General features: G+C 32.2%; 94 protein-coding genes and 1 tRNA gene (2 of these 95 cut by a window edge). 30 read left to right on the forward strand and 65 right to left on the reverse strand.

Annotated elements, in window-relative coordinates:
• On the reverse strand, positions 1-1,980 hold the 5' portion of the coding sequence (locus NLG42_RS03060) for a peptidase domain-containing ABC transporter (RefSeq protein WP_257682957.1). The gene continues 192 nt to the left of window position 1, outside the view; only the first 1,980 of its 2,172 coding nucleotides appear in the window; it begins with the start codon at positions 1,978-1,980; its stop codon lies off the left edge, out of view.
• Positions 1,973-3,553, reverse strand: a complete 1,581-nt coding sequence (locus NLG42_RS03065; protein WP_257682958.1) for a nucleotidyltransferase domain-containing protein — start codon at positions 3,551-3,553, stop codon at positions 1,973-1,975. Before NLG42_RS03065 ends, NLG42_RS03060 begins: the two co-directional genes overlap by 8 nt.
• Before the next feature lie 208 nt (positions 3,554-3,761).
• Here NLG42_RS03065 and NLG42_RS03070 point away from each other — a divergent pair, with 208 nt between their 5' ends.
• From NLG42_RS03070 to NLG42_RS03085, 4 genes are all read left to right on the forward strand, one after another.
• Positions 3,762-4,499, forward strand: a complete 738-nt coding sequence (locus NLG42_RS03070) for a hypothetical protein (protein ID WP_257682959.1) — start codon at positions 3,762-3,764, stop codon at positions 4,497-4,499.
• Positions 4,500-4,564: 65 nt separating this feature from the next.
• Positions 4,565-4,972 (forward strand): hypothetical protein, encoded by a 408-nt coding sequence (locus NLG42_RS03075; RefSeq protein ID WP_257682960.1) that lies wholly within the window; start codon positions 4,565-4,567, stop codon positions 4,970-4,972.
• Between the two features lie 138 nt (positions 4,973-5,110).
• Positions 5,111-6,538 carry a TolC family protein gene (locus NLG42_RS03080; protein WP_257682961.1) on the forward strand — a complete coding sequence of 476 codons (1,428 nt, stop codon included), beginning with the start codon at positions 5,111-5,113 and terminating at the stop codon, positions 6,536-6,538.
• The gene (locus NLG42_RS03085) at positions 6,528-6,992 is read left to right on the forward strand and encodes a GNAT family N-acetyltransferase (RefSeq protein WP_257682962.1); all 465 of its coding nucleotides are present in this window, start codon (positions 6,528-6,530) and stop codon (positions 6,990-6,992) included. The genes NLG42_RS03080 and NLG42_RS03085 overlap by 11 nt, the downstream gene beginning before the upstream one ends.
• A gap of 266 nt (positions 6,993-7,258) precedes the next feature.
• On the opposite strand, the gene NLG42_RS03090 is transcribed toward NLG42_RS03085, so the two are convergent.
• The 7 genes from NLG42_RS03090 to NLG42_RS03120 form a co-directional block, all read right to left on the reverse strand.
• Complete coding sequence (locus tag NLG42_RS03090; RefSeq protein ID WP_257682963.1) at positions 7,259-7,798, reverse strand: hypothetical protein; 540 nt, start codon at positions 7,796-7,798, stop codon at positions 7,259-7,261.
• Between the two features lie 19 nt (positions 7,799-7,817).
• Positions 7,818-8,837, reverse strand: a complete 1,020-nt coding sequence (locus NLG42_RS03095) for a relaxase/mobilization nuclease domain-containing protein (protein WP_257682964.1) — start codon at positions 8,835-8,837, stop codon at positions 7,818-7,820.
• Positions 8,834-9,214, reverse strand: coding sequence for a plasmid mobilization protein (locus NLG42_RS03100; RefSeq protein WP_257682965.1), 381 nt, complete (start codon positions 9,212-9,214; stop codon positions 8,834-8,836). Before NLG42_RS03100 ends, NLG42_RS03095 begins: the two co-directional genes overlap by 4 nt.
• A 122-nt stretch (positions 9,215-9,336) precedes the next feature.
• The gene (locus NLG42_RS03105; RefSeq protein WP_257682966.1) at positions 9,337-10,269 is read right to left on the reverse strand and encodes a toprim domain-containing protein; all 933 of its coding nucleotides are present in this window, start codon (positions 10,267-10,269) and stop codon (positions 9,337-9,339) included.
• A gap of 269 nt (positions 10,270-10,538) precedes the next feature.
• The gene (locus tag NLG42_RS03110; protein ID WP_257682967.1) at positions 10,539-11,771 is read right to left on the reverse strand and encodes a primase-helicase family protein; all 1,233 of its coding nucleotides are present in this window, start codon (positions 11,769-11,771) and stop codon (positions 10,539-10,541) included.
• A gap of 94 nt (positions 11,772-11,865) precedes the next feature.
• Positions 11,866-12,201 (reverse strand): helix-turn-helix domain-containing protein, encoded by a 336-nt coding sequence (locus tag NLG42_RS03115; protein WP_257682968.1) that lies wholly within the window; start codon positions 12,199-12,201, stop codon positions 11,866-11,868.
• Positions 12,202-12,379: 178 nt separating this feature from the next.
• Entirely contained in the window at positions 12,380-13,201 is an 822-nt protein-coding gene (locus tag NLG42_RS03120; RefSeq protein ID WP_257682969.1) for a hypothetical protein, read from the reverse strand.
• Between the two features lie 322 nt (positions 13,202-13,523).
• Here NLG42_RS03120 and NLG42_RS24400 point away from each other — a divergent pair, with 322 nt between their 5' ends.
• Positions 13,524-14,750: a site-specific integrase gene (locus tag NLG42_RS24400; RefSeq protein ID WP_307774299.1), complete on the forward strand. Its 1,227-nt coding sequence runs from the start codon at positions 13,524-13,526 to the stop codon at positions 14,748-14,750.
• Positions 14,751-15,849: 1,099 nt separating this feature from the next.
• On the opposite strand, the gene NLG42_RS03135 is transcribed toward NLG42_RS24400, so the two are convergent.
• The 18 genes from NLG42_RS03135 to NLG42_RS03220 all read right to left on the reverse strand — a co-directional run bounded on the left by NLG42_RS03135 (position 15,850) and on the right by NLG42_RS03220 (position 41,072).
• Positions 15,850-19,263, reverse strand: coding sequence for a KAP family NTPase (locus tag NLG42_RS03135; RefSeq protein ID WP_257682970.1), 3,414 nt, complete (start codon positions 19,261-19,263; stop codon positions 15,850-15,852).
• Between the two features lie 44 nt (positions 19,264-19,307).
• Positions 19,308-21,026 carry an ATP-binding protein gene (locus NLG42_RS03140; RefSeq protein ID WP_257682971.1) on the reverse strand — a complete coding sequence of 573 codons (1,719 nt, stop codon included), beginning with the start codon at positions 21,024-21,026 and terminating at the stop codon, positions 19,308-19,310.
• A complete protein-coding gene (locus NLG42_RS03145) occupies positions 21,007-22,290 on the reverse strand; it encodes an SIR2 family protein (RefSeq protein WP_257682972.1) in 1,284 nt (427 codons plus the stop codon). The genes NLG42_RS03140 and NLG42_RS03145 overlap by 20 nt, the downstream gene beginning before the upstream one ends.
• A 44-nt stretch (positions 22,291-22,334) precedes the next feature.
• Complete coding sequence (locus NLG42_RS03150; protein WP_257682973.1) at positions 22,335-23,528, reverse strand: GIY-YIG nuclease family protein; 1,194 nt, start codon at positions 23,526-23,528, stop codon at positions 22,335-22,337.
• Positions 23,521-25,455, reverse strand: coding sequence for a DEAD/DEAH box helicase (locus NLG42_RS03155; protein WP_257682974.1), 1,935 nt, complete (start codon positions 25,453-25,455; stop codon positions 23,521-23,523). Before NLG42_RS03155 ends, NLG42_RS03150 begins: the two co-directional genes overlap by 8 nt.
• A gap of 202 nt (positions 25,456-25,657) precedes the next feature.
• The gene (locus tag NLG42_RS03160; protein WP_257682975.1) at positions 25,658-27,325 is read right to left on the reverse strand and encodes an RNA-binding domain-containing protein; all 1,668 of its coding nucleotides are present in this window, start codon (positions 27,323-27,325) and stop codon (positions 25,658-25,660) included.
• 122 nt (positions 27,326-27,447) lie between these two features.
• Complete coding sequence (locus NLG42_RS03165) at positions 27,448-28,371, reverse strand: hypothetical protein (RefSeq protein ID WP_257682976.1); 924 nt, start codon at positions 28,369-28,371, stop codon at positions 27,448-27,450.
• A gap of 24 nt (positions 28,372-28,395) precedes the next feature.
• Entirely contained in the window at positions 28,396-31,167 is a 2,772-nt protein-coding gene (locus NLG42_RS03170; RefSeq protein ID WP_257682977.1) for a class I SAM-dependent DNA methyltransferase, read from the reverse strand.
• Positions 31,168-31,523: 356 nt separating this feature from the next.
• Positions 31,524-32,774 (reverse strand): DUF5712 family protein, encoded by a 1,251-nt coding sequence (locus tag NLG42_RS03175; RefSeq protein ID WP_257682978.1) that lies wholly within the window; start codon positions 32,772-32,774, stop codon positions 31,524-31,526.
• A complete protein-coding gene (locus NLG42_RS03180) occupies positions 32,774-33,292 on the reverse strand; it encodes a BfmA/BtgA family mobilization protein (protein WP_257682979.1) in 519 nt (172 codons plus the stop codon). Before NLG42_RS03180 ends, NLG42_RS03175 begins: the two co-directional genes overlap by 1 nt.
• A 208-nt stretch (positions 33,293-33,500) precedes the next feature.
• Positions 33,501-34,388 (reverse strand): toprim domain-containing protein, encoded by an 888-nt coding sequence (locus NLG42_RS03185; RefSeq protein WP_257682980.1) that lies wholly within the window; start codon positions 34,386-34,388, stop codon positions 33,501-33,503.
• Between the two features lie 195 nt (positions 34,389-34,583).
• On the reverse strand, positions 34,584-35,762 hold the full coding sequence (locus NLG42_RS03190; protein ID WP_257682981.1) for a virulence-associated E family protein: 1,179 nt from the start codon (positions 35,760-35,762) through the stop codon (positions 34,584-34,586).
• 102 nt (positions 35,763-35,864) lie between these two features.
• A complete protein-coding gene (locus tag NLG42_RS03195) occupies positions 35,865-36,152 on the reverse strand; it encodes a helix-turn-helix transcriptional regulator (RefSeq protein ID WP_257682982.1) in 288 nt (95 codons plus the stop codon).
• 93 nt (positions 36,153-36,245) lie between these two features.
• Positions 36,246-36,974: a hypothetical protein gene (locus NLG42_RS03200; protein WP_257682983.1), complete on the reverse strand. Its 729-nt coding sequence runs from the start codon at positions 36,972-36,974 to the stop codon at positions 36,246-36,248.
• 167 nt (positions 36,975-37,141) lie between these two features.
• Positions 37,142-37,215, reverse strand: a tRNA-Ile gene (locus tag NLG42_RS03205).
• A gap of 147 nt (positions 37,216-37,362) precedes the next feature.
• A complete protein-coding gene (gene mce, locus NLG42_RS03210; protein WP_099718032.1) occupies positions 37,363-37,767 on the reverse strand; it encodes a methylmalonyl-CoA epimerase in 405 nt (134 codons plus the stop codon).
• A gap of 1 nt (position 37,768) precedes the next feature.
• On the reverse strand, positions 37,769-40,132 hold the full coding sequence (locus tag NLG42_RS03215; RefSeq protein ID WP_257682984.1) for a hypothetical protein: 2,364 nt from the start codon (positions 40,130-40,132) through the stop codon (positions 37,769-37,771).
• The gene (locus NLG42_RS03220; protein ID WP_257682985.1) at positions 40,092-41,072 is read right to left on the reverse strand and encodes a hypothetical protein; all 981 of its coding nucleotides are present in this window, start codon (positions 41,070-41,072) and stop codon (positions 40,092-40,094) included. The genes NLG42_RS03215 and NLG42_RS03220 overlap by 41 nt, the downstream gene beginning before the upstream one ends.
• Before the next feature lie 196 nt (positions 41,073-41,268).
• On the opposite strand from NLG42_RS03220, the gene NLG42_RS03225 reads away from it, so the two are divergent.
• Both NLG42_RS03225 and NLG42_RS03230 read left to right on the forward strand, forming a co-directional pair.
• Entirely contained in the window at positions 41,269-42,957 is a 1,689-nt protein-coding gene (locus NLG42_RS03225; protein WP_257682986.1) for an Ig-like domain-containing domain, read from the forward strand.
• Between the two features lie 21 nt (positions 42,958-42,978).
• Positions 42,979-43,413, forward strand: coding sequence for a cytochrome c oxidase assembly factor Coa1 family protein (locus NLG42_RS03230; RefSeq protein ID WP_257682987.1), 435 nt, complete (start codon positions 42,979-42,981; stop codon positions 43,411-43,413).
• Between the two features lie 13 nt (positions 43,414-43,426).
• On the opposite strand, the gene NLG42_RS03235 is transcribed toward NLG42_RS03230, so the two are convergent.
• A complete protein-coding gene (locus NLG42_RS03235) occupies positions 43,427-44,197 on the reverse strand; it encodes a nitrilase family protein (RefSeq protein ID WP_257682988.1) in 771 nt (256 codons plus the stop codon).
• A gap of 234 nt (positions 44,198-44,431) precedes the next feature.
• Between NLG42_RS03235 and NLG42_RS03240 the strand changes: the two genes are divergently transcribed.
• The 8 genes from NLG42_RS03240 (at position 44,432) to NLG42_RS03275 (ending at position 55,218) form a co-directional block, all read left to right on the forward strand.
• A complete protein-coding gene (locus NLG42_RS03240; RefSeq protein ID WP_257682989.1) occupies positions 44,432-47,587 on the forward strand; it encodes a SusC/RagA family TonB-linked outer membrane protein in 3,156 nt (1,051 codons plus the stop codon).
• A 34-nt stretch (positions 47,588-47,621) separates the two neighbouring features.
• Positions 47,622-49,151: a SusD/RagB family nutrient-binding outer membrane lipoprotein gene (locus NLG42_RS03245; protein WP_257682990.1), complete on the forward strand. Its 1,530-nt coding sequence runs from the start codon at positions 47,622-47,624 to the stop codon at positions 49,149-49,151.
• A gap of 15 nt (positions 49,152-49,166) precedes the next feature.
• Complete coding sequence (locus NLG42_RS03250) at positions 49,167-50,486, forward strand: GntP family permease (RefSeq protein ID WP_089057066.1); 1,320 nt, start codon at positions 49,167-49,169, stop codon at positions 50,484-50,486.
• A gap of 4 nt (positions 50,487-50,490) precedes the next feature.
• Positions 50,491-50,958 (forward strand): RidA family protein, encoded by a 468-nt coding sequence (locus tag NLG42_RS03255; RefSeq protein ID WP_089054685.1) that lies wholly within the window; start codon positions 50,491-50,493, stop codon positions 50,956-50,958.
• 255 nt (positions 50,959-51,213) lie between these two features.
• Positions 51,214-52,242, forward strand: a complete 1,029-nt coding sequence (locus NLG42_RS03260; RefSeq protein ID WP_257682991.1) for a sugar kinase — start codon at positions 51,214-51,216, stop codon at positions 52,240-52,242.
• Between the two features lie 9 nt (positions 52,243-52,251).
• A complete protein-coding gene (locus NLG42_RS03265; protein ID WP_257682992.1) occupies positions 52,252-52,899 on the forward strand; it encodes a bifunctional 4-hydroxy-2-oxoglutarate aldolase/2-dehydro-3-deoxy-phosphogluconate aldolase in 648 nt (215 codons plus the stop codon).
• 3 nt (positions 52,900-52,902) lie between these two features.
• Positions 52,903-54,018, forward strand: a complete 1,116-nt coding sequence (locus NLG42_RS03270) for a D-TA family PLP-dependent enzyme (protein ID WP_257682993.1) — start codon at positions 52,903-52,905, stop codon at positions 54,016-54,018.
• 129 nt (positions 54,019-54,147) lie between these two features.
• On the forward strand, positions 54,148-55,218 hold the full coding sequence (locus NLG42_RS03275; protein ID WP_257682994.1) for a dipeptidase: 1,071 nt from the start codon (positions 54,148-54,150) through the stop codon (positions 55,216-55,218).
• On the opposite strand, the gene NLG42_RS03280 is transcribed toward NLG42_RS03275, so the two are convergent.
• A complete protein-coding gene (locus NLG42_RS03280) occupies positions 55,215-55,991 on the reverse strand; it encodes a DeoR/GlpR family DNA-binding transcription regulator (protein WP_089057070.1) in 777 nt (258 codons plus the stop codon). The two genes, NLG42_RS03275 and NLG42_RS03280, sit on opposite strands and share 4 nt — an antisense overlap.
• A gap of 191 nt (positions 55,992-56,182) precedes the next feature.
• Between NLG42_RS03280 and NLG42_RS03285 the strand changes: the two genes are divergently transcribed.
• Positions 56,183-58,486, forward strand: coding sequence for a family 20 glycosylhydrolase (locus NLG42_RS03285; RefSeq protein ID WP_257682995.1), 2,304 nt, complete (start codon positions 56,183-56,185; stop codon positions 58,484-58,486).
• An 83-nt stretch (positions 58,487-58,569) separates the two neighbouring features.
• On the opposite strand, the gene NLG42_RS03290 is transcribed toward NLG42_RS03285, so the two are convergent.
• The 4 genes from NLG42_RS03290 to NLG42_RS03305 form a co-directional block, all read right to left on the reverse strand.
• A complete protein-coding gene (locus tag NLG42_RS03290) occupies positions 58,570-59,037 on the reverse strand; it encodes a hypothetical protein (protein WP_257682996.1) in 468 nt (155 codons plus the stop codon).
• Between the two features lie 283 nt (positions 59,038-59,320).
• Positions 59,321-60,067: a succinate dehydrogenase/fumarate reductase iron-sulfur subunit gene (locus NLG42_RS03295; RefSeq protein WP_089054678.1), complete on the reverse strand. Its 747-nt coding sequence runs from the start codon at positions 60,065-60,067 to the stop codon at positions 59,321-59,323.
• 94 nt (positions 60,068-60,161) lie between these two features.
• Positions 60,162-62,162: a fumarate reductase/succinate dehydrogenase flavoprotein subunit gene (locus tag NLG42_RS03300; RefSeq protein ID WP_089057072.1), complete on the reverse strand. Its 2,001-nt coding sequence runs from the start codon at positions 62,160-62,162 to the stop codon at positions 60,162-60,164.
• Between the two features lie 11 nt (positions 62,163-62,173).
• Entirely contained in the window at positions 62,174-62,839 is a 666-nt protein-coding gene (locus tag NLG42_RS03305; RefSeq protein ID WP_089054676.1) for a succinate dehydrogenase cytochrome b subunit, read from the reverse strand.
• A 358-nt stretch (positions 62,840-63,197) separates the two neighbouring features.
• Here NLG42_RS03305 and NLG42_RS03310 point away from each other — a divergent pair, with 358 nt between their 5' ends.
• Positions 63,198-64,559 (forward strand): hydroxymethylglutaryl-CoA synthase family protein, encoded by a 1,362-nt coding sequence (locus NLG42_RS03310; protein ID WP_257682997.1) that lies wholly within the window; start codon positions 63,198-63,200, stop codon positions 64,557-64,559.
• A 228-nt stretch (positions 64,560-64,787) separates the two neighbouring features.
• Here the strand turns inward: NLG42_RS03310 and NLG42_RS03315 are convergent, their stop codons facing one another.
• From NLG42_RS03315 to NLG42_RS03355, 9 genes are all read right to left on the reverse strand, one after another.
• The gene (locus NLG42_RS03315) at positions 64,788-64,946 is read right to left on the reverse strand and encodes a hypothetical protein (protein ID WP_307774300.1); all 159 of its coding nucleotides are present in this window, start codon (positions 64,944-64,946) and stop codon (positions 64,788-64,790) included.
• Between the two features lie 106 nt (positions 64,947-65,052).
• Complete coding sequence (locus NLG42_RS03320) at positions 65,053-65,424, reverse strand: hypothetical protein (protein ID WP_257682998.1); 372 nt, start codon at positions 65,422-65,424, stop codon at positions 65,053-65,055.
• Between the two features lie 37 nt (positions 65,425-65,461).
• Entirely contained in the window at positions 65,462-66,022 is a 561-nt protein-coding gene (locus NLG42_RS03325; RefSeq protein ID WP_257682999.1) for a hypothetical protein, read from the reverse strand.
• A gap of 102 nt (positions 66,023-66,124) precedes the next feature.
• The gene (locus NLG42_RS03330; protein ID WP_257683000.1) at positions 66,125-66,865 is read right to left on the reverse strand and encodes a LytTR family DNA-binding domain-containing protein; all 741 of its coding nucleotides are present in this window, start codon (positions 66,863-66,865) and stop codon (positions 66,125-66,127) included.
• Between the two features lie 20 nt (positions 66,866-66,885).
• Positions 66,886-67,335: a GNAT family N-acetyltransferase gene (locus NLG42_RS03335; protein WP_257683001.1), complete on the reverse strand. Its 450-nt coding sequence runs from the start codon at positions 67,333-67,335 to the stop codon at positions 66,886-66,888.
• 38 nt (positions 67,336-67,373) lie between these two features.
• Positions 67,374-67,679: a hypothetical protein gene (locus NLG42_RS03340; protein WP_257683002.1), complete on the reverse strand. Its 306-nt coding sequence runs from the start codon at positions 67,677-67,679 to the stop codon at positions 67,374-67,376.
• 13 nt (positions 67,680-67,692) lie between these two features.
• Positions 67,693-68,130 (reverse strand): GNAT family N-acetyltransferase, encoded by a 438-nt coding sequence (locus NLG42_RS03345; RefSeq protein WP_257683003.1) that lies wholly within the window; start codon positions 68,128-68,130, stop codon positions 67,693-67,695.
• A 16-nt stretch (positions 68,131-68,146) separates the two neighbouring features.
• Positions 68,147-69,493, reverse strand: a complete 1,347-nt coding sequence (locus NLG42_RS03350) for a bactofilin family protein (protein ID WP_257683004.1) — start codon at positions 69,491-69,493, stop codon at positions 68,147-68,149.
• A 36-nt stretch (positions 69,494-69,529) separates the two neighbouring features.
• Complete coding sequence (locus NLG42_RS03355) at positions 69,530-70,168, reverse strand: DUF2306 domain-containing protein (protein ID WP_257683005.1); 639 nt, start codon at positions 70,166-70,168, stop codon at positions 69,530-69,532.
• A 380-nt stretch (positions 70,169-70,548) separates the two neighbouring features.
• Here NLG42_RS03355 and NLG42_RS03360 point away from each other — a divergent pair, with 380 nt between their 5' ends.
• The 3 genes from NLG42_RS03360 to NLG42_RS03370 all read left to right on the forward strand — a co-directional run bounded on the left by NLG42_RS03360 (position 70,549) and on the right by NLG42_RS03370 (position 73,607).
• On the forward strand, positions 70,549-70,956 hold the full coding sequence (locus NLG42_RS03360; protein ID WP_099718011.1) for a helix-turn-helix domain-containing protein: 408 nt from the start codon (positions 70,549-70,551) through the stop codon (positions 70,954-70,956).
• A gap of 451 nt (positions 70,957-71,407) precedes the next feature.
• Positions 71,408-72,700: an aminopeptidase P family protein gene (locus tag NLG42_RS03365; protein WP_257683006.1), complete on the forward strand. Its 1,293-nt coding sequence runs from the start codon at positions 71,408-71,410 to the stop codon at positions 72,698-72,700.
• A gap of 7 nt (positions 72,701-72,707) precedes the next feature.
• Positions 72,708-73,607, forward strand: a complete 900-nt coding sequence (locus tag NLG42_RS03370; RefSeq protein ID WP_257683007.1) for an alpha/beta fold hydrolase — start codon at positions 72,708-72,710, stop codon at positions 73,605-73,607.
• A 300-nt stretch (positions 73,608-73,907) separates the two neighbouring features.
• On the opposite strand, the gene NLG42_RS03375 is transcribed toward NLG42_RS03370, so the two are convergent.
• Both NLG42_RS03375 and NLG42_RS03380 read right to left on the reverse strand, forming a co-directional pair.
• A complete protein-coding gene (locus tag NLG42_RS03375; protein ID WP_089057085.1) occupies positions 73,908-74,426 on the reverse strand; it encodes a ferritin in 519 nt (172 codons plus the stop codon).
• 89 nt (positions 74,427-74,515) lie between these two features.
• On the reverse strand, positions 74,516-74,872 hold the full coding sequence (locus NLG42_RS03380; RefSeq protein ID WP_099718009.1) for a hypothetical protein: 357 nt from the start codon (positions 74,870-74,872) through the stop codon (positions 74,516-74,518).
• A 180-nt stretch (positions 74,873-75,052) separates the two neighbouring features.
• On the opposite strand from NLG42_RS03380, the gene NLG42_RS03385 reads away from it, so the two are divergent.
• Complete coding sequence (locus NLG42_RS03385; RefSeq protein WP_089057087.1) at positions 75,053-75,856, forward strand: TIGR00266 family protein; 804 nt, start codon at positions 75,053-75,055, stop codon at positions 75,854-75,856.
• Positions 75,857-75,952: 96 nt separating this feature from the next.
• On the opposite strand, the gene NLG42_RS03390 is transcribed toward NLG42_RS03385, so the two are convergent.
• The 3 genes from NLG42_RS03390 to NLG42_RS03400 form a co-directional block, all read right to left on the reverse strand.
• Complete coding sequence (locus tag NLG42_RS03390) at positions 75,953-77,812, reverse strand: RagB/SusD family nutrient uptake outer membrane protein (RefSeq protein ID WP_257683008.1); 1,860 nt, start codon at positions 77,810-77,812, stop codon at positions 75,953-75,955.
• A 4-nt stretch (positions 77,813-77,816) separates the two neighbouring features.
• Positions 77,817-81,143 carry a TonB-dependent receptor gene (locus tag NLG42_RS03395; RefSeq protein WP_257683009.1) on the reverse strand — a complete coding sequence of 1,109 codons (3,327 nt, stop codon included), beginning with the start codon at positions 81,141-81,143 and terminating at the stop codon, positions 77,817-77,819.
• A 213-nt stretch (positions 81,144-81,356) separates the two neighbouring features.
• Complete coding sequence (locus tag NLG42_RS03400) at positions 81,357-82,520, reverse strand: FecR family protein (protein ID WP_257683010.1); 1,164 nt, start codon at positions 82,518-82,520, stop codon at positions 81,357-81,359.
• A 142-nt stretch (positions 82,521-82,662) separates the two neighbouring features.
• Here NLG42_RS03400 and NLG42_RS03405 point away from each other — a divergent pair, with 142 nt between their 5' ends.
• On the forward strand, positions 82,663-83,205 hold the full coding sequence (locus NLG42_RS03405) for an RNA polymerase sigma factor (protein ID WP_257683011.1): 543 nt from the start codon (positions 82,663-82,665) through the stop codon (positions 83,203-83,205).
• Positions 83,206-83,233: 28 nt separating this feature from the next.
• Positions 83,234-84,010, forward strand: coding sequence for an alpha/beta fold hydrolase (locus NLG42_RS03410; RefSeq protein WP_257683012.1), 777 nt, complete (start codon positions 83,234-83,236; stop codon positions 84,008-84,010).
• Positions 84,011-84,064: 54 nt separating this feature from the next.
• Here NLG42_RS03410 and NLG42_RS03415 read toward each other — a convergent pair whose 3' ends face one another.
• The 7 genes from NLG42_RS03415 to NLG42_RS03445 form a co-directional block, all read right to left on the reverse strand.
• The gene (locus NLG42_RS03415) at positions 84,065-84,748 is read right to left on the reverse strand and encodes an ATP-binding cassette domain-containing protein (protein ID WP_257683013.1); all 684 of its coding nucleotides are present in this window, start codon (positions 84,746-84,748) and stop codon (positions 84,065-84,067) included.
• Positions 84,749-85,041: 293 nt separating this feature from the next.
• Entirely contained in the window at positions 85,042-87,807 is a 2,766-nt protein-coding gene (locus tag NLG42_RS03420) for a PD-(D/E)XK nuclease family protein (protein WP_257683014.1), read from the reverse strand.
• 63 nt (positions 87,808-87,870) lie between these two features.
• Positions 87,871-89,334: an OmpA family protein gene (locus tag NLG42_RS03425; protein WP_257683015.1), complete on the reverse strand. Its 1,464-nt coding sequence runs from the start codon at positions 89,332-89,334 to the stop codon at positions 87,871-87,873.
• A gap of 113 nt (positions 89,335-89,447) precedes the next feature.
• On the reverse strand, positions 89,448-90,641 hold the full coding sequence (gene kbl, locus NLG42_RS03430) for a glycine C-acetyltransferase (protein WP_099717999.1): 1,194 nt from the start codon (positions 90,639-90,641) through the stop codon (positions 89,448-89,450).
• Between the two features lie 80 nt (positions 90,642-90,721).
• Positions 90,722-93,877 carry a UvrD-helicase domain-containing protein gene (locus NLG42_RS03435; protein ID WP_257683016.1) on the reverse strand — a complete coding sequence of 1,052 codons (3,156 nt, stop codon included), beginning with the start codon at positions 93,875-93,877 and terminating at the stop codon, positions 90,722-90,724.
• A 133-nt stretch (positions 93,878-94,010) separates the two neighbouring features.
• Entirely contained in the window at positions 94,011-94,610 is a 600-nt protein-coding gene (locus tag NLG42_RS03440) for a lipoprotein signal peptidase (RefSeq protein WP_089057099.1), read from the reverse strand.
• Between the two features lie 120 nt (positions 94,611-94,730).
• Entirely contained in the window at positions 94,731-94,931 is a 201-nt protein-coding gene (locus tag NLG42_RS03445; protein ID WP_089057100.1) for a hypothetical protein, read from the reverse strand.
• Between the two features lie 178 nt (positions 94,932-95,109).
• Between NLG42_RS03445 and NLG42_RS03450 the strand changes: the two genes are divergently transcribed.
• Both NLG42_RS03450 and NLG42_RS03455 read left to right on the forward strand, forming a co-directional pair.
• A complete protein-coding gene (locus NLG42_RS03450; RefSeq protein WP_089057101.1) occupies positions 95,110-95,466 on the forward strand; it encodes a roadblock/LC7 domain-containing protein in 357 nt (118 codons plus the stop codon).
• Between the two features lie 31 nt (positions 95,467-95,497).
• Complete coding sequence (locus NLG42_RS03455; RefSeq protein WP_089057102.1) at positions 95,498-95,878, forward strand: hypothetical protein; 381 nt, start codon at positions 95,498-95,500, stop codon at positions 95,876-95,878.
• A 241-nt stretch (positions 95,879-96,119) separates the two neighbouring features.
• Here NLG42_RS03455 and NLG42_RS03460 read toward each other — a convergent pair whose 3' ends face one another.
• The 5 genes from NLG42_RS03460 to gdhA all read right to left on the reverse strand — a co-directional run bounded on the left by NLG42_RS03460 (position 96,120) and on the right by gdhA (position 104,554).
• The gene (locus tag NLG42_RS03460) at positions 96,120-96,500 is read right to left on the reverse strand and encodes a TraR/DksA family transcriptional regulator (RefSeq protein ID WP_089053287.1); all 381 of its coding nucleotides are present in this window, start codon (positions 96,498-96,500) and stop codon (positions 96,120-96,122) included.
• 10 nt (positions 96,501-96,510) lie between these two features.
• Positions 96,511-99,912 carry an isoleucine--tRNA ligase gene (gene ileS, locus NLG42_RS03465; protein ID WP_257683017.1) on the reverse strand — a complete coding sequence of 1,134 codons (3,402 nt, stop codon included), beginning with the start codon at positions 99,910-99,912 and terminating at the stop codon, positions 96,511-96,513.
• 130 nt (positions 99,913-100,042) lie between these two features.
• Entirely contained in the window at positions 100,043-100,756 is a 714-nt protein-coding gene (gene recO / locus NLG42_RS03470) for a DNA repair protein RecO (RefSeq protein WP_089057104.1), read from the reverse strand.
• 44 nt (positions 100,757-100,800) lie between these two features.
• Entirely contained in the window at positions 100,801-103,083 is a 2,283-nt protein-coding gene (gene porZ, locus NLG42_RS03475; RefSeq protein WP_257683018.1) for a type IX secretion system anionic LPS delivery protein PorZ, read from the reverse strand.
• 127 nt (positions 103,084-103,210) lie between these two features.
• The gene (gene gdhA / locus NLG42_RS03480; RefSeq protein ID WP_089057106.1) at positions 103,211-104,554 is read right to left on the reverse strand and encodes an NADP-specific glutamate dehydrogenase; all 1,344 of its coding nucleotides are present in this window, start codon (positions 104,552-104,554) and stop codon (positions 103,211-103,213) included.
• Positions 104,555-104,876: 322 nt separating this feature from the next.
• Between gdhA and NLG42_RS03485 the strand changes: the two genes are divergently transcribed.
• Positions 104,877-105,668 (forward strand): THC0290_0291 family protein, encoded by a 792-nt coding sequence (locus tag NLG42_RS03485; RefSeq protein WP_257683019.1) that lies wholly within the window; start codon positions 104,877-104,879, stop codon positions 105,666-105,668.
• A gap of 73 nt (positions 105,669-105,741) precedes the next feature.
• On the opposite strand, the gene NLG42_RS03490 is transcribed toward NLG42_RS03485, so the two are convergent.
• Positions 105,742-106,884: a cystathionine gamma-synthase gene (locus NLG42_RS03490; RefSeq protein WP_089057108.1), complete on the reverse strand. Its 1,143-nt coding sequence runs from the start codon at positions 106,882-106,884 to the stop codon at positions 105,742-105,744.
• Positions 106,885-106,988: 104 nt separating this feature from the next.
• On the opposite strand from NLG42_RS03490, the gene NLG42_RS03495 reads away from it, so the two are divergent.
• Positions 106,989-107,732: a DUF3298 and DUF4163 domain-containing protein gene (locus NLG42_RS03495; RefSeq protein WP_089057109.1), complete on the forward strand. Its 744-nt coding sequence runs from the start codon at positions 106,989-106,991 to the stop codon at positions 107,730-107,732.
• Between the two features lie 69 nt (positions 107,733-107,801).
• Here the strand turns inward: NLG42_RS03495 and NLG42_RS03500 are convergent, their stop codons facing one another.
• From NLG42_RS03500 to NLG42_RS03520, 5 genes are all read right to left on the reverse strand, one after another.
• Entirely contained in the window at positions 107,802-108,941 is a 1,140-nt protein-coding gene (locus NLG42_RS03500; RefSeq protein ID WP_089057110.1) for an ATP-binding protein, read from the reverse strand.
• Positions 108,942-109,076: 135 nt separating this feature from the next.
• Entirely contained in the window at positions 109,077-109,832 is a 756-nt protein-coding gene (locus tag NLG42_RS03505) for an SDR family NAD(P)-dependent oxidoreductase (protein ID WP_257683020.1), read from the reverse strand.
• An 87-nt stretch (positions 109,833-109,919) separates the two neighbouring features.
• On the reverse strand, positions 109,920-110,426 hold the full coding sequence (locus tag NLG42_RS03510; RefSeq protein ID WP_257683021.1) for a GNAT family N-acetyltransferase: 507 nt from the start codon (positions 110,424-110,426) through the stop codon (positions 109,920-109,922).
• Positions 110,427-110,472: 46 nt separating this feature from the next.
• Positions 110,473-111,192 carry a hypothetical protein gene (locus tag NLG42_RS03515; protein WP_257683022.1) on the reverse strand — a complete coding sequence of 240 codons (720 nt, stop codon included), beginning with the start codon at positions 111,190-111,192 and terminating at the stop codon, positions 110,473-110,475.
• Between the two features lie 120 nt (positions 111,193-111,312).
• Positions 111,313-112,185: an aldo/keto reductase gene (locus NLG42_RS03520; protein ID WP_089057114.1), complete on the reverse strand. Its 873-nt coding sequence runs from the start codon at positions 112,183-112,185 to the stop codon at positions 111,313-111,315.
• Positions 112,186-112,397: 212 nt separating this feature from the next.
• Between NLG42_RS03520 and NLG42_RS03525 the strand changes: the two genes are divergently transcribed.
• From NLG42_RS03525 to NLG42_RS03535, 3 genes are all read left to right on the forward strand, one after another.
• On the forward strand, positions 112,398-113,402 hold the full coding sequence (locus NLG42_RS03525; protein ID WP_007807095.1) for an AAA family ATPase: 1,005 nt from the start codon (positions 112,398-112,400) through the stop codon (positions 113,400-113,402).
• Between the two features lie 80 nt (positions 113,403-113,482).
• Complete coding sequence (locus tag NLG42_RS03530) at positions 113,483-114,346, forward strand: DUF58 domain-containing protein (RefSeq protein WP_089057115.1); 864 nt, start codon at positions 113,483-113,485, stop codon at positions 114,344-114,346.
• Positions 114,347-114,498: 152 nt separating this feature from the next.
• Positions 114,499-115,343, forward strand: partial view of a BatD family protein gene (locus NLG42_RS03535; RefSeq protein WP_089057116.1) — the 5' portion only. It continues 790 nt past the right edge of the window; only the first 845 of its 1,635 coding nucleotides appear in the window; its start codon is at positions 114,499-114,501; its stop codon lies beyond the right edge, outside the window.

The following is a 115,343-nucleotide window of genomic DNA, read 5'->3' on the forward strand; positions in this document are numbered from 1 at the left end:
AATTTTATTTTCACTATAAGAATCTATAGCATTTGTCACTTCATCTAACAATAAAAATTTGGGACGCTTGTAAAAAGCCCTTGCGAGTAACAATCTTTGTTTTTGTCCTTGACTTAAGCCTTTTCCTCCTTCACTAAGTTTTGTATTTAACGCATCAGGTAGCATGTACAATTCTTCTTTTAGATTAGCCCATGGTAAAATTCTTTCAACTAATTCTGGATTGTATTCCTGCTCTTCCGACAAAACTATATTGTTCAAGATTGTATCATTATATAATGTGCTTTCTTGAAATACTGTCCCTGTTTTTTTTCGAAGAAAATCATTATCAAAAGATTTTAAATTATTTTTTCCAATAAATATATCACCTGAATATTCATCGTATACTTTGGATAATAATTTTAATATTGTACTTTTTCCCGATCCACTTAGCCCCACTATAGCGGTTATTTTATTTTCAGGAATTACAAATGATAAATTACTTAAAACTGACCTTGAAGCACCTTTATACCTAAAAGTTACATTTCTAAAAACAATATCGTTGTTAGTTGAGTCAAATGCTTCAATTAAAGATTTACTTTTGATTTGCTCTTCGGGCATGTTATTAATGTCATTTACTCTGATAAAGCTAATAAAAGCAGACTGTGCCATTTTTATAAAGGTCACTAATTCTGTAACAGGACCATTTAATTGACCAATTATAAATTGAATGGATATTAAAGTACCTAATGATAGATCACCTTGAATAACCAGGTAAGCCCCATAAAAAGTTAATCCAATATCTTTTATTCCGTTAATAAAATCGGCTCCAAGCTGTTGTAATCTATCTATATTTAGTAACTTAATTTCAATTTTATATAATGCACTTTGTATCTTTTCCCACTTCCATCTTTTTCTCAAAGAATAATTATTTAATTTGATATCTTCAAAATTTTTCAAAATTTCTATCCAAGAACTTTGATTTTCTCCCATTAACTGATAATATCTGAGATCCATTTTTTTTCTAACTTGGTAAAAAAACATTATCCAGAGAATATATATAATAGTAGCTGATAGAAAAATTAAAAATAGGTTACCGTCGAAAACAAAAAGAATTATGCCATAGATTACAATAATAAGAATTGACATAAAAACAGAAATTGCAGAGTTGGAAATGAATTGCTGTATTCTTTCTTGATCTTTTGATCTTTGCATAATATCCCCCATTAACATATTATCAATAAAATTTACAGGTAATGAAAAAACTTTAATTAAGTAATCTGTTACAATTGAAATTTTAATTCTGCTAGCAATATGCAATGAGATAGATGCTCTTATCCATTCTCCAATACTTTTAAACAATAACAAACAAATATTCGCAATTAGAACTATAGTTATAAAATTAAAATCCTGACCTTCAATACCTACGTCTATAATAGAGCGGGTAATAAAGGGAAGACTTGCATATATTAATGCAATCACAATCATTACAATTAAAAGCTGTGAAAGATTTTTTTTATAAGGACTCAAATGTCTTGACAAAAACTCGATACCGGCTAAATAATTAGCTCTGTTATTCTTCAATTCGTGAAATTTTTCAGAAACTTCTAAAACAATAACTTTTCCGGTTTTATTTCCATTTGTCCAATTGCTGTAAAACTCCTTTAAATCATATTCTAAAAGTCCTTTTGCTGGGTCTGAAATAAAAAACTTGCCTTTTTTTACTTTATATAATACAACATAATGATTACTTTTCCAATGAATAATGACCGGCTTATTAATTAGCTGTAAATCGTTTAAAGTAACATCATATGCCGATGATCTAAACCCGATATTCTCGGCAGTTTCACACAAATCATATACCGACAATCCTTTTGATGTAAGGCTTTTATAATAAGGGGTAATGTCAATGATTTTTTTATAATACTTGGCAATGATTTTTATACACGTTAAACCGCATGTAAATGAATTTTGTTGGGGGAAATAGGGAAAGGAATTAATCATTTGATTCTAGTTTGTTTACAACAAAGGGTATATATGAAATTAGACGATTGTCAATGAAAATTATAGAAAAAGTTTTAAACACTATCTCGCGGTATAAGCTCCATCGCTTTTTTTCAATTCCACTTAAATTAGGTGGAACTAAATAAGCCTTATATATTGGGATGTCCTTTACTTCACGAATCTGATTCACCTTTTCCAATAGTGTAATAATCTCTTTATTAATAATGCTCACAGACTGATAACTGCTTAATATTTGGTCTTTTTGATTGACGTATAAAGCTTCAAATTTTTTCAAGCTTTTATTCTTACTATTCAGTAAATCTTCTGTTTTAAAACTTAGCCCATCATCATACGTAAAGACAAACCAACAGTTAAAAAGATATTGCAGGAATGGCAAAAACAAATTGGGCTGGTTTGCGAACCATAAGCTTTTTATTTCCTTGAAAAAATGCAAAGCAAATTCAATTTGATACGACTCATTAAAAAATCGACCTTTTTCTTTTGATATGATATTTGAAATATTATAAAATAAAGGAGTTAGCTTATCGTATATTTTTTTAGTTGAAAATCTATATACTGGATCGTATTGAAATGGAAATAACAACCTTGAAATACTATGTTTATTAGCTGTAAAAAACTGAAGCTGGTCAATCAGAGAATCATTTATAAATTTTTTGTCAGTATCAATAACCATATATACATTCTGCTCAATTTTATTTTTACCGACAGATTTAGAGGAGAAAAAATAATAGTTGATTTTTTTATATTGTTTAATACTTTCTATAAATTCTCCTAAAATTTGAATAGTATAATTTATTTCTTCAATATTTGAGTTTGTTTCTATCTCTATAACTAAATAATCATCAGGAACTCTTGAAAGAGTGTGTGCTTTTGAATAATAAGGTAAAAGTCCTCCGTGCTGCTCTAAAAGATCTTTAGTTAAACTTATTAAGCTATCCTTCTTTTTATGTCCATAAATTTCAGATACAGCTACTGTTAGCTTTTGATAAAATTTTTCATCAAGAGCTTTGATTAATTTCATTCTATATTTCCCATCACTACACCAACTGCCATTTGCCTTAAGCTTAAATTGAGTAATCAAATCGAGGAGATTAATAATGGTATATAAAAATTCCTCAATTTCGTCTGCACCCATTATATCAAAAAGTAGCGAGGTGATTTTTACCCTTGCCATGTAATTCTCATAATCAGACAAAGGTTTTGCTCCTAGTAATTCCAACTCCCTTGTATGAGGAATCAACGATTTTAAGAAATTTGACTTATCAGAAAGGATATGACCTTTGGAGATCATATTGACGAAAGTGCCCTGTCCAGTTATGTAATCCACCCACAAGATCTCCTGCAGGTTTTGAACTGGAATTATTATAGTTTGCAGTTTTAATTTTTTGTACAGAACCATTTCATTGAAGACATTATTTCTATCTTTTGTAAAAATAATTACATCAATATCTGAGAATTCATTATTTGTACCTTCAACATGACTTCCAGTCACTAAACTTGCGTATTGGTTTGAATAATATTTAGAGAGAAAACCTAAGATCTCATCAATCATTTTTTGGTCAATTTTCATACAGGGATACCTACAAACAGGTTTTTTAAAATTATAGACTTTTTATCTTTGTTTATATACGTTTTTTTTTACATTTGTCAAAAAAAGTACAATAATACACATATTTTATTCAAATACGAAAGAAAAAAAAGGTGTTTTTCCTATAAAATTTTACTTAAAAATAACCTAATATTAATATAAATTTAAACTTATGAAAAACTTAAATTTTCCAGAAATTTCAAAGGATGTTCAACAAAGCATTTATGGCGCTTGGGGAGGTTCAAATTCACAAACTCAAGATTATGACTATTACGGCGGCGAACTTGATGAAGTAATAGTTGGAGGTGGAGGTTCTGGAAGTTCTGGCGGTTCTGGCGGTTCTGGCGGTGGATTTGATTGGGGTTCAGGTGGTGGATACGATAATGGCGGTGGTGATTATTATGGCGGCGGCAGCGGCGGCGGTGGAAGCTACGACGGAGATGACTCTAGTCATATAATCGCTGCGCACAGTTTACTTAACTACGCAGAAGGTGATGCAGATGCGAATGAAACTGATGAGGTAACAACTAAAATAAGAACAGCTATAAACGCGGTTGGATTAGCATCTGGATTTACAGGAACAGCTATAGATGGTATATCTGCAATTACAAAAGAAATTGGATTTACTGCAAAATCATTTGCGTCAGTTGGCAAGATTGGTATTGCAGGAGTAGCTATTGGAGGCGTTGAAGTTGTGATAGCAGCTACTGACGCTGTGAATGGAGATGATCCATGGGATGATGCAGATACACTTAATGCACTTTCGTTTGCGCTGGGTGTAGCAGCGATTGCTTTCCCTCCTTCAGCTATAGTTCTAGGAGGTATGTCGGTTATAGTAGGATTAGTGGGAACTGCATATTCTAATTCTTCCGCTACTGCGCCAGAGTACTCTTATGATTATGGTTATTAATATAACAGCTGTCATTAAGTACAGAAATTAACCCAAGATTATCCATATATATTATAGAGATTACCATGAAAACCAAATTGATTTTATTTTACGAGACACTTCTAAATAATTATTTCTACTATCAGAATAAAGACGAAGAAACATCTAAAAAATTTGCTTATTACAGTGTTAGAAATATTATAGGAATTGTTCTGTTTATGTTTCTGCTCATATTTTTTGTAACTATTTTGGCTGTATTTAAAATTAATCTACACTTAAAACATTATAGACCATTATTGTATTTACTGATGGCAGGTGTTATTATTGGCTATATTTTACTTACAAAAAAATATCTAAAGCCTATATTTGACGGCATCGAATTACAAAAAGAAAAACCGCTTAAAAATAATTACTCATTATATGTTGTAGGGATTGCTCTATTTGGTGGGGGGATGTTTGTAGCTGCAAGATTAATTACAATCTATTTCAGCTAGATTTATAATAAATTGGAGAAAAATAAAAAATTAGGGCTTTCAAGTTTTCTAAACTTGTAAGCCCTACTATTTGGTGCCAGTTTTCAGTTTTTCATTACCAATCACAACCAATTATCTATTACCATTTTTTTTGTAATTATGTTTAAAAAAGTTTTTTTTTGTTTTTTTTGTTCAGTTCTTAATAATATTTATTCTCAGGAAAATTATAATATAGACAGTTTTATCAGAAGGTCGGAAAAGTCACTATCTAATATTAGAAATGAAAAATATAAAGTTGTAAATGCTTTTGACCAAAAACTTTTTAATAAAAGTTTTTTACCCGATTTTTCACTGAATTTTTCTCTTCCTAGCTACAACAGATCTATTTCTGAGGTTATGCAGCCGGATGGAAGCTATGCTTTTAGAGAATCCAATTCCGCAAACTCGAAAGTTAATTTAGCTGTCTCGCAAAAAATACCACTAACTGGAGGAAAGATTTCTATTGTAAACTCTTTAAATCGCCTTGATTTGTTCGGGGATCAAAGATCAACAACTTATTCAGCATCATGGTTCGGCATAAACTTTACACAATCACTAACCTTTTTTAATGAAATGAAATGGGATAATAAGATTCAGGAGGCGAGATATAATTACAATAATTTACTGTATTTACGTAAGCAAATTGATATCAAGAAGACAACTATAAATCATTATTTCGAATTAGTAAAAATTAAAAATCAGGTCAATCTTATAAATGCCGAATCAATATCTGCTAATAAATACAAAAAGATCATAAGTAGTCTTATAGTGGCAGGAAAAAAGATGGCATATGATTCAATTGATGTTGAGTTAAAACTTTTAGATATTCAAAGAAACCAGTCCTTTTTATTAAAAAGTGAAGCATTCAAGGTAAAAGCAATAAATACTTTTTTTAATACTAACTTTTTAAATCAATCCGATCAATTATCTATTCCTAGATTAAATTTCGAAATTCAAAATGTAGATGTATATATCGAGCGGTATCTTGATATACATAAAATCATTGAAGCAAATAACTTGCGAAGTCTCGAGAAAAGTATGAAACAGCTTGAGAGTATTAAATACTACTCTGCAAATTTAGCTTTAGGTGTTGGTTTTAATAATTCTGCAGACCAATATCAAGATATTTTTCAAAATCCGAATCAGAGTCAAAATTTTTCAATCTCTTTAAGCCTTCCCTTAATGGATTTTGGAAAGAGAAAAACAGAATTTGAAATTAGTAAGACTAAATATGAGATAGAAATGCTAAATCTTGACCAGAATAAAATAGATAACATTGAGAGAATTAATCTTTTGAGGCAGGAAATTTTAGACTTGTACGATGCGTTAAATATAGAAAAAACAAGATCTGATCTTTTGAAACAAAAATTAAAACTAATGGAAAAATTACTTTATGCTCAGAAAATTCTCTATTCTGAATATTCTGACATTGAAAGATTAACTTACAACTCAAATATAGATATTATAAATTTAACCGAGCAAATTTATAATAAGGTATCGGAACTTGAAGAAATAACTTTACTTGAAATTATCAAAGATGAATATTAGATTAGCCCAGTCCCTAGATGTTAAATTTATACTGCCTTTGTTTAAAGAACTAGATGCAAAACATTACAGAAACAGCGTAGATGTTAAAAATAATATTAATGATGAAAGATATTTAGTTTTATTTGACAATTTTTTTAAGGAAAATAGTAATCTAATTATAACTGTCGCTGAACATAATGAAGAAATCATTGCTTTTGCATTAAGTAAAATAACGGTAGTAAAAAACAATTTTGTCTTTAGGGATTCTTTAATTGGAGAGATACTCTATCTTGCCGTTGATAAGAATTATAAACGGATGGGAGTTGCGACTCAAATTATGTCGGATATGGAAGACAGATTAAAAAGTAAAGGAGTGGACAGACTCGAAACCAGGGTCTTTAGTTTTAATGATGAAACCTTTCCTGAAAAAATTAACTATAAGCCAAAGTACACTGTTTACGAAAAATATATATAATAGCAACCAACTTTATTAAACTGTATTATAGTTAAATTCCGCGACAAGAAAAACACGCCTCGTCATGAACACTGTAGAATTTGATACCTAACATGCTCACTTTGCTTTGCTTTCCATAAAAAATGCCCCAAATAGTGTCTACCTTTTTGGGGCATGTTCAAATATGGCTTTATTTTTTAAGATACTTCATTACGCTTTAGAAGCAAAAAAGAGCAAAAGCTGCCAAACTGAACACATTTGTGCTTTCTAGTGCTACTATTTACTTTCTATTGAATTTCATACGCTTTTTTCATAAGTTTTTTAGTTTCTTTATCACTATTAATATACATATACTCCCAAGCTTTTCTTATCCTATCGTTTTGAATTTGTCTCATTTCAATTTCTTTGCTATTATCGCTATAATGTATGCCCCAGCTGTAAAGATTGTTTAAGGCTATCATTATAGCAAGCCATAAAAACCATCTTCCAAAAACAATTTTGTAAAACAGTTTTGCATCCTGTTCCGGAAATAACAAAATCTGAAATTTCCTAACGATACTTTTTGGTTGCCTGCCAATCATATATTTTATGTCTAGAAAACTTTTTTGAAGGATAAGCTCTATTGGTTTAATATCTAATGGTTCTGAAACATTTTTTTCTATTTTATGTTCGTTTTTAGACACATCGATTTTATTCTCTACGTTTTTAACTGCGGCAATAAGCGCCTGAATATGCTGATTGTTTGTTTTCTGTTCCTGTGTAAATTCCTCCAGTACTAATTGTAATGTTTCTTGTTCTATATGATTTTTGTTTGCATTTGTTTTCATATTACTATTTTTTAAAATATTATCTCCTTAATGATGGTCTCTTTTTTTTCTTTTGGAGTCTTCTCATTAATTCAGGATCAATATAATCCGGTTCATATTCAGAATTCATTAGCTGACCTGTAAACCCTAAAATCTCTTTAACAACTTCCTCTCCTGCCTTGCCTAAGTTATAATTTTGCTTTCCTTCATTTTGCTTTCCAGTATTGAAAGAATTAGATATTGACTGACTATCTCTGTCATGATTTTTTTCTTCACCAACATTTTTCCTGGCATACTGTTGTTTCTGCTGTAACATCTTTTCAATTTTCATCAATGAAAAACCAACTTCGCTTCCTTTTATTTTTACTTTTTTATCATCTATAAAAGAAATCCCCCTTCCTTTGAGAACTTTATATCCTAAATTTTGCATTTGTTTTTCAAATGCGAGATAAGAACTGGCAGACTTTAATGTCTGCTCGATATCTGCTTTAAGTTTTTCTTTTCTACTATCATGACGAGGCAATAACCTGTCTTTAGGAGACATAAATGCTCTTGGACTTAATACTTCTTGAAGACCGTATTTCTTTTCAAGCCGACGACAAAGTTCAGCCATCCGTTTATAGCTATTACTATCATTGGCAACCTTACCATTAAAACCTACTCGATTGGCTGCAATATGTATATGCTGCTCTTTGGTATCCTTATGTAGCACACAAATGTACTGGTTGTCTGCTATACCAAACTCCTTGGCACATTCTCTTCCAACTTCTCTTAATTGTTCTTTGGTCAATGTATCTTCTGGGGCTAAACGTAAAGTCAGATGCAACATTGGTTTTTCAACACGCCTGCTTAATTTCCTTACATCTTTAAACTGCTCTGTAAGCTCATACTTGTTCCCGAAGCAATTATTATATTCCAATACTTCTGCTCGGTCTTTATACTGCAAACGGTCTTGCATTGCAAGTGCAAGTTTTTTCTCTTCAGACAATTCTCTTTTATCTTCCAAACAGTAGCTAATACAATGATAAAAAGAGCTGCCTATACTTACACGACCTATCATGACATAAAGTTTTTAATTTGGACAGCAAGATCTTTAACCCGACCTGACTGTACTTTTAATTCTGCTCGTTCAAGCGGACTTAATTCATCGTTGGTATTTCTCCTTTTAGCGATTTGGTTCAGATTGGCTGCCATATGGTTGAGTACTCCTGTAAAACTTAGGATTTCTTTCGGAAACGCTTTATTTCTGTAATCAATCTTTGCCTTGAGTCCAATTTCACGAAGGTATTCGGAAACGGTAAGATTTACTTTTTTAGCTTTGGATTCAATGATTTTACGCTCGTAGAGTGTACATTTAATTGCCATCAGTTGGTCTCTCTTTATTGCCTTTTTTGGTCTGCCTCCTGTATTTTTTTTAGTTTCATTCTGCTTTTCCATAGTCTTTCATCATTTATTTTTTGAATGCGGATGCATGAAAAAAAATCTCTCAACGAATGCGTTAGCATGAGGGGAGCCAGCGTTTTGGTTTTACCAAAACATAGCTGGCTACCACCGGAACGTTATATAGATCGCCTAAAATGATGACCTCGTTTAACTTGCTGTTCCTGGTTTAACAATTCGTTTAAATCTTTCTTTTGCTCATATAAAAAACTTTGGTCAATATATTTTATCGAATCACTTTGCAGGGCTTCATTAGTACATTTTATGCCTCCTGTATCTCTGTCTAAATAGAGATCTACTCTCTCGTGTTTTTCCATTAATTGCATAGACTTCTTAAAAAAAGATAGAGAATTTAGTATCAGGAAATTTGTTTGTAGGTTAACCGATTTTTGATTCATCATTTTATAAGAGAGATAATCAAAGAAGCCTTCAAAAACAACAACTGATTTTGCTTGGTTATTTATGAAAGTGATATCTTTTGGTGAACTACTACCTTTAAAGTTTTCATTTCGGAGTTCGTATCCTCCTGAGATATTCTTGAAACCGATGGCGGTATGCTTGCGATTATTTAAACAAAAATCAACCTCTTTACAATGTTGCTTTGCGATCTCTTGCGTAATACTTCGTTTATCTAAATAAGCTATCAATAACTTATTTTCCAATATGCGTACATCAACAATGATAATTTTATCAAGGGGATTATCTTTCTTTTCATTTGCAATTCTTAGATTTAAAGACTGTTGATTGTCATTTTTAAGTGATAAACTTATACCGGAGGAAATGCTATTACCTTTTAAAAGTTGTAAAAATTCAGAAACAGTACATCTAAAATATTCAATCCCAAAATCAACTACATTTCCTCCCTTGCCTAATCCATGGTCATACCAACAATTTAATTTCTGATTCACTTTAAAAGAAGGTGTGTTTTCATTTCGAAATGGCGATAGATACCAATAATCCTGATTTTTTATTTTTGATGGCTCATGCCCTAATGTTTCCAGATAATTGACCAAATCAATTTGATTTGCAATTTTACAATTGAACTTTTCCATAATTGTTTTTTTAATAAATCTTCTATTTGATTTTGAACAAGCTGTTCATTTGCTAATGAAAAAGAAAGAACTGTAATTTTTCTTTTTTTGATGTTTTGATGCAAATACCGCGTAACCCATTGATTACATTAAGATTGAACTGCATCAATAGCTGCATCAGTGCATCACTTTATTTTTGTCCTGCATCAGTTTTGCATCAAAAAAGATTGTTTTTTAGTTTGATGCAAGCTTTGATGCAGACTTCTTCAGTTCAATTACAAGACTTTATACTAATTTTGCATCAAAGCATCAAATATTTTATAAAACAAAATCTTTTTAATGGTATAAAAGCGTCCTCTTCGATCTACTTTTACGTACTCACCATGCGACAATAATTCAATTCCACAATAAGACTTCGTATTATCTTCGGGTGTAAAACTCCATCGTTTGAGAATATTTCTTATTTCATTAGCAGAAATATTTATTCTGTTATTTTGCTTCCTTAGTAGAATAAAAATATCATTAGGAGCTAATTTCAACTCATCCTCTTCCATTTTCTCAAAACATTCATGAATCAATTCAAGAATAAGCATTTCTTCTTTATTTCGATTTACAAGCTTTAACAAGGAAGCGGTCATAATCTGTTCGGGTTTAAACCACATTCTTGTTTTTTGCTCGGAAAAATAATTTCTCATTTGCAGATACTTTAAGAAATACGGAATTTCTTTATTAAGTTTTTTAAGAAAAAATACATCTTCTGCATTTATAGTGCGAATTTTACGAATCCAAAAACGGATTTCTTCTTCGTCTATTTGAATAAAATTATCTTCATTATTAGAACAAAGAATAAATTTTGCAAAGAATTCAATTTCTTGTCTATCCTTTCCTTTTGCTTCTACTTTATCTTTGTCCGTCGTAGAAAGGTATTTTAAACGTTCTGTAATTTCTTTTTTATCAAAAAAGACTTCATCAATGGCTACAAGTAACATACTCGCCCAATCAGAATTAAACTGTGAACCAAATGAATCGCCTTTTATGTAAGTCATATTCATTCCAAAAATTGCCTTCAACCACTTTATAAAAGAGCTTTTTCCTGTCGATCGCTCCTTGCTAACTAAACAAAGAATTGGCAATGTTTGCGTAGGTTTTTCATATAAAAGTTTTATGTAGTCTAAACCTAATTGCATTTGGTCTCCAAAAATATGTTGAATAAATTGTAATGAATTCGGAATCAATTTTTCGAGTTCATGAATTGAAAAATCCTTATTGATTGGTTGACTTGGTAGTTCATGATAGGTATTGTAGAAATCATCTACAATTTGCTCATAACCAAAATGATTAGGAATACAGCAAAATCCATCTAGTTTGGATATATCGTTTAAAAACGATTTTCCGTGATCTGAAATGATTGTTTCCCGATTCCATCGAACCATTACTTTTACTTTATCGCCAGAAATTAAAGGTTTATCTATAATTTTGAAATAGGAAGTTCCTACTCTGATATAAGGAATATCTAAGTCCATAAGATTCAAATTATAATCCTTACAATCTTGTCATAAGAATTTGATTAAAAAACAAAGGTTTTTTTATGCGTTCATTTTGCAGAAGTTGAACGACTTATTTTTTCCACAAAGCGGCATTTATGTTCTCAAGATCTTCAGTAGTACTAATGACCTCTCCGTTTAAATAATCAAGAAGATCCGCTTTTCTAAAATAGATTTTCTTTTGACCTTTTTTCTTAGAATATCTAATCTTTCGTTGGTGGGTAAGCTGATAAATGTATTTAACTTCTATAGATAAAAACTCTGCAGCTTCTTCAGAGGAATAAACATCTTTATTATTTAAAGATAGTTTCATCAATGCCTTTTTAATAAACGCATCTTGTTTCTTTGCTAGTTCCAGTACCATCAATTCCAATCGATCAATTTTGGAAATAAAATCACTTGCATCCATGTTTCTAATTTTTAAATTATGAAACAAGTTTACGGAGGTTTGGCTATGTAAAAAATCGTGTAAAAACAATTTACATATTTAAAATAAATTATAATAATAGATTCTCAAACAGAACAAATCATTTTAGCTTATTTTATCTTTAAAAAACATATTTGAGTAATCAAATTTTACATAGCGATCAAGGCAATTTTTCAAATAATCGTGTAAAATCGTTAATGTGTAAAGTTTTATCTCCATCATTTATTGTAATATACTTATTCAAAAAATCAATAATTTTGGTGTTTGTTTTATCTTTACTCTGAGAATTCCAATTTTTTTGAATATTGAAAAGTGACGTCAATATCTCTATTATGTTCTGTTTTGAGTTTCTTTTATTATCTATTTTTATTAAAATGGATCCTTCTTTTATTTCCATTCCATTGCAGAACTTATAAAGATTTTCAATTGAAGAATTATCCCGAAAAATATTAGTACACTTCTCTATTACTAGATCAAACTCTCTTCGATGAATCTGTTTGATAATATCTCCATAGGTTAGATTTACTGCGTCTTTAAAATTCACACCATTCTGATTTATTGATTCAATTACATTACTTTCTTCAAAAATCACTTCTCTTTGCTTAAATATTTCCTTGGGATTTTCAAACCAATCTTGTACTATTTTAAAAATACTTCTTGGAGTTTTTACCTCAAACATATAGAACAATACAAATTGAGTAAAAACTAGTAAAAAGAGATTCAATATGATTTTGTAAGTATCTGAAATACTCAAAACTTCTTTTCCGAGAAAGGTTCCTATGAAAAATGATAAAAAACAGAGCAGTAATAAAATCAATAACCTGTTTTTGCTTATTCCAGCATAATAACTAAATTTCTCTTCAAAATATAGATTTACAAATAAAGGTTTAACTATGAAAAACAATCTAAAAAGAAGATATATAGGAACAATAATTTTGGCAAAAATTAGGATAAATGACAAGATGTAGATATAAATAGTCATATTACAATCAGTTAATTCCCATAAAAGTAAACAAAACTAATTGATTATAAAAAACATTTTGCTCGTCAAATGTTCGTCAGAAAAAATAAAAAAGCCTCTGCATTTCTGCAAAGGCTTGATTTCATTAGTGGTCCCACCTGGGCTCGAACCAGGGACCACCTGATTATGAGATAGACTATTAACATTTGCATTTAATTGCATTTAGCTTCAAAACCATTGTTTTACAGCTGTTTATCATTTTTAAAAAATATTTTTGTTTCATCCAGTTTCACAATATGTATGCATTTGTTGTACGTATGTTGAACTTATAAAAATATTAAAAATGAAAGCTAGTGTAAAAATCATCTTAAAAAAGACAATGCTTAGTGACGGTACGTTTCCAGTTAATTTAAGAATAACTATTAACAGAAAGTCTAAATTCTACAAAACACCTTATAATGTATTACCAAAATTTTGGAATGACAACGCAAACGAATTTACATCTAAATTCCCGAATTATTTACAGTGTAACCGAATATTAAATTCGATAAAACAAGATGCTTCTAAAATATTAGATATAATCATTGAGGAAGGACATGACTTTTCTCTAGAATCATTTGACGCTTTATTTAGACCTGAAGAGGTTAAAAAACTAAGTTTTATTGCTTATTTTGAAGAAAGAAAACTCCAATTAAAAGAATCTGGAAAAATAAGTTCAAGCAGTTCCTATCGTGACACCATTTCTGCTCTTACGAGATTTAGACCAACTATTACAACTTACGATTTCACAAGAATCAACTACGATTTTCTAATAGCTTTTGAATCTTATTTACGAGCTCATGGCTGTAACGATGGTGGTATTGGCGTATACATGCGAAATATTAGAGCTATATACAACTCAGCGATAAAATCTAAAATTATTTCTAGCGAATTTTACCCTTTTAAAGATTATGTGATTTCGAAATTAAAATCTAGCAAAGTAAAAAAAGCTTTAACTAAGCAAGATTTACAACTATTACTAGACTATAACATATCTGAAAACAAAGAAGGAGTAAAAGCTTTATATGCTTACTTATTTAGCTTTTACTGTCGAGGCATGAATTTCACTGATTTGGCTGAGTTAAAATGGGAAGAAGTTGATTTAAGCAGCTTCTCATACGTTAGAAATAAAACCGGAATAAAACTAAATGTAAAGATCCCAGACAACACCTATATGAGAACCATCCTGAACTATTTTAAAGTTTATCGCCCATTTGATACCGATTATATTTTCCCAATTTTAGAAAAAGATGAAAAACTCTATACAAAAGAAAAATTAAGAGATCGAAAAAAAAGTGTTTTAAATTATTATGGAAAACTACTCAACACTATTGCACTTCAATGTGGAATCAAAAACAAAGTAACTTTTTACACTGCCAGACATACTTTTGCAACCTTATCTTTAAAAAAAGGCATCAATACCGTCATGATTAAACAAGCACTAGGACATCAATCTATTAAAACTACCGAAACTTATCTAGAAGATTTCAATACAACAGAGCTAGATTTTGCCTTTGAGAACTTAATCTAAAATTATTGGAACTTTATAATACAAAAACTTCATCTTTTACGAATGTAATTATAGTTTCTGATAAACTTACTTTTTTATAATCAGAAGGATTATCAATTCACGGTTTTTTTCTTTATAATTTTCACAAAGAAAAAAAGAAAAAAGAAAGTCCTCGCATCAGTGGAGATTTCAAAATAAGTCAAGCTTTTTTTGAAAAAATACTACCTAAATAGCTTTTAAAAATCGGAAGTGTCATTGCATAATCGGTTATTGTTATGGAAATTAAAGGGTGGAGATTTTTTCAAAAACCCGTAGGGCTTGAACTTTACTTTTTGAAACCGGAACTTAGCTTTACTTTCTTTTTTTTATTTTTTTCTGAAGTCGGACGTTCTCGTTTTCCTCTTTTTGGGAGCGTTTTTATGGAATCGGCAATCAAACACCCCCAAGCACCGGAGGGAAAAGAATGGAGTTTACGGAATTCTTTTTCCCGAGGAGCGCCGTGGCGGTGTTGCGGCAATCGAACAGCCACGCTAGACCGGGAACGGAACGTAGTCCCGTCTCGTTTTTAGGACGAGACGGGACGAAGTGGAGAGAAGGGCTAGCAGCGTGTAACGGCGGGGAAAAAATAAAGAGCTGCCTTTAGGCTAACCTTGATTTAGGGCAAAGTGAGGTTTTTCATCGAACGGAGCCAACCCCGATGACTGAGCGAAGGAGCAACCGCCGAAAAATAAGGGGCGGCAGACGCAAATATGGCTGAATGCAGTGGAGCGTAGCTTGCGGAGCGTAACGAAATGAAGCGGTATTGTGGATGCAGTAGCCCCGACGAACAAAGGGTAGAGCGCGTGTGAAGATGAGGAGCAAGCAGCGCAATAAAAAACAGCTGCTGTTTTTCAAGCTGCTGTTTTTATTGTGGCTACGCCGTGTCTGTGGAACGGAGGGAGGCACAACCGACTGGAACAGCCGAACGGAACAAAGCAAACGACCGTAGAGAGACCGATTGATTGCCCGTACTATTTGGAACGTAAATGTTCTTTTGGGAATACTGTATTCTTTTTAAATCTTAGTAATACTTGCACTAATGATGATTTTTGTGCAGGTTAATGAGGTAAAATAATGAATACTATACTGGTTTGTCTTTCACAGTCTTTAAACTAATAGAAAATCTTTTAGCTATAATTGATGAGATTCTAATCAATTCTTCGGAATTATCTTCTGCGTTTAATCTTAAGACATTATCCATAATTAGTTTTTTAAAACCTATATCAAATTTTATTTTTTTCTCATCATCGATTTTAAATAACTTTTCTATGAATTTTAATTTTTCAAGGTTTGTTGAATTTTGTAATGCTTCTTGGATATATAGAGCGAATGAATCTTTATCCCTATTAATTAAATCGGCTAAGAAATTCTTATTTATAAACTCTTGGTTTAATTCAAAAAAATCTTCTTTTATGTTTTCTTTTTCTCTAAATAATAAATCTGTAATTCTCATGCAGAAATTATCATAATGAATATCATCTAAAAGTTTGATGATTTTAGACCAATTATCTTTATGCCAATCATCAAGGATATATACTTGGTTGTTTATTAAAAATGAACCATAAACAAATTGATATAAAGCATTATTTAGTTTGTCTAAAGAAAATAGATCATTATTTTCTTTTACAATTAATAAAATATTAAACAAATAATCATTGTTATTCAATGATGTTATTAACTGTTCTAAATCAAGTTTTTTTAATTCATTTTCAACTTTTTTATAAATTTCCGGTGATTTATTATCGTATATAATTTCATAAATGATTCGATTATTTAAAGCTAATTTTAAATCATCAATTGCTAAAAAAATATTTTCTAAATTTGAACATTTCAAGAATTTAGTAACAAGACCTGAAATTTCATACTCCTCTTTTTTAATACCATCAATATCAATTAGAACATCAAAAGGATTTTCTATATTGAATGCTTCATCATCATTATTAGAAACCATAAGATCTATTATGTCACAACACAGGATATTATTACTATCTGTACATAGTTTCCAAACAATGTTCAATAAATTATTCGTTTTCAAAATTTCATAAGTACAATGAGCGTAATCGCTATTTGGTTTTGTCCAATAATTATATAATTCATTGATAAAACTATTTGCGTAGCTATTTGTTAGAGGCGTTTCAGTTGAAATTAGAAGATTTTTTTCTTTGTAATATACCGAGCATATTGTGGCAATTATATTTATTGCTTTTTCATCTTCGGACTTTGTAAAATGGCAAACAGAATAAAATTGTGGTAATTTCAAGAAATCCGAGTAATCATAATTACTGTAATTATAAAAGAAGTTTTCAAATAATTTAATTGATTTAAAAACAAAAATATTTCCACTTTGATTACCATTATTCCAAGAAAAATGATTTTTCAAATTTAATAGTATGGGCTCAAGATTTAAAGACTTGTGGTAGATATAACTATTAAGTAATGGATAGATAGAATCAGGGATAGGTGTTCCTGGATTAATTAAATTAGCTGTTTTAATAAAGTTTTCTTCAGACGGATGTAAAAAAACTGAAATTTTTGAAAAAGATGGATGATTACCAATAAGTTCCCAACTATCAAATGAAATATTTAATGTTTTAACTTTAAAATTAATTTCAGTTTTTTGAAAAACATAGTTTAAAGTATCAATAAAAAAGGTATTCCCATTGTTTTTAAAATCTTCTGAACCTCTATTGTTGATTTCTTGATATTCATACACATTAATAAAAAAATACCAAAGCCGTTTTATGTCTTCATTTCTAGAAAACTTTTTGAGTAAATCTGTTGCGTTTTTAATATTTAAAACAAAATATTCATCAAAGTGATAGCTGAATATCTTTTCATTAGTTAAATATCTACTCAGAGATGGAATGAAATTATTATTAATATCCGCATCATAGCTATCAAAACATTTATTTATTGGCATACAATATTTTAAATAGTCAATTAAATTATCAGTAGTTGTTATTTTATTTTTAAAAATATACCAAAATACAGAATTGTAATTTGTTATTAAATCTTTTAATAATTCTGGCTTATCATCATTTAAAGCTTCTAAAATTTTTGGAGTTAATAAAATTTGCGTCCCTTTTTCTTTTGTTACACCATAAATTATAGCTGCCAGCTCTTCAATTATATTGTCATCTATAAGATTTATTTCTTCTTTTAGGATTTTTGTTTTATCAATTAAATAATTTGCTATTTCATCATTTGAATTACCCTGTAAATATCTTTTATAAACATAAAGAGCTATGCTCTTTGTTGAAATTTGTTCTGGAATATGATTTCTTAAAAAACCTATTTGATTTAAATAAGTTTTTATTTCTCTTGGCTTAGGATTGTCTAAAATATCCTTTCTTGTTTTTTCAATCACTTCAACAATAACATCTTTATCTGTTTTTTCCCAAACGGTAAAGCTTTTGTTAACCATTTTTTGGATAAAATCTAACCAATTTGAAATGATTGGTTTTGGGACATCGATTCTAACCTGAAAACTTTTATCAAAAAATGAGCTTGCAAATTTATTATCAATACTCCTTGAACCATCTTGATTTTCAGTATAATTTTCCCAAATTTTCATTAAACTTTGTTCATCGTAAGGAATAATTGTAAAAACGTTTCTAAAAATATTGTAATCCTTTGAAGTAGGGTTTTTGTGTTGAATAAAAGTTTGTAATGTTGACCAAATTCTAAGAGAAACATTTGCGTCAACTCTATCAAGATTATCTAAAACAATAACTATTTTTCTCTTTTTTTGAGTATTGTATATTTCTAGAATTTCTTTAAAATATTTTTCAAATTCAATTGAGCTTCTTTCATCATCTCCAATTACATCTTCTGTAATTGTTTCGTCTGAATTATTTTGTAAAAAAGACCAATTATTTAAATCAGTAGCTTTTTCATTCTTACATAATAAACTTATCCAGTTTCCTAATAAAACGAAAAAAGGAAGGCTTGCCAAAATTGCACCAACCACAAAAGCCCAATTTATTGGATATTTTGATTCTGAAGTTAAATTGTCATAATTAATTGATGATAAAATAGCAACTCCAATTGTAAAAAATAGTGTGGCTATTGTTAATATTAAACCCAGTGATGTTGTGCTTCTAGTTATTTTAATATGTTTAGTTTTCTTCTCTCTTGAAATAGTCTTTCTTTTATCTTCAAGTTCACTTATAACGACTTCATCTTTTTCATTTTCTTTAAAAGAATTTATCAGACTTTCTAAAAATATTCTTCTTAAAGGATCTCCTTCATGAGCCCATGCATCAAAATAAAAAAAAGAGAATATATCTTTATTTTCTTTGTCATTTTTGAGAAGGTTTATAATTGTTGACTTACCCGAACCCCACGGACCTGATAAGCCAATCGTTATACCCTCATCCTCATTTTTAATTAAATTCAATAATGAACACTTAATATTTTCATGAGTTTGCTCTTCATAAAAATCTGTAACTTCAACTTCTTCTTTTAGAATTTTGTAACTGTATTTAGTGTTCATTTATAAAGTATTAAATTTGATAATCCTTTTTGAAAGTCATTTTTTTAGGAAACAAATATCTTGTTTAAACTAGGAGTTTTGGAGTTTGGCTCATTCTTAGGTAAGTCAAACTTCATAATAATAGGCATAGGAAAATCTACACCTGTTAATATGGCTTCTCCCTCTCCTAAAATTGGTAAAAACTCTAATGTGTTTTTATTAGCAGAACTACAAGCACTGCTAATAGCTTCTTTATCATTATGATTGATAAGTCTATGAACAATAAAAGTTCCCATTTGACTTAAAGTTCCTTGAGGAATATCTCTAGGCATCTGAGTAGCAATACACATGAAAAGTCCGTGTTTCCTACATTCTTTAGCTATAGAATCAAAAGCATCTAAAGGTTTAGTGTCAAAGTATTCATCTTTAATTGACTTGTTTAAGAATTGATGTGCTTCATCAATGAAAACAACAATGGGACAGTTTTTAAAAGAACCATTTCTTGCTTTAGTCAATAAGAATTTACCAATAGCGTTTACAAAAGTTTCTCTAACTTGAAAATCGTATTTTACATTTTCTAAATTCAAACGCAACAGATTATCAGTTGTATTATCTTCAGAAGTGAATGCATTAATTACATCTGTTACATCATTTTCAGTTCTTTCTTGTTGAAAACCAAATATTTGATTAAGTTCCGGTGTATTTGCTAGATTTGAAACTCTTGAAATTAGACTTACACAATAAGATACGTCATTAGGTGCAGTACCTCCCCAAGAAGTTCCATTATCATAAATACATTCTTCACTTAATTGTCGATGTAATTTCATAAAATCAAAATCAGCTAACCCATTTTCAATAACTGAAATATTATTATAGTAAAATGCATCATAAGGTTTTTTTGGTCTGCTATTTTTTTTCAATAACCCATCTTCAATTGGTATTGTTTCACCCTTATGTTCAAGTTGTGTACTTCCTGCTATCTTCACAATTTTTAAAGATCTAATAGCTTCCATCAATTTAGGCATTTGAGTTCTAGGCGATGGTTTTAATAAGAAAAAAATATCATCAATAGACAGTTGAGAATAATGTAAAATATTTTCTCCAGTACCAATTTCAATAGTTTTCGTGTTTTTATACTCACCTCTGTACTCACCTGTAGCATCAATCAATATTGCCTTATTTCCAGTTTCAATTAAAGATTCAACTAATTTACTTACTGTATAACTTTTTCCTCCTCCAGTTGTTCCTACAACGGCACAATGGCGACCAAATATTGATTGTAAATTAACCTTAACTTCAGTTGAAGTACTAGTAACTAAATGTCCTAATTTGATAGGATCAATAACATCTCCCTCTTTCACTCCAAATCGTGACATATATTGTTGAACTAATTCACCTGAACTAACAAACACTTTAGCTCCGATATTAGGATATGAAGTTAAACCTTTTTTTACTTTTAAAGGTTCATATAAGTCAAATGATAGCAGGATTTCAATTTTTCCAGTGGGATGAAAATCACTAGTTTGAAACGCTTTTTCATTTAGAGAAAGTCTTTCTGATTCAGGAAGTGAAAGTTCTGTTATTCTACCTAAGAATCCATTTTTATCTCCTTCTATGATAACAAAACTACCTACTAAACCACCATTAAACTCTTCTCCAAAATGAGTAAATCCATTTAATAAAACCGAAGAAGGAAAATGAACTTTTACAAATTGAGGAAACACTTGATTTATGTAACCAAGAAAATACTCATGTTTAAATGGGTTAATCTTTAGATTGTTCATTTTTCAAGTTTATTGGGTGGAAATCATCATTTTCATAAGTTCTAATTTCTGGAAAATAATCTGCAAAATCAGAAAATGTCTCAGAGACTAATAATATTCGCTCTGTTTGGACTGCTAATTTTTTTATTTCTTTCAATGATGATGCTACATTGTCATTATCAAATCCAGGATCTATAATTGCTAAACGAAAACTAGGGTTTTGATTTAAAGCTTCTTCAATTGCTGAATTGATATGTTTGTCATTAAAACTATAGCCAATACATAGAAGCAATGTGTCATTATTAATTCTCAAGTTACGCTGGAAACGTGCCATCATTTCAAAGAAAGGTTGGTCATATGAATCTTCATATTTTGCCTCTCTTGGATAGACCATTAATGGTTCTTCTGTGTTTTCTTTTATTATAGTCTTCTCTCCATTTCTTTCCCAGTTTATAGAACCATGTAATTTGTGTAAATGAAAAACTCTTTGAATAAAGTTATCCTCTTCTTGTACTTTACTATTTTCTCGTTGTACGATATCATAGTCAAAGTATCGACCGCTGAAAGTTCTAGGAAAAGTAAATGAAAATCCATCAATCATTATTGCGTTTATTTTTTCAGAAGCATATTCAAAAAGCAAATCATAATTTAAAGTAAAAACTTTAATTCTTGGACTTGTTACTTTTCTCTGTAATAATTTTTCTAAAAGAACTTTATGAGGAAATTTTGTTGCATCTTCAGGACACGCTATTGAACAATTGGTTTTTATAATTTCAAATAGATCTTTTCTTATTTGGGATAATTTGATTTCTTTTTTATCTAGTACAATTTCTAAATCATCATTGAAATGAATAGTTCCTTCAATTCTAGAAAGTAAGGTTTCTAAATTTATATCCTTATAATCGTGCTTTACACTATTACAAATTATTTCAAACCCATTTTCTTCAATATCACCATCAAATAAATCTAGGATTTTATATTTCTCGTCTACAATGTCCCATAAATCTTGCATTGAAGGACCTTTAACATCCATTGATGCGCCAGCTCCGGTTAGAATTAAAAGATTTTTGAATGGTTTTCTAAAAAAAGAGATATAGTTTTCTCTTTTTAATTGGATAGCATCATTCACATTAGGTTTTACAGGATTTCCGTCAGCATCTTTTTTATTAAAAGGTTTTAAATCTTGTATGCTTTGAAGCTTTATTCCATCATATACAGGATTTTTTACTTCAATTGTTTTGAATTTACCATTGATTAATAAATATTTCCACTCTTCTTTTTCCATTATTTAAACGAATTTGTTATATAATCCAAATATTATTATTGATTTTATTTTGATACAATTACTCTATTTTCAGCATCATAACTATAATTAACAACCTCCCCACTAATAATCAATTCAATTGCTTGTTCGATAATCTCTATTGGAGCTACAAACCATTCTCTAGGGGTGTGTCGTCTTTTTTTCTCATCAAAAATGTCAATATTAAGACAGGATTTTCCAAAGAAATTATGCAATAATTGTTCTAGTTTTTGAGGATTCATATTGTAACATTTCCAAGCAGTGATGATTTTTACCTGTGCCATTAAATAGGTTGGGTCTTTTTCGGCATTTTTAATTCTTTCTTCGACAGTATCTTTAGAATATCCTATCTTGTATAAATTATCAATTGCTTGAATTCTTTCATCCTTACTCTTGGAACGCAGTACATAAATATATCCGGCTTCTTGGTCTTCATCAGTAATGTTGCTGAAATTTTCAATAAAATTCTCGTTTACTTTATTGCTGTTTTCAGAGACAACCTGACCATTAGCATATAATATTTTCTCTACCGACCTTTTAAGCATATTCGATTCTGTGCCATTTTCAAATACGCATCTTGTACGTCCGTCTTCTCTTACTCTTGTTCCATCTTCCTTATAATGCTCTTTTCGGTCAATGTTTATTTGCTCTAATAGAAATAAAACTCCATTGTGAACGTAATAGGTTTCTTCCCGGAGATTACCCATTTTAAAATCAACAAGCTTGCGTTTTCCTTCGGCTAAATCTTTTTGAATTTCTTTAAATAAGGATTCGTATTTATCGAAATCTTTACACGGTTTTCTTCGGGCTACAAAATCAGTTGCTGCTCTTTCCTGATCCTTTGGAGTATGTTTAAAATCAAATAAATCAGTGTCATCATTTAATAAATCGAAAGTATCATCATTGAAAATATCATCAATAGAATTGATTTCTTTTTTCTCAACGTTTAATAATCCGTGTACATCCTGGTTTTGTAACGACAGCATTTTTTCTGGATTTTCCCTGATTCTTTTCAGTCTTGAATAGAGCTGAAATTCTGAAATATTAGCAGGATTGGGTTGAGGCTCTTTATTGTATTTTTCAATAAAATCATTTACTTCATTAAAAGAATCCAATAGTCGTTCGTCAGCATTTCTGGCATAAGCAATTTTGGGCTTGACATTTAGAATATCAAACTCATCATTATTAAAAATATCATCAAGGACTTTATTCTTATCCATTTGCCAATCGTTTTCTTTTTTCGTCTTTTAAATAAATAATACATTCCGCCATTCTTTTTTCCAGTGGATCGTTTGCATTAACACTAGGTTCTTTGTCATACATTTTTTTGAATTCCACGATTTTTGGCCACAAAATTTTGGCTTCTTCAAAGTCCATTTTTATTCTAGTTGCTTCAATTGTGTCCTGAATTATTTTCAACACCTTTGTTGTAACATCTTTTGAAAGAATTTCGAAAGCTTTCTGAAATGGATTAATTGAGTCTATTAAATCAATGTGTATGTCGTCGATATTTACAAATTTATCAGCCATCGTAATAAATCGTTGGTCTCCCACTTCTTTTATTTCTCCGTTTTTAATTACTGAATCGACTACCACATATTGACGAATTTCTTCTATTTCCTCATCAGATAGTTCAGGATATTTAATTCTTATGATTTTAGGAATCAATACTTTGTTTATTACTTCCGGGTCGATGTTTCCTGGCATTGCTTTAATCATTGTATCGTCTTGCAGAATGGTTGCTTTTAAATCATTCAAATCCGATTCGAGAATGTCTTTCACTCTTTTTGAACTAGGTTCTTTAAATCCTCTTATTTTGATTTCGCCCGGTTCTGCCTCTTCATCATCATTATCAATTCTAGTTTTGAATTTGAAATTAGGTGCTAATACCTGTTCCATTAACAATGATGCTGTAATGGCTTTGAGCATATTATTAGTTGCCACTTTTACGTCATCCTTAATAGCGTCTGGACTTGCAATCAGGTTGGTAAATTGTGCGTGTGTTTTATTGTTGCTATCCCGAGTACAACGACCGATAATTTGAATTATTTCGGTTAATGAACCACGATATCCCACTGTTAAGGCGTGTTCACAAAAAGGCCAGTCAAAGCCCTCTTTAGCCATTCCCAGTGCAATAATTAAATCCATATCATCAACAGATTTAATGTTTCGGAGGTAGTTTACGATTTTGTCTCTTTCTCGGGAACTATCTTCAACTAAATCAGCGACTTTTAAAACTTTTCCGTCTGTATGTCTTTTTACGTGAATAACACCAGTATCAGAATCCTGTTTGATAATGTCTCCAATCGCATCTATGATGAAATCAACTTCATTGTGTTTTTGTTTTGTACTTTCTCCTGAATTTACATTTGGAATATGGAGAATTGTCTTTTTATCGGTATCGAGAATGTCTATTATTGCCGAAGTGTATTTTCCAGTGTAGAAATGATACCCAATTCCCAAAGATTTCAGGAAGTTGTAGCCGTTTAACTGTTCGTAGTAATTGTAAGTTACCTTAGTAAACTTTGCTTCGTTCTCAGGTGTTAAAATAGGCACACTGTCACCTCTAAAATAAGAACCCGTCATTGCTATAATATGAGCAGTAGATTTGTTCATTATTGATTTTAACAATTCTCCCAATCTATTGTTGACATCGGCAGAAACGTGATGAAATTCATCTATTGCCAATAGAGTATTATTGAATTTTGCTTCGTCCAATTCTTCGCAAGCAAATCGTAAAGTAGCGTGTGTACAAATTAATATTTTTTCGTCGCTATCCATAAATTTATGAAAGGCTTTTACTTTGCTGCTGCTACCTTCGTCCCCAGGAGTACAAAGATTATAAATATCGTTTGGCTCCCAGTTGGCAAAAAAGCCATCTTTTTTTAAATCTGTTTTAGAAAATGAACTCCCAATAGAACGCTCGGGAACTGCTACAATAACTTTCCTGATGCCTTGATTTACTAATTTATCTACTGCCAAAAACATTAAGGCACGGGATTTACCAGAAGCAGGAGGCGCTTTAAGTAGTAAATACTGTGCATCACGAGATTCAAAAGCACGGGTTTGCATTTCTCGCATCCCCATTGTATTTATTTTTGTGCTATTTCCGGTATTATGGTAGTTTACATTTACTATATCTGGCATCTATTTAATTATTGATGGTTAATTTTTAATGGTTTGTTTCTAGCGACTTATTTTCTACTTGATTATTTAATAAAAGGTAATTTATTTAATACTTTTAAAAGCTTTAAAAAATTAATTAAATATTCAAAAACTCATATTTCACAGTACTTAGCATTGGTTTATCATGGGCTTATTTAATATTTTTATTTAATATTTGTGCTGTTTATTTAATATTTTTTATCATGACCCATTTCGATTTTATTCTACTTCCAATGTTTTCAATTGTAACACCAGCCATTTCTTGAATTAAATTATTTATGTAGATTTTTCTCTGTTTTTCATTTTTATAATCCGGTAGGTTAGTAAATAATATAGAATCAATTTCTTCACGTGTAGCAAAACCGTGGTTTTTTATATGCTGAATAATAAAACCCTTATAAACATCCTTATCTAATCCTTTGTTTTTAGTGTAATTGGCTTTTTGTCCCGTAAGTTCTGCAATTGTTGCGGATATATAATAATGTGGTTTCCTTCCTTCAATAAGTCCCTTTTTCTTTAAGAGTTTTACTGCCTCCTCATTTATGTCTAAATCTTTTTGAACCTTATCTAGCAATATTACTTCAGTAAGGCTTAAATCATCTTTTTTCTCAATCAAAAGTTTTGAGTAATTTTCATCTATAGTATGTCCGTAAATCTCCAAAACTACATTGTCCCTTGTTGATTTTGTATAATCAGGCAAAGGAAAATATCTTTTACGTTGGCTTTTATACATTTTATGGATACCATATCCTAAACTGTCTATCATATTAAGGTTTACCATTGCTTCGGCTAACCATTTGTTACGATATTTTTTAGGTGTTTTATCTCCTGTTGTATAATCCTCGGCAGTACCTTCGAAGAAACTACCTTCACTACTAAAAATTAATTTATTTATTTGTTCGGTCAATAAAATACGGGAATGTCTGCTGTAATCCTGATGTGCAATACAATTGTTTAAGGCTTCTAATATTACTTCGGAATCATATTTCATCACCTCGGTAGCTACTAATTGATTGTCAGGGAAAAATTTGTATTTTACATTCCTTATTTTAGATAAAATAGCGTTTATTTCAGAAAACAACGGCATTCCAAAGTGTTCGTAGGCTTTCTCTTCCGTATCGAGTTTCCAAGTTATCTGTGCCACAGCAGGCGAAATAAAATGAGTTGTTTCTGGTTTTCCTAATAAAATGATTGCGGTATTGGTAAGTTTTCCATCAATGGTAATTTTCAGTTTATCCAAAAATGTTTTGTCTGACCATTTGTCAATTTCATCATAGAAAGCAGCGTTGGTGTTTTTTTCCTTGTATTTTTCTCTAGCGAGTTTAATTGCTTTTTGATCTAAATTATCAATAGTTGCTTTCTCTACAATTTGTGCCGACCAATCTGTTTGCGAATTATAAATGGCTCTCAAGAAATGAGGATATTTTTTTAAATCGGTTAAACTGCTATCAAAACGGATGTATGGGTAATTTTTAAAATTGGTAGGTTCGCCAGTTGCTGCCGGAATTCTAAAGATTTCTAAATGATTCGTACCATAGTTACAAATGAAATGGTCAAATTTTATAGATGGGCTTAAAAAACGTCTTATCCACAACTCCAATTCTTCATTTCCCTCTTTACGATTCTTAAAATTAAAATTGGTTCCTACCACCTGATGTGTTTCATCATTAATACCAAAAACTAAATAAGCAAAAGATTGATTTGTAATACAAGCCGCATTAGACAAGCCCGAGATATATTGTCCCAGTTTATCATTTGTTGTTACATTGCCTGTTTTGAATTCCACCCATTCGTTTTCTTTGGGTAAAGCTCTCAACTCGTCAATTAGTTCTATAAGTTCAGTATTAGTCATTTAATTTAGATTTGATTTGTGTTCAGTTTGTTTTCTGCTGTAAAACAAGGCTTCTTCTCTTTATTAGTTATATCGTTTATTGGCAAGGATTAAATAATTATTCCTGTCATTCAATGTTATTTCTAACTACTAAATTCTTCGTCAATTTCTAGTATCATTGATTTTAATTCCTCAAAATGAGATTTCAAAGCATCGATAAATATTTCTAATTCTAATTTATCCTCAATTTTATTTTCTATTAAGTCCCTTTTCAATCGGTTAAGTAAATAATCAAGCCTTTCTGTGGTTTCTTCAATGCCAGGCAATGCTGATAAACCTGAATATCTTTCAATTATTCCATCTTTAATATTCTTATGTATTTTAGAAATTGTATTAAAATTACTTTTAACTGGTGGATAATCTCGATCAATGTTTTCATAAAGTTTTGAAAAATTATAATCAATATTGGGAGACACTAAATCTATCAGTTTTTTATCTTTAAAATTGTTTTTGTGGATTTCGAAATCAGATTTTAATTTTTCCATTGTGTAATTTAAAATTTCTTTAAATAATTCGTTTTGGGTTGCAATACAGGATAAAATATTAACGTACTCAAACTCATCTTCTCCACCTGATTTTGGAAAAGAAGAACTCATTTGAAATCCTTTCTTTTGAATAGTCATTCGACTAATACCGTGAAATGATTTACCTTCCCATCTGCCAGTTGGATGACCAATTGAACTATTGCGAATCTCTCTTATATTATACAATTCAGGATATTCACTTTTGAAATCAATGCCCTGACCAAATAGGGCTTTATTCAGATTGCAAAGAGCGTCTTGTTGCAAATATAATGCATGAAGAATCCCATAAACATATAAATACCCTTTTTCGTTGGAGCTGAATTCCGGTAAGTCAATATAATCGTCTATCGCAATTTGAGAATCTTCTATAACATCCAGTGAGGACCATAATTTATTCCACTTAACTTTATCTTGGAACAGCAATTCTCTTTTCCAAGGATGGTTACATATTTCTCTTATTTCTTCAAATAGATTTTCTATCATTTTTCTTGATTGTCCATTTTTTTTCTATCCACGAACTTTTTTAGCTTTCTTCTCTTCTTGAAACAATGTTCCTTTTTCTTTTTCCTCCGCAATCATTTTTTCATATAATTTGAAAAGGTATTCCAGTCGTTCTTCGTCGCTTTCAAAAGGTTTAGAACGGTAACAACGTTCTACAGCTAAATCGTTCAAGCGGTGCGCTTCACGCAAAGCTTCCGGCATTTTGTCCGGGTCGTACATTTGCGCCAAAGTTTTTTCGCTATGGTTTTCTCGTTCTTCTAAAATTCTAAATACACATTGCTCTAATTCTTCTTTTTGAGATTGGGAAATATTTGGAAAAGGAAAGGTATTGTAGCCTAAAGACGAAGAATATCTATAATCAGTTTTTAATCTTCCACATACAGCCTTAATCCAAGACATATGTATTTTAGAGGTTAGGAGAGTTAATATCCAAGGTTCAGCATTATAAATTGCAAAATTTGGTGCAACAATAATATTTTTTTCATCCAAATATCCCATTGGAATATATTCTCTCCTTTCAGATGAAACACTAGGAACTATGATTGAATTAGTTTCTTTAAATCTTATTTCGGCAAATTGATGTGATTTTGAAGCCAATTCATTAGTATTTCCTCTTTTACTTGAAAGACGTACTTTCTGACATTTTTCAATCCTATTAGCGATTTCAGGTATTTGATTTGCAAATTCTAAATCTTTATCATTAATCCATAGACAATATTTATTTTCTCCTCGTATAAATTCTTGCGCCCCAACTAGTTTTTTAATAAGTTTGGAAATGTCCGGGTATTTAGAAATTAAATTTTCTTTTTCCTGTTCATTTAAAAACAAATTTCCTCCATCATTTGCCATACTACCAAAACACATTTCTGGCAATTTTGATATAGGTTTTGATTTTTTTTCAATAAAAGTATTTTTAGCATTAACTAAATAGCTATTGATGTTATCAACAACTAATTTTAAATCATCTTTATAAATGAATTTTATTTTACTATTCTTATTTCTTACTCCAATAATAGAAACTATCACTCCTGCATTAGCTTTAGCATTATTTGACCATTTAAAAGAAGTATGTGCAAAACTAATTTCTAAATTATCTTTTAATAAAAAAGGCCATAACAAAGCAACCTGTTCACCCTGACAAATTGAATTTGTAGTTACAAAAGAATATTGAGCATTACTGCCTTGAATATAATTTGAACCTTTTAAAAACCAACAAGAAATATAATCTAAATTATTAAAGCCTTTAATTTTATTAAAAACAAATTCCATATCTGATTTTTGCTCATCGCTTTGTAATCTTGCTCCTAAATAAGGCGGGTTTCCTAAAATATAAGTTTCATCTCCATCTTTTTTAGGGCAAATCTTTTCCCAATTTTCTCTGGTCGCATTTCCGTGAATGATGTTTCCCCCTGCTTGTAATGGCAAAGTCGGTGTACTTTCACCAAACACTTCTTTGAATTTTTGGTTCATTTGGTGTTGTGCTAACCAAAGGGAAAGAATGGCTACTTCGTGTGCAAAATCGTCTAACTCGATACCAAAAAAATTGGCTAATTCGATGCGTGAAAAAAGTGTCGGTTGGTATTGTGCTGCCAAGGTTAATTGGGCTTTTGGTATCAATTCTAATTCGGATTGATAGCCTTCAAAACCTGTGGACGCTTTTTGGAGTTCTTGTAATTGTTTGAGAATTTTTATTTCTAAAAAACGTAATTCTTTGTAGGCAATAATTAAGAAATTCCCACTACCACAAGCGGGGTCAAATATTTTTATTTTGCCTAATCGTTCTAATACTTTATTGAGTTTTTTGGGTTCGTATTTAGCCGTTTGAAATTCTTGGTTTAAATCATTTAAAAACAATGGCTCAATGACTTTCATAATATTAGGCACACTGGTATAGTGCATTCCTAAACTACCACGATGTTCTACTGTAACAACAGCTTGTATCATAGAACCAAAAATATCAGGATTAATTGATTTCCAATCTAATTCTCCTGCATCAATAATGGCTTGGCGTGAACGACGTGTAAAATTGGGCATTTTGTGTTTGTGTTCAAACAAACCGCCATTTACATACGGAAACTCGTTTAGATACGCAGAAAGGTCTTTTCGGTTATTGCTGTGGGTATTTAAAACTTCAAATAGTTTGTCTAAATAATTGCTCAAATCGCTACCGTCAGTTTGGGTATGCGATTTAATGGAATTGGTAAAAAGACCCAATTTAAAAATATTGGTATCTTCTCCAAAAAAACAAAACAACAACCTTGATAAAAATACATTTAAACCGTGAATAAATTCAGGCGTATTATCAGGATTGTCTTTTTTGATTTCGTCAAAAAGCTTTGCCATTTTTTCGGCTGCTTTTACATCGGCTTCGGTTTCTTTTTTATGTGACGCTTTTTCCATTCCTGCCCAGGGCAAAAAGAAATCGAAATGCTTGGGTAATGCTGTAAAATCAATATCTAAACTATCATTCGTTTTTGTATCAATTGCCAAGAAAGTTTTGAAATCGGTAACGATAACAAAACGCTGTTCTTGTTTAAGCATGTTTTTTATCTCGGAAATTGCCAGATGTAAATCTTGATTAAAGACTGGTTTGAAAAATACTTTTTTCTTCCAAGATATTTCTCCTTCTACTTTAGATAAATTAAGATTTCCCTTTTGTAAACGAGTTATGGATGCTTTTGGCAAACCATAAGCTAACAAAAATTCATAAATGAATGTTTCATTAGTATAGTTTGTTATTAAATTTTGAAGGTTTGATTCTATTTGTGCAATGTTCATTTTTATATTTTATTTGACCCCAAACACTTATTTTGTTTAGCCTGTAATAAATGTCTTGTTTTCCCAGCGTTTGATTATTTTCTAAATCTATAACAATTTAAAAAGAAGTATCTATTGTTTAAGCCTTTAATAATAACTTGTGAACACTTTGATTGCTAATGAAAAATTAGATTGAATTTATTTACAATTATACAAAAAAGCAATGAGGTGTAAAAGAAGAGTTATTAACAAGAATATGTAGGATAAGCAAAAAATGAAATAAGCAAATTTTAATTTATTTAGGTCAGAACAAACGATTTAAGTTACCTGCTGACATCCTTTTTTGATATCTAATACTGTTGCGTTTTTATATTAAATCATCTTTTTATTTTTCTCTTTCTTTTTGGTAATTCATCATCAACATCCGGAGCAATTTCAAAAGAAAGAAGTGATAAAATGGATGCCAATATTTCAGTATTAATCTTCCAGTGCTCTAATAGCGGTTCGGTTTGTTGCATTTGCATAGTTGTTTTATTATCAGCAATAAATAATTCATTGAGTTTTAAGTTTTGATCGACTTCATTCGCTTTGAAATCTATTCCTGATTGTTCATGAAAAAAGTGATTTCCTTTGACAGAACCATCTTTATTTATTGTTGGCAAAACTTGAATGGCAAATTTTGTCATTCGTTGCTGATACTCTTTAAGATTATTTGGTTTTGTCATCAAAACATTAAAATGAGCATGCTTAATTTGTTTTTTTACATCATTCCTATTAATCAATTCAGCTTCTATTTTTTTATTGACTTCATATTTGTCTTGAGGGTTGCCATTTTTTAGAATATTTTGATTTTCAAATTTTTCAAGTTCTTTTCTTTTATAATTAAAATGTTCATCAAAAAAATTTTCGTTCGAATTAATCCATTTAACTCTATCAAATCCTACTTGATATTCGTTATTACCAATTTTTCTATTGGTTTGTTTTTCATTACAAGTAGGACTTAATTTTAATAATTGCGTTTTGTCTTTTCTGGAAACAATTATGTGAATATGAGATTGCAATCCTTTTTTATACTGTCCAGAAATTTCCTTTCCGTCAATAACCTCTTTATCTGTACCCTTAAATTTCCTAAAATGTTCAATTTTTCCAAAATAAACTAAATCAGCTCCCGATTTTATTCCCTTGTCTTGACGATTAAAATTCAAAGCATAGTTGTCCATCACTTTACGACCATACTCTCTAATAAGGTTATTAAATTGCTCTAATTCGGATGAATTTAATTCTAAAACACTTGTTATTTCTCTTTTACCAGTGGCTAGAAAAGCAATATGACTCAACTCATTCTCGCTGAAGCTAATTGTAGGAGCAAAATATTTAGCATCATTTGCTCCTAATTTTCTTTTATTATTATCGATAGAACTAATAACATCTATCGTGCTGATATTAATCTCTGAAGCTGTAAAGAAACCTTGTTTTCTGTTTTCTAGCTGAAATATTTCATTCATTGAGGAAGACTTTTTGATGAGTTTATCTAATTCTTCATTTTCCTTTTCTAAGTAAATGGCCAAATTGGAACAACTTCCTTTGTTGTCAGCTCCAAGTGTACTATGTGGTTTAGATATTGGCATTATGAAAAAAGAGATTTAATTTTACTCAAAGTGCCAGATTTATTTTTATCGTCTAATAGTTGACAAAGAAGTAAAATGGCTTGTCGGTTTTTTTGTAATTCAGCAACTACCATTTTAGTTCTTTCTACATCATTACTATTTATTTTATTCAGATTCTCAAAATGAGCTTTTTTTATTTCAGTAGTTCGTTCTGAATGTTGTTCTAAGAGTTTATTGATTGAAATAATTAATTTTGATATTTCTTCCTTTTGAGCATTTTGATAATTAAAAACATCTTGTCTTAATGGTTTCAAAATATCTCTTTCTTGAACTTTTAAAAAAGAGACTATTCTTTTATCTAAAGCGGCAACCATTAAAGATGGATCTTTGTTTACAGCATCTTTAGGGTCAATACCAGTTTTCTTGAAATAATAAATCATTTCTTGTATAAGAGCCCCTAAGTTCATTCGCAAACTTTCAGATAATTTTCCAAGTTCTGTATGAGCTTTTTCATCTATAATAATACTTTTTTTAGTCATAATTATAATTTTTAAAACTGTTAATCAATGAGTTAAGCGTCTAATTATATTTAAATTATAAAATCTTATAAACTTCATTCTTAAAGAAAGCCTTATTTTCAAGGCTCTAGCCTCGCAGAGCAAGTAGGATAGGGGTTTTTCCGCCCCTGTCCTACTTGCTACTAAATACACTGCCATTATAAACTCTTTCAAAGCATCACCCACAAGTCTAACCACTTGTTTTAATATTTAAAATCAAGAAATCATTTATATCTTTTGAGCCATGAAACAGATACCTAATATCTTTACATCTTACTCCCCCTAAATTCCACTTCTTTAAACAGTTTTCCGTTGCATTCGAACCCGCAACATCGTTGTCCAGAGCAAACAAAAGTTCAGCATACACATTTAGTACCTTATCTACTTTTGAAAGCATGGACAAAGAATTTAGAATCAAAAAATCTTTTGACTTTTCGCATTTTGGATACAAAGACAATAATGAAAGAAAATCCGACCATGATTCTAAAACTATTAAAGACTTATTGCTTCTGTTAATCCATGTGAACCATTTCTCCCCCAAACATAGCTTGGCATATTTATTTCGAATTTCATATTGATTCTTATCATTCTTAAATCCCACTCCAAAATATTTCTTTTGATTAATCGTATAATAAACTTCATCTAAATACATTTTACATATTTCAATATTCAATTTTCGACTTTTTAAATAGTGAATTAGAATTTGATTCTGTAACGGCTGAACAGTTTTTATACAATACGAGTTTTGTTTTTTCGACTTCACTGAATCGCACTTTTGGGGCGGGTCAAAAGAAAAAATAACATCTTCAGATTGTAGCCATTTAACTGCTTGGTTAAAATCTACTGCAAAATGTTTCATGACATAATCAATTGTATTGCCTCCATGCCCTTCTCCAAAATCATAAAATAGATTGTTTTCACATTTTACAGAAGCGGTACGCTCTGCTCTCCATTCTGGTTTAAACCAAAACTGATCTTTTTTCTTTTCAACCGCTTCAATATTTAATCTTTTCAAAATATTGATTATCGGAATATTTCTTAGTTGCACTATATCTTTCATTCTATTTTGATTTTTCACCTACCTAGCTACCTATCGGTATTAAGCAAATGTTTTTCAGTTATTTAAAACAGGTAGCTTTTTTTGGAAGTTACCTGTGTTACCTTAACGAGGTAGGCTAGGTAATAATTTTAAGAAGCTACCTACCTAAATAAAACACTACTATTGAATTAGTTAAACCATATTAGGTAACTAGGTAGGTATATTTATATTTACTTAAGTATCTGTAAAACCCCACGGAGAATCCTTAAATTTAGGTTTAGCTAAATAACCATAGACTTGCCGCTTAGAATGCTTTATTTTACGAAAGCCATATTTCGTTAAGGCTGAACCAATTTTTTGATTACTCAATTTCTGCCCCATAACCTGTAATTCTGTGACAATTTCAGTTGAAGTTCTAAAATCCACTATACTCTCACTAATGGAATAGTACTTTAAAATAAATTCATTCTCTACTGTTTGGATAGTAAAACGTTCATTTCTTAATTCATTAACTTTTATCTCTTCCTGAGTTAAATCTGATTTAAAATCTTTTTGATGCTTAAAAATATGATAAGCTTGTGACCAAAAATTATCAATATTAAATTCCTTACTGTATGAAAAATCAATTTTATCAATAACGCTAAAAATAATCCACCGTACAGAACCTGTATCATCACATAAAAATTCAGCACGATTTGTTGAAGCTAAAAATGAACACGTTCGATAAAGTAGCGTTGACTTATCCCCATACGGCAAACGTTCATTGACAGATACCTGACTTATTAATGCCTTTATTGCATTAATATCATATCTACCCATCACATCCAATTCCTCTATATTCACAATAAAAGCTTTGGCGAGCTTGACTCGTTCATCTTTTCCAACTCCTAAATTTGTATATAAGTATTTTTCCAGTTGAGCAGGACATAAAAAATTTAAAAAATAAGATTTACCAAAACTCTGCCCACCTTCTAAAACCAATACATGCTTATTTATAGCCTCCTTCATAAATACCGTTTTAACTGCACGAACTGCCCATTTAAGGAGATGGAGATAAAACAATTCGTTATCGTCCGTATTTATATAGCTGGCGTAGCTTTTGACATGATCTTTACCATTCCAAGGTGGTAAGTTTTCAAAATATTCCATTAGTGGATTAATACGTTCTATAAAATGTGATTTCAAATATGTTTTAAAAACTTGTGGACTAACATTTAGTTTTTCTCTATGAAGATGTATCAACAGAGAGGATTCGTTAAAATCGATTTTACGTTTAGAGTGTGCATCAAATATTTCATATTCCAATGCAATTTCATTAAACTTGATTTTAAAATACTTAGATAATTCTTCCTTAATTTTGTCATACACAGAATCCTTGCGTGATGACACGTCATATACGCTTATTTCTTCCATAAATAGATAATTGATGAATAAGTATAATGCATATATTTGCACATACTCTTTTTGAGTTACATAAAAAGCTTTGTAAGCGTTCAAAAGTGGATTTTTGAACGCTTATTTTTTTAATTGCTTGGAAAATTTAGACAAAACTTCCTCGTCAGAATAGACTTTATGCTCCCTGATCCATGCAACTATCTCAACTCTATCGAAGAAAAGTGCTCCATTGGTAGGCTTGTTATGAGGGATCAATTTTTTAGCACTAAGTTTGTGAATAGTGCTATCTGAAAAGCCTGTATAAGCCATCAAGTCTTTTATAGTAAAAATTTCTTTTTGGAACTGATTACCCTTTGTAATCATCATTTTAATTTCATTTAACTGTTCAATAATTTTTTGTGGACTCATAATAAATGATTTAAGATTATGAGGCTAAATTATTTAGATGAAGCTAGATGAAACGTGGATTTGCGACTTGGTCACATAAAAATTCGGGGTAATTCACCTTTTTTTTAGACTATCGTATATTTCTCTTTGGTAAGGGGTAACTAATATTCTTTTTATATCTGACAATGATTTTTCATTTACAGGAAAATATTTTCCTGCTCTTTTATATAGAAATAATGAAGCCATTATTTTTTTACTAACCTTATAATTTGGATCTATTTTTATCAAAAATGGAATCATAAATTCATTAATAAAACCGTGTGTACCGTTAGCACTAATTTCTAGTTTAAAAGTATAATTGTCTTTAGATTTTTTTAAAGAATTACCAATCAAAATTTGAAAATCACTTAATGATGTGTCATCATTAAATAAATCTATTTTTCTAAATTGGTTATAATAATGATATATGACATCTTTATTGGAATCCAAAAGATCATTAATTTTTCTATCAGAAATATTTTTGGAAGGTTTTTGTGAATTTTGGAATTGAGATAAATTACTGTTTGACTTTTCTCTATTATATCGATTAAAAATATTATCGCCTCTTAAGAAATACACAGATGATACAGTAAGTAAAAACGTAAAAATAACAGCTAAGCAAAACATTATGGAATTAAATATGACAAAAGTATCATTACTTATTTGAACAACACACAATATTGCAACTGAAAAAGGTAATAAAGGAGCTGCAATTAAAGAAACTTTTTTAGATCTAAATACAGAATTTAACTTTTCGAATTGTCTATGAAGAAAGAAGAAAAATGCTTCAATTCTACCCGCCATAATAGTAGTAATTTTTAAATTAAGAGTAAAAATACTAAAAAAATGTAGCTAATTGAAACAGAATGAAAAGTTTACTATCTTTGTAAAGTCAATAATTTGTTGTACATATGTTGTACTGATAGAAACAAAAAAGCCTCTACATTGCTGTAAAGGCTTGATTTTAAGAGTGGTCCCACCTGGGCTCGAACCAGGGACCACCTGATTATGAGTCAGGTGCTCTAACCAGCTGAGCTATAGGACCGGTTTAGAGGATGCAATATTACTACTATTTTTCATTCACACCAAATATTTTAAGACATGATTTGCATTTAATTTTAATTCGAAGCCCATGTTTCAAAAACAAGATTGATTTTCAAGACATTATTGAGAATAAAAAAAGGAACTTTTTTTATCTAATTTCCTGACAAAGCTCAACCAAAACACCATTTGTATTCTTTGGATGCAAAAAAACCACCAATTTATTATCGGCGCCTTTCTTCGGAACTTCATTTATCAATACAAAACCTTCGCTTTTTAGGCGTGAAATCTCGGCATGAATATCTTCAACATCAAAAGCGATGTGATGAATTCCTTCACCTTTCTTTTCTAAAAATTTCGCAATCGGGCTTTCTGGATTGGTCGCCATCAAAAGTTCAATTTTGTTTGTTCCAGTTTGAAAGAAAGAAGTCAAAACTCCTTCACTTTCTACGGTTTCTTCTTTGTACGACGGAACGCCCAATAATTTCTCGAACAATACATTTGCATCGTCCATATTTTTTACGGCAATTCCAATATGTTCTATTTTATTTACCATCTTATTTTAATTGAGTTACATAAGTATTAAAATAACCACATTCTGCAATTACATCCTGATAATATTTAGTATCCGAATATTCTTTTTGCAGCGTTTTAAATCCATTCCAAGCAATAAAATTCACTTTATCATCATTCGCATCCCACCAATATTTAACACTATTGTATTTAGTATTATAATATTCGTTTCGTTCGCATTTCGAAATTAAATACACGCATTTTGCTTTCTGTTCCTTTGTAGATGCTGCCTGCAATGCTTTTTGGTAATACATTTTAGAAACACTGCAATCTGTAATCATCTTTTTCATAGAATCTCTAAACGAATATGGACTTGAGCCGTAACCTACAATAGTAATTTCGTAGAAAGTTCTTCCGTTTCCAAAATGCGAAATATTATAAAATGCATTTCCTAACAATAAACTATTGGTGTAAACATCTTCGTTTTTAGCCAGTTTATCCTGCATTTCTTTTATTGTATTTAAGAAATCCATTTGTGTATACTTTCTTTTTTGGTAAGCTGCATGATCACAATCGTGGCAGTCTTTTATACTTCCGTTAAACGGATTTCCTAAAAATTTAGAATTCTGAACTGAATCTGTCTGTTTCATAAACTCGATAGCTTCTGGAATTTTGTTTTTGAAAGTTGCCTGAACTGCCTGAAAGTTATTAATATCCTTTAATTTCAAACTATAAATTCCCGCACCAATATTCTCTATTTCAGACTTATTCGATTTTGACAAAAACGTTTTTATTCCTTGTAAATTCTTCTCATCATCATAAAAAGCATTTCCATCATTCCAATAGCTGTAACGAGATTCGCCAAAAATCTCAGCCATAACTAAATTTCCTTTTTCACGATAAAGCGTAGACAAATAACTTCTGCTCCATGAAGAAGCATTTTGATAACGAAACTCTTGTCCTTTATAGTTTTTTGGAAGTCCGTAATACAACCAATTCAAATCGGCTAGAATTGCTTTTTCGTTTTTATCCGTCAGTTTATCAATTTTACTTAAGTTATTTACAAAACGCAATAAACGAAGCTGCATTCCTGCCAATTCTGTTTTAGGAAGCGTTTTTACCGCTTTATCAAAATTCTTATCTGCATTTACATAATCACCTTTTAAAGTCTGCAAATACCCAAGAGACAAATCCCATAAATAAGGTCTGTCTGTATTTCCTGCCGCCGAAATTTTAGCAATTAAATCCAGCGCTTTTTTATCCACTTTAGCTTGATTTTCGGTTTTGTTTTCCGCAACAGTCAGCTTTTTTACAGGTTGGTTTTCTCCACCATCCTTCTGAAAAGAGTTATTTATAGACTGTTCAAGTCCGTTTACCAATCTAGTCGCCAAATAATTTAAATGTTCACTTTTTGGATCTAATTCGTAAATTTTCTCGATTGCCTGTTTTTCATCTTTATAATATCCGTGAATAGCCCAAAGTGCTGCTTTCTCTTTATTAGTCTTTGCCATTGTCAGCGCTTTATTCCAGTCTGTTTCATTTTTTGGAGCAAAACTATACGCTGTTACCACTCTTAATTCAGGACATTTATCAAAAACCTGCGCATACAAATAGTTCGAAACTGCATATTTTCCTTGTTTATGATTGATTCCTGCAACGTATGAAAGCGCGCGATAATACAATGTGTTTTTAGGAACTGAGCTTTCTGTTTTATTAAAAAACTCAATTGCTTTTTGTTTATTATTACTATAAAAACGAGCTTTCATAGTAAGAAACCAATATCTATTTTTCAAGAAAGGATCGGACAAAGTATTGTAAACATTCTCGATTGACTGAATCATTTTAGCATCATTGAACGTTTTTGCCACAACGGGATCATAACTCCAATGATCTTCGCTAATTGAAACGGTTTCTATTTTTTGTGCCAAATACAAAAACTCAACAAAGTTTTTTATTTTTTCGTCTTTCAATGGCATCTTTTTTCCCCATTTTAAAGACGAAGCATTCTCTTTTTTAGCTTTGTAATACACATGAAGATCTGTGATTTCTTCCTTATTCTTAATCTTATTTTTATTATCTGAATAATAATTTGGCTTCTCATCACCAATTAAAAAATAATTTACTGTTGTAGTATCTATTTTTCCTTTTAGATAAGCTGCCCAATCTGATTTTATGTCTTTATTGAAACGTGAATTATGCTGCGTATCATAACCAATTCCGTAGAAAATACCATTCGACAAAAAAAGCGGTGAATAGGATTTATCTGCAAACGTTTCTGGAGTAAAATTAGAACTATAAAGACCAAAATAATCCCAATCTCCATCTGCACAAGCATAAATTATTCCGTATGTAAAAAGGAAAGCTGCACTAAAACCAAGAAACAACTTGCTTAAAAATATTCTTTTCATAATTATTAATATTGAATTCGTCTAAATCGTAAAATATAATTTCTTTTGGAGACTGAGCTTTATTATCGTCTAAATCTTCAGCCATTTCTTTTAAATCTTCGGGAGAAATTGTCTCTGTTTTCAGCAGATCATTTTCTTGGTAATAAACACCATTTTTGTAATTAGATTGTTTTACTCTAAAAAATATTGAACTAACCTGCTCGAAGTTTTTATCTTTTTTGAGTTCGTTGATATTCAATTTCGAACGCAAACCTAAAACCTTTTGATTCCTAATATGAATTGCCCACGAATAAATAGGAAGCGCATAATCAAGATGCAGTGGATATTTCTTTAAACTTTTAAGATATTTCTCTGAGATTTTTCGGCTGTAAATAGAGTTTAATGAATCTGGCGCTATACTTCCCATATTGTAAAACATCAAAACGCCGTTATCTACATTCGGAATTTTAGTTTTCTTAAAGTACTTAACTTGATGAAGTCTGATTGTGGCCGAGAGTTTTTTCTTCGAAAGCTTTTTAATCTGCTCAATAAACTTAAGATAATTGTCTTTGCTGTTCAATGTCCAATCGCAGTCAATTTGAATTTCGGTACAATTAATTTTATTCTTGCTGTTGATTTCAGTAATTAAATGAATCGTCTTTTTTGCAAGATCTTCAACGTCTAAATACTTCTCAAGCATTACTTTATTTTGAATAAAAACAACTGGAACTATTTCAAACTCTTGCACATTTTCATAAAAATGAACTGGACTTACAGGAAATAGTTGTTGGGTTTGAGGATCAAGTCCGATGTCAAAATATCGGACATAAAGTTTATGAACCTCATTGTCTTTGAGAGCTGTCTTTTCTGTTTCTGAAAATTTTAGATTGGTTTTCCAATAATAAAAAGAAATTATTGGCTGGTCTTTTTTGCTGCATGCAGTCAGAAAAAGAAGTAACAAAACCCAAAAAAATCTTTTAACCAAAACGAAGTGATATTATATTTAAAATCAAAAGTAAGAAATTATCTCGTATCAGAGATTTTAAATTCTAAAAATTGCGAAAATATCTACGGTTCGAAATCCTAATAAATGGCCAAAAAATTTCAATTAAAGCAAATATAATTGTTATTTTGTGCAATCAAATTTAAAAACCGCTATGTTTAAAAGCAAACTCAAATATATTTCATTTTTACTGGTATTATTAATGGTGAGCTGCGCCAAAAGAGGCAATATTACTGGCGGATTAAAAGACACTCTGGCTCCTATTTTAATATCCAGCACTCCTAAAAACTTAACTACAGATTTTCAGGGAAACGAGATTACATTGGTATTTGATGAATATGTTAAATTAAAAAACCTCAACAAACAGCTTATTATTTCTCCTCCAATGAAATATGAGCCGCAGATTACGCCTGTTGGTGTGAGTAAATTTTTAAAGATAAAACTTAGAGATACTTTACAGCCTAATACTACTTACAGCTTAAATTTTGGACAAAGTATTACTGATAATAACGAAGGAAATCCGTTGAACCAGTTTAAATACATTTTTTCAACCGGCGCTTATATCGATTCTCTTACTCTTGGCGGAAAAATTAAAGATGCTTACGCAAAAAATGTGGACAACTTTGTTTCTGTAATGCTTTATGAAGCAAACGACAAATACAAAGATTCTGTCATATACAAAGAATTTCCGCGATACATTACCAATACTTTAGACAGTATGAGAACTTTTAAATTTGAAAATTTAAAAGCTGGAAAATACTTGTTAGTTGCTCTAAAAGATAAAGGAAGCAATAATAAATTTAATCCAAAAGACGATAAAATTGGATTTATAAAACATTTTATTACGGTACCTAATGATACCATTTTTGAGTTAGATTTATTTAAAGAAACACTGCCTTTAAAAGCATTCAAACCAATTCAGGTTTCAGGAAACAGATTACTTCTTCCGTATGAAGGAACACAGAATTTTAAAAATTCGAAACCAAAAATTGTACTAAAAAACAACGGACTGGTACTGGAAACTATCGTAACACAATTTCCTAAAAAAGATTCGCTGCAAATTTGGTATAAACCTTTAAAAGCTGATTCATTGTCGTTGGAAGTGAGTAATGACAAGTACAATAAAAAATTCACTTTTAAGATTAAGGATCAGAAAAAAGACACTTTAAATATTAAAGCTGTTCAAAACGGTGTGCTTAATTTCAGAGAAAAATTCACGTTAGAAACCGAAACTCCACTGGTAAAATTTGACAAAACAAAAATTAGACTCGTAAATAAAGATTCTACTGCGGTTGATTTTACTACTGAATACGACGAATTCGAACAGAAATTGTACGTTGATTTCAAAAAAGAGCCTTTGCAAAAATATAATTTCACATTTTTCCCTGGCGCGTTAACTGATTTCTACGACAAAACAAATGATACGTTATCGTATAAGTTAACTACAAAGGAATTTGAAGATTATGGCAATCTGGTTTTGAATTTACAAAACGTAAAACGCTTTCCTATAATTGTTGAAATCACCAATAAAAAAGGTGATAATGTGTATGCTTCTGAATATTCTGAGGGCAAAACAAAAATTGAATTCAACTTACTGCTTCCAGAAGAATTTACGGTTAGAATTATCTATGATGATAATAAAAATAAGATGTACGACACGGGTAGTTTCTTAAACAAAACGTATGCTGAAGAGGTATTTTATTATCAAAAAGGCGTAGATGTTCGATCGAATTGGGATGTTGATCAGTCGATTGATTTAAATATTCCTTACAATCCTGAAGTCGAGAAAAAAGACGATGATTTAAAGAGAAAGAAGGAAGAGAAAAAACAGAAAGCTTTTTAAATCTTAATTCAATCGCATAAAATGGATACTGAATTAATCGAGAGTAAAAACTGGTTTCAATCAAACTGGAAATGGATTATTCCTTTAGTTCTTTCATTGGTTTTAATCTCCGGCTATTTATTCTCGAGCTCCGACGAAAACATAATGGATTTTGCTCAAGCCTATAATGATACTGCATTGTATGAAAAGGCGATAGAAAAAGCCAATTCAAACAAAAGAATCTTGGAAACTGTTGGAGAAATTCAGCCAATCGACAAATTAGCGATTTTAGAAGGCAACACGATGTATGCTGACAACAATACTTCGGTTGTATTATCGATTAGAATTAAAGGCACAAAAAGCAATGGTAAATTAGATATTACGGCTAAAAAATTGGGTTCAGAATGGGAATATAAAAAAATTCTTGTTCGCTGTAAAAATCCAAAAGAAGAGATTACAGTTGTAGATTCCAATTAAAACATCTTGTTTCTTAGTCCAAATTGATTTTAAAACTGTCTTTATCGTTTAAAAAAGCGAACTTTTTTCGAGCTTCCAGCATTACATTTTTATCTAGTTCAAGTACAAAAACATCTTCTGTTTCCTGTGGTTCTAAAATATAGTTCCCTAAAAAATCTATTGCCTGCGAATGTCCAATATGCTCAAAATTATTGGCATCAAGTCCAATTCTGTTTACTCCAATAACATAACTTAAATTTTCAATGGCACGTGCTTTAAGCAAAGTGTCCCAAGCATTTGTGCGTACTTTTGGCCAATTGGCAACATACAAAAGCAAATCATAATTTTCGACATTTCTAACAAACACTGGAAATCTCAAATCATAACAAACCTGCAGGCAAATTTTCCAATCGAGATAATCAACTATTACTTTTTGAGTTCCTGCTGTATAAAATTCCTCTTCGCCAGCTAATGTAAATAAATGTCGTTTGTCATAAAACTGAGTTTCACCTGACGGAAAAACAAACAGCATTCGGTTATAATACTTTTCATTTTCAACAATAACCAAACTTCCTGCGACTGCACTGTTTTTTGCTTTTGCCATAGTTTTCATCCACAACACGGTTTCTCCCTGCATAGTTTCGGCAACTGCAGAAGGATTCATGGTAAAACCAGTTGAAAACATTTCTGGGAGAACAATAAGATTTACTTCAGAATCGAGCTGATTTATTTTCACTTCAAAGCATTTTCTGTTTTCAGAAGCATTTTCCCAATAAAGGTCGGATTGAATTAGTGCTGTTTTCATACTTCAAAAATACGAATTTTCAGCTAAATTTTTTTTGCATCTAAAAAAGTTACCGCTGCAAAATTTTCTCAAAGAGCCTTTTAAAACTGCACTTTTTTTGGAAAACAAAAATACATCAGCAAAAAAATATGCAAAAAAAATGCATTTCTTGCAAAAAAAATGCAAATGTGAAAAATAAATATATATATTTGATCGCCAATAAAAACCAAAAAAAAACATGAAAACCAAAAAATTATGAAAACAAAGTTAATTTCATTAGTGTTTATTGGGGGGGTAATCTTCTCAGCAAATGCGAAAGAGACTGCAATTAAAAAACATCTTTTTGAGCAAAAAAGCAGTCAGGTTGAAATTTCGGGCCAAGTGATTGGTCAGGATGACGGAATGCCAATTGCGGGAGCGACAATTTATGCTAAAAGCAACAAAAAAAATGCATCTATTACTGATGAAACAGGAAAGTTCAAATTAAATGTTCCAGAAAACGAGACTCATATCATTGTTTCCTACATGGGTTACGCAACTTTAGAATATGAATTAAGTGCCGTTAAAGATTTAGTTATACGCTTAAAACCTGCAGAAAATGTTTTAGATCAGGTTTTAGTAACTGCATTAGGAGTTAAAAAAAGCAGTAAAGCGGTTGCTTATGCTGTGACTGAATTAAAAGGAACTGAGTTTACAAAGGCTAAAGAAACTAATATCTCAAATGCTTTAGTAGGGAAAATTGCTGGTGTAAACGTAAGCAGCACAGCAACGGGACCAAACGGTTCGACAAGAGTTGTTATTAGAGGAAATGGTTCCTTAAACGGAAACAACCAGCCAATGTATGTGGTTAACGACTTACCTATTGACAACACACAGCTTAATTTACCTGGAATTGGAAATGGTGCGGGACAAACTAGAATTAATGTTGACCGAGGTGATGGAACTGCTGTTATAAATCCTGATGATATTAAAACCATTACGGTTCTTAAAGGTGGAACAGCTGCGGCATTGTATGGTGCAAATGCTGCAAATGGTGTCATCTTGATTCAGACAAAAAGAGGTTCAATTCAAAAAGGAATTGGAGTTGAGTATAACACCTCTTTTACTTTTGAAACTCCATCAATCATACCAGATTGGCAATACGAATACGGATCTGGAGATGCCAATAAAAAACCAACTACTAAGGCAGAAGCAATAAATTATGGCCGCTGGTCTTGGGGTGCAAAAATGGACGGAACTGATGTTATTCAATTTGACGGAGTGAAAAGACCATACAGCCCTCAGAAAAACAATATTAAAAATTTCTACGAAACTGGAACAACTTTTATCAATTCGATCGCTTTATCCGGCGGAACTGAAAAAGCAACAGGACGTCTTTCGTTCTCGAATATGGACAATCAATCTGTTGTGCCAAACTCTGGTTTTAATCGCAAAAGCATAAATATTGCGAGCAACGTGAACTTAACTGATTGGTTAAAATTTGATGTAGTAGCGCAATATAATTTAGAAAAAAACAACAATAGAGTTACCGTTTCAGATGCTGAAGCAAACCCTAACTGGGGAACTTATATGATTGCCAACACAGTTGATATTAGAAATCTTGCCCCAGGTTATGATGAAAACGGCGTTGAAGAAGCTTGGAACCCAGTAGCAATTGCTACAAACCCTTATTTTGTTGTTAATAAAATAAAAAACAGCGATACTAAAAACCGTTTTATCGGTATGCTGAATGTAAAATTGAATTTTACACCTGAGTTATTCCTTCAAGGTAGAATTGGTCAAGATTTTACAAACTATGATTTCTTTGGTTACATTCCAAAAACAACTTTGAACAATCCAATTGGATATGCGCAAGGTTCAAAAATGAAATTATCGAACTTAAACTCTGAAGCTATTCTTAATTATACTAAGAAAAATATTTACGGCAATTTCTCTTTAAATGCATTAGCAGGTGTAAACTCTCGTACTACTTTGAGAGATGAAACAAGAATTGAAGGTTCTGGTTTTGTATTGGATGATTTTTACGCACTTAGCAACTTAGGTACAATCACTTACAGTTATCCTTACGGAAAAACAAAAACAAACTCTGTTTATGGTGCTGTAGATTTAGATTATAAAAATGTGGTGTTTTTAAACTTTACAGGTCGTCAAGATTGGTTCTCAACACTTTCACAAGACAACAACTCTGTGTTTTATCCATCGGTTGGAACAAGTATTATAGTTTCTGATATTGTAAAAATGCCTGAATTTATTTCATTTGCAAAACTTAGAAGTTCATGGGCTCAAGTTGGAGGAGCAACACCAGATCCTTATGCATTAAACCAATCTTACTCAATGGTTCAAGGCGGACATAATGGTGAACAATTGCAAACACCAACAAGCAACAGAGTTCCAAATTCAACTTTAAGTCCATTAACTTCTACAACAATTGAGGTTGGAACTGATTTAGGATTTTTCAACAATCGCTTAAATCTAGATTTTGCATGGTACAATCGCTCAACTACAAATGATATTGTTGAAACTACAATTTCAACAGCTTCAGGAGCAAACAGCGCTTTGTTAAACCTTGGAAAAATGAGAAATAAAGGAATTGAATTTTTAGTGAGCGGTAAAATCATCAACTCACGTAATTTTTCATGGGATGCAAGTTTCAACGGTTCTTACAATGAAAACAAAGTTGAAGCGCTTACAGATGGACTAAACTCTATAACGATGGCAACTTCTGTAAACGGTTACGCAACTATTACAAGTGACGTGGGACATCCTTACAGCACAATAAAAGGATACAGACCTCTTAAAGATGCTAAAGGAAATACAGTTTATACGCTAAGCGGAGGTTCTGCAGCAATCGCAAGAGGACCGCTGGAAATATTAGGAGAAGGTGTACATCCTTGGACAGCCGGTATTACCAATGAATTCAAATACAAAAACGTATCATTCAGCTTTTTAATTGACGGTAAATTTGGCGGTAGTTTATACTCAGGAACTGATTTGTACGGAACACGTATGGGATTAACTAAGTTGACTCTTGAAGGTCGTGAAAACGGACTGCCTATTAAAGGTGTTGACACAAACGGAAATCCTGTTGATATGGTTATCGCTCCAGAAAACCTAAGATATTATTATGATGGTTTAAAAAGTATTTCATCAACATTTATCTATGATGCAAGCTTCATAAAACTACGTCAAATAATATTGGGCTACACATTACCAGTTGATAAAATAAGAGGTTTATCAAAACTTCAAGGAGCTTCGATCTCATTTATTGCAAGAAACCTATTCATTCTTTACAAGAAAACACCAAACGTAGATCCTGAATCTGTATTCAGCGCAGGAAATGCACAAGGTGTAGAGCAATTTGGAGTGCCAAAAACCAGAAGTTTCGGTTTAAGTTTAAATATCAAATTTTAAACTCATTTTATCTCTAATTTTTAAATTAAAAGACATGAAAAAGATAACCCTTTTATATATAGCAGGTATCCTTTTAGGAAGCATGACAGCCTGTACGGAAGATTTTGAAGAAATCAATTCCAACCCAAATGCAGTTGAAAAACCAAATCCGAATTTTATTTTCAGCAGAGCACAGCTGGACGGCTTGGCAAACAACTATTTTTTCACCAATATACTGCAATGCGGCGGAATGCTGCAGCATTATGCTACTTACAAAGAAGCTTCGGGCGTTGGAGACAAATATTTGAATAATGAAGTTTATTACTCTGCTTATTTCAACCAAGCCTATCCTACGGCATTAAACGAAACAGAAATTGTAATTAATACAGTAAAAAGCAATCCGAACGATAGTAACAAACTTAATATTGCTAGAATCTGGAAAGCCTTTTTATATCATAAAATTACCGATTTGTACGGAGACATTCCATATACAGAAGCGGCAAAAGCAAATAGTGCAAATGTTTTTCTTCCAAAATATGATTCACAAGAATTCATATACAAAGATTTATTGAAAGAACTTGACGAAGCTGCTATTGCATTAGATCCTGCGAAACCAAGTTTTGGCAAAGCCGATTTTATTTACGCTGGAGATGTAGCAAAATGGAAAAAATTCTCTTATTCACTAATGCTTCGTTTAGGATTAAGATTATCGAAAGTTGACCCTGCTTTATCAAAAACTTGGGTAACTAAAGCAATTGCTGGAGGAGTAATTTTAAATAGCGGCGATAACGCAATTATGACCTATAAAGATGGGCCAAACAACTTTAACCGAAATCCGGTTGGTTTTGACTCTAGAAGTGAAGATTACTCAAATGGATCATACGGAAAAACAAATCGTGAAGGTGGTAAACTTGCTAAAACATTTATTGATTTACTAAAAAACACTGCCGATCCTAGAATTAGTGTTTACTCTGGAGTATGGCAGGGAACTGTTCAGAATACAAGTGCCGCTGTGCAAAAAGGATTTCCTAACGGAATAAAAACGGCTCCATCACCAGAAGAACAGCAAACTTATTCTGAACCAAATCAAAATACTATTTTAAGATTTGATGCGCCGCTTGTACTTATAAGCAATGCCGAAACAAACCTGTATTTAGCAGAAGCTGCAGCAAGAGGATGGTATACTACTGAAACAGATAAAGATTTATATGAAAAAGGTGTAAAAGCATCTTTCTTAAACATGGGAGTTTATGGTACGTCTTACGCAATTGCAGATGCCACACCTTATTTAACCGCAAATCCGTATAACGCGTCAGGATCATTTGAAGCAAAAATGAATCAAATTCATACTCAAATTTATATTGCTTTGTTTGTTGACGAACAGGAAATTTATGCCAACTGGAGAAGAACAGGATATCCTGTTTTGGTTCCTGTAAACTATCCAGGAAACGTTACAAATGGCACAATTCCAAGACGTATAAAATACCCAACAGGCGAATATTCAGTGAATTCGACTAACTTAGCAGAAGCGGTTAAGCGACAAGGAGCAGATACTTTCACAACAAAAATCTGGTGGGATAAATAAAAACACAATTCATAAATGAGCATTTTAATTCTTACGGCATGCATTGCATTTTTAATCATTCAAATTGCTTGGTTTAAAATCAATCCGTTTATTGCTTTTATAATAACAGCTTTATTAGCAGGTCTTTTTTTAGGCCTGCCAATAAACACATTGTCACAAACAGTACAAAAAGGTTTAGGCGAAATGCTGGGCTCAATCACATTGATTATTGTGTTTGGAACCTGTATTGGAAAACTAACCGTTTCATCAGGAGCGGCCAATGTTATTGCCAAAACAGTTATGGGATGGACAGGCAAAAAATACGTACGTTTAGGCTTAATGATTACAGGTTTTATTGTTGGGATACCTCTATTTTATAGTGTTGGATTTGTTTTGTTAGTACCTCTAATCTTTTCAGTAGCCCATCAATTTAAATTGTCAAAAGTATATCTGGGAATCCCTATGCTTGCGTCGCTTTCAGTAGCACACGGTTTTTTGCCCCCACATCCTTCTCCAATGGCGTTAAGCAGTATTTTAAATGCCGACATTGGACTTGTTTTGATTTACGGAATAATAATAGCGATTCCAACTATTTTTATTGCGGGTTTATTGTTTTCTAATTTGCTTAAAAACATCAAAACCGAATCTGATCACGAAATTATAAATGTTGAAGAAGTTGCCAATCAAGGCAGACTTCCAAGCTTTTCTCTTAGCTTATTTTCTGCTTTATTTCCTGTTTTCGGATTAACGGTTACTTCTTTACTGCCGTTGATTTCAACAAATGAAAACTTAGTAAACATTTGTAAAACAATAGGAGAACCAAGCATGATTATGCTGATATCACTGCTTCTTTGCACCTATACGTTAGGAATTAGAATGAACCGAAGCCTTGTATCTGTAATGGATGATTATGCCATTGCCATAAAAGATGTCGCTTTGATCGTTTTAATCGTAGGCGGTGCTGGAAGTTTAAAAGAAGTTATGATTGTAAGCGGTGTAAACGACACTATTGTTGCTGCTTTAACACAAATAAACATTCATCCGTATTTATTGGCTTGGATAATGGCCGCGATCATTCGCGTTTGTGTTGGCTCTGCAACCGCTGCCGGATTAATGACAGCCAGCGTTTTATTGCCTTTACTGGAGCTTAATGGCTTAGATCCAAACTTACTGGTTTTATCAGTTGGTGCAGGAAGTTTGATGTGCTCGCATGTAAACGATCCAAGTTTTTGGATGTTCAAAGAATATTTTAATATCAGCCTGAAAGATACTTTTAAATCATGGACAGTCATGGAATCATTGGTATCTGTTTTAGGAATCATTTTCGTTTTTATTTTAAACTCTATAATACATTAATATCATGAATTTATTACCACAAGAAAAATTTGACACTCTTGGTTTGTCTTTACCGCCAGCGCCTCAGCCTTTGGGTATTTACAAACCCTATTTAGTTGATGGTAAATATTTATACCTTTCAGGTCACGGTCCTGTTAGAGACGACAAATCCTTAATCATTGGTCGAATTGGCGATGATATGGATATCGAAGAAGGAAAATTAGCAGCAAGGCAAGTCGGACTAACCATGCTTTCTACAATAGTAACCAATTTTGGGAGTCTGAACAAAGTAAAAAGAGTCATAAAAGTACTTGGAATGGTGAACTGCAATGGCGATTTTTTAAGACATCCTTATGTAATAAACGGCTGCAGCGAATTGTTTGCGGAAGTTTGGGGACAAGAAAACGGAATTGGAGTACGAAGCGCTGTGGGAATGGGTTCTTTACCTGATAATATTCCTGTAGAAGTTGAAGCTGTTTTCGAATTATATTAGATTAAAAAAATTAGCCCGCAGATTAAACGGATTGGCACAGATTATTTTTTTTCAAACACATAGAAACATAGATTTTTTAGCTGAATACTAGAAGGAAGTAAAAAAGCTAGCTTTTACACATAGCTATGTTTGTTAATGCAAGTGAAACGCCTTTTATACGGTTTTAAAAACTATGTCTCTATGTGTTCAAAAAAAATAAGCGCTACGTTTAAAAATCATTTTAATCCATATAATCTGTGGGAAAAAACAAAAAATATGAATACAACACCACAAACTAGAATTGCAACTTTTGGAGAGTTATTACTCCGAATGAATGTTGCTGATGGAAACCGATTTACGCAGGCCAATGAAATAAAAATTCACGTAGGCGGCGCCGAAGCAAATGTTTGTGTTTTACTTTCTCAACTCGGAATTCAAACCGATTATATTACCCGACTGCCGCAAAATGATTTGGCACAATTAGCTTTAAACGAACTTCAAAAATACAATGTTAATACTTCAAAATGTGTTTATGGCGGAGAACGTTTAGGTTTATATTTTGTTGAATCTGGCAATCAAATCAGACAATCTCAGGTAATTTACGACCGAAGCAATTCCTCTTTTTCAACCATTCAAAAAGATCAAATTGATTGGGATAAAGTTTTAGAAGATGTTACGCATTTTCACTGGTCAGGAATAAGTCCGGGAGTTTCAAACGAAGCTGGTTTAGCCTGCAAAGAAGCAATTCTTGCGGCGCACAAAAAAGGTCTGCCTATTTCTTCTGATTTTAATTATCGCTCGAAATTATGGCAGTACGGAAAACATCCTTCTGAAATTATGCCAGATTTACTTCAATACAGCACAATTACAGTAGCCGATTTAGATGCCATTGAAATTTATTTCGGAATCAAAACCGATATAAATGAATCCGATGAAAATCGATTTCAAAAAACATTTGAGTTATTAAAGGAAAAAATGCCCTACTTAAAAACATTAGCAATGAGTTTTAGAAAATCCGAAGGACAGGCACATCTGTACAAAGGATTACTGATTCATGAAGGCAATTTTTTCCAAACTCAAGAACACAAAATACATGTTGTAACAGACCAAATTGGTTCTGGAGATGCTTTCAATGCGGGATTATTATACGGATTATCCAATAAATTATCTGGACAAGAATGTATTGAATGGGCAACAGCCTGCGGCGTAATCAAACAAAGTATACATGGCGATTTTGCAATAAGCAGCAACGCCGAAATAAGTCATTTTATTAAAAACGGCTCAAGTAACAGAATTAATAGATAAAATAAGAATATGTACAGCATTTTAAAAACGCAAGGTGTACTTCCGTTAGTAACCCAAATCGACATCGAAACTGCCCAAATAATATTACGATCAGCGGCTGATGCTGGCATTAAAATTATTGAGTTTGCTGCGCGTTCAAATGACTCTAAAGAAGTTTTCAGCCAAATGGTAAACTTTAAAAAGGCGAACAATTTAAACATTAAAATAGCTGTTGGATCTATTTTGACTATTGAAGATGCAGAGACCTACCACAAACTAGGAGCCGATTGCATTGTATGTCCGCATACTGATTTAGAAATTGGCAATTACTGTATTAAAAATAACATTTACTGGATTCCAGGAGCCGCTACATTAAACGAAATTCTTTATGCCAACAAACAAGGAGCAGAAATAGTAAAGCTATTTCCTGCTGATAAAATTGGAGGACCAGGATATGTAAAAGCAATAAAAGCACCATTTCCAAACTTAAAAATAATGCCGACTGGAGGCGTAACTTTAGAAGAAAGTAATTTAAAATCTTGGTTTAAATCTGGAGTTGTATGCGTTGGAATTGGTTCAAACTTATTTTCAAAAGAAATGCTGCAGCATTTAACTTATGATCAATCGCTCGAAGCATTTCAAAATTTAATTGAAATAATCGAAAAAATAAGAAACTAGATTATGCAAAAAAAATGGTGGAAAATTAATTCCGAAACTCAACTTGATACCCCATATCTGGCAGTGTACGAAGATCGTCTCCGCTGTAATATTGAATATCTGATAAGTTTGGTAAAAGGAGACACTCAAAAGCTTCGCCCTCATATCAAAACACATAAAATAGGCGAAATTCTTGAGTTGTTTAAAATTTACAATATCAAAAAAGTAAAATGCGCTACAATAGCAGAGGCAGAACTTGCTGCCATACACCAAGTTCCAGATGTACTTCTTGCCTATCAGCCGGTTGGTCTTAAAGCTGACCGATGGATTTTACTTATTCAAAAATATCCAGAAGTTCATTTTTCTACCATTGTCGACAATTTAGAATCTGCAAAAACATTAAATGAAACCGCTTTAGAACACAATTTAAATCTCACCATTTATCTGGATTTAAATACTGGAATGAACAGAACAGGAATCGCTGTTTCTGAAAATTGGGGCGCTTTAATAAAAAAAATTATTCAGTTAAAAAATATCAATTTGGCTGGCATTCATATTTATGATGGTCATTTGAAAGGCAGTATCGAACAGCGAAAAGACGCAGCTCAAGAATCCTTTACAAAAATCACTGATGAAATTGAAAAACTACAGCAAAATCTAGATTACGAATTAAAAATTGTTGCCGGCGGATCAAATACATTCCCATTTTATGCCTATCAGGAAAATGTAGAATGCAGTCCCGGTACTTTTGTTTTTTGGGATGCCAATTATCAAACCAATTTACCCGAACAATTATTTAAACCTGCACTGGTTATAGTTGGAACAATTATTTCAAAACCAACTGCGTCAACTTTTTGCATTGATATTGGATATAAAGCAGTTTCTTCAGAAAACCCAATTGATAAAAGATTAGTAATCTTAAATGATGAAGATTTAATTCCTGTTTCCCATTCAGAAGAACATTTGATTATAGAAAACAAAGGCCAAAATGATTATAAAATTGGCGATACGATTTACGCACTTCCTTATCATGTTTGCCCAACCTGCGCTTTGTATGATACTGTACAGGTAATAAATAAAGAAAACCGTATTTGCGACCAATGGCAGGTTGCGGCAAGAAGCAGAACAATTAATATCTAGCAGCAGAAAAAGTAGAATAAAGAAAAAAGAATAGAAAATAGAGCGAAGAAGAAAGAGAATAGACCTCATAATAACACTTGTCTAAAGAACCTCTGAGCCTTTGAACCTTTGTGCCTTAAAAAAAATAATATGTTTATAATAGACGCCCATTTAGACCTGAGCATGAATGCAATGGAATGGAATAGAGATTTACGAAATGATGTTACCACTTTGCGTCATTTAGAAAAAGGAATGACTGATAAACCAGATCGTGAACGCGCAACGGTTTCATTACCCGATTTACGAAAAGGAAACATCGGAATTGTGGTTGCTACTCAAATTGCAAGATTTGTAAAACCCGACAGTATTATTCCGGGCTGGAATTCTCCTGAACAAGCTTGGGCACAAACGCAAGGACAGCTTACTTGGTACAAAACCATGGAAGAAGCGGGAGAAATGACACAAATTACAGATAAAAAATCGCTCCAAAAACAAATTGATTTATGGAATGACGGCACTCCAAATAACAAAAAACCAATTGGTTATATTTTGAGTTTAGAAGGTGCTGATTCTATTATTGACATTTCTTATTTAGAAAAAGCATACAATTACGGATTACGAGCTATTGGCCCAGCACATTACGGTCGGGGCAGATACGCAAACGGAACAGATGCAACAGGAAAAATGAATCAAAACGGGCTTGATTTATTGAAAGAAATGGAACGTTTAAACATTATTTTGGACGCAACTCATTTGTGCGACGATGCTTTCTGGCAGGCTTTAGATCATTATAATGGTCCAGTTTGGGCAAGTCATAACAACTGCCGAAGTTTGGTTGATCACAATCGTCAATACAGCGATGAAATGGTTAAAGCTTTAGTTTCTAGAGGAGCCGTTATTGGAGGTGCTTTAGATGCATGGATGTTGGTTCCGAATTGGCAAAGAGGTGTTTCGATGCCTTTAGAAATGAATTGCAATTTAGAAACCGTTTTTAAACACATGGATCACATTTGTCAATTGGCTGGAAATGCAAATCACATTGGTGTCGGTTCAGATTTGGACGGTGCTTTTGGTACAGAACAATCTCCGTATGATTTAAATACAATAGCCGATTTGCAAAAATTGGTCTTGATCTTTAAAAACAACGGATATTCTGATGCAGATTTAGACAAAATTTTTCACCAGAACTGGATTAATTTTTTAATGAAGAATTGGGATTAAACAAAAACTAAACTTGGAACTGCCTTCTTATACGCTTGTAATTTTTCGTCGTTAGGATCAACTTCCGTAACAACGTAATCTACCTCAGATAAGTTGGCAATTTTCATTTTTAGAACCGTATCTAATTTTTCAGAAATAGTAAGAATCGCTGTTTTTTCAGAAGCCTGAATCATTGCTTTTTTTACCTGAACCGTTTCCCAATCAGAATCTGAGAAACCGCCTTCAACGTCTAAAGCATTTGTTCCCAATATTAACAAATCAACTTTAATATTAGCCAATTGATTATAAACATCGCCGCTCACACACATTTGGCTGTAAGATGAAATACTGCCGCCAATCATTATAATTTTAACATTAGGTTTGTCTAGAAGTTCAACTGCAGACAAAACAGTAACAGTAAAAATGGTCAAGTTTAAGTAGTCAGGAATTAATCGGATAAACTCTCTAATTGTTGTACCGCCGCCCAATAACAAAACCATTCCATCGCGAAGCAACCCTATTGTTTTTTGTGCAATAATCTGTTTCGACTCGCCTGCATAAGTTTGATTTGATGAAGAATGGTGATAGGCTTTTGTCATTGCACCGCCTTTCACTTTTATCAATAACGATTCAGATTCAAGTTCATTAACATCACGTCTAACAGTATCTTCCGAAACAAACAATTTTACCGATAGTGTTTCAAAACTTACACGGGTATGCAGATTTATCTCTTTTAAAATAAGATTTTTACGTTCTTCCTTCGTGTAATTTACCAACTCATTATCATTATTCATGCAAATTCATTTTTATAAAAACAAAGGTAAACAATAAATGCAATATTATTGCGAAACAAATTATAACAGAAAGTAACCAAAAAGTTAATTAGCCTATTACAAAGACATTTAAACAAATTTTAGTTTTGCATATTTTTTGCAAAAAGCATCTCATAAATTTTAAATTTGTTTTATAAATCAAGAAAACGACCATGCAAAAAAGTATCCTTTTATTTTTAATGATTTGCTGTTTCTTCGGAAATGCCCAAAACTCATCCAATAACAATACAATAATCCCAGAACCAAACTTTTACAAAGTTACTGGAGACAGTATTCGAATTAACGGATTGATAAAAGTTGTTTTTAAAGACAATAAATTCAGCACTAAAGAAAAAAGGACAGCTTCGATTTTTGAATCGGTTGTAAACTCCAATGTATCCAATAAAAAAAGCAATATTGAAGTTTTATTTATTGCCCAAACTCCAAGTTCATCGGAAAAAAGAGAAGCTTACAAAATCAATATAACTTCAAAAAAAATAACCGTTACCGGAAGCGAAGAAGGATTGTTCTATGCTGTTCAGAGTTTATTGCAGCTGCTCCCAAACCAACCCAAAAATCAGGAAATAAAACTTCCTTGCGTAACTATCGAGGACGAACCAAGATATACGTATCGCGGATTACATTTGGATGTTTGCCGTCACTTTTTCACCGTTGATGTTATAAAAGATTTTATAGCACAGATGTCTTATTATAAATTAAATAATTTCCATTGGCACTTAACTGACGATCAAGGCTGGAGAATCGAGATAAAAAAATATCCAAAACTAACCGAAGTAGGATCAAAGAGAGCCCAGACTTTAGTTGGAAATAAGTTTGAAAGATTCCCTTATTTTTTTGATGGAAATCCATACGGAGGTTTTTACACACAGGAAGAAATCAAAGACGTTGTAAAATTTGCCGAAGAACATTACGTAAACATCATTCCTGAAATCGAAATGCCGGGACACGCAACAGCTGCCGTAACTGCGTATCCTAATTTATCCTGCTTTCCTGACCGCCAATATAAAGTTGTTGAATATTGGGGTGTTTTTGAAGATATATTCTGTGCCGGGAAAGAAGAAACTTTTACATTTTTAGAAGATGTTTTAACTGAGGTTATGGCTTTGTTTCCGAGTAAATATATTCATATTGGCGGAGATGAATGTCCAAAAGCAAGATGGAAAGAATGTCCAAACTGCCAGAAAAAAATCAAAGAACTAGGCATAAAAGACGAGCACGAATTGCAAACGTATTTAACAACCAGAATTGAAAAATTCCTAAATGCAAACGGCAGACAAATTTTAGGCTGGGATGAAATGCTTGAAGGCGGACTGGCTCCAAATGCAGCCGTAATGTCTTGGCGTGGAGAATCTGGCGGTATCAGCGCCGCCAAGCAAAAACATTTTGTTATCATGAATCCTGAACAATTTTTATATCTGGATTACAATCAAGGCTACTCTCCACAAGAACCGCTTACTGTTGGAAGACTAGTAACTGTCGAAAAAATCTACAACTATAACCCAACTCCTGTTGACAGTTTAACAATTGATGAACAGAAATATATTTTGGGAGTTCAATCTAATCTTTGGTCTGAATATTTGACGAGTCCAGCCAAATTAAACTACCAAATTTATCCCCGAGTATTTGCTTTGGCTGAAATTGCCTGGACAAAACCTCAAAATAAAAACTACAATAGTTTCATCTTAAACCGAATGCCACATCATTTAGAAAAACTAGAATCGCAAAAACGATTGTATAAAGTTCCTGTTCCATTTGGAGCAGAAGAAACGGCGTTAATTACATCAAAATATATTCTAGATCTAAAGCCTACTATTAAAAACGGACAGATTTTTTATACAATTGACGGTTATAATCCAGATGAAACCGCTGCACTTTATGAAAAACCTGTAACGATAAACATTCCAAAAGGAGAATATAGAACTATAAAAACTGTTCAAATAAGTCCGAGCGGAAGAAAGAGTTCTATTAATAAAATAATAGTCAAAAATCCTGATTTAAAAACCGCTCTCTCTATAAAACCAACAAAACAAGGCTTAAAGTTCGATTATTATACCGGAAAATTATTCCAGCAAGTACAAGATTTAGAATTAGTAAAACCCATTAATTCCGGAATTCTTGAAGGCAAAATAAGCAGCGAGAAATGGAAAACGAAATTGGAGCGTTATATCGGCTTAAAATTTAACGGATATATCTACATTCCAGAAACAGCAAATTATACCTTTTCAACACTTTCAGACGACGGATCGAAGCTTTTTATAGATGACGAACTAATTGTTGATAACGACGGTATTCATTGGCTTAATGAAGCTTATGGAGTCGTAAAATTGGAGAAAGGTTTTCACAAAATAAACATCAGCTATTTTGACCAGATTGGAGGAACAACTTTAAACTGTTTCATACAACAAGAAGGAAAAGAAAAACAAGAAATAAATGCTTCACAATTATTTTATGAATAGACCACAAAAAAACGCATCCGCCTAAGCGGATGCGTTTTATCTTCTTTAAATTCTTTCAGAATCTATTATAAAAATTAAAAGTTTTAAAAATTAGAATATTCCCAATCAACCTCATATTTAAAAATTTCATTTCTTATTTTTTTAAGTACAAAAATTTTAAAATATGTCTGATACCCTGTTGGTGGATAAATAAGTTTAATTTTTTTTACCTTTTCAACTTCTTCTTTTTTCTTTTTAAAAAACTTATATCCATCATTCTGCAGGTCAGCTGGATTTTCAAGTTTTATCTTACTTAAAGATTCTAATAAACAACTTTCTTTTTTGTGTGTTTTTTCATCAAATTTGAATCGCTCCCCTTTAATTACAAAATAGGTCAATCCATTTTCTTTAACTTCTGTATTGTCTCTTGAAGTCGAATCAAACATTACATACTTAACAGGTTTTAAAAACTTATCTCCACCTTTATATAAAGTAAAATAATCACTAGGTTTTGCTTGTCCGCTTATTAGATTAATTGTTAGAAATACTAACAGGCAAATATTTTTTTTCATCCTGTTTATAAATTATGTCTATTACGAACATACAAATAAAAAACATTAAGAAAAAAGAAACAACCTATGGCAAACAAAATTCAACACTTATAATGTAATATTTATATCACTTCAATAAATGACTAACAGCAATAAACATATATTAATATAGTATTATAAATTCAAAAAAAAACAACATCTTCATTGGATCAATTCTACAGAACTAACCATTAGAATAGACCACAAAAAAACGCATCCGCCTAAGCGGATGCGTTTTCAATATAAACTAAAATTGCGTTCTAAATTATCCTTTCAAACTTGCTGCTAAATACTCACGGTTCATACGTGCAATATTCTCAAGTGAAATTCCTTTTGGACATTCGATTTCACAAGCTCCTGTATTTGTACAGTTACCAAAACCTTCTAAATCCATTTGGTGAACCATGTTTAATACACGGTCAACCGCCTCAACTTTACCTTGCGGTAATAAAGCATATTGAGATACTTTTGCAGAAACGAACAACATTGCTGAAGAGTTTTTACAAGTTGCAACACAAGCTCCACAACCAATACAAGCAGCAGCATCAAATGATTTATCTGCATCGTGTTTGTTAATTGGAATTGTATTTGCGTCAATTGTATTTCCTGAAGTATTTACAGAGATAAATCCTCCTGCGTGTTGAATTCTGTCAAAAGAACTTCTGTCAACAACTAAATCTTTAATTACTGGGAAAGCTTTTGCTCTAAATGGCTCGATAAAAATCGTATCACCATCTTTAAACATACGCATGTGTAACTGACAAGTTGTAACTCCTCTGTCTGGTCCGTGCGCTTCTCCATTGATAAATAAAGAACACATTCCGCAGATTCCTTCACGACAATCGTGGTCAAATGCAACTGGCTCTTCTCCTTTGTTGATTAATTGTTCGTTAAGAACATCAAGCATTTCAAGGAAAGACATATCTGGTTCGATTCCATCTATAGGATATTCTACAATCCCTCCTTTATCTTGGGCGTTTTTTTGACGCCATATTTTTAATGTAAGTTTCATACCGTTTTCGTTTGAAAGTCATAAAGTCGAAAGTCGAAAGTCGCTTGACACATTTTGCCTTTGGACTTTAAGACTTTGGCTTTCGACCAAATTCTTATTTATAACTTCTTTGAACTAATTTAATGTTTTCGTAATTAAGAGCTTCTTTGTGTAATACTGCATCACTTGGTTTTCCTTTGTATTCCCAAGCTGCAACATATGCAAAGTTCTCATCGTCACGAAGTGCTTCTCCTTCTTCTGTTTGGTATTCCTCACGGAAGTGACCACCACAAGATTCGTTACGGTGTAAAGCATCTTTCGCGAACAACTCTCCTAATTCTAAGAAATCGGCAACACGAGTTGCTTTTTCTAATTCTTGATTAAATTCGTTAGCGCTTCCTGGAACTTTTACATCTTTATAAAACTCTTCACGTAAAGCAGCAATTTCTTCGATAGCTTCATTTAAACCTTTAGCATTACGAGCCATACCTACTTTATCCCACATGATTTTTCCTAATTTCTTGTGGAAATAATCTACAGAATGTTTTCCGTTGTTATTGATGAATTTGTTAATTTGATCTACAACCGCTTTTTCAGCCTCAACGAATTCTGGTAAGTCTGTAGAAATTTCTCCCATTTTAATATCTGGAGCAAGATAATCTCCAATAGTATATGGCAATACGAAATATCCATCAGCTAAACCTTGCATTAAAGCAGAAGCTCCAAGTCTGTTTGCTCCGTGATCAGAGAAGTTAGATTCTCCAATAGAGAAACATCCAGGAATTGTAGTCATTAAGTTATAATCAACCCAAGTTCCACCCATTGTGTAGTGAACTGCAGGGTAAATCATCATTGGTGTTGTATAAGGATCTTCGTCAACGATTTTGTAATACATCTGGAATAAGTTTCCGTATTTACTTTTCACGATTGCAGCTCCTAATTTAGTTATCAAAGCAGCATCTTTATCATCTAAACCTTTTACGTAAGCATCTTCTGTTCCGTAACGTTTAATTGCTGCTGCGAAATCTAAGTAAACAGCTTCTCCTGTTTTATTAACTCCAAAACCAGCATCACATCTTTCTTTAGCTGCACGAGACGCAACGTCACGAGGAACTAAGTTACCAAAAGCTGGATATCTTCTTTCTAAGAAATAATCTCTTTCTGCTTCAGATAAATCTGTTGCTTTTTTCTTTCCTTCACGAATTGCCTGAGCATCTTCTAATTTTGCAGGAACCCAAATACGACCATCATTACGTAAAGATTCAGACATCAAAGTCAGTTTTGACTGGTGATCTCCTGAAACTGGAATACATGTTGGGTGAATTTGTGTGTAACAAGGATTTGCGAAAAACGCTCCTTTTTTATGTATTTTCCAAGCTGCTGTTGCGTTACTTCCCATAGCATTTGTTGAAAGGAAAAATACGTTTCCGTATCCTCCAGAACCAATTACTACCGCGTGAGCAGAATGTCTTTCTATTTCTCCAGTAATTAAGTTACGAGCGATAATACCTCTCGCTTTTCCGTTCACGATTACAATGTCTAACATTTCGTGACGGTTGTACATTTTTACTTTTCCACGACCAATTTGACGGTTCATTGCAGAATAAGCTCCTAACAATAATTGCTGTCCAGTTTGTCCTTGTGCATAAAATGTACGAGAAACCAAAGTTCCTCCAAAAGAACGGTTATCTAAAAGTCCGCCATATTCACGAGCCAATGGCACCCCTTGAGCCACACATTGGTCAATAATATTTGCCGAAACCTCAGCCAAACGGTGAACGTTTGCCTCACGTGCACGGTAGTCACCACCTTTTACAGTATCATAGAACAATCTGTAAACTGAGTCACCGTCACCTTTATAGTTTTTTGCTGCATTGATTCCTCCTTGAGCTGCAATAGAGTGTGCACGACGAGGTGAATCTTGAAAACAAAATGCTTTTACGTTATATCCTAACTCAGCCAAAGTAGCTGCTGCAGAACCTCCAGCCAAACCTGTACCAACAACAATAATATCTAAATTACGTTTGTTAGCAGGGTTTACTAAATTAATATGATCTTTATAATTTGTCCATTTGTCCGCTATAGGACCATTTGGAATTTTTGAATCTAATGCCATTATAATTGATATTAATTATTGAAATGATGAAATAATGCGATAATTACGAAAAGTGCCGGTACTATTACAGCAAACCAATAACCTACTTTACTTAAAAATCTAGAATACTTATTGTGCATCCCAACTGATTGAAGAGATGAACTGAATCCGTGCCAAAGGTGAAAACCTAACAACACAAACGCGATACAGTACAATCCTGTACGAATTGGGTCATGAAATTTATGCACCAATTCTCCATAATATCTTGTAGCATCTGGAGCTGTTCCTGCAATATACTTGTAGGTTACTTCTGGAAACCAAAAATCATAAAAATGCAATACTAAGAAAGCTAAAATAACTGCTCCAGAAATAATCATATTTCTTGAAGTCCAAGAAGCATTAGCCGCTCCATTGTATTTTGCATACGCAATTGGTCTTGCTGCCTTATTTTGTGCGGTTAAAATAAATCCCATTACAAAATGGAAAATTACCCCGATCGCCAAAACTGGCTGCATTACATATTGAATCAGCGGATTGTATCCCATAAAGTGAGAAGCTTCGTTGAAAACGTCTTCACTAATAATAGAAATAAAATTTAAGGAAACATGCAGCGCTAAAAACGTGATTAAGAATATTCCCGAAAGAGCCATAGCTACTTTCTTTAAGATGGAAGCATTCAATAGTGCAGATTGTGCCATAAGTGTTTAAGTAGTTTGTTTTAAAAAATTATACAAAAATAACTCAAATACAAAAGAACTACAACCATTTCGCTCTTATTTATAATGATTTTAAAATAGAACTATAGTACGTATTTTTACGTACAAAAAGAAGCTGCTAAAAAATAATTCCCTATAGAAGATTCCAAAAACCTACTCACAAAGGCTTAAACCCAAAAATCACTTCTACGTATATTGTCAAAAATTTATGATATTGATATTTTATTTAAAGTTTTAATCTGTTTTCTTCAAAAGTGCAGCTGGAGCTAAATTTAATCAATCTAAAAAATTGCCATTCCACAACATAATTTTACCTTTATCGGCTTCAAAAAAAATGAGAATGAAAACAGGAATTGACGCTATCTCTTTTGATGTAGCAAACATACACTTACCCATAAAAACTTTGGCAATCGCCAGAAATATTGAACCAGAAAAATTAGAAAAAGGTCTTGGATTACTAAAAATGACTTTCCCAGACGTTCATCAAGATGCGGTTGTGTTTGGCGCAAATGCTTTAACTAAACTTATTACCGACAATAATATTGATCTAAAAGAAATCAGCCGAATTTATGTTGGTACCGAAAGCGGAATCGACAGTTCAAAACCAATCGCTTCTTATTTAATTAATTTAATGGAGCAAAAATTTGGAGAAGATACCTTAGCCGAATGCGATGTAGTAGATTTTACTTTTGCTTGTATTGGAGGTGTTGATGCCCTACAAAACTGCCTTGACTTTGTAAAATTAAATCCAGCAAAAAAAGCAATTGTAGTAGCAACTGATTTTGCAAAATATGATTTAAATTCAGGTGGAGAATATACGCAAGGCGCTGGAGCTGTTGCAATGTTAATTAGTGCAGATCCAAAAATTATTGCTTTTGACGAAAACTGGGCAACAAGTACAAAAGGTGTTTTTGATTTCTTCAAACCATACAGAACTATCTCTAAAGACGAAATCACAAAAAACACAAACAACGATTCTTGGTTTGACAATTTAGAAGCAGAAATCGAAATTCACAAAGATCAGCCGGTTTTCGACGGACAATATTCAAATCAATGTTATATGGATCGTACGCGAAATGCTTACTTTTCATTCAAAAAATTAAAAAATACTACTGAAACATTATACAACACTTGGCATAGCATCGTAATGCACTTACCATATTCTTTTCAAGGTCGCAGAATGTTATCTGAAATTTATGCTTTAGACAGTGCTGAAAAAATTATTGCCGATGACATCGCGCCTGCAGATTATCAGACAAAAATTAAAGAAGTAGCAAAATCGGAGGATTATAGAAGTTTTGTAACGGAGAAATTACAACCTGCAGAATTGGCTTCATCATTAATTGGAAATCTTTACACAGGTTCTATTTTCATGGGATTATTATCGACTTTGGCTCATTTTTATGATACAAATGCAACAATTGCTGGAACTAAATTCGGTTTCTTAGCTTACGGAAGCGGATCGAAATCTAAAGTTTTCGAAGGAACAATTCAGCCAGAATGGAAATTGGCCTTGGCAAATGTGAAACTTTTCGAAAATTTAGCCGAAAGTGTAGAAATTGACTTCAGCACTTACGAAAGCCTTCATAAAAAAGAACAAAAACAAAGCGTTAGAACTCCAAAAAACGAATGGGTTTTAGATCGAATCGAAAAAGAAATTCCTGTTTTGATTGGAGCGAGATATTATAAATGGATTAATTAAATTCTATCCCGATAGCTATCGGGACCAAATTCCAATAAAAAAAACCGAAGCAAAAGCTTCGGTTTTTTTTAGCTATATAGTTTGTCATTTCGATCACGAGGATTCGGGATCGAAATGACAAGATTGCTTTAAAAAAACCTTTGTCAAAGTTTAAAACTTTGACAAAGGCCGCAGGACAAGAAAAGAATTCTCTAATTATCAAATTGACACATTCTCTAATTAGAGAAATTAATCCTTTTTATCCTGTTGTTCTGTTTGAACAAAACTTCCGTTAATGGAACGATCTTCAGCATTCATTCCGTTTGCCATTCCTAGCATAAAAGCGGTTATTATTAAAAGTAATTTTCTTTTTATCCAATGAAGAAGCGGTCGCTTAGATTGCTCCAAGCGAGATTTTTTATTTTGTTTATACATTTTGAAAATGATAAATGATTAGACATTATTGTATCATCTTATGCTTTGAGATTGCATAAAGCCTCAGAAATAAATTTTCTTAAGCGTTGTATAAACTTTTACCGAAATGATTTGAAATGATTATTTCATTTATAAAAACAGACTGATTTATAAATGAAGTTAATTTTTGATGAAGCAGATTTTGCAATTTCAGCAGTTTCTTAATTTGAAAAGTAAAAACATTCTCATTTTTGAGAAGCTTTAAAACAATTGAAAATCTTGTTTTTTCCCAAGAAGCAACTTGTCCAAATTTATATAAACGAGAACTTTTAAGATTTAATTCTCTTCTTAAAACTACAAACGATGATTCGTAATATTCCACCGATCTAGATTGAGAATACAAAATACCATCGTTCGCAATCACGACAAAAGCCAGAAAGAGTGCGATTAGATATTTTATATGTTTTTTCAATCTTTACGTTTTTAATTATAGAGCGAAAATACAACTTTTATTCTTGAAATACTTTTTCAACTTCTTTTTTACAAAGCAGCAAACCCAATCCTAAAACAAAAACCGCACAACTCAAAAACATACAAATTCCATTTTTCAGTACAAAAAATGAAAACCCAATAGCAGCCGAAGCAATAATAACCATCAAAGATTTTATTGTTTCTGTTTTAATAAAACCAAAAGCATGTACTGCCAAACCAATAAAAAACAAAGAAGGTCCAACGACAACAAAAGGATAAAGAATACTTGGAGAATTACTAATCTGGTTGCTTAATGCGGCTTTTGCAGCTTCGTCATTACCAAAACTTGACATGATAAAATCGATGGTGCAAAGTCCGATATGCGCAATAACACCCAAAGCTGTCAGTATAGAAGCTACTGAATTTAATCTGCTTTTAGGAAACACATCATTAAATGACAATAACAAACAGGCTCCGATTAAATTAAACCAATGAGCAAAATCAATTGGTTTTTGAAAATTGGGCAAAATTTTAGAAAAGAATAAATAACTGATCAGGAAAAATAATAATCCAAGAAGGCAAAGATGTTTTGTTTTCATACTTTATTTTTAAAATTGATGAAGCAAAACTAAAATAAAAAAACTGGTTTAAATCCCTATTTTAGTGACTTAGGTACAAAACATATTGTTTTAGGTACGAAATTATAATGTCAATAAAGTTTCTTTATAATTTTTAGAAACCGGCAGTTCAATTTGGGTCAAAATAATGGTATTTTGATTTCTCCAAGATTTAAAATGAGACGGATTTATCAAATGTGAACGATGTATTTGAACTAAAAAAGTAAAATCATCGTGAACTTTTCTGAGTGAAGATCGAATTAATTTCGAACAAAGTTTTCCGTTTTCTGTGTAAAAAATCTCAACATAATTTTGAGCATTCGAAATGCAAACCAAATCGGCTTTTTTAATCTTTAGAACATCTAGTTTATTTTCGCCTTTAATAACCAGAAAATCTTCTTTTACAGGAATTAATTTAATTAAATACCTTCTTGCTAAAATGAGTATTGGAGTTAAAATCAGCGCTACTTTAATAAATATTACCGAAAAGAATTCTGAAAAACTATATCCTCCATTTAAAATTGGGCTTTTATAATATGCATAAACCCCAAACAAATAAATCAAATAGAAGAAAATAAGACTTGTAATTTCTAAACCAACATTCCACTTTGTAATTCTTTCGTAAAAGCTTTTCTGGATAATCGTTAAAAGACCGTAACAAAAAAAGGCTGTTATACTAAAACCAAAACTAATTAAAAACCAAGCTCTAAAATTTATAGTACCGTCGTCAAAAGGCTTTATAATGAAAGCAAAAACAAAAAGCCATAACGCAATAAGCAAACCTACGATTAAGTTATGTTTTATAGATGTGTTTAGCTGTTTCACTTTGTGTATGAAGTTAGATATTAAAGTTTCATTTCCATGATTGGCATGAAACGGTTTTTTATTGAAGTTTCGAATTCTCCAATTTTTACAAATCCCATTTTAGAATAAAAACTTTCAGCATTTGGTTCTGAATCGAGTATTATTCTTTCTGCTTTTTGGTCTTTAATTCGACTTAAAAAATCAAGAACTAAATATTTACCCAATCCTTTGCCAATATATTCTGGCAAGACAAATAAATTATCAAGCTCAATTTCTTTTTCATCTTTAAAAACATATGAATAATAACCAATAATTAAATTATTAAGTATCAATTTATAAACATTATGCTCTTTAATATAATCCTGAGAAATGGTTAAATTTTTATCCCATTCCTGAATTTGCTCTGGCGAATAACCCCAAAATGCTTTTGATTTTTTGGTTATTACTGTGAGGATTTCATTGTCGGTTATTTTGGCTTGTTCTATTGTCATTGGTTTGAAAAGTATGTGAATAAAACTTTATAAAATTTTCATTTCGAATAATAATTACTGGAACCTCGATTTAATACTTTCAGTTCAAAAAAACACACATCACAAATGAGTTGAATTTGAGCAAATTCTTCAGATACATCATTCCATTCTCCTTCTTGAACCAATATCTTATCACATTCATCACACCAAGCATTTAATTCGCCATCGTCATACTCTTTTGTTGAATCTGAATCAAACGGTTCCCAAAAACCAGGAAACTCTGAGTTTACTAAATGCTGACACACAAAGGCGTTATTTCTTACTCCATGATTGTTGCATTCTACTTTTCTTTGATTTTCTGACATTAAATTATAGCATTTATTTATAAATCGTAAATTTATTATGACTCAAAGTAAATCCGAGATTCTCATAAATTGCAACATTCTCTACTCGTTTTTTATTGGTCGTCACTTCGATGCTTTTTAAATTATGCTGCTCTGCAAAATTCTTGATTTCATTTATCAATAAACGTCCAACGCCTTTACCTCTATACTTTTGATGAATAAAAAACTCCTGAATTTCACCCACTAATCCACAATGATGTAAAAGATTTTGGGTATGAAAACTAATAAATCCTAAACCTTCACTTTCGTTTTCGGCAATTAAATACACATTTCTTGGATTAGAAATATTCTCATTGAATATCCTTTCGAAAACTTCGAAATCTAAAATTTCATCTTCGAGTTCGCAAATTGATTTGTAAACGAAGTCTAGATCTTGTTTTTCTATTTTTCTAATTCTAATATTTAATACCATAATCTATTTTATAGATTTATAAATACTCATTCAATCCAATACGCTCAAACTTCTGTTTGTACTTTTGAACATATTTATTCCATTTCTCTTTACTATTATAAACCGAAAAAGCATAATTGACTGTTTCTTTACTAAAATGATTTCCAAAAACAGCATCCAAATATTCAATTCCCGAATCAATTACTTGTTCTAAAACATGCAATTTATCAATTCCGCTTTGTTTGCACGCTTTATCCAGCCACAATCCTTTTCCAATTTTTACATATTCTACAAGAAGATTTTCCGTAATAAATCGAGAAGGAACATCGTTGATATCAGGTTCATGTTTTCCGTTTTTGAAAACTAACAATATCAACTCTTCAGAGTAATATTCTTCTAGAATCAATCGCAGCATTGTACCACTTTCAGCGGCTTTAAAAGAAAGTTCCTTCGTTATAAACTGATCTGGAATTACCTGAATTGCAAAACCATCTTTACTCACTAATTTCTCGCAAAGTTCGTATGTTATTAAATCCTGATTGATAAATGGCAGTGCGTGAAATGTACTATTTAATGCCAGATTACAAAGTTCTTCGGTTTTAAATTGTTTCGGAACGAGTTTAATATCTCTATAATTTGCCAAAACGCGATCGCGCCAATATTCATAAGTTTTCGCCGGCGGATTATTTTGTTTTAAAATCAATTCGCCTCTTGCCAAATCTCGTTCTAACTCTTCAAAAGTTTCAATTAATGGATTATCCAATAACTTTCGAAGTTCATTCGAGATAATTTCATCGCCGGTTTCGTCATCATATTCACATTCATTTTTCGGATCGCCATCATCAGATCTGTCATTATAATAAAAGAGATTATTTTTTCTTTCTGCAAATATTGTATTATGATCATTTACAATAAAAACTGGAGAATCAATTAATCCTTTACAGCTAAAACTACCATGATTATAATAGGTCATAACCGCTTCTTTTGCTTTAATATTTCCTTTTACTTCAACAATTGCACCGCCTAATAATAGACTTTGACAAACAATATTTCCGTTTATAAAAACATAAGGTCCATAATCACCTTCGGCATTAATAATTGAACCGCTCACAGAGAAATTTCCATTTATCAAAACACCTTCAATTCTTATTTCTTCAACCTTTTTAATTGGAAGATTCAACAAGTTGGCAAGCCATTTTTTCTCTTTATCTTCATAAAGATCCAAATAAAAATTTCCTTCAAAATTTACATCTTCTTCTGCAGTAAGGAAAAAACCTTCGTCTTCCCAATCATCAAAATAATCGAACTTTTCATCTTCAATTAGAAAAGGATATTTAATTTTGATTTCGGCTATTGTAATTAATTTAAAATTAGAAGTCTGCATTTTATCTTATTAATAGAAGTTTTGTTTCTTCGGTTTTTATTCTTTTTCTACAGCAATACTAACTTTCTGCTTTTTATTCAATTTGCGAATCCAATACACGATATAAAAACCTCCGACGATTCCTGGAATAAACCAGCCATAAAAACTTGAAAAGAATTCGTTTACTACCACAAAAGCTGTTACTGCACAAATATATCCGCCAATCATTTTACCTAAATGCAGTTTTAACCAATCCTTTTTTAATTTATCAGTTTTATTAAAAAGCACTAAATCTCGCATTGAAAAACTCAAGCCTACAATTCCAAAAACAATTAGAACTATATTGATTTTTTGATTTACTAAAGGATTATACAAAATCATCAAAATGGCTGTAATAACCATAATCCAAGAAATTATTTTATCTGTTTTTAGATTATAATTTTTAGTTTTAAAACGCAAAGCTCTGTAACCTGTTAGAATAAAATAAGAGCTAAAAACTCCAATTGAAAATAAAAAGGGATTTTCATGTCTGGGCAAAACAGAAATTATTAATGCGGTAAATGCTGATAAAAGCATGGAAAAATAAAATAGTTTCCCCGTTTTTTTATGAATTATTTTTCCCTTTTCTACAATTAAAGAAACGAAACCTGAAAGCAATGCAATGCCGCCAAATAATGCGTGACAAAGAATCAGCATTTGTATTATTCTCTCCTTCTCCACTTTATTTAATACTTATTTTTCTGAATGAATAATATTTTAAAATCATCTTGTCCTTAAGCTAAAATAACTTTTTTTTCATTATTAAAGACAATTAAAACGAAGAATGTATTATAAAACTGACGCAAGCGTGAGCGATAGATCACCAATCTTTGCAGAGTTACTTCCGAAGATTTCTCTCCCGAAGCCTCGGAATCGAAATGACAAAAAAACGCAAACATCAATATTCAAAATCAATAATAGTCAGAAAAGTTGTATTTTTACTTATTGAAAATAATCTGCAAATTGTATCTCACAACTATAAACCTGTTTTCTACCGAAACCGAAAAATGTAAAAGAATTTTAAATATCTTTGAACTATGAGCACAGAAATAAAACCAAAACATATCGGTCGAAATATCAGCCGTATTAGAGAATTAAGAGACATGAAGCAGGAAGCACTTGCACAAGCAATTGGCACAACTCAGCAATCTATCTCTATTATTGAAGGAAGCGAAAGTGTTGATGACGAAAAACTTAAAACTATTGCTCAAGCTTTAGGAGTTACACCTGAAGTAATTAGAAACTTTTCTGAAGATGCTGTTTTTAATATGATTGGAAATACATATAACGACAATGCTTCTTCTGCAATTAATTTAGGATGCACTTTTAATCCATTAGATAAGCTTCTGGAATCGTACGAAGAGAATAAAAAACTTTACCAACAGCTAATTCAAGCTGAAAAAGAGAAAGTGGCTCTTTTGGAGAAGTTACTTGATAAGAAATAGAAAATTATTTTTATAAAAGAAAAAACCGAAGCTTTGAGAGCTTCGGTTTTTTTATGCCCAAGATTTGTCATTTCGATCCCGAGGCTTCGGGAGAGAAATCACACTAGAGATTCTGCAATCAAAATCGCCAATCTTTGTCGAGTTACTTGCGAAGATTTCTCGTTCCTCGAAATGACAAGATTGCGATTAAATGCAAATTTGAAAAGAAAAAATCTGCTAAATCTGCGTGAGACAAAATCGCCAATCTTTGTCGAGTTACTTGCGAAGATTTCTCCTTCGTCGAAATGACAAGATTGTGTAAAAACTTTGCGCTCATTACAGTTAAAAAACTTTGTGCCTTAATGTCTTTGTGGCAAACTCAAAACAAATAAGAAAACTTTAATAAATCAATCATACACTACTTTGTAAAAAAATGTAATTTTGAAATTCGAAGTTCAAAAACTAAGTTATTATGAAATATCATCAAATAAACAGCGCTCTTTTTGTAAAAAACCGCAAAAAATTCACGGCAGAAATGAAACCAAACTCTGTTGCCGTTTTCAATTCTAATGACATTTACCCGGTTAGTGCCGACAGTACTCTTCCGTTTGCACAGCACAGAGATATTTTTTATCTAAGCGGCGTAGATCAAGAAGAAAGTATTTTACTTTTATTTCCAGATGCTCCTTATGAAAATCAAAAAGAGATTCTTTTCCTAAAAGAAACTAACGATCATATCGCTGTTTGGGAAGGTGAAAAACTGACTAAAGAACGTGCTTTTCAGGTTTCGGGAATTAGAACTGTTTATTGGCTGCAGGATTTTCATAAAGTCCTAAACGAAATGATGACGTATGCTGACACGATGTACATTAACACAAACGAGCACTACCGCGCGTCTGTTGAAACTGAAACTCGCGAAGCACGTTTTGTAAAATGGTGGAAAGAACGTTATCCAGCACATAATGTTGCAAAAAGCAACCCAATTTTGCAACGAATTCGTTCTGTAAAAGAAAGCGAAGAAATCGATTTGATTCAGCAAGCTTGTGATATTACAGAGAAAGGTTTCCGCAGATTATTATCGTTTGTAAAACCAAATGTTACTGAATATGAAATCGAAGCTGAATTGGCTCACGAATTTATCCGTAACCGTTCTAAAGGTTTTGCTTACACGCCAATTATTGCTTCTGGAAACAATGCTAATGTTTTGCATTATATCGAAAACAATCAGCAATGTAAAGCTGGAGATTTAATTTTATTGGATGTCGCGGCTGAATATGCAAATTATTCAAGCGATATGTCGAGAACAATTCCAGTTTCAGGACGTTTTTCTGATCGTCAGAAAGCCGTTTACAATGCTGTTTTGAGAGTTAAAAACGAAGCTACAAAAATGCTTACGCCAGGAACGCTTTGGAAACAATATCATATTGAAGTTGGTAAAATTATGACTTCTGAATTACTTGGTTTAGGCTTAATTGATAAAGCAGATGTTCAGAACGAAAATCCAGAATGGCCAGCTTACAAAAAATATTTCATGCACGGAACGTCTCACCACATGGGACTTGACACACACGATTACGGTTTGCTTCACGAACCTATGAAAGCTAATATGGTTTTTACGGTTGAACCAGGAATTTATATTCCTGCTGAAGGTTTCGGAATTCGTCTAGAAGACAATGTTGTTGTTCAAGAAAAAGGAGAACCTTTTAACTTAATGCGCAGCATTCCAATTGAAGCTGATGAGATTGAAAGCTTGATGAATGAATAATTTTCTGATGAAAAAGATTTTTCTTCTTGGCTTTTTATTGTTTTTGGGAAATATTTTTGCTCAAACAGAAGGTTTTGCCATAAATAATGACGGAAGTAAAACCTATTACAAAACATTTGGAAAAGGTGAACCTCTCTTAATTATAAACGGAGGACTGGGAATGAACAGTAATGGTTTTGAAGATATGGCGAAAGTTTTAAGCGAAAGCCAGCAAACGATTATTTACGACCAAAGAGGAACGGGAAAATCGAAACTTTCAAAATTAGATGCTCAGACTATTTCGATGAAAATAATGGCAGATGATATCGAATCATTGAGAAAACATCTTAAAATCAAAAAATGGAATATTCTCGGACATTCTTTTGGCGGAATGCTAGGTTCGTATTACGCAACGATTTATCCAAAGAGTATCAATAAATTGGTTTTATCGTCATCTGGCGGTGTCGATTTATCTTTACTAAAAGGTCCAAATTTGATTGAATCTAATCTTTCTAAAATTGAAAAAGATTCTATGAATTACTGGAACGACAAAATCGAAAAAGGAGACACTTCGCATAAAGCGCGTTTAGGACGCGGTCGTGCCATGGCTCCTGCGTATGTTTACGATCAGAAATTTATTCCGATTATTGCTGAAAGATTAACTCAGGGAAATTCGACAATCAACGGTTTGTTATGGTCTGATATGCAGAAAATGAATTTTGACTGTAAAGCTAAATTGAAAGATTTCAAAAATCCTGTTTTAATTATTCAGGGAAAAGAAGATATTATCAGCAATGAAATAGGAGAATTGGCAAAACAAACTTTTCCAAATTCGAAACTGATTTTCTTAGAACATTCCAAACATTACGGATGGCTCGATGCAAGAGAAAAGTATTTTAACGAAATCAATTCTTTTTTAAAATCATAAAATATCAAAAAAAAGCTGTCTCAAAAGGACAGCTTTTTTGGTGGACGAAATATTTATAAAATTTATTCTATTTGCAAAACTCCAGCGGGGTGAAATATTTATAGCATTACATAAAACCAATAAAAAAAGCTCCAGAGGAGCGACATATTTTTTCTACAGCTATAATATATGTCGCTCCTCTGGAGCTTTATGTTGTAACCTTTTATGCTTTGCTATAAATATTTCGCTTCTCCGAAGCTTACAAAAACAAAGGAGCTATCTTTTTGGGACAGCTCCTTTTTAAAATATATAAATCGTTTATTATCCGATTTTTGAAATCTGAATATCCAATTGAAATTTTCCGTCAGCTGCATTTTCGTTGATCAATTCAAAAAGCTCTAAAGCTCTTCTTGCATTTTTCTCTTCTTCTCTTTGCTCAGCAACATACCACATCATAAAATCTTCTGTAGCATAATCATTTTCAGCTCTGCATTTTGCGATTACTTTATTGACTGCCTGAGTTACTGCAATTTCGTTTTGCAAAGCAATTTCAAATACTTCTTTAAAAGAAGCAAATTCTTGCTGCACTTCTGGAACAGATGGCGTAACTGCAATCCCTCCCATATCTGTAATATATTTGAAAACTTTTAGAAAATGTTCTCTTTCTTCTTCGGCTTGTTTATACATATAAGATGCTGTATTTGCATAACCATTTCTATCCAACCATGCTGCCATAGCTAAATATTTATTAGAAGCATCACTTTCTAATTTTGCCTGTAAGTTCAATATATTTTCGATTCCTTCAACTAATGAAGTACTTGTTCTTAGTAAATCTTTCATAACCTTTAATTTTTATACGTGTAAAATTACAAAAATTAAAGAAGGCAGCTCTAAACGCCTGAAAATTTGGATTTAATCTAAGTAAGAATCTAAATAAGCTCGATGTTGACCATATTACAAAGCATAGAATGCAGTGTAAGGGTAAATTTAGTTCCGTTTAATAAATCTCTTAACTGCACTATTTCGCAGATAGTAAGATTTCTAGAAAAATTTCTTTTGGTAGTTTCAATCAACTGAGCGTCTGACTGATCAGATAAGTCATAAAGCATGTTAAGAATGTCAACGCTATTAACCTTTCTTTGAAAAATCAAAAAATCCTGAATTTTATAACTTGACACTGTATCAACAAAATTGATAATTATGCTATTGGTCAAATCACATTGATAACTGTATCCTTTTTCGGTTTCAAATAATACTTTGGTGGTCAAATCACTAACTAATGCCATTCTGATAAAATATAATAACGGTGCAAAAATATAGAATTTAAAGTAATAAAAAGCATAATTAAGACTAATTTAAAATAACAAAATCATATAATGTTCTTAAAAACAGTCGAAGTACGCTATAGACTGTAACATTCTACGGTATTTTTTGTCTAATTTTAAAAAACAAAAAATTTAGAAATTATGCAGGCACACGAAATAGATTATCAGATTTTTGGAGAAGAAATGCAGTATGTTGAAATAGAACTAGACCCGCAGGAAATTGTAATTGCCGAAGCTGGCAGTTTTATGATGATGGAAAACAATATCCAGATGGAAACGATATTTGGAGACGGTTCTCAGCAACAGGGATCTGGTTTGTTTGGCAAACTTTTAAATGCTGGTAAAAGAGTACTTACTGGCGAAAGCTTGTTTATGACAGCATTTTTAAACCAAGGCAGCAGCAAAAGTAAAGTTTCATTTGCATCGCCATATCCTGGAAAAATCCTTCCAATTGATTTAACAGAATTTCAAGGTAAATTTATCTGCCAAAAAAGTTCTTTTTTATGCGCTGCCAAAGGTGTTTCTGTTGGGATCGAATTTTCGCAGAAATTAGGACGCGGTTTATTTGGCGGTGAAGGTTTTATCATGCAGAAACTTGAAGGAGACGGAATGGCATTTGTACATTCTGGCGGAACAATGGCTAAAAAAGTATTGGGTCACGGCGAAGTCCTAAAAGTAGATACAGGTTGTATTATAGGTTTTACCAAAGATGTAGATTATGATATTGAATTTATTGGAGGAATCAAAAATTCTATTTTTGGCGGTGAAGGATTATTTTATGCCACTTTAAAAGGTCCGGGAACCGTTTACATACAGTCACTGCCATTCTCAAGACTGGCTGACCGCATTATTGCATCGGCACCAAAATCTGGTGGAAACAGTCGTGATGAAGGAAGCTTACTTGGCGGATTAGGAAATCTTTTGGATGGTGATAATCGGTTTTAATTTTATAGAATGACTTTCAGAAATGGAATTCATTTTAATTTATAAGAACAAGGGCAGATCTTTCGATCTGCCCAAAGCACCTAACCAAAAGTGCACTTAATACCCATTAGTACCAAATTCTTTGGCATTTGAAATTGCATCCAAAAATGATCTCGGAATTGGTCTAACAGTGTGTTTACTTTCAACAAAATTTGTTCCTGCGATTGGGTTTGTCTGATCCAAATAAGTTTTAGTTAACTTTCCGGTACGTTTTAAATCAATCCATCTTGTATGTTCGCCAGATAACTCTCTTGCTCTTTCTTTTAAAATAAAATCGATATTCATTTGAGCACCTGAAACCAACATTTCACTTTCTCTTGATGTCAAAGCGGCTCTTTTTCTAAGAGTATTTACATAACCCAATGCCTTAGCTTGATTATCAGTTAAAATTGCTGCTTCGGCCGCAATCAAATACACTTCTCCCAAACGAATAATAGGAATATCTCCTAACCAATACTGATTGCTTTGACAATACAACGCTGCAGAAAATTTTCGCATGGCTGGAAAAATATTAATAAGATTTGGGTCGTTTGGATACATTGCAGGATCTTTATACTTGTTAGTTCCTGATTCGAAAATATCGCTTGGATCAACCACCAGCATTGGCATTTTGCTTTTCACAACTGGATCGATATTCCAGTTTGGAGTAAATACGGCTAAACCTTCATCATTATTCATATTAATTTGTTCCTCTATTCTTTGAGAATAAAAATTAACCGCCGGAAGTGCCTGAGCTAATGTGTTTTTAATGGTATAACCAACTACTGAAGGATCTTTTTTATAAGCAGTCGCCATTGTTTGCGTAATCGTTTTATTTGCTGCCGCATAAAACTTGTATGTAAATGTTTCTGCAAAACGTGTATCTGCTGGCGATGGTACTGGTGTAAACACTTCTGTCAGCAAATATTTACTTGGTTTCAGTAAACGACTATTGGCTCGTCCGTACAAAATACTAGTTGCTCCTGCTCCCCATTCTGCTCCTCTTGTTGCTAAATCTGGCAAATAATATTGTCTCGTTCTTCCTCTGTTGAAACCTTCTGGATTAAGACCTCCAGGATCAATTCCTTGTGTAAACAAAAATTCTGTATTTTTCTTATTATTGCTGCCTTCCCATAGCTTTTTAAATCCTGATTTAGAATTGTCGCTTAAGTATAATGCAGTCTGGTATTTTGTCGCATTATTAATTAATTCTTCAGCGGTTTCTAAAGCCAATTTAGCATACTCTGGAGCGTCTCCTAATCTTGTTCTCTGAAGATATACTTTTGACAATAAACCATAAGCTGCTTTCTTGGCCACTCGTCCTTGTAAAGTCTGCTGCACTGGGAGATTTGCACAGGCAAATTTTAAATCTTCAATAATTAAGTCGTAAAACTCTTTCTCAGAACTGCGCACTGGAGCGTTATCTGCGCCTTCAATAATAGACGATTTTGTTCTTAAAACTACACCTCCAAATTGTTCTACTAATGTAAAATTACTAAAAGCTCTTAGAAAATAAACTTCAGCCAATTTTGCATTCAACTCTTCTGTAGAAGCATAACCTTTTACATCTTTTGAATAATAAATTGCTGTATTACAGAGATTAATAGTGGTGTAAGCGGTACCCCAAATAACTTTAATATTTCCATCATCAGGATTTAACTGACTAGCGTATTGCGTATAACCAATTGCGCTGTTACTCACGTTTTCCCAAGAATCAGTCCCTGCTTCTGTTGGCGCTATATAATCGACCTTTCCGTGAAGGAAATATAAATTCTCGTAACAACTGTTAATTAATCCTTCGAATCCCGGTCTTTCACTATAGGATTTATCCAAAGAAACAGTAGTAAGGTTTTTTTCGTCTAAACTGCACGACTGAATTAATCCAGCCATAAAAAACATTAAGACAATTACTGATTTTAATTTTATATACTTTTTCATGATACTACAATGATAAATTAAGACCGAAAACAACTTGTTTAAATAATGGGAATGAATCTGACCCTCCACTTTCTGGGTCTACATTTTTCAACAAATGACTGCGGCTAAAAACAAAAGGATTATAAGATGTTATATAAAGTCTCATATTACTTAGACCCGTTTTTTTAAGAAAATCTTCCGGCATAGAATAACCAAGTGTAATATTCTTGATTTTTATATAAGATGCATCTACAAGCTCTAATGACGATTGAAATTGTGTATTAAAACTACCACCCGGTCTAGGAAAATCATTTGTTGGATTATCTTGTGTCCAGTAACTATAAGTCTCCGGCTGCGCTTCTTTGTTCCAATAACCTAAAACCTGAGCACGCATCATACCACCTTGTCTTCCGTTTACAAATATTGTAAGATCAAAATTCTTGTACTTGAATGTGTTTTGGAAACCAAAGAAATAATCTGGAACATTGTTTCCTACAATCATTCTGTCTTTTGTAGAATACACGTGCACTCCATTATCAGAAACTCCATTGGCATCAAATTGCGGCACTGTCTGCAGTTTAATGTCTCCTGGTTTTGCGCCATATAAAGCTGCTTCGGTTTCTTGTCCCAACTGCCAGATTCCTATTTTTTTATAATCATAAAACACACCACCTGCGGCAGGAGTCTGCCCAATGAAAAGACCTTCAGAAATTAATTCATTTACAGTTAAGTTCCCTAAATCAATATTAGTCAGCTTTTCTGTTGCGTGTGTATAGGTGAATGAAGTATTCCATTTAAAATTCTCGGTATCAATATTTTTAGTATTTATAGAAAGTTCAAAACCTCTATTTTGAGAAGTTGCAATATTCGAAGTCTTTTTATAAGGTGTTTTAGCATCGTAACCTCCTGAACTTGTAGGCAGACGACGATCCCATAAAATACCATCTGTATCTGTCCAATAATATTCGGCTACAAGGTCAATTCTGTTTCTCAACACAGAAACATCTAAACCTAAATTAGTATTTGTAGAACGTTCCCAAGTTAAATCTGAATTTGAAATATGCTCGGTAGGAACATACATTGGTAAAGCTGCAGCACCGCCAAGAGAAAGATTGCTTGTTTTAGTTGAAGTACGTGTCAAACTAGAATAAGGATCAATATTTGCCGATCCTGAAACACCATAACCTATTCTCAATTTTAAATTGTTCAGCCATGAACTTGTTCCTTGCATAAAACTTTCATCACTAATACGCCAAGCCAATGACGCAGATGGAAAAGATGCCCATTTATTACCTTCTGACAAAGGAGAAACTCCGTCCCAGCGATTGGTTAATTGAAATAAGTATCTTCCTTTAAAGCTGTAATTAAAACGACCCGCAAATGACATTCTGTTAAACTGACTGTAAGCATTCATTCTAGTAGTTAGATTTTTTACCGCTCCCATGTTATAAAACTGGAAGTCATCGTAATCAATACCATTACCGCCTAAATAAGCTCCTTCTGTTCTGCTGTCTGCCCAAGAAGTAATCCCTGTTAAACCAAAATCATGATCTTTACCAGCTTTAAAATTATAGCTTAAAATATTTTCCCAGATGTAACTATAAGCCAGCTCGTTATTATATGTGGCTTCGCTTGCAGTTCTACCTTCCGTTAACAGATTGTATGAATTTTTGTTTTGAAAAGTCCCTGCTCTGCTTCCTGAAAATCGAGTTCCTAGATTAGATCTTAACTTAAAATTTTTAGCAAATTCAAACTCCAGATAAGGATTGAATTGTACATTATAACTTAACGATTCATTTGCAAAAGCCCCTGGATAATTATTTGCCAAAATACTAATGTTGTTTTGATCTCCTTCGATTGGATAAAGATTCACAACACCATTTTCATCAAACGGAACTCCTAATGGATAAACACTGTATGCTTTATTAATTCTACTATTGGTTGTACTGTTTTTACGATAGTTTAAAATCAATTGGAAACCTGTTTTAAATTTACTGCTAAATTTAATATCAACTCCTCCTCTGGAACTAAAACTGTTTACTTTGTCATTTTGATAGATTCCTTCTTCGCCTATATAGCCTAAAGAAAAATATCCCTGTACTTTTTCAGATCCGCCTCTCATAAAAAGATTATGATTTTGCTGCGTGCCTACTTGTAACGTTTTATCGATCCAATTTATATATTGTCCTTTTTCAATTGCAGCAACTGCAGATGCATTTAAACCTAAATCTGTTAAGTTTGTTGCTTGGTAGCCATTGTCTAAATAAAATCGATCTTTTTTATAGTTTAACCATTTCTCTCCTGTAAGAGGAGCAGGAAAAGAAGAAAATCCATTTAGTCCAAAATAGCTGTTAAAGTCAATTTGTGTTTTTCCTGCTTTTGCTTTTTTAGTGGTAACAATAATAACTCCATTCGCACCCGAAGAACCATAAATTGCAGTAGAAGAAGCATCTTTTAAAACATCAATACTTTCGATGTCATTCGGATTCAAATTGTCGATGCTTGAAGGAAGTCCATCAACAATATACAACGGATCCTGACTCGCTGTTAAAGATCTATTTCCTCTTAATAATACTTTTGGAGATGTTCCTGCTTTTCCAGATCCACGTTGAATATCCAGACCCGAAACTCTCCCCTGAAGCGCTTCCATTGGACTTAAAACTGGACTTAAAGCAATATCCGTCGATTTCACGGTTGCTACAGCTCCCGTTAGATCTTTTTTCTTTACTGTGCCATAACCAACAATTACAACTTCATTTAAAGCTGTATTTTGCTCGTTTAAAATTACACTCAAAGACTTATTTTGACCAACTGTTACTTCTTTATTCTCAAATCCTATAAAAGAAAAAACTAAAACACTATTTGTTCCATTTATACGAATTATAAATTTTCCGTCTAAGTCGGTTTGTACTCCATTTTTAGTTCCTTTTTCAGTAACATTCGCTCCTGGTATCGGCATATTCCTCGAGTCGGTTACAACTCCAGAAATTTCAATACCTTGTTCGATTACAACCTTCTGAACTGTGTTTTTTTCCTGAAGAGGCACTTGTTGTTTTTTCTTTACCAAAATAATCTGACGATCATTTATTGTATAAGAAATATCGGTTCCTTTAAAAACCTCTTCTAGAATTTCGGATATCCCCTTTTTCTTTACATTAACGGTCACCTTTCTGTTCTGGTCAATTATACTGCTTTCAAAAAGAAATCTGTATTCCGAAACAGATTCTACTTTGTTAAACAGCTTTTCGACTGGCGCATTCTTTATGTTAAATGTAAGCTTTGTATTTTGTGAATAGACACTTGCTTGAATTCTCATCAAAGAAAGTATCAGTAATAATGTGGTTAGTTTCATTCTTAGACTAATTTTAGGCAAATAAGGACTAAGCCAATTCCTCTTAATTATTTTTTTCATAATTTTGGATTGATTTTAAATGATTTAATTTCGATACGTCGTTTGAAACACTTAAATCGGGAAATACTGGTACTATTTTCCGATTTTACTTTTTGTGCTTCTCAAAAAATTACATCCTCTTCATAATTTGTTTTTTGGTTGGTTAGTAAATAGTTAGTTTATTTTTATATGCTTCCCTTCTATTTTATAAGTAAAGCCTTGAATTTTGCTCATTGTTTCTAATACCTTTTCTATACTTTCAATATTCTTATTGAAACTGGCATTGAATTTTTTATCTAAAATATCTTTCCTGTTATTGTCAATCGTGACGTTGTAAGTCCTTTCTAATTTTATTATAATATCTTTAAAAGCAGTTTTTCTAAAAACAATTTCTCCATTTATCCATTCGGTATAAAAACGAGTATCCACTTTCTCTATTGCTATCTCAGTATTTTCGCTATTCCAAGATCCTTTTTCACCTGGAACCAGCGTTGTTTTTGTATTAGCATTAACAGCATCAGACAAACTCACAGAACCTTCGACTAATACTGTATTGATATCCGTATCTTCTTTATAAGAACTCACATTAAACTTTGTTCCTAAAACTTTCACATTTACACCTCTTGTTTTAACAATAAATGGATGCGCTTTATCTTTTGCAACATCAAAAAAAGCTTCTCCGTCTAAAGCAACTTCTCTATTATGTCCTTTAATAAATTGAACTGGATATTTTAGAGAAGAACCAGCGTTCATATTCACCAATGTTCCATCTGATAATGTTATTTTAAAAGTTTTACCGAACGGAATTTTAATTTCGTTGTAAACCAATTTGTTAATTGGTTTGGCTGATTTATAATTTATTGCATTTTCTTTTTGAGAAGCCACTACTTCTCCGTTTTTCTTGATGATCTGTTGTTCTCCATTCGGATTTAAAATCTGAATATCTCCATTTTCTAAAACCAATTGAATAGCATCAGAAGAAACTACTTTATTATTTTGTTTACCAGTTTTGTACTGAAAAACATAAACCAAACCTAATACACAGAAAAACATTGCTGCATATTGAAAAATATTCCTCCAATTGATTACAACTGATTTTTTCTCCAGATTTAGTTTCTCTTGTAATTCTTCCCAATTTTTATCAACATCGATAGATTCTAAATACAACAGCGCCTCTTCAAGCAAACCATTACTCTGAAGATTTTTTATCAATTCTTGATCTTCAAGAGGCAGTAATTCAATTTTAGACGTATCAAAGTTCCTCTTCGACACTATTTCCCTAAGGATATCAAGCAATTGTGAGTTTCGGTTCATTGTTTTGTATAAGTGGTTATTCATATAGGTTAGAAAAAAAGTTTTTTAGGGTGACAACTAATCAAAAAATTTTGATTTTTTTTACACTTTGTTGAAAATAAATAACTTTTTATTTTACATTTGACACCGTGTAATCCATTACAGAACGAATAAATGCAATTCTCAGATGTCTAATTTTAAGGATTTAAAAGTATTTGAAGCCTTGTACAAAGAACATTTTGCTTTTTTTTCCTTAATCTCTTTTAACATAGTTAAGGATAAAGATGCAGCAAAAGATCTGGTACAAGATTTTTTTATGTACTTATGGGAAAAAGAAGAAACACTGAACTTTACCATTTCATTTAAGGCATATGGTACAAAAGCAGTCAAAAACTTAAGTCTGCAACATTTAGAAAAAAACAAAACTATCAGTCTAAAAAACGCGAAAATTGTCCTTCCAAAATCTGAAGAAGAACCTACATTTGACAACACAGAAGAAAACAAAAAACCTAAAATTCAAACGTTAATCGAAAAGATTCCACAGTCGAGAAGAGAAATTCTCATATCACATGTTGTCGAAGGACTTAGTTACGCAGAAATTGCCGAAGACCAGAACATCTCAATAAATACTGTAAAAACACAAATGAAAAGAGCTTATGCTTCTTTAAGAGAAACTCAAAATACTTCGAACTTAAAATTCATCTTATATTTCATATGGCTTATAAAATAACTTATTTTTGCCCTATAAAATTTACATTTTGAATCACACTTTATATAAAAACACCAAAATATCTTACTCCGATACTGGAAAAGGAAATACAATTGTTTTACTTCACGGTTTTCTAGAAAACAAAAAAATGTGGAAAGATTATGCTGCTCTTTTCTCAGAAAAATATCGCGTAATAACAATCGATTTATTAGGTCACGGCGAATCCGATTCTCTAGGATATGTTCATGAAATGGAAGATAATGCGAATGCTGTTCATGAAGTTTTACAGCATTTAAAAATTGAAAAAGCAACTATTCTCGGACATTCTATGGGCGGTTACGTTGGTTTGGCTTACGCCGAATTATTTCCGAACAACATTAAAAAACTGGTTTTATTAAATTCAACTTCTAAAGAAGACAGCGCCGAGAAAAAAATAAACAGAACTCGCGCTATAAAAGCGGTAAAACAAAACTACGTCAACTTTGTAAGTTTGGCCATAGCTAATTTATTCAGTGAAAACAATCGCACTCGATTAGTAAAGGAAATTGAAAACGCAAGAGAACAGGCCTTAAAAACACCTTTACAAGGAATCATAGCTTCTTTGGAAGGAATGAAAATACGAAAGGACAGAGAAGCACTTTTACACGAAAATCGTTTTCCTGTTTTATTAGTTTTAGGCAAAAAAGATCCCGTTTTAAACTACGAAGAAAGTCTTTCTCAAATTCATGACACAACAGTTGAATTAGTTTCGTTTGAAGACGGACATATGAGTCACATCGAAAACAAAGAAGAATTAAAAACAATTCTGCTTAATTTTTTCGATTAAAAAACTAAAAAAAATTAAATCTAAGCAGCCTAATCCAAAAAAGCTGCTTTTATTTTACTCCGCTTTAAGCGCGTCTAAACTCAGGAGATAACCTTTTTCAACTAGTTCTTTTCTTTCTTTTATATGATGCGTCTTTCCATCTTTCAACAAAATCAACTGAGTTGAAATTTTAATGACATTTTCATAATCATGATCTGTAATGATAAAGCCTTTTTTATCTGCATTTGTTCTTATCATTTCATTCACCAAATCTATCATAATTGGAGACAATCCATTGTATGGCTCATCTAGTAAAATAAATTTTGAAGAATTAAAAAGCAAAATCTTGATTTCCAAATAACGTAATTCGCCGCTTGACAAATGATGTATTGCTTTATTTAAAAGAGATTGAACAAATTTATCTTGACAAAAAACAATTCTACTCTTTCTATCTATAGACAATGAAATAGCTTTTTTTACAGATAAATAATTCGGAATAAACTGCTCTTGTGACAAATAACTCACTTCATTCAACAATATATTTTTATTATTTTTCGAAACAGAGTCAATCCGAATACATTTATCGGGAGAAGGAATTACACCGAAAATAATCTTTAACAAAGTTGATTTTCCCGCGCCATTTCTTCCTAATAACCCAATAATTTGTGTCGTTTCACATTTTAAATAAACATCGGAGAGTATGACTTTTTCATCAAATCTCTTTTGGATTCCCTCTATTTCCAAAACATGCTTCTTCAAAACAACTTATTTGTTAGCAACACAATAAAAGCAATAAAAACTGAAAAACAAAAAGTCAACAAATAACTAAAAAACAGTAATTCTAATTTTGAAATCCCATTATTCAAATAAAATAAATAGTCATTTTTCCTATATATCTCTTTAAAACCAATACTTACTAAAAAGCCAAAACTAAGAAATACAACAAAAAAGGAATCAAATCCAGCCAGCAAAACCGCAACGGCACAAATGGCAAAATTAATTACCAAAGTGGTTTTAAAAAACTCAAATATGTTAGACAGTTTTCTAATTGTTTAGTTTATTTTTTCCTCAAAAGGAATAGTTACATCTAGAATTTCATTTAAAAGCAAAACTATTTCTTCTAAGTAGTTTTTTAAGATTTCTTTAGTTACTGCCAAATTGAGCTCTTTGTCTTCTTTGAAACCAAATGGCAGAAAACCTGATTTTAGATTTTTAAATGATATAATTCCAACTTCCATTGGAATATCGCCAGCTTCATTCTCAAACATGAAAGCATAAGCCAAAACCTGAATTATTTTATCGTTTTTAAGCTCTTGTGCCAAACCATTCCATGATTTAAGCACGACATTAGCCTTTTCAACTTTTCCTGTCTTATAATCAATAATTCTTATTCTTCCGTTTCGAAGCTCAATACGATCCACATTTCCTTTAATCAAAACCGGAAACGGCAGATTTGGATGATTTAATTCACGCTCGAATGTTTTTTCTAAAGCAATAATCTTAACAGCATCTCCATTTTTTATAGAATCCAGCTCCATTTTTAAAAAATTAGAAACATTTCGTTTAGCTACTTCAAAAGCCAAAAGATTACGACCTTTTTTAATTTCACCTTCTTTATAAACTAATTTAAACTGCTTCAAAACTTCATCATCAAGCAAATCGAAACAATTTTTAATATCGGTCTCAGAAATAAACTTATCAACAAAAGGATCATACAACGCTTTTAGAGTTTGGTGAATAATAGTTCCCAGCGTATTTAAAGCAATATTCTCTTCCACCTCTTCTACTTCTCTTATACGAAGTATCTTTTGAAAATAAAAATCAATTGGATTTCTAATATAACTTGTCAAAGCCGAAGGTGAAAAACCTGCAGCTGCAATTTCTTTTAAACGTTCTAATACCGCTTCTGATTTTGGAATCACCATTGGCTGATAAGCCGTATCTGGCAAAACAGGATTATATATGTCAAAAGTCAAATTGTGTTTGGACTGTTTTTCAACTTCTAATTGAGTAATAAAACGGCTTCTTTCCCCAGCATCTAAACCATCATTCTCTGTATTGTAAATCAGATAAATATTTTTTGCTCTTTGCAATAAATGATAAAAATGATAGGTATAAATCGCATCTTTCTCTTTAAAAGTTGGCAATCCAAGTTCTTTTTTAACATCGTAAGGAATAAAAGAATTTTGTGATTTTCCTGCAGGAAATTTTCCTTCATTCATTGAGGTCACAATAACAGTCTCAAAATCTAAAACACGACTTTCAAGAACTCCCATAAGCTGTAAACCACGTAAAGGTTCTCCCTCAAAAGAAACTTCAGCTACATCAATAATCTGTTTGTAAATTGCATGAAGCGTATCAATATTATCGATGTGCTTATGCTGCGAATAATAATTAATCAGTTTATTAATCACTTTAAAAACAGCGTAGACAAAAGTTTTAGCAATCTTTTCCTCTTCATTGTCACTGCTGAAATTTTCTTTAATCAGCAGTAAAATTGCTGAAATATTTTCCAAAACAGCAATAGACCCATTCTCCCATTTTTGAAACAACAAAGAAAACAACTTGCTCGGATTCGGATTAAGCTCTAAGATCTTGTTTAAAGTAATAAAAGTATAATTATTCTCTTTAATAATTTTGACTAAATGATTACTATCGGCATATGGCTCGACTAAGGGATGGGTTAAAATATCGAGAACATCTTTATAATAAAAAACATAACTGCCGCCTGCACGAGAAAGCGCGTTAGTATGCATTTTGAAAAATTTTGCCACCAATATCTGCGACGGATTATTCTTTCCAGAATATCCCATCGTAATATTCAATGCTCCAACCGACGAAGGAAGCGCATATAAAATTGGAATTAAAAGGTTTTCTTCACCCAGCACAACTGCAACTTTATCAAGACTAGCTGTGGGATCAGCAGTAATTAAATCCTCAATTATACTACCCGCTAATTTAGCCTGTCCAATTGTTTTTGGAGTACCAATAACCTGAATATTTTTAGTTTGAGAAAAATCATCTACAATCCATTCAAAAGGATGCGATTTATAATGCTTCCAATTCTGTTTAAAACGACGAACAAAAAGTCCAGCATCATGAAAAGGATCATTTAGAAATGTCTGATCAACATCCCAGTAAATTCTCGCTTGATCTAGAGCTAAAAGATGCTGTACAATCTTTTCTTCTGCCGCATTCAAAGCATTGAATCCCGCAAAAATAAAATTATGATTCGAAATTGTATTAGAAAAATGATTCAGATTATTTACCGCCTCTCGATAAATTAAGCCTTGATAACCAACCGCTTTATTTAACAAATGACCATACAGCGATTCATAATACAATGGAAGAAGTTTCCAGAAATCAATATAATTTTCTAATAGTTTTGTTTTGTTTTCAACTTCAATTCCCCACTTCTTAATATCCTCGATGTCTTTTAAGTATGACAAAACATATGTCGGATCTAATAAATAGCGGTCAATCTCATTAAAATCCTGCAAAAGCGTTTTTGCCCAATTTGCAAAAAGCTCAAAAGATTGTTGATTTTGCTTTTCTGTAATCGATAAATAAACTTCATAAAACTCAAACAAAAGCTCAATTGCATCTATGGAACGAATTGAAGCAACGTCTTGAACAAAATCTTCAATACTAATAATATTGGGAGAAAGAATTGTTTTTTGAGTTTCTTTTTTAAGTGCTTCGATTAAAAAAACCTTGGCTCTCTTATTGGGTAAAACAATAGTAGTTTCCGCAAGTTTATCAGAATAATCTTGAATCACTACCGTTGCTATTTTTTCTAGAAAAGAAATATTTATCATTTGATAAAAATAAAAAAAGCCATTCAATTAAGAATGGCTTTTCATATTTATTTAGAAAGTAAATTAGATTTTACCTTGGTATTTAGAACCAATGTGTCTAATTTCTGTTCTTCTGTTTTGTGCTTTACCTGCAGCAGTTTTGTTACTTGCAACTGGTTGAGAAGCTCCAAATCCTTTAGACTCTAAGTTTTCTGGATTAACACCTCTTTGAACTAAAGCATCTAATACAGCTTTTGCTCTTTCTTCAGAAAGTTTTTGATTCAATTTAGCAGAACCTGTGCTATCTGTGTGTCCTTCAATAGAGAATTTCGCGTTTGGATAGTTTTTAAGGATTTCTTTAATTGCATCTAATCTAGCTGGAGTTTCTTTGTCTCCTGTTTTGAAAGTAGCTTTACCTGAGTTGAAGTAAACTGCTCTTGCTTGAACTTTAAGATCTTCTAAAGCTTCAGTTGTAACTTCAGGACATCCTCTGTTTGAAGCAGGACCGTATACTGTAGGACAATCGTCATCTTTATCAGCAACACCATCTTTGTCAGCGTCTAAGAAAGGACAACCACCGTTTTCTTTTGGACCAGCAACTGTAGGACATTTGTCATCTTTATCAGCAATTCCGTCTCCGTCAGTATCAGGACAACCTTTTAAAGCAGCTAAACCAGCAACATCTGGACAAGCATCATCTTTATCAGCAATTCCGTCTCCGTCAGTATCAGGACATCCGTTTAATGCAGCTAAACCAAATACATCTGGACAAGCGTCAGAAGCATCAACGATTCCATCTCCGTCAGTATCAGGACATCCGTTGAATTGTTTTAAACCAGCAACATCTGGACAAGCATCATCTTTATCATAGATTCCGTCTCCGTCAGTATCTTTACCTCCGAATTTGAAAACTAGACCTGCAGTATGTTGGAAATGAGATGGAGCATCTGGAGTACCAGTTGCATCTACTCTATCACCACTAACTGACCATTTGTATCTTGTAGCAAGCTCAAGACCAATAGCATCTGTGAACCAAAAAGTAACACCAGCACCTGGGTTAACTGTTCCGTAGCTGCTATCTCCGAAGAAAGTATAACCACCACCTACAGATAACGAAGGATCAATCACCTTAGATTTGATTAATTCTTGGAAGCTGTATTTGATAGTAGCATCAATTCCGTAGTACATTAAATCACCAGGATTAGTTACAACATTTCCTCTTCCGTCATGCCCTGCAGCAAATGGACTGAATGTTACAAATTTATCAATTTTGTTTACAGATCCTTGTAAACCAACAGAAAAACCTTTACCTACATATCTATTTACACCAATGTAAGATAATGAAGGAAGAATATTCCAGTTGTCTTTTACAGCGAATGGCTGAGAAAAGTGCTGATCAAAGAAACCGTGTCCTGCACCAGAACTAGTTCTTGTATCAACTGCATTAACTCCAAATGAGATCGCCCATGGATTGTTACTGTCTTGTGCGTGAGAACTTAAACCCATCGCCATCATCACAGCAACTAAAAGTTTGTTAAGATGTTTCATACTTAATTTTTTTAATTACAATTTAGTTAATTACAAGCAAAAGTAACACCAAATTTTTTAAATACAAAATCAAATGTTAAAAAAAACCTACAAAAATTTCCCGAAAGTGGTAATTATATAACTTTTAACATTTTTCCAACTGATACAAAGGCACTTACAGCCTTGTCTAAATGTTCTTTTGTATGAGCCGCAGAAAGCTGCACTCTGATTCTTGCTTTTTCTTTTGGCACCACAGGAAAAAAGAAACCTATTACATATATACCTTCTTTCAAAAGCTCATCTGCCATAGTCTGCGATAATTTCGCATCATACAGCATTACAGGGACAATTGCCGAATCACCATCAATTATATCAAATCCTGCTTTTTTCATTCCTTCTTTAAAGTAATTTGTATTCCACTCTAATTTATCTCTCAAAGAAGTATCTTTTTCTAACAGTTCAAAAACCTTAATAGACGCTCCTACAATTGCAGGCGCAAGCGAATTTGAAAATAAATAAGGTCTTGAACGCTGACGAAGCAATTCAATAATTTCTTTTTTAGCCGTAGTATATCCTCCCATTGCACCACCAAGGGCTTTTCCAAGAGTCCCTGTAATAATATCTACACGTCCCATTACTCCTTTTGCTTCAAGAGTTCCTTTTCCTGTTGCTCCAATAAAACCAGCAGCATGGCATTCATCTACCATAACCATTGCGTCATATTTATCTGCTAGATCACAGATTTTATCTAAAGGCGCCACTAAACCGTCCATAGAAAAGACTCCATCTGTAACAATCAATTTAAAACGAGCACCTGCCTCGTTTGCTTTAATCAACTGCTGCTCCAAGTCATTCATATTATTATTCTCATAGCGGTAGCGCGCTGCTTTACACAAACGAACTCCATCAATAATAGAAGCATGATTCAAACTATCAGAAATAATCGCATCATTCTCTCCTAATAAAGGTTCGAAAACACCACCATTAGCATCAAAAGCTGCTGCATATAATATAGTATCTTCTGTACCATAAAAATCAGCAATCTTTTTTTCTAATGTTTTATGAATATCTTGTGTTCCGCAAATAAAACGAACTGATGACATTCCGAAACCATGAGTATCCATAGCATCTTTCGCTGCTTGAACCACCTCTGGATGCGAAGAAAGCCCTAAATAATTATTCGCGCAGAAGTTCAAAACTTTCTCTCCTGTAGAAATAGTTATTTCTGCATCTTGCGCAGAAGTTATAATACGTTCTTTCTTAAAAATTCCGTTTTCTTCAATAACCTGCAATTCTTTTTGCAGGTGTTCTTTAATTTTACCGTACATTTCTATTTATTTAAAACGTTAAAAATTAACACTATAAGCCATTTTTGACCGTATAATTCTTTAACATCTGATTAATATTTTCACAAATTTACTACATCGATTTCGGTTCCTATATACACCAATGCCTTTTTTAACACTTTATATCCCAAATCTTCTACTGCGTCCTGATACTCCTGAATTTGAAGCTTATACTTTGAATTAACTGCTCCAGTTTTATAATCCAGTAAAAATGCCTTTTTATCTTTTGTCAACACGATTCTATCTGACTTCAATATTTTCCCTTCTTTCTGAACAATCGTCTGCTCGTTTAAAATATGATTTTCACCATCAAAACAAATACTCAACTCCGGATGATTAACGATTTCTAAAAGCGTTTTCAAAACCGCCTCTCGCTGCTCAATTGTCACTAATCCATTTTCAATTGCCTTAGTAACTGCTAAATCAATATCTGATTTATCTTTTACAAATGCTAAAATTTCGTGCACAATATTCCCATACGATATTGCTTCCTGCTGATGAGTTCCCCACATGAGCGCCTCTCTCTGAGCAATCTTAATATTTTTAGGATTCAAAACCTCTTTTACAACCGGAATTGTTTTAACTAAATCAGTTGCTTTTGACGATATTGAAAGTTTTGCTTTGTTTCCAAATTCATATTCTAACTTCTCAGATTCATAAACTCCTTCATGAATTAGGTATTTTATAAAATAGGAAGCCATATTATTAGGCCATTCTCCGTCTTTTCTCTCTTTTAAAGATTGCGAAATAACATACAACTGCTCTTCTGCACGTGTTAACGCAACATACAAGACATTTATATTATCCAATAACTCTTCTTGCTTCTTTTCATTAAAAACAGCCGAAGCACTTTCTCCAAAACCTTCAACTGCACTGCTATTATCAACCAAAGCCCTTGGAACTCCCAAATCTTCTGCTTCAGTATCAAGCCATAATTTATCTTTTGGTTTTCGATTGTAATCTTCTTCTGCAAAAGGCATAATTACAACTGGAAACTCTAAACCTTTAGATTTATGAATTGTCATAATACGAACTGCATTATTTCCTTCTGGAGAGGGAATACTGAATTTCTCAGAATTCTTTTCCCAGTAATTTAAAAAATCAGCAATTCCAGCCTGATTTCTAATATCTCTTTCTAGAACGATATCAAGAAAAAACTGCACATAAGCATTTCCCTCAGACGGAAGAATAAATTTTGAGATAATTATCTCGACAGCTTCATAAAGTGATTTTTTGCGAATATTTTCAAAAGAAAGAGAAACATCAAAAGTCAAAAGCCATTTCTCAAAATCAGATTCACTTTTATAAGCCATTCCATGAGCAATAAAATCATGTATTGGTATTTCAACACTTAAAGTATTCCCTAAGAAATGAAGAAAATGCGCTTTTGATTCTAAATCCCTGCTGTTATTCAAATATTTCAGCAAATGAATAATCAACCGCACTTCTGTTGCATTCTGAATCATCAAGGTTTCTGACGACAAAAGCGGAATTCGCTGTTCTGTTAGGTAGTTCGCAATTGCTACTCCCTGTCCTCTTTTTCGAGTTAAAATAACAATATCTTTATACTCAAATCCTTCTTGTACAACTTTTCGAATTGTATTTAATGTTTCCAAAACATACAAATCAGATTTTTCAACAACATCTTCTTCCTCTGCTTCATTCTTTTCAATTATTGGCAGAAAAGAAATATTTACATATCCGCCTTTTTTTGAATTTGTATTCTGAAAACTATGATTTTCATACAGATCTTTATAATCTAAGTTTGAAAACTCACTGGAGATGAGTTTAAAAAAAGCATTATTAAACTCAATAACTTCACTATAACTTCTATAGTTTGTATTTAGATGTTTAATTTCTTTATCTGGATTATTAAAAGGATTTGAATCTTTGCTTAATTCAATAAACTGTTCCGCCTTCCCGCCTCTCCATCGATAAATTGACTGTTTTGGGTCGCCAACAATCATCAAAGTTCCTTTATTCCCTAAATCATCTTGACCAGAAAGTGCGTTATCAATTAATGGAATTAAATTTTGCCATTGCATTTCTGAAGTATCCTGAAACTCATCAATAAAAAAATGACGATAACGCTCTCCTAAGCGTTCATATATAAAAGGTGCCGGCTGATTCTGAATTTCTCGATGAATAATAGCATTAAATTCAGAAATGGACAAAATATTTTGCTCTGCCTGAATTTTCGCCAATTCATTGCTAACTGTATTAAGCAATGATAAGGGCGTAATATTTTTCAAGAATGCTTTATAAAAATCTCTTTTTTCAAAGTTCTTATAAATCTTCTTTAAAATACTCAGCAATTCTGGAATTAAGTTTTCTATTAACGCTTTATCTTTTGCTGTTTTATTAATTGCAATATCATCAAATTCATGAAAAGTTTTATTTCTTGGATTAAACTTTCCATCGCGAATACTTTCAAGATGATTCGGAAATGTTCCTCTTGAAAAAGACTTCAAATCAATACCTTTTCCATCCAGTAAAGAAAGTGCCTCTATAGCAAATTGCTCATTCTCCGACTCCAGATCTTTGCATAATGCAAGCATCTTCTTTTTTATAACAACAAACTCTTCTATGGTTTTGTCATTAAAGTGCAAAATCTCATTTCGATTATTCTCATTCAAAACTAAACGTCCTGTTTCTAGAATTTCACGAGAAACATCCCAGCTTTTATCATCATCTGTCTTCTCCATCGTGAAGTCGATCAGTAATTTAGTCAGCGTTTCATCTTGACCAGCTTGAGCAATAATCGCATCGACTGCCTCAACCAATAAATTTTCTGTATCGAGCGTAACCTCAAAAGTCATTGGCAGATTTAGATCATGAGCAAAAGCTCTAATCACTTTATGAGTAAATTTATCTATGGTAGAAATATCAAAAGCGGCATAATTATGAATTAAGTGCTTTATGATACTTTGAGATTTTATTTTGATTTGAATAATCGAAAGCCCCGTTTCTCGAGACAAGTCTTCCATTAAATCAACTGCTTTTGCAGAAGGCTCTTCTTTCGCAAATTCAGATAAACTCCCTACAATACGGCTTTTCATTTCATGAACCGCTTTGTTGGTAAATGTTATTGCGAGAATATTTCGATAAGCATCATTTTTTGGGGACGAAAGAATAATTTTAAGGTATTCTTTAACTAAAGTATACGTTTTCCCTGATCCTGCAGAGGCATCATAAATAGAGAAAGACGGACTTTGCATAAGTTTAAGCTTTTGTATGGTAAAAATAGCACAATATTATTAAATCCCAATAATGAAAAATTCCAAATTCCAATATTTACCTGCATTGAATGCCTCAAATATTGGAATTTGGAATTTTAATATTTTGAAATAATTATGCGTGTTTCGGGAATGCTCTTTTATTAAAGACTAATAATATTCCGACTCCTGTAGAAATAGCCATATCGGCAACATTAAAAATGGCATTAAAAAACATAAAATGCTTTCCACCAAAAACAGGTATCCAAGAAGGAAGATTACCTTCCCAAATTGGAAAGTAAAACATATCAACCACTAAACCATGAAACCATGTTCCGTATGGTTCAGGCGAAAAAATTGTTGCCAAACTATGCGTGCTGTCGTCAAAAATTACTCCATAAAAAACAGAATCAATAATATTACCAGCTGCTCCAGCAAATATTAATGCGATAGAAACAATCAAATAAGTAGAATGACGTTTTTTTATAGCATCTGAAAGCCACCATCCTATTCCGAATACAGCAAAAATTCTAAAAATTGTTAGAATTAGCTTTCCGTATTCTCCTGGTATTTTTGTTCCCCATGCCATTCCTTCATTTTCTATAAAATGAATTCTAAACCAATCAAAAATCACAACTTCTTCGCCTAAAACAAAGTTTGTTTTTACATAGATTTTTGAAAGCTGATCGACAATTAAAACTAAAAATATAAGGAAATACGCTTTTCGTAATGACATTTTAAGAAATTTTGATGGGCAAAAATAGTAATTAAATCAAAAAAAACGTCCCTAAAGGAACGTTAATTCTTTGCAGTAAATCTAAACCTCATCAGTTTTCATTAAACGCAGTCCGAAAATCTACTTTTTTGCTGTTGCAGGACTATCAGCAAAAAAATTAGAAATAGATTTAAGCAACCCTTTTCCTTCTGCTCCTGCGGTACTTTTTTTTGCCGCAGCTTTGCTCAAATCAGATTTAAATTTTGTTCTTAACTTCTCAAATTCCTTCATTCTGCTCTCGACGTCAGAATTTACATCTTTGAATTTCAATACTTTAGCCATACTGTAAGTTTTATAAGTAAAAAAAATAAAATATTAACGATTTGATATTACAATGATACATATTTTAATTTATATTTGTTAATAAAATTAACAATTGTTTAGTTATTACATTAAAAAAATTGCCGAACCAATGTGAAATACCACCTATTTTTAACAACATCCCTAATCCTACAAAAATATGAACGAAATCACTTCTGCATTAAATGACTTTTTAACCAGCACCAAAGCAACTGCGGCTTTAATTTTAAACGGAAAAGGAAAACTCATCACCTCCCTGAATTTAGATTACGGAGACAGCGTTGCCGCTATGAGTGCAGCAATTTTATCGATGAGCGAAAAGTTTCTTCTTGATCTAGAAAAAGGACTACTCAAGCAACTTTACCTAAAAACCTCTGAAGGTGTAGTTATTGGAAACAAAATCAGCGGCACAAATTTCGTCATTGTGTTTTCAAAAGAAGGAAGCAATCTTGCCTTATTAATGCGTTCAACTGACGAACTTTCATCAGAACTTAGTAAAAATTCCCTATTGAAATAACATAAATCTATTAACCACAAACCCAAAAACTATGAGCAACGATTTTTTAAACGTGTTTTTAAATGAAATGAAAACTAATGTAAATGGCTTTATTGCAGTATCTGTTACTGAAATTGAATCAGGATTAAGCTTTGGTAATTTAACTGTTGATCCGGCTTTTGATCCAGAATTAGCTGCAGCTTACAACCTAGAAGTTGTAAAAGCTAAACTAAATGCTGTAAAAGCTTTAAACTTAAATCAAGACATTGAGGATATCTTGATCACACTTTCAAATCAAATTCACGTTATTGACATTTCTCCTAACAAAAAATTCATGATTTATTTGGCTGCTGATGCACAAAAAGCAAATCTTGGAATGACAAGAGCGGTTTTAAGAAAACACAAAGCAGACTTAGAAAAAAATCTTGCTTAATTTTCATTATTCTTAAAATTAGAACTGTTCCTAAACTGGGCAGTTCTAATTTAAATACTCTTCCTTTATCACTTCAACTACAATTCTTACAAAAAATAAGTCCAAAAAGCAGCGGTGAGCTATTAGTTTGAAAATAAATTCTTTCAAACAAGACTTAATCGCCGCATTACTCTTTCTTAAAAACATTAAACAAAAAAAACGCCCCTAAAAGGAGCGTTATTTCTTTGGATAGATATATTTATTATCTCTGCAAATTTTTAGCTTCGATACTCATTGTTGCATGAGGAACGATTTTAAGCCTTTCTTTGCTGATTAATTTACCTGTTACTTTGCAAATACCATATGTTTTGTTTTCAACACGGAATAACGCGTTTTTTAAATCGCGAATGAACTTTTCTTGTCTGATAGCCAACTGAGAGTTTGCTTCTTTAGACATTGTTTCACTTCCTTCTTCAAAAGCTTTAAAAGTTGGAGAAGTATCGTCTGTTCCGTTATTCAAATCATTCATATAGGCACTTTTGATCAAATCAAGATCTTCTTGTGCTTTTTTTATTTTGCTTTGTATTATTTCTTTGAACTCCGCCAAATCAGCGTCAGAGTATCTTGTAATTTCATCTATCATGGTATTTATCTTATTTTGAAATTAATATCACTGTTTTAATATCATCAAACTCAATTTCTGTGCCGTTTTCTAAAGCGTCTACAAAAACCAAGTCGTCTGTTAATGTCTCAGACTTAATATAGTCTTCATTTTTCAAAATAGCTTCTTCTAAAAGTCCATTTCGTTTAATTTGAACTTTGATCTTATCAGTAACTTCAAATCCTGAATCTTTACGGATATTCTGAATTCTGTTTACTAATTCTCTCGCGATTCCTTCATTTTTCAATTCTTCAGATATTGTAATGTCAAGCGCAACTGTAATTCCATTTGAATTTGCAACCAGCCAACCTTCGATATCTTGCGATGTTATTTCGACGTCTTCTAGTGATAAAGTTACATTATTTCCAGAAATAACAACATCCAGTGTTCCCTGCTTATCTAACTGATTAATTTGCTCTGCTGAAAAAGATTGTATTTCTTTGGAAATCAGACCCATATCCTTTCCGAAACGTGGTCCTAATGCCTTAAAATTAGGCTTAATTTGTTTCACTAAAATACCTGAATCATCATCTAAAAGTACGATTTCTTTCACGTTTACTTCAGCTTTTACAAGCTCAGATATAGCTTCAATTTCAGCTCTCTGATTCTCGTCAAGTACTGGTATCATTACCTTTTGCAGCGGTTGACGCACTTTAATCATTTCCTTTTTACGAAGTGATAAAACCAATGATGATATGGTTTGCGCCTTCTGCATTTTGCTTTCTAACGTTTTATTAACAAAGTTTTCGACAAATTTCGGGAATTCAGCCAAGTGAACACTGGCAAATTCCTCAGTTTGCGTTGAGCTTGTCAAATCTCGGTACAATTTATCCATGAAAAAAGGAGCGACCGGAGCGCTTAATTTGCTTATCGTCAATAAACAAGTATAAAGCGTTTGGTAAGCTGCGATTTTATCATGAGCATATTCACCTTTCCAGAAACGACGACGACATAAACGAACGTACCAGTTACTCAAATTCTCCTGAACGAATTCAGAAATAGCTCTTGTAGCTTTTGTTGGCTCATAATCTTCGTAACATTCATCAACAAACTTCACTAAAGTATTCAGCTCAGATATAATCCACTGATCGATTTCTGGTCTTTCGTTTAACGGAATTTCCGCTTCAGCGTATTTAAATCCATCGATATTAGCATATAATGAGAAGAATGAATACGTGTTATATAAAGTTCCGAAGAATTTACGGCGAACCTCAGCAATTCCTTCGATATCAAATTTCAGGTTATCCCAAGGATTTGCATTTGAAATCATGTACCAACGCGTAGCATCTGGACCATATTCTGCAATTGTTTCAAAAGGATCTGTTGCATTGCCTAAACGTTTCGACATTTTTTGTCCGTTTTTATCCAAAACCAAACCATTCGAAACTACATTTTTATAGGCAACTTTATCAAAAACCAAAGTTCCAATAGCGTGTAAAGTATAAAACCATCCACGAGTTTGATCAACTCCTTCTGCAATAAAATTCGCTGGAAAATCTTTATTATCGTCAATTTTATCTTTGTTTTCAAAAGGATAATGCCATTGTGCATAAGGCATTGCTCCAGAATCAAACCAAACATCAATTAAATCGCTTTCACGTTTCATTGGCTGTCCTGAAGCCGAAACCAACGTAATTTGATCAACCACATTTTTATGCAAGTCAATTAAATCATAATTAGATTCAGACATATTTCCAATTTCAAAACCTTTGAATGGGTTTTCTTTTTGAAAACCTGCTTCGATAGATTTCTCGATCGCATTGTACAATTCTTCTACAGAACCAATAAGAACTTCTTCTTTTTTGTCTTCAGTTCTCCAAATTGGCAACGGAATTCCCCAATATCTAGAACGAGATAAGTTCCAGTCGTTAGCATTTTTAAGCCAATTTCCAAAACGTCCTTCACCAGTAGACTTAGGTTTCCAATTGATAGTTTCGTTCAGGTCGAACATTCTATCTTTTACATCGGTTACTTTAATAAACCAAGAGTCTAGAGGATAATATAATAACGGCTCATCAGTTCTCCAGCTGTGTGGATAACTATGCACGTATTTTTCAACCTTAAAGGCTTTATTTTCTTCTTTTAATCGAATAGCAATTTCAACATCGACAGAACGCTCTGGCGCTTGTCCTGCATCATAATATTCGTTTTTCACGTATTTACCAGCAAGTTCACCTACATGCGAAGTGAATTTTCCTTGTAAATCTACTAAAGGAACAGCCGTTCCATTTTCGTCCAATACTAACATTGGCGGTACTTCCGGTTTTGCTTCTTTTGCTACTTTAGCATCATCAGCACCAAAAGTTGGAGCCGTGTGTACAACTCCTGTTCCGTCTTCGGTAGTAACGAAATCTCCTGCGATTACTCTAAATGCATTTTCTGCATTTTGGTATGGCAATACGTAAGGCAATAATTGTTCGTAACGGATTTCTACTAAATCAGCTCCTTTTGCTTCTGTTAAGATTTTATATGGAAGTTTTTTATCGCCGCTTTTAACATTATCAAAATCAGCGTCATCTTCACTTAAGAAAAATCCTTTTCCGAATTGTTTCCCAACTAAGTTTTTAGCCAAAACAACATTGATTGGCTCAAAAGTGTATTGATTGAATGTTTTTACTAAAACATAATCGATTTTTGGTCCAACTGTCAAAGCTGTATTTGATGGAAGTGTCCAAGGCGTTGTCGTCCATGCTAAGATGTGAATATCTCCAAAACCTTGTAAAAAGCTTGGCAATGTTTCTGGCAAAGTTTTGAATTGTGCTACAATCGTAGTATCTGTAACATCTCTATAAGCTCCAGGCTGATTTACTTCGTGAGAAGATAATCCTGTTCCTGCTTTTGGAGAGTATGGCTGAATCGTGTAACCTTTGTACAACAAACCTTTATCGTAGATTTGTTTTAAAAGCCACCAAACAGATTCCATATATTTTGGTTTATAAGTTACATATGGATCTTCCATATCTACCCAATATCCCATTTTTTCGGTCAAATCATTCCATACGTCAGTATAACGCATAACGGTTTTTTTACACGCTTCGTTATATTCTTCGATAGAAATTGTCTTGCCAATATCTTCTTTTGTAATTCCTAATTCTTTCTCAGTACCTAATTCTACAGGTAAACCGTGAGTATCCCATCCGGCTTTTCTTTTTACCTGAAAACCTTTTTGAGTTTTATATCTGCAAAAAATATCTTTAATCGCACGTGCCATTACGTGGTGAATTCCCGGTAATCCATTTGCTGAAGGCGGACCTTCAAAAAATACGTAAGGTTCTGCACCTTCGCGAGTAGTTACACTCTTTTCAAATATATTTTCTTTCTTCCAAAAATCAAGAACTTCAGACGCTACAGTTGGTAAGTCAAGTCCTTTGTATTCAGTAAATTTTGTGCTCATTTTATCCTTTTCTTAAACGAGGTGCGAAAGTAAGGAATTTTGAGGGAAATAGATAAAAGATGACGGAAAAAAGACCAATAACAGGTAATTTCACGTGGATTCCGCAAAAAAAAACAGCCTTTTAGCTGATTTAAGAGAAAACTTCCTTTAAAATCTCTAAAGATTTCGGCTTTTTGAATCCATCTAAATGAAAACTATAGTAATCAATAATAATTTTTAGCAGAATTTGTCTTTCTAAAACATGAAAAACTTTTTGATCGTTATCAAATTTTAAATCGAGTAATTTTTTCAGCAAATTGGTTTCATGCTCGGAAAGTGTATTTCCGCCTGAAAAAAGTGTAAAAACGCCATCATTCATCTCAAAATGCGGCAGATCTACCTCTGAAACATCTGGATAAAACCCTAGATATTTTGTGATTTCTAAAAGTAAAATTAAATGAAAATTCGAAATTTCATCATGATGATCCAGCCAAGTCAATGCGGTTTCTAAAAACACAAATAGTGACTCGTTTTTTTCTTCTTCTTGAATGGAATAATGAAGCATTTCTGAAAGAAACATTACCATTGTACTTTTTACAAGATCTGTATGAATACTTTGAAAAGGAACTGCGGTTTTTATCTCTTTGAAATTTTCTAAAGTGCCTTTGTTTTTATGAATGGCTTCTATTTCTAAAATCGACAACGGCTGAAAATAAGCAATCTTCTGACTCGCTTTTCGACTTGAAAAAGCATCGCGTACAAAATAAGACTTCAGTCCGTTTGAAAGCGTAAAACATTTTACGATCAGACTTTTTTCCTGAAATTTTAAAGAGGAGATTACTATTGCTTTTGTTTTGACTTGCACGAAATGATTTTAGATTTTTTAACTTTTGACTTTCGACTTTCAGACTATCGAATAATCATCACTTTCTTAACTTTAGTTTCTCCTCCGTCTTGCGCCGAAATAAAAACCATATACACACCAGAGGCTACTTTATATTTACCAAAAGCGGTTGTATCCCATTCTATGGTTCCGCCTTCTGAAGTCGTTTCGAAAACAAGATTTCCTTCAATATCAGTGATTTTAACATTGGCTCTATCTAACAATCCTGCCACTTTTACTGTTCCAGAATAGGTTGGACGAACTGGATTTGGATAAACATAAACGTTACTCAAATCATCATTAGCTCCAGTTGCAACTCCTTTAAACGAAATCATTCCTTTATTTGTCGCTATAAAAACTTCGCCAGTTGTACTGTTGATCTTAATATCATTCACCATATTACTTGGCATTGGAGAATTATTTATGGTAAAATGGCATTTGGTTTCCTGCCCGTTAGACGAAACCATAAAAATTCCAGAATCAGCCGTTCCAATCCATTTATTATTTGATCCATCTACCGCAATAGAAGTAATAAACTGTTCGTACATTAATTCCTGAGCCAAATTATCTTCCATGATAATAATTGGATTTGCTTTTAATTGGCTGTCAGATTGAAAACTTCCCACGTTCGACAAAACTCTTAATCCTTTTGTAGTTCCTATCCAAAGTTGATTTTTAGTATCTATCACTACAGATCTCACATCTGGAGCTGGTAAATTTCCTGCGTCAACTCCAAATGTCATTTTCTTGAATGTATTTGTACTCTCGTTAAAAGCAATCACACCTTCGTTACTGGTCGAAATCCATTTGGTATTATTTCTATCAATAACAATATTAGCATAACTGGTTGTTTCTGCATTATTCAAAATTGAACTGGTTGCGTAACTTTGCCATTGTCCGTTGACTTTCAAAACTTTCAATCCATTTTTAATCCTGCTGTTTGTTATCCAGAGATTTCCAGTTTTATCGAATGCGGTTCCATTTATACGAACATCTTTATAATTTGGTCCTTCGTAAGTTATACTTTCTAAACCGCTGTTTTTTTCGTTATACAAAAAGTTAGGAATATCGTTCTCCACTCGCAACAAACCTGAAAAAAAAGAACTTGCATAAACTTGTTTTTCATTTCTAGGATTCACAATAATTCTTGTTATAGATTTTGCATCATATACTTCAGTGTACGGAATATTCAGCCAGGCAGAAGAAGCATATTTACTAATTCCGTAACTATCTAAATCATACGGATTATAATAGGTATCATAATCTCCGTAAACTGCCCAAAGTACATTTGGCGTAACGTCTAACGAAAAAATATTATTCCTAAAAGGTCCTTCCGGTGTGCTATTTACAAAAGTTCCCGCACTGCTGAGCGAAGAAGTAACTAATCCTTTATCTTTTGTTCCGATGTATAATAAATCTCCAACTGCTGAGGCGCAAGTAAAAACCAAGCTGTTATCTAAAACCTGAGTATTTGAAATCTGACGATTTAAAACCATCTGATTATTATAAATATAAACTGCATTGGGAGTGGTAATAAACAAATTGCGGTTCACTGTCCGCATATCAGAAGAAGGCTGTGAAAGCTGTAAAAAACCAATAAAATTAATTGAATTATATCGGTGAATATTACCCGAAGCGTTAATTGCTATTAATTCTGAATCCAAAGCTTCAACACTTGACCAATCGCCGGTATTCACAACAGTCCATTGACTAAAATCGTTTAGATTAGCATTTGTAATATCTGCTTTTCTAACTCCAGACGAAGTGGCCGCAAAAATAAATCCGTTAAAAAAAGTAGTTTGTTTAACACTTATTTCGGCACCATTATCACCTATAAAATAAGTATCTCCAAACTGTAATGCTGTTAAATTGAACTGAACAATTCCAAAATCGCAGGAAATATAGAGCAATCCGTTATGCTCCATTATATGATTGATCTTTTTAATATTTGAAGGAAGCTGTTTGTTTATTATATCAACTTTCTTAGTTACACTTCCGTCAGTTTCATTAATAATAATCATCAAACCATTTTCATAACCAATGATCGTTTTTTTGAAAGCTTCACTATGATAAACAGCAGAAATTGTCTGTCCAGAAAGACCATCAACAGTTGTTTTAGTTTTTAGTAAATTTGATGTGGTGTTTTTAAAAAACAACGCGTTTTCTGACGCAGCAAAAACTGTATTTGGTGACTCTGAAATATCTTTAATTTCATTGAAGGAAAAATAACCCTGCCATGACAATTGACTTTGAGCAAAACCAAATTGAAACAAAGTCAAAAACAAGATATAGAGCGATTTTCTGGTCATTATTAATATATTCGGATAGACAAATATACTATAAACAAATACATTTAATTTTTGTTGATACATAAAAAAAAATGCTCTCGATTCATCCTAAAAGACAAATGAGAGCATTTTTCAATTGTAATTAATCTTACACTACACCTTGTGCAAGCATAGCATCGGCAACTTTAACAAATCCGGCAATGTTAGCTCCTTTTACGTAGTTTACATAACCATCTTCTTCTGCACCGTATTTTTTACATTGGTTGTGAATTCCAACCATGATATCTTTCAATCTTAAGTCTACTTCTTCGCTTGTCCAGTTTAAACGAATTGAGTTTTGTGTCATCTCTAATCCAGATGCCGCAACTCCACCAGCGTTAGCTGCTTTTCCTGGAGCAAAAAGTACTTTATTATCTAAAAACAATTTAATAGCATCTAAAGTTGAAGGCATGTTTGCCGCTTCAGTTACACATAAAACGCCATTATCAATAAGCTTTTGAGCATCTTCTCCATTCAACTCATTTTGAGTCGCACAAGGAATAGCAATATCTACTTTTACTTCCCAAGGGCTTTTTCCTTTATGGAAAACAGCATTTGGATATTTCTCCAAATATCTTTCAGCTCTGTTATCTCCACTTGCTCTCATTTCGACCATATGCTCGATTTTTTCGCCAGAGATTCCTTCTTCATCATAAATATAACCATCAGGACCAGAAATAGTAACTAGTTTACCTCCTAATTCGTTTATTTTAAGAGCCACTCCCCAAGCTACATTTCCAAATCCAGAAATAGCAACTCTTTTACCTTTAATATCATGTCCAATAGTACGAAGCATTTGATCTGTAAAGTAAACAACTCCATAACCTGTAGCTTCTGGTCTAATCAAAGAACCACCGTAAGCAATTCCTTTTCCAGTTAAAACTCCAGTAAACTCATTTCTAATTCTTTTGTATTGACCAAATAAGTAACCAATTTCTCTGGCACCAACACCAATATCTCCAGCAGGAACATCCAAATCTGGACCAATATGACGACATAATTCTGTCATAAATGATTGACAGAAACGCATGATCTCTCCATCAGATTTTCCTTCAGGATCGAAATCAGAACCACCTTTTCCACCACCCATTGGCAATGTTGTCAAACTATTTTTAAAAACTTGTTCGAAAGCTAAGAATTTCAAAACAGATAAATTTACTGTATGATGAAATCTAATTCCTCCTTTATAAGGTCCAATTGCAGAATTCATTTGAATTCTAAAACCTCTATTTACAATTATTTCTCCTTTGTCATCAACCCATGGAACTCTAAAAATTATAGATCTTTCCGGCTCAGCAATTCTAAGAAGTAAATTTTTTCCATCATACTTCTTACGTTCTGCGATAAATGGTATTACAGTTTCTGCAAATTCTCTAACCGCTTGAAGAAATTCTGGTTCATTTGGATTTTTTGACTCAACTTGAGCCATAAATTCATTTATTTTTTGTTCCATTTTTAAATAAATTATTCAAATAATAGTTTAACTTTTAATCCCTTAAATAAGAAAATACGTTTTAAGAAAACGTTTTCGTTACAACAGACAAAGATACATCAAAATGATCATGCATTGTTATTTTTTTTCGTTTTTGAAGCAGAATTGTGTTATTTCTAAACAAACAATCAAATACAATTTTACCCTTCCGAATTTACATCTAATTACCACACTTAAAGTCAGAAAATTAAGTATTTCGTTATTAATTTTCTATTAGAAGTTCATAATATTTTGAATAGATCACGTTTTTTATATATTTGCGCGATATTTGAAAGCCTCAAAAATGTGTAAGAACCTATATTTCATTATTTTCGCCTTGTTTGGCATCTCAACAATAAACGCTCAATCGTCTCTTGCGCATGAAATAGGAATCATGTTTGGTCCCGTAACTTTTCAGTCTGACTATGGTGAAAGAAATAACTTTAACACCAATGTTGGTAATACGGGTTTTAGCATAGGAATTATTCACTTTACCAACTTTTCTGCAAATAATAATGGAGAAAGTTTTTTTACAGAACATTTCAAAGTACGCACCGAGTTTTCATTCACGAAAACCAATCTGCATCATTTTGGAAAATGGGTCAGCAAAAACCCTCCAACACCAGCAGTACAAAGACTTAAAGCTATGAGTGGAAGTACAACGATGGTAAATCTTGGTCCGCAATTAGAATTTTCTCCATTCATGAAAATACACGATTACGAAAATATTCCCGGAAGTTTAAGCCCTTATGTAAGTTTAGGTTTTCTGGTAAGTTATTATTCAACTAAAACAAAATCAAGTCTAGGCGAATTGGGAGTTCCTGAAACGACACCAATAAAATACTTGACTCCTTCTGATGGTCGTGAACACGGCTATTCAAGCGAAAGTAATTTAGCTTTATCAGCAACTGCAGGCGCAGGTGTTCACTATAAACTAACCAGTATGAGTGACTTAATGTTTGAAGCCCGTTTTCAAGTCTTTAATTCTGATTGGGTTGATGGTTTAAATCCAAACAAAGACATTTACAAAGAAAACAAATCAAACGATTGGCAAGTCTGGTTTAATGTAGGATATATTTATTACTTAGACTTTTAAATAAATTTCAAAATAAAAATCCCAAATTCCAATTTTACTCATTTTGGAATTTGGGATTTTAAATTTTATATATCTAAGCTAAAGCTTGTTCTAAATCTGCGATTAAATCTTCGGCATCTTCAATACCTACACTCAATCGAACTAAATCATCTGTAATACCCACTTCGGCTCTTTTATCAGCCGGAATAGAAGCATGTGTCATTAAAGCTGGATGATTTGCCAAAGATTCTACTCCACCTAAAGATTCAGCCAAAGTGAAAACTTTTAATTTCTCTAGAAAAGCGATAGAATCTTCTTTTTTACCTGATTTAAAAGTAAAAGAAACCATTCCGCCAAAAGCCTTCATTTGTTTCTTAGCAATTTCATGAAACGGATGACTCTTTAATCCTGGATAATAAACAGTATCAATTTTTGGGTGTTTAGTTAAAAAATCTACCACTTTTTCTCCATTTTCACAATGTCTTTGTACTCTTAATGAAAGTGTTTTGATTCCTCTTAAAACTAAAAAACTATCCATTGGTCCTAATGTAGCACCGGTTGCAAATTGTTGAAAATGCAATTGATCTCCCAAAGCTTCATCTTTTACAATTAAAGCGCCGGCAATAACGTCAGAATGTCCGCCTAAATATTTTGTAGCAGAGTGCATAACAATATCTGCTCCTAAATCAAGAGGTTTTTGCAAATAAGGTGTTGCAAAAGTATTATCTACAGCAAATAAAATTTTGTTCTCTTTTGTGATTTTGGCTACCTCTTCAATATCTGCCAATTTCATCAACGGATTTGTAGGCGTTTCTACCCAAACCAATTTCGTGTTTTCATTAATTAACGACTTCAATTTTTCAATATCTGTCATATCAACAAAATGAAACTTAATTCCAGAATCTTTATAAATACGAGAAAACATTCTGTATGTTCCTCCATATAAATCATCCATTGCTATAATTTCATCACCAGCTTTAAACGATCTCAAAATACAATCTGTCGCTGCTAAACCTGATGAAAACGCTAAACCTCGAGTACCATTTTCAATACTTGCTAAAGCATTTTCTAAAGCGCTTCGAGTTGGATTTGATGCTCGGCTGTATTCGTAATCAGCCAACGGTTTTCCTGGGCTTGTTTGAATAAAAGTTGAAGTTTGATACACCGGAGGCATAACAGCTCCCGTACTTGGATCATGATGCTGACCACCGTGAATTACCTTAGTATTGAATTTCATATCGTTATAATTTTTATATCTTTATTTACAGGACAAATTTACCGTTTAATTTATTTTATCGAGACACAACTTCTTACCTTTGTATTTAATTAACACTTATTGATATGAAACATTATTCTTTTTTAATCTTTTTGTGTTTGATTTTTATAAGCTGTAATAAAGAACTTTCATTTGAAAATGAAACGTTTGAAGAAAAATCAACTATTCCGTGCAAAAATGACTGCCCAAAAATCAGCATCGATATTCCGATAGCAAAAAATAGTTCACTAGCAGCCGATAGTATCAACAAGAAAGTTTTTGCGGTGGTAAAAGAAATCATTTATTTTGGAGATGACTCTACAAAAGTGAATGACTATAAATCATTGTCAAAATCTTTTATTACATCGTATGAAGAAATGCATCAAAAATTTCCAAATGACACTTTTGGCTGGGAAGGAAAAATAACTGGAAATATAGAATTTGAATCAGATCAAATTTTAAATATTAAGATCGATCATTATACTTTTACCGGAGGAGCCCATGGTTATCAAGGATTTCGATCTTTACTTTTTAATTTAAAAACGGGAAAAACCATTTTTAACAATCAGCTTTTTAAAAATGAAAAAGATTTTCTGGCTTTCGCCGAAAAAGAATTCAGAACCCAATATAATATTCCACAAAAATCAAATATAAATGCAACGGGATTAATGTTTGAAAATGATAAATTTCATTTACCTCAGAACATTTTCTATACAGACAAAGGTTTACTTCTGTACTATAATGCATATGAAGCAGCATCTTACGCCGATGGACCAAAAAAGATTTTATTCCCTTATGATAAAGTCAGTAAATATTTAAGATTTCAATAATTTATGCTAACACGCTTTTAAGTTAGAGGTACTGCGGTGTGTCTCTACAGAGAAAACTTAGTGCCTTATCTACTGAACGTCGTACTTCATTTTACGCAAAACACGTAAAGCTTCTTTAAAAGACAAATACACTTGCCCAAAAGGTTTCAATAATAATTTAGCATCTATCAGTTTTTGCTTGGCTTCTTCGAAACCATTCAAATAACAAATCATAAAAGTCGAAGGAAGATTCTCCAGATCTTTTAATTCACGCTCTGATAAAGCAATGCCTTTTTGCAATTTTTGAAGCAATGCCATATTTGAATTATAAATATGATAAAGCATTTTCCTGTTGAATTCTGGAGGCTGAAAAAGTATTTCACGATCAATTTTATAGTAACCATTATCAAAAAAATGGATCGTTTGTTTCTCCAAAGGATAATAACTCGTTTTATCGTTTAACCCAAGCGGCACATACTCAGTTATTGTAAAACTATCATCGTCGTAAACAATTGTAACAACGTCTTGTGCTGAATAAAACAGCTTAATTTGTTCGTTGATTAATTCAATATCAACTCGAGATAAGAATGTTTTATCGCGAGATTTTTTAGGAACACCAGCCCAGCAAATCACAAATAATTCTTTAAAAACATGATATTTAGGCGACATGTCTTTGTGCCTGAAATTCATAAAATCAATTACACCATCCAACGTATATTGAATGCTGTTTCGGGAACTATTTTCAATTCCAATTACCGTTTCAGTATTCTGATAATTTTTCTCGATTTCACCTTCAACAGGAACAGAATTACTGCCGCGTCTCACAAAAACACTGTTGGCCGTGATAGTATGAATACCTTTTTTAAAATATGAAATTTTGCTTTTAGGTTTAATTGTGACCAATCCAATTACTTTATCTTTTGGAAGATTTGGAAACGGCACATTCTCATACTGAATTTTAGGAGGATTTTCTAAGAAAGCATTTACAAGATTTTGAATACGGCTGTCATCAAAAAAGTCGTCTCCTACAATCTCATTATCATGATCTTCAACTCCAACAACGATATAAGAATTATTGGTTGGATTTGAGTTTGACAAAGCGCAAATGTGCTTTAGAAACTTACCTTTTCCCTCTCTGGAATGTAAATTCAGCTGCCTTTTTTTATCATAAAAACTGCTCTCGTCATTGTGAGCAAGTAGATTCTTTATTAAAAGGCGTTTATTGATCATATCGTTATATTATTTTCACAATTCGAGCGATAGCGAATAAGCAAAGCAATTTTACTAAATCGCACTAATTTAATCTATTAAAACTTAAAATTAAAAAAAAGACGCACTACTGTGCGCCTCTGCATTCAATTTTATTTAAATATTTTTATTGACAATTGTTGAAGATGCCTGCGCTGTACTCATCACAACCAAATCGGCAATATTTACATGATAAGGTCTTGAAACTACAAAATGAATAATATCTGCGATATCTTCTGCTTGCAGCGGATCAAAACCTTTGTAAACGTTTGAAGCTCTTTCTGCATCTCCCTTAAAACGTACTTCGCTAAATTCCGTTTCTACCATTCCCGGATGAATAGCTCCCACTCTAATTCCAAACGGATTTAAATCAATTCGCATTCCTGCAGTAATAGCATCAACGGCATGTTTGGTTCCGCAATACACATTTCCATTCGGATAAACTTCTTTTGCAGCAGTTGAGCCAATATTTATGATATGTCCGGATTGTTTTGCTGTCATTTTAGGAATTACAGCTTTTGAAACATACAAAAGTCCTTTAACATTTATATCGATCATAGCATCCCAATCGTCTAAATCTCCTGTTTGAATCGGATCTAAACCATGTGCATTTCCTGCATTGTTAATCAAAACATCAATATCTGAAAAATCTGCAGGAAGAGATTCTATTTTTTGAAGAACATCATTTTTATCACGAACATCAAAAGAAAGAGAATGTACTTCGGTAAAAGCAGAAAGTTCTTTTTCTAATTCTTCTAAACGCTCTTTACGTCTTCCGCAAAGAATAACTTTATAGTTACTTTTTGCCAGAATTTGAGCAGTTGCTTTTCCTATTCCGCTTGTCGCTCCAGTAATTAGGGCTGTTTTTTTCATTTTATGTTTTTTCATTTTGCCACAGATTAAAAGGATTTAAATGATTTTTTAATCTGTGAGAATCCTTTTAATCTGTGGCATAATATTTTAATTCTTATTTTTCCAAATTTTCAAATTCAACACCATATTAAGCGCCGTCCAAGTTTCACCTTCTACTTCTCTTATTAGTTTTTTATCTGGATTTATATTGAACCCAACTTTTTCATAACATTTTATAGCGCCAATATTAAAATCAAAAACATTCAATTCGATATGTCGCTCTTTTCGGTTTTCAAAAATGAACTTCAACAATATAAGCACCATTTGCTCACCAACACCTCTTCCTCTTTGATTTTCATCAATAATAAGAATTCGTCCAAGTTTTGCAGAATCATCTTTAAAATAAATTTCAGAATGTCCTATCGTAGTATCATTTGAAGTATTTACAACTCTAAAAGCAATTCTATTTTTATCAGAAAGTGTTTTATCTATTTGCTCTTCCGTTAATGGAAAAGTAAATTCTGGTCCGCCAAATTGCATTAATTCTTTTGCATTTTTGATGGAATTAATCAATTCTGGATAAAACTCTTTATCGAATTTTTCTAATCGTATCATTTCAGAATTTATCTTTTAGAATATTAATTTTTAAAAGTAATTGTTTTTAACTCCAATCAAAATACTGAAACACCTCACCTTTTTCATTATTTACAAATAACAGAATTTTATCTTCACCTAATTCAGAATAATTATATCCTGCAACACTTCCGACAAAATTCAAGCTATCAATATTAATTTCTAACTCGTCTAATAATTGTTGCAAATATTCAAGTCCGTATTCATCATCATATACTCCTCCTAAAGATTCATATATTTCTCTTTCATGGTCGCTATATCCGCCAGAATATTTATTACCCTGAATAAACTTACCTGTTTTTAAAAACATATCTCTAGTTAACCAATAATTAATCACTCCTTTTATATAAAAATAGTAATCAAAATCAATTTTCTCTCTTCGTTTATCCTCTGTTTTTGTAAATTCTGTTTTAGTTAAATACTTATCTTTATGTTCCTTGTAAATATCTTCAGCCTCTTTATACCATTCAAGAGCTTTTTCAAATTTAGGCATTTGCTTGAAATCACCTTCAAACCTATACTTATCACCTACTCTTTTGAACTTGATAAAATTGTAACCAAAATCTTTATCTAAGATTTCTACTTCCGGATCGCCATTACCATATACTGTAATAAAATGCACCTTGCCAATACCTTTGTTTATCGAATCTAATTCAACTGTTAGTAGTGGAAAAAACATTGTTTTATGAAAATTTGTCGGATCAACAAAAACCTCCTCAATTGCAGGAAATAATCTAATATTTGCCATTTTATTACTATTTAAATTACTATTTTAAAACTGTTATGTGTTACAAATATTATCGAGTAACACATAACAGCAAAAATATAGTTTTTTCTTACAGCAAATAAACAAGAATTAACTTAAATACTATGCAACATCGTCACCCATACTTTCAGTCCAGATGGCAAACCAGTCTTCTTTATCCATTTCCAGTTCAACCGCTTTCATTAACGCCTGAATTCTGGCAATGTTTACTGTTCCAGCAATTGGAATAACTCCTGATGGATGTTTTAAAATCCAGGCAAGTAAAAGTGTATCTGAACCAAAACCGTATTTTTGAACCAGATCCGCCAATAATTTTTTCAAACGACGCGTTTTTTTAGTGTCTTCTCTAAATACAGTTCCAAGCGGATTCCATGATAACGGACGGATTCCGTGCGTTTGCATATAATCTAAACTTCCATCAACCATTGCTTCATAATGAGTTGCCGAAAATTGTACTTGATTGTAACTCACTTCTGTTTTCTGACGAATCAATTCAGTTTGAGAACTGGTAAAATTTGAAAGTCCAAAATCAACAATTTTTCCTTCTGATTTTAATTTCTCAACAGCTTCAGCAATTTCGTCTGCCTGCATCAATGGACTTGGTCTGTGCAATAAAAACACATCAACAAAATCTGTTTTTAATTTTTTCAGAGATTCTTCGACAGACCAAATAATATATTCTTTAGAATAATCGTAATGCTTGATTTTGTTAGTACGGCTTTCAGCAATCATCTGAATTCCGCATTTTGTAATTAATTGTAGTTTTTCGCGCGAAATTTTACTGGCTTTAAAAGCCTTTCCAAAATCGGCTTCAGTGGTGTAGCCTCCATAAATATCGGCATGATCAAAAGTGGTGATTTTATTTTCGACACAAATTTGTATCATATTCTCCATCTCTTTAGTTGTTAGGTTTTTATCCCAAACTCCCCAATTCATAGTGCCCGAAATAATAGGCGATAATGCTGTTTTACTCATGGTTTTATTATATTATTTTTGCTAATATGTATGCTTTTTAAAAGCATAATCATCAAAGTTCTTAAAAATATAAAAATAGATTCACAATTCGTCCTTAAAATTAGAACTTTGGTCGAAGTTTTAACCATTCTTTAACATCTTACTTCTCAAAAAATAGTCAATTTGCACTCTCAAAATTCAGGCATAAAAATCAAGGTTTTAAAAATATTTATATGGAAGAAAATACAACGACTTTAGACATTAGAGCGATAAATGAAAAAATTGAGAGAGAAAGCGCTTTTATAGACCTTCTTACAATGGAAATGAACAAAGTTATTGTGGGTCAGAAACATATGGTCGAGCGTTTGTTGATTGGTCTTTTAGGTCAAGGACATATTTTGCTTGAAGGAGTACCTGGATTAGCAAAGACATTAGCAATAAACACTTTGTCACAAGCAGTTCAAGGATCTTTCAGCCGTATCCAGTTTACCCCTGACTTATTGCCTGCCGATGTTGTTGGAACGATGATTTACAACATCAAAGCAAACGAATTTTCTATTAAAAAAGGACCAATCTTTGCTAATTTCGTACTTGCCGATGAGATTAACCGTGCTCCTGCAAAAGTACAATCTGCTCTTTTAGAAGCGATGCAGGAAAAGCAAGTGACTATTGGTGACACCACTTTCAAACTAGACCGTCCGTTTTTAGTATTAGCGACTCAAAACCCTGTTGAACAAGAAGGAACTTATCAGCTTCCTGAAGCACAGGTTGACCGTTTTATGCTTAAAACTGTAATTGATTATCCAAAAATCGACGAAGAGCGTTTTGTAATTCGTCAAAACTTAAAAGGATCTTACGAAAAAGTAAATCCTGTAGTCTCTGTAGAACAAATTTTACGTGCGCAAGAAGCGGTTCGTGAAGTTTATATGGATGAAAAAATCGAAAAATACATCTTAGATATCATCTTTGCTACTCGTTATCCAGAGAAATACAAACTTGCCGATTTAAAACCTCTTATCAGTTTTGGAGCATCTCCACGTGGAAGTATCAATTTAGCTAATGCAGCAAAATGTTACGCTTTCATTAAACGTCGCGGATATGTAATTCCAGAAGATGTTCGTGCAGTTGTACATGATGTTTTACGTCACAGAGTTGGAATAACTTATGAAGCTGAAGCTGAAAACATTACTTCTGTAGACATTATCAACAAAATCGTAAACGAGATTGAAGTACCTTAAAAATTTGTTTCAAGTTTCAGGTTTCAAGTTGTTGCAAAACAAACTTGAAACTTTTAAACTTTAAACTTTAAACAAATAAAATGGATACAAAAGAGCTTTTAAAAAAAGTACGGAAAATAGAAATCAAAACCAAAAGACTGAGTAATCATATCTTTTCGGGAGAGTACCATTCTTCATTTAAAGGGCGCGGAATGACTTTTAGCGAGGTGCGCCAATACCAATATGGCGATGATATTCGTAATATAGATTGGAATGTTACCGCACGCTACAATGAAGCCCACGTAAAAGTTTTTGAAGAAGAACGCGAATTAACCATGGTTTTAATGGTTGATATTTCGGGCTCTGAGGGTTTTGGCTCAAAAAGTCAGTTTAAAAAAGACATCGTCACCGAAATTGCGGCAACGATGGCTTTTTCGGCTACACAAAATAATGACAAAATTGGTTTAATCCTTTTTTCTGATAATGTAGAATTGTATATTCCGCCAAAAAAAGGACGCTCGCACGTATTGAGAATCATCCGTGAGTTGATCGAGTTTGAACCAAAAAGTCAAAAAACTGATATTGCTCAAGCTTTAAAATTTTTATCGGGAACTCAGAAAAAGAAAGCAATTGTTTTTATGATTTCTGATTTCATGTCTGAAAATTATGAGCAGACTTTAAAAATTGCTTCTAAAAAACATGACATTACAGGAGTTAGAGTATATGACATACGTGAAGAAAAAATTCCAAATTTAGGAATGGTCACAATGCTTGATGCCGAAACTGGTAAAATTCAATTAGTCGATACAGGTTCAAAAACCGTGCGAATGAATTACGAGAAACATTACCTTGAAAGAGTTAATTATTTCAAAGAAATTTTCAGCAAATCTGGGGCTGGCGTTGTAAACACAAGGGTTGACGAAAATTATGTAACCAAATTATTAGGCTATTTTAAATCAAGATAAATATAATTTTAGATTGCAGATTTTAGATTTTTTAAAACTGATATATTTAATCTTCTGCTAAACAATCCAAATAAAAATCCGCTCAAATCTGTGCCATCTGCGTACCATTTTTAAGCTTTCGTTTTAGACTAAAATCTGAAATCAAAAATCAAATGAAATTAAAGTTTTACATATTTTTATTTTTACTTACTTCGACTGTTTTCGCTCAGCAAAAACAAGTTGAAACAAGCATTGATACTACAAAAAATAAAATTGGAGCCGAATTTAAGCTGACACTTAAAACAACTGTTAATTCGAACTCGAAAGTAGTTTTTCCTAAACTGAAAAAAATTGGTGCTTTAGAAGTAATTCAATCGTACCCAATTGATACTGTTAAGAAAAACGACACTTACGAGTTAATCAAAAAATATGGCTTAACACAATTTGATTCAGGAAAATATGTAATTCCGAGTGTTCAGATTCTAATCGACAAAAAACCTTACTTATCAGATTCTATTAAAGTAGAAGTTGCCAATGTAAAAGTGGACACGCTGCAGCAAAAAATGTATGACATTAAAGACATTTCGACTGTTGACAACGGTATTGGCGATTGGTGGAAATATGTTTTAGCATTGATTATCATTTTAGGAATTGGTGCTTTTGTATACTGGTACGTTAAAAAACATCAGAAAAAGAAAATCGAAGAAGAAGTTTATAAAACTCCTATTGAAAAAGCAACTAGTTTATTAAACAATCTAGAACAAAAGGAATTAGTTCAAAAAGGAGAGATTAAAGAATATTATAGCGAACTAACTGATATTGCTCGTAATTATATTGAAGAAGCCATTCATATTCCTGCAATGGAAAGCACAACTTCTGAATTAATTGAGGCAATTAGAACTGCTTCTACTAAGAAGAAAATGGCTTTAACGCCAGAAACAGTTGAAAATCTAGAACGCGTATTGCGTCAGGCCGATTTAGTGAAATTTGCAAAATCTAAACCATTGGATTTTGAAAT

It is taken from the genome of Flavobacterium plurextorum (genome assembly GCF_024638035.1).
In the GTDB taxonomy this organism is placed as follows: Bacteria; Bacteroidota; Bacteroidia; order Flavobacteriales; family Flavobacteriaceae; genus Flavobacterium; species Flavobacterium plurextorum.

Coding starts and splice junctions, on each gene's coding strand:
- NLG42_RS03375 (WP_089057085.1), bottom strand. CDS start 74,426: ATGAAAGATTTACTAAGAACAAGTACTTCATTAGTTGAAGGAATCGAA.
- NLG42_RS03290 (WP_257682996.1), bottom strand. CDS start 59,037: ATGAAAAAAAATATTTGCCTGTTAGTATTTCTAACAATTAATCTAATA.
- NLG42_RS03135 (WP_257682970.1), bottom strand. CDS start 19,263: ATGAACACTAAATACAGTTACAAAATTCTAAAAGAAGAAGTTGAAGTT.
- NLG42_RS03270 (WP_257682993.1), top strand. CDS start 52,903: ATGCAAAAAAAATGGTGGAAAATTAATTCCGAAACTCAACTTGATACC.
- NLG42_RS03180 (WP_257682979.1), bottom strand. CDS start 33,292: ATGACTAAAAAAAGTATTATTATAGATGAAAAAGCTCATACAGAACTT.
- NLG42_RS03115 (WP_257682968.1), bottom strand. CDS start 12,201: ATGGATGCAAGTGATTTTATTTCCAAAATTGATCGATTGGAATTGATG.
- NLG42_RS03520 (WP_089057114.1), bottom strand. CDS start 112,185: ATGAGTAAAACAGCATTATCGCCTATTATTTCGGGCACTATGAATTGG.
- NLG42_RS03160 (WP_257682975.1), bottom strand. CDS start 27,325: ATGACTAATACTGAACTTATAGAACTAATTGACGAGTTGAGAGCTTTA.
- NLG42_RS03450 (WP_089057101.1), top strand. CDS start 95,110: ATGAACGAAATCACTTCTGCATTAAATGACTTTTTAACCAGCACCAAA.
- NLG42_RS03100 (WP_257682965.1), bottom strand. CDS start 9,214: ATGGAAAAGCAGAATGAAACTAAAAAAAATACAGGAGGCAGACCAAAA.
- NLG42_RS03385 (WP_089057087.1), top strand. CDS start 75,053: ATGCAGGCACACGAAATAGATTATCAGATTTTTGGAGAAGAAATGCAG.
- NLG42_RS03400 (WP_257683010.1), bottom strand. CDS start 82,520: ATGAATAACCACTTATACAAAACAATGAACCGAAACTCACAATTGCTT.
- NLG42_RS03165 (WP_257682976.1), bottom strand. CDS start 28,371: ATGATAGAAAATCTATTTGAAGAAATAAGAGAAATATGTAACCATCCT.
- gdhA (WP_089057106.1), bottom strand. CDS start 104,554: ATGGAACAAAAAATAAATGAATTTATGGCTCAAGTTGAGTCAAAAAAT.
- porZ (WP_257683018.1), bottom strand. CDS start 103,083: ATGACCAGAAAATCGCTCTATATCTTGTTTTTGACTTTGTTTCAATTT.
- NLG42_RS03120 (WP_257682969.1), bottom strand. CDS start 13,201: ATGACTATTTATATCTACATCTTGTCATTTATCCTAATTTTTGCCAAA.
- NLG42_RS03440 (WP_089057099.1), bottom strand. CDS start 94,610: ATGTCATTACGAAAAGCGTATTTCCTTATATTTTTAGTTTTAATTGTC.
- NLG42_RS03310 (WP_257682997.1), top strand. CDS start 63,198: ATGAAAACAGGAATTGACGCTATCTCTTTTGATGTAGCAAACATACAC.
- NLG42_RS03280 (WP_089057070.1), bottom strand. CDS start 55,991: ATGAATAATGATAATGAGTTGGTAAATTACACGAAGGAAGAACGTAAA.
- NLG42_RS03065 (WP_257682958.1), bottom strand. CDS start 3,553: ATGATTGATGAGATCTTAGGTTTTCTCTCTAAATATTATTCAAACCAA.
- NLG42_RS03240 (WP_257682989.1), top strand. CDS start 44,432: ATGAAAACAAAGTTAATTTCATTAGTGTTTATTGGGGGGGTAATCTTC.
- NLG42_RS03265 (WP_257682992.1), top strand. CDS start 52,252: ATGTACAGCATTTTAAAAACGCAAGGTGTACTTCCGTTAGTAACCCAA.
- NLG42_RS03085 (WP_257682962.1), top strand. CDS start 6,528: ATGAATATTAGATTAGCCCAGTCCCTAGATGTTAAATTTATACTGCCT.
- NLG42_RS03365 (WP_257683006.1), top strand. CDS start 71,408: ATGAAATATCATCAAATAAACAGCGCTCTTTTTGTAAAAAACCGCAAA.
- NLG42_RS03390 (WP_257683008.1), bottom strand. CDS start 77,812: ATGAAAAAGTATATAAAATTAAAATCAGTAATTGTCTTAATGTTTTTT.
- NLG42_RS03380 (WP_099718009.1), bottom strand. CDS start 74,872: ATGGCATTAGTTAGTGATTTGACCACCAAAGTATTATTTGAAACCGAA.
- NLG42_RS03420 (WP_257683014.1), bottom strand. CDS start 87,807: ATGATAAATATTTCTTTTCTAGAAAAAATAGCAACGGTAGTGATTCAA.
- NLG42_RS03370 (WP_257683007.1), top strand. CDS start 72,708: ATGAAAAAGATTTTTCTTCTTGGCTTTTTATTGTTTTTGGGAAATATT.
- NLG42_RS03525 (WP_007807095.1), top strand. CDS start 112,398: ATGGAAGAAAATACAACGACTTTAGACATTAGAGCGATAAATGAAAAA.
- NLG42_RS03285 (WP_257682995.1), top strand. CDS start 56,183: ATGCAAAAAAGTATCCTTTTATTTTTAATGATTTGCTGTTTCTTCGGA.
- NLG42_RS03080 (WP_257682961.1), top strand. CDS start 5,111: ATGTTTAAAAAAGTTTTTTTTTGTTTTTTTTGTTCAGTTCTTAATAAT.
- NLG42_RS03070 (WP_257682959.1), top strand. CDS start 3,762: ATGAAAAACTTAAATTTTCCAGAAATTTCAAAGGATGTTCAACAAAGC.
- mce (WP_099718032.1), bottom strand. CDS start 37,767: ATGGTAAATAAAATAGAACATATTGGAATTGCCGTAAAAAATATGGAC.
- NLG42_RS03355 (WP_257683005.1), bottom strand. CDS start 70,168: ATGCTGATTCTTTGTCACGCATTATTTGGCGGCATTGCATTGCTTTCA.
- NLG42_RS03505 (WP_257683020.1), bottom strand. CDS start 109,832: ATGAAAAAAACAGCCCTAATTACTGGAGCGACAAGCGGAATAGGAAAA.
- NLG42_RS03325 (WP_257682999.1), bottom strand. CDS start 66,022: ATGAAAACAAAACATCTTTGCCTTCTTGGATTATTATTTTTCCTGATC.
- NLG42_RS03335 (WP_257683001.1), bottom strand. CDS start 67,335: ATGACAATAGAACAAGCCAAAATAACCGACAATGAAATCCTCACAGTA.
- NLG42_RS03500 (WP_089057110.1), bottom strand. CDS start 108,941: ATGATCAATAAACGCCTTTTAATAAAGAATCTACTTGCTCACAATGAC.
- NLG42_RS03435 (WP_257683016.1), bottom strand. CDS start 93,877: ATGCAAAGTCCGTCTTTCTCTATTTATGATGCCTCTGCAGGATCAGGG.
- NLG42_RS03485 (WP_257683019.1), top strand. CDS start 104,877: ATGTGTAAGAACCTATATTTCATTATTTTCGCCTTGTTTGGCATCTCA.
- NLG42_RS03095 (WP_257682964.1), bottom strand. CDS start 8,837: ATGATAGGTCGTGTAAGTATAGGCAGCTCTTTTTATCATTGTATTAGC.
- NLG42_RS03350 (WP_257683004.1), bottom strand. CDS start 69,493: ATGCAGACTTCTAATTTTAAATTAATTACAATAGCCGAAATCAAAATT.
- NLG42_RS03145 (WP_257682972.1), bottom strand. CDS start 22,290: ATGGAAAAAGAAGAGTGGAAATATTTATTAATCAATGGTAAATTCAAA.
- NLG42_RS03405 (WP_257683011.1), top strand. CDS start 82,663: ATGTCTAATTTTAAGGATTTAAAAGTATTTGAAGCCTTGTACAAAGAA.
- NLG42_RS03510 (WP_257683021.1), bottom strand. CDS start 110,426: ATGATACGATTAGAAAAATTCGATAAAGAGTTTTATCCAGAATTGATT.
- NLG42_RS03110 (WP_257682967.1), bottom strand. CDS start 11,771: ATGGACTTAGATATTCCTTATATCAGAGTAGGAACTTCCTATTTCAAA.
- NLG42_RS03140 (WP_257682971.1), bottom strand. CDS start 21,026: ATGAACAATCTAAAGATTAACCCATTTAAACATGAGTATTTTCTTGGT.
- NLG42_RS03345 (WP_257683003.1), bottom strand. CDS start 68,130: ATGGTATTAAATATTAGAATTAGAAAAATAGAAAAACAAGATCTAGAC.
- NLG42_RS03300 (WP_089057072.1), bottom strand. CDS start 62,162: ATGGCATTAGATTCAAAAATTCCAAATGGTCCTATAGCGGACAAATGG.
- NLG42_RS03530 (WP_089057115.1), top strand. CDS start 113,483: ATGGATACAAAAGAGCTTTTAAAAAAAGTACGGAAAATAGAAATCAAA.
- NLG42_RS03090 (WP_257682963.1), bottom strand. CDS start 7,798: ATGAAAACAAATGCAAACAAAAATCATATAGAACAAGAAACATTACAA.
- NLG42_RS03200 (WP_257682983.1), bottom strand. CDS start 36,974: ATGGCGGGTAGAATTGAAGCATTTTTCTTCTTTCTTCATAGACAATTC.
- NLG42_RS03260 (WP_257682991.1), top strand. CDS start 51,214: ATGAATACAACACCACAAACTAGAATTGCAACTTTTGGAGAGTTATTA.
- NLG42_RS03250 (WP_089057066.1), top strand. CDS start 49,167: ATGAGCATTTTAATTCTTACGGCATGCATTGCATTTTTAATCATTCAA.
- NLG42_RS03235 (WP_257682988.1), bottom strand. CDS start 44,197: ATGAAAACAGCACTAATTCAATCCGACCTTTATTGGGAAAATGCTTCT.
- NLG42_RS03190 (WP_257682981.1), bottom strand. CDS start 35,762: ATGGAAGAAATAAGCGTATATGACGTGTCATCACGCAAGGATTCTGTG.
- NLG42_RS03105 (WP_257682966.1), bottom strand. CDS start 10,269: ATGGAAAAGTTCAATTGTAAAATTGCAAATCAAATTGATTTGGTCAAT.
- NLG42_RS03170 (WP_257682977.1), bottom strand. CDS start 31,167: ATGAACATTGCACAAATAGAATCAAACCTTCAAAATTTAATAACAAAC.
- NLG42_RS03255 (WP_089054685.1), top strand. CDS start 50,491: ATGAATTTATTACCACAAGAAAAATTTGACACTCTTGGTTTGTCTTTA.
- NLG42_RS03515 (WP_257683022.1), bottom strand. CDS start 111,192: ATGGCAAATATTAGATTATTTCCTGCAATTGAGGAGGTTTTTGTTGAT.
- NLG42_RS03195 (WP_257682982.1), bottom strand. CDS start 36,152: ATGAGTCCACAAAAAATTATTGAACAGTTAAATGAAATTAAAATGATG.
- NLG42_RS24400 (WP_307774299.1), top strand. CDS start 13,524: ATGAAAGCTAGTGTAAAAATCATCTTAAAAAAGACAATGCTTAGTGAC.
- NLG42_RS03245 (WP_257682990.1), top strand. CDS start 47,622: ATGAAAAAGATAACCCTTTTATATATAGCAGGTATCCTTTTAGGAAGC.
- NLG42_RS03230 (WP_257682987.1), top strand. CDS start 42,979: ATGGATACTGAATTAATCGAGAGTAAAAACTGGTTTCAATCAAACTGG.
- ileS (WP_257683017.1), bottom strand. CDS start 99,912: ATGAGCACAAAATTTACTGAATACAAAGGACTTGACTTACCAACTGTA.
- NLG42_RS03495 (WP_089057109.1), top strand. CDS start 106,989: ATGAAACATTATTCTTTTTTAATCTTTTTGTGTTTGATTTTTATAAGC.
- NLG42_RS03340 (WP_257683002.1), bottom strand. CDS start 67,679: ATGTCAGAAAATCAAAGAAAAGTAGAATGCAACAATCATGGAGTAAGA.
- NLG42_RS03225 (WP_257682986.1), top strand. CDS start 41,269: ATGTTTAAAAGCAAACTCAAATATATTTCATTTTTACTGGTATTATTA.
- NLG42_RS03360 (WP_099718011.1), top strand. CDS start 70,549: ATGAGCACAGAAATAAAACCAAAACATATCGGTCGAAATATCAGCCGT.
- NLG42_RS03295 (WP_089054678.1), bottom strand. CDS start 60,067: ATGAAACTTACATTAAAAATATGGCGTCAAAAAAACGCCCAAGATAAA.
- NLG42_RS03395 (WP_257683009.1), bottom strand. CDS start 81,143: ATGAAACTAACCACATTATTACTGATACTTTCTTTGATGAGAATTCAA.
- NLG42_RS03175 (WP_257682978.1), bottom strand. CDS start 32,774: ATGCCAATATCTAAACCACATAGTACACTTGGAGCTGACAACAAAGGA.
- NLG42_RS03305 (WP_089054676.1), bottom strand. CDS start 62,839: ATGGCACAATCTGCACTATTGAATGCTTCCATCTTAAAGAAAGTAGCT.
- NLG42_RS03075 (WP_257682960.1), top strand. CDS start 4,565: ATGAAAACCAAATTGATTTTATTTTACGAGACACTTCTAAATAATTAT.
- NLG42_RS03490 (WP_089057108.1), bottom strand. CDS start 106,884: ATGAAATTCAATACTAAGGTAATTCACGGTGGTCAGCATCATGATCCA.
- NLG42_RS03455 (WP_089057102.1), top strand. CDS start 95,498: ATGAGCAACGATTTTTTAAACGTGTTTTTAAATGAAATGAAAACTAAT.
- NLG42_RS03425 (WP_257683015.1), bottom strand. CDS start 89,334: ATGAAACATCTTAACAAACTTTTAGTTGCTGTGATGATGGCGATGGGT.
- NLG42_RS03215 (WP_257682984.1), bottom strand. CDS start 40,132: ATGAAAAGAATATTTTTAAGCAAGTTGTTTCTTGGTTTTAGTGCAGCT.
- NLG42_RS03155 (WP_257682974.1), bottom strand. CDS start 25,455: ATGCCAGATATAGTAAATGTAAACTACCATAATACCGGAAATAGCACA.
- kbl (WP_099717999.1), bottom strand. CDS start 90,641: ATGTACGGTAAAATTAAAGAACACCTGCAAAAAGAATTGCAGGTTATT.
- NLG42_RS03275 (WP_257682994.1), top strand. CDS start 54,148: ATGTTTATAATAGACGCCCATTTAGACCTGAGCATGAATGCAATGGAA.
- NLG42_RS03460 (WP_089053287.1), bottom strand. CDS start 96,500: ATGATAGATGAAATTACAAGATACTCTGACGCTGATTTGGCGGAGTTC.
- NLG42_RS03150 (WP_257682973.1), bottom strand. CDS start 23,528: ATGGATAAGAATAAAGTCCTTGATGATATTTTTAATAATGATGAGTTT.
- NLG42_RS03445 (WP_089057100.1), bottom strand. CDS start 94,931: ATGGCTAAAGTATTGAAATTCAAAGATGTAAATTCTGACGTCGAGAGC.